The sequence below is a fragment of the Acidocella aminolytica 101 = DSM 11237 genome, from assembly GCF_900129125.1.
Taxonomy (GTDB): domain Bacteria; phylum Pseudomonadota; class Alphaproteobacteria; order Acetobacterales; family Acetobacteraceae; genus Acidocella; species Acidocella aminolytica.
Genome location: NZ_FQVJ01000005.1, coordinates 1 through 113,794, shown reverse-complemented (window position 1 = coordinate 113,794; position 113,794 = coordinate 1). Strand labels below are relative to the sequence as shown.

At 61.1% G+C, this 113,794-nt stretch carries 103 protein-coding genes, 4 pseudogenes and 1 other annotated feature (1 of these 108 cut by a window edge); of the genes and pseudogenes, 56 read left to right on the top strand and 51 right to left on the bottom strand.

Annotation, left to right across the window (positions count from 1 at the left end; translation table 11 throughout):
• The 3 genes in view from BUB54_RS04455 to BUB54_RS04445 are tightly spaced (each overlapping or abutting the next) and all read right to left on the bottom strand, a layout consistent with a single transcriptional unit that may run on beyond the window.
• On the bottom strand, positions 1-38 hold the start of the coding sequence (locus BUB54_RS04455) for a helix-turn-helix domain-containing protein (protein WP_073211305.1). It extends 391 nt beyond the left edge of the window; only the first 38 of its 429 coding nucleotides appear in the window; its start codon is at positions 36-38; its stop codon lies off the left edge, out of view.
• The gene (locus tag BUB54_RS04450; RefSeq protein ID WP_244890747.1) at positions 35-568 is read right to left on the bottom strand and encodes a Smr/MutS family protein; all 534 of its coding nucleotides are present in this window, start codon (positions 566-568) and stop codon (positions 35-37) included. Before BUB54_RS04450 ends, BUB54_RS04455 begins: the two co-directional genes overlap by 4 nt.
• Positions 565-768, bottom strand: a complete 204-nt coding sequence (locus BUB54_RS04445; RefSeq protein ID WP_048878323.1) for a DUF1192 domain-containing protein — start codon at positions 766-768, stop codon at positions 565-567. The genes BUB54_RS04450 and BUB54_RS04445 overlap by 4 nt, the downstream gene beginning before the upstream one ends.
• Before the next feature lie 126 nt (positions 769-894).
• Here BUB54_RS04445 and BUB54_RS04440 point away from each other — a divergent pair, with 126 nt between their 5' ends.
• Positions 895-1,470 (top strand): DUF1013 domain-containing protein, encoded by a 576-nt coding sequence (locus BUB54_RS04440; protein WP_048878324.1) that lies wholly within the window; start codon positions 895-897, stop codon positions 1,468-1,470.
• Positions 1,471-1,525: 55 nt separating this feature from the next.
• Here the strand turns inward: BUB54_RS04440 and BUB54_RS04435 are convergent, their stop codons facing one another.
• The 7 genes from BUB54_RS04435 to gorA form a co-directional block, all read right to left on the bottom strand.
• Entirely contained in the window at positions 1,526-1,693 is a 168-nt protein-coding gene (locus tag BUB54_RS04435; protein WP_073211301.1) for a YdcH family protein, read from the bottom strand.
• A gap of 135 nt (positions 1,694-1,828) precedes the next feature.
• A complete protein-coding gene (locus BUB54_RS04430) occupies positions 1,829-2,650 on the bottom strand; it encodes a sulfotransferase domain-containing protein (RefSeq protein ID WP_048878325.1) in 822 nt (273 codons plus the stop codon).
• Between the two features lie 74 nt (positions 2,651-2,724).
• Complete coding sequence (locus tag BUB54_RS04425; protein ID WP_052948336.1) at positions 2,725-5,445, bottom strand: DEAD/DEAH box helicase; 2,721 nt, start codon at positions 5,443-5,445, stop codon at positions 2,725-2,727.
• A gap of 121 nt (positions 5,446-5,566) precedes the next feature.
• Positions 5,567-7,231 (bottom strand): NAD+ synthase, encoded by a 1,665-nt coding sequence (locus BUB54_RS04420; protein ID WP_082075620.1) that lies wholly within the window; start codon positions 7,229-7,231, stop codon positions 5,567-5,569.
• 22 nt (positions 7,232-7,253) lie between these two features.
• Positions 7,254-8,387, bottom strand: coding sequence for a nicotinate phosphoribosyltransferase (locus tag BUB54_RS04415; RefSeq protein WP_048878327.1), 1,134 nt, complete (start codon positions 8,385-8,387; stop codon positions 7,254-7,256).
• The gene (locus BUB54_RS04410) at positions 8,384-9,775 is read right to left on the bottom strand and encodes a class II 3-deoxy-7-phosphoheptulonate synthase (protein ID WP_048878328.1); all 1,392 of its coding nucleotides are present in this window, start codon (positions 9,773-9,775) and stop codon (positions 8,384-8,386) included. The genes BUB54_RS04415 and BUB54_RS04410 overlap by 4 nt, the downstream gene beginning before the upstream one ends.
• A 129-nt stretch (positions 9,776-9,904) precedes the next feature.
• Positions 9,905-11,248: a glutathione-disulfide reductase gene (gene gorA, locus BUB54_RS04405; RefSeq protein ID WP_048878416.1), complete on the bottom strand. Its 1,344-nt coding sequence runs from the start codon at positions 11,246-11,248 to the stop codon at positions 9,905-9,907.
• Between the two features lie 185 nt (positions 11,249-11,433).
• On the opposite strand from gorA, the gene BUB54_RS04400 reads away from it, so the two are divergent.
• Positions 11,434-14,103, top strand: a complete 2,670-nt coding sequence (locus tag BUB54_RS04400) for a tetratricopeptide repeat protein (protein ID WP_048878329.1) — start codon at positions 11,434-11,436, stop codon at positions 14,101-14,103.
• Between the two features lie 4 nt (positions 14,104-14,107).
• Here BUB54_RS04400 and BUB54_RS04395 read toward each other — a convergent pair whose 3' ends face one another.
• From BUB54_RS04395 to BUB54_RS21390, 8 genes are all read right to left on the bottom strand, one after another.
• Positions 14,108-14,983: a hemolysin family protein gene (locus BUB54_RS04395; RefSeq protein ID WP_048878330.1), complete on the bottom strand. Its 876-nt coding sequence runs from the start codon at positions 14,981-14,983 to the stop codon at positions 14,108-14,110.
• Positions 14,980-15,420: an rRNA maturation RNase YbeY gene (ybeY, locus tag BUB54_RS04390; RefSeq protein ID WP_048878331.1), complete on the bottom strand. Its 441-nt coding sequence runs from the start codon at positions 15,418-15,420 to the stop codon at positions 14,980-14,982. The genes BUB54_RS04395 and ybeY overlap by 4 nt, the downstream gene beginning before the upstream one ends.
• Before the next feature lie 42 nt (positions 15,421-15,462).
• Entirely contained in the window at positions 15,463-16,401 is a 939-nt protein-coding gene (locus tag BUB54_RS04385; protein WP_241869350.1) for a PhoH family protein, read from the bottom strand.
• Positions 16,402-16,487: 86 nt separating this feature from the next.
• A complete protein-coding gene (gene miaB, locus BUB54_RS04380) occupies positions 16,488-17,846 on the bottom strand; it encodes a tRNA (N6-isopentenyl adenosine(37)-C2)-methylthiotransferase MiaB (RefSeq protein ID WP_048878417.1) in 1,359 nt (452 codons plus the stop codon).
• Positions 17,847-18,016: 170 nt separating this feature from the next.
• Positions 18,017-18,532, bottom strand: coding sequence for a glycine cleavage system protein R (locus BUB54_RS04375; RefSeq protein WP_048878333.1), 516 nt, complete (start codon positions 18,530-18,532; stop codon positions 18,017-18,019).
• A 6-nt stretch (positions 18,533-18,538) separates the two neighbouring features.
• The gene (locus BUB54_RS04370) at positions 18,539-19,315 is read right to left on the bottom strand and encodes a Bax inhibitor-1/YccA family protein (protein WP_048878334.1); all 777 of its coding nucleotides are present in this window, start codon (positions 19,313-19,315) and stop codon (positions 18,539-18,541) included.
• A gap of 153 nt (positions 19,316-19,468) precedes the next feature.
• On the bottom strand, positions 19,469-22,231 hold the full coding sequence (locus tag BUB54_RS04365; protein ID WP_048878335.1) for an Rne/Rng family ribonuclease: 2,763 nt from the start codon (positions 22,229-22,231) through the stop codon (positions 19,469-19,471).
• A gap of 345 nt (positions 22,232-22,576) precedes the next feature.
• Positions 22,577-22,774, bottom strand: a complete 198-nt coding sequence (locus tag BUB54_RS21390; RefSeq protein WP_244890750.1) for a hypothetical protein — start codon at positions 22,772-22,774, stop codon at positions 22,577-22,579.
• Here BUB54_RS21390 and BUB54_RS04360 point away from each other — a divergent pair.
• Both BUB54_RS04360 and BUB54_RS04355 read left to right on the top strand, forming a co-directional pair.
• Positions 22,740-23,888, top strand: coding sequence for a glycosyltransferase family 2 protein (locus BUB54_RS04360; protein ID WP_244890749.1), 1,149 nt, complete (start codon positions 22,740-22,742; stop codon positions 23,886-23,888). The two genes, BUB54_RS21390 and BUB54_RS04360, sit on opposite strands and share 35 nt — an antisense overlap.
• Positions 23,889-23,991: 103 nt before the next feature.
• Positions 23,992-26,145, top strand: coding sequence for a malate synthase G (locus BUB54_RS04355; RefSeq protein WP_048878337.1), 2,154 nt, complete (start codon positions 23,992-23,994; stop codon positions 26,143-26,145).
• Between the two features lie 52 nt (positions 26,146-26,197).
• Here BUB54_RS04355 and BUB54_RS04350 read toward each other — a convergent pair whose 3' ends face one another.
• Entirely contained in the window at positions 26,198-27,217 is a 1,020-nt protein-coding gene (locus BUB54_RS04350; RefSeq protein ID WP_048878338.1) for an aldo/keto reductase, read from the bottom strand.
• Positions 27,218-27,314: 97 nt separating this feature from the next.
• On the opposite strand from BUB54_RS04350, the gene BUB54_RS04345 reads away from it, so the two are divergent.
• Positions 27,315-27,773 (top strand): hypothetical protein, encoded by a 459-nt coding sequence (locus tag BUB54_RS04345; RefSeq protein ID WP_048878339.1) that lies wholly within the window; start codon positions 27,315-27,317, stop codon positions 27,771-27,773.
• On the opposite strand, the gene argF is transcribed toward BUB54_RS04345, so the two are convergent.
• Together argF and BUB54_RS04335 are read right to left on the bottom strand one after the other, a co-directional pair.
• Positions 27,774-28,712, bottom strand: coding sequence for an ornithine carbamoyltransferase (gene argF, locus BUB54_RS04340; RefSeq protein WP_048878340.1), 939 nt, complete (start codon positions 28,710-28,712; stop codon positions 27,774-27,776).
• A 64-nt stretch (positions 28,713-28,776) separates the two neighbouring features.
• Complete coding sequence (locus BUB54_RS04335; RefSeq protein WP_048878341.1) at positions 28,777-29,967, bottom strand: aspartate aminotransferase family protein; 1,191 nt, start codon at positions 29,965-29,967, stop codon at positions 28,777-28,779.
• A gap of 43 nt (positions 29,968-30,010) precedes the next feature.
• On the opposite strand from BUB54_RS04335, the gene BUB54_RS04330 reads away from it, so the two are divergent.
• From BUB54_RS04330 to dnaQ, 4 genes are read left to right on the top strand one after another with little or no spacing between them, the layout of a single operon-like run.
• On the top strand, positions 30,011-31,231 hold the full coding sequence (locus tag BUB54_RS04330) for a glycosyltransferase family 87 protein (protein WP_158320092.1): 1,221 nt from the start codon (positions 30,011-30,013) through the stop codon (positions 31,229-31,231).
• Positions 31,138-31,962, top strand: coding sequence for a shikimate dehydrogenase (locus BUB54_RS04325; RefSeq protein WP_139284790.1), 825 nt, complete (start codon positions 31,138-31,140; stop codon positions 31,960-31,962). Before BUB54_RS04330 ends, BUB54_RS04325 begins: the two co-directional genes overlap by 94 nt.
• Positions 31,959-32,543: a dephospho-CoA kinase gene (coaE, locus tag BUB54_RS04320; protein WP_048878343.1), complete on the top strand. Its 585-nt coding sequence runs from the start codon at positions 31,959-31,961 to the stop codon at positions 32,541-32,543. Before BUB54_RS04325 ends, coaE begins: the two co-directional genes overlap by 4 nt.
• On the top strand, positions 32,540-33,214 hold the full coding sequence (dnaQ, locus tag BUB54_RS04315; protein ID WP_048878344.1) for a DNA polymerase III subunit epsilon: 675 nt from the start codon (positions 32,540-32,542) through the stop codon (positions 33,212-33,214). Before coaE ends, dnaQ begins: the two co-directional genes overlap by 4 nt.
• Here the strand turns inward: dnaQ and BUB54_RS04310 are convergent.
• Genes BUB54_RS04310 through thiS form a run of 3 tightly spaced genes read right to left on the bottom strand, consistent with a single transcriptional unit; the run spans position 33,204 to position 34,870 of the window.
• Positions 33,204-33,845, bottom strand: a complete 642-nt coding sequence (locus tag BUB54_RS04310; RefSeq protein WP_073211278.1) for a VC0807 family protein — start codon at positions 33,843-33,845, stop codon at positions 33,204-33,206. The two genes, dnaQ and BUB54_RS04310, sit on opposite strands and share 11 nt — an antisense overlap.
• 8 nt (positions 33,846-33,853) lie before the next feature.
• Positions 33,854-34,645: a thiazole synthase gene (locus BUB54_RS04305; RefSeq protein ID WP_048878345.1), complete on the bottom strand. Its 792-nt coding sequence runs from the start codon at positions 34,643-34,645 to the stop codon at positions 33,854-33,856.
• Between the two features lie 3 nt (positions 34,646-34,648).
• Positions 34,649-34,870: a sulfur carrier protein ThiS gene (gene thiS, locus BUB54_RS21900; protein WP_175556464.1), complete on the bottom strand. Its 222-nt coding sequence runs from the start codon at positions 34,868-34,870 to the stop codon at positions 34,649-34,651.
• A 107-nt stretch (positions 34,871-34,977) separates the two neighbouring features.
• Between thiS and aroQ the strand changes: the two genes are divergently transcribed.
• From aroQ to BUB54_RS04280, 4 genes are all read left to right on the top strand, one after another.
• Entirely contained in the window at positions 34,978-35,430 is a 453-nt protein-coding gene (gene aroQ / locus BUB54_RS04295) for a type II 3-dehydroquinate dehydratase (protein ID WP_048878419.1), read from the top strand.
• A complete protein-coding gene (gene accB, locus BUB54_RS04290) occupies positions 35,427-35,879 on the top strand; it encodes an acetyl-CoA carboxylase biotin carboxyl carrier protein (RefSeq protein WP_048878346.1) in 453 nt (150 codons plus the stop codon). Before aroQ ends, accB begins: the two co-directional genes overlap by 4 nt.
• 109 nt (positions 35,880-35,988) lie before the next feature.
• Positions 35,989-37,329: an acetyl-CoA carboxylase biotin carboxylase subunit gene (gene accC / locus BUB54_RS04285; protein ID WP_048878420.1), complete on the top strand. Its 1,341-nt coding sequence runs from the start codon at positions 35,989-35,991 to the stop codon at positions 37,327-37,329.
• Positions 37,330-37,435: 106 nt separating this feature from the next.
• Positions 37,436-39,751 carry an aminotransferase class III-fold pyridoxal phosphate-dependent enzyme gene (locus BUB54_RS04280; protein ID WP_052948337.1) on the top strand — a complete coding sequence of 772 codons (2,316 nt, stop codon included), beginning with the start codon at positions 37,436-37,438 and terminating at the stop codon, positions 39,749-39,751.
• A 29-nt stretch (positions 39,752-39,780) separates the two neighbouring features.
• Here the strand turns inward: BUB54_RS04280 and BUB54_RS04275 are convergent, their stop codons facing one another.
• A complete protein-coding gene (locus BUB54_RS04275; RefSeq protein ID WP_139284788.1) occupies positions 39,781-40,389 on the bottom strand; it encodes a hypothetical protein in 609 nt (202 codons plus the stop codon).
• Positions 40,390-40,433: 44 nt separating this feature from the next.
• On the opposite strand from BUB54_RS04275, the gene BUB54_RS04270 reads away from it, so the two are divergent.
• From BUB54_RS04270 to rho, 3 genes are all read left to right on the top strand, one after another.
• On the top strand, positions 40,434-41,393 hold the full coding sequence (locus tag BUB54_RS04270) for a homoserine kinase (protein WP_048878348.1): 960 nt from the start codon (positions 40,434-40,436) through the stop codon (positions 41,391-41,393).
• Positions 41,383-41,841 (top strand): ribonuclease HI, encoded by a 459-nt coding sequence (gene rnhA / locus BUB54_RS04265; RefSeq protein ID WP_048878349.1) that lies wholly within the window; start codon positions 41,383-41,385, stop codon positions 41,839-41,841. Before BUB54_RS04270 ends, rnhA begins: the two co-directional genes overlap by 11 nt.
• Before the next feature lie 142 nt (positions 41,842-41,983).
• Positions 41,984-43,258: a transcription termination factor Rho gene (gene rho / locus BUB54_RS04260; RefSeq protein ID WP_048878350.1), complete on the top strand. Its 1,275-nt coding sequence runs from the start codon at positions 41,984-41,986 to the stop codon at positions 43,256-43,258.
• A 39-nt stretch (positions 43,259-43,297) separates the two neighbouring features.
• Here rho and BUB54_RS04255 read toward each other — a convergent pair whose 3' ends face one another.
• Both BUB54_RS04255 and BUB54_RS04250 read right to left on the bottom strand, forming a co-directional pair.
• Complete coding sequence (locus tag BUB54_RS04255; RefSeq protein ID WP_048878351.1) at positions 43,298-44,161, bottom strand: prephenate dehydratase; 864 nt, start codon at positions 44,159-44,161, stop codon at positions 43,298-43,300.
• On the bottom strand, positions 44,158-44,892 hold the full coding sequence (locus BUB54_RS04250) for a 3-deoxy-manno-octulosonate cytidylyltransferase (protein WP_048878352.1): 735 nt from the start codon (positions 44,890-44,892) through the stop codon (positions 44,158-44,160). The genes BUB54_RS04255 and BUB54_RS04250 overlap by 4 nt, the downstream gene beginning before the upstream one ends.
• 83 nt (positions 44,893-44,975) lie before the next feature.
• Here BUB54_RS04250 and BUB54_RS04245 point away from each other — a divergent pair, with 83 nt between their 5' ends.
• Both BUB54_RS04245 and BUB54_RS04240 read left to right on the top strand, forming a co-directional pair.
• On the top strand, positions 44,976-45,959 hold the full coding sequence (locus BUB54_RS04245) for a c-type cytochrome (RefSeq protein ID WP_139284787.1): 984 nt from the start codon (positions 44,976-44,978) through the stop codon (positions 45,957-45,959).
• 3 nt (positions 45,960-45,962) lie between these two features.
• The gene (locus tag BUB54_RS04240; protein ID WP_048878353.1) at positions 45,963-46,745 is read left to right on the top strand and encodes an inositol monophosphatase family protein; all 783 of its coding nucleotides are present in this window, start codon (positions 45,963-45,965) and stop codon (positions 46,743-46,745) included.
• A 48-nt stretch (positions 46,746-46,793) separates the two neighbouring features.
• On the opposite strand, the gene htpG is transcribed toward BUB54_RS04240, so the two are convergent.
• Complete coding sequence (gene htpG, locus BUB54_RS04235) at positions 46,794-48,584, bottom strand: molecular chaperone HtpG (RefSeq protein ID WP_048878354.1); 1,791 nt, start codon at positions 48,582-48,584, stop codon at positions 46,794-46,796.
• Between the two features lie 125 nt (positions 48,585-48,709).
• Between htpG and BUB54_RS04230 the strand changes: the two genes are divergently transcribed.
• Positions 48,710-49,174, top strand: coding sequence for a hypothetical protein (locus BUB54_RS04230; protein WP_048878355.1), 465 nt, complete (start codon positions 48,710-48,712; stop codon positions 49,172-49,174).
• A gap of 43 nt (positions 49,175-49,217) precedes the next feature.
• Here BUB54_RS04230 and BUB54_RS04225 read toward each other — a convergent pair whose 3' ends face one another.
• Together BUB54_RS04225 and BUB54_RS04220 are read right to left on the bottom strand one after the other, a co-directional pair.
• Entirely contained in the window at positions 49,218-49,454 is a 237-nt protein-coding gene (locus BUB54_RS04225) for a YMGG-like glycine zipper-containing protein (protein ID WP_048878356.1), read from the bottom strand.
• 98 nt (positions 49,455-49,552) lie between these two features.
• Positions 49,553-49,804 carry a YMGG-like glycine zipper-containing protein gene (locus tag BUB54_RS04220; RefSeq protein WP_048878357.1) on the bottom strand — a complete coding sequence of 84 codons (252 nt, stop codon included), beginning with the start codon at positions 49,802-49,804 and terminating at the stop codon, positions 49,553-49,555.
• Between the two features lie 179 nt (positions 49,805-49,983).
• On the opposite strand from BUB54_RS04220, the gene BUB54_RS04215 reads away from it, so the two are divergent.
• The 4 genes from BUB54_RS04215 to BUB54_RS04200 all read left to right on the top strand — a co-directional run bounded on the left by BUB54_RS04215 (position 49,984) and on the right by BUB54_RS04200 (position 53,451).
• Entirely contained in the window at positions 49,984-51,021 is a 1,038-nt protein-coding gene (locus BUB54_RS04215; protein WP_048878358.1) for a rod shape-determining protein, read from the top strand.
• Between the two features lie 52 nt (positions 51,022-51,073).
• Positions 51,074-51,892: a diaminopimelate epimerase gene (dapF, locus tag BUB54_RS04210; RefSeq protein WP_048878359.1), complete on the top strand. Its 819-nt coding sequence runs from the start codon at positions 51,074-51,076 to the stop codon at positions 51,890-51,892.
• A 3-nt stretch (positions 51,893-51,895) separates the two neighbouring features.
• Complete coding sequence (gene ftsY, locus BUB54_RS04205; RefSeq protein ID WP_048878360.1) at positions 51,896-52,816, top strand: signal recognition particle-docking protein FtsY; 921 nt, start codon at positions 51,896-51,898, stop codon at positions 52,814-52,816.
• 434 nt (positions 52,817-53,250) lie between these two features.
• A complete protein-coding gene (locus BUB54_RS04200; RefSeq protein WP_073211275.1) occupies positions 53,251-53,451 on the top strand; it encodes a DUF2905 family protein in 201 nt (66 codons plus the stop codon).
• Between the two features lie 605 nt (positions 53,452-54,056).
• Here BUB54_RS04200 and BUB54_RS04190 read toward each other — a convergent pair.
• A pseudogene (locus BUB54_RS04190) lies at positions 54,057-54,326 on the bottom strand (DDE-type integrase/transposase/recombinase); the annotation flags it as partial.
• Positions 54,327-54,890: 564 nt separating this feature from the next.
• Here BUB54_RS04190 and ade point away from each other — a divergent pair.
• The gene (ade, locus tag BUB54_RS04185; RefSeq protein WP_048878361.1) at positions 54,891-56,609 is read left to right on the top strand and encodes an adenine deaminase; all 1,719 of its coding nucleotides are present in this window, start codon (positions 54,891-54,893) and stop codon (positions 56,607-56,609) included.
• Here ade and BUB54_RS04180 read toward each other — a convergent pair.
• From BUB54_RS04180 to BUB54_RS04160, 5 genes are read right to left on the bottom strand one after another with little or no spacing between them, the layout of a single operon-like run.
• On the bottom strand, positions 56,606-57,397 hold the full coding sequence (locus tag BUB54_RS04180) for an aminotransferase class IV (protein ID WP_048878362.1): 792 nt from the start codon (positions 57,395-57,397) through the stop codon (positions 56,606-56,608). The two genes, ade and BUB54_RS04180, sit on opposite strands and share 4 nt — an antisense overlap.
• On the bottom strand, positions 57,390-58,709 hold the full coding sequence (gene pabB / locus BUB54_RS04175; protein ID WP_048878363.1) for an aminodeoxychorismate synthase component I: 1,320 nt from the start codon (positions 58,707-58,709) through the stop codon (positions 57,390-57,392). The genes BUB54_RS04180 and pabB overlap by 8 nt, the downstream gene beginning before the upstream one ends.
• A 10-nt stretch (positions 58,710-58,719) precedes the next feature.
• A complete protein-coding gene (locus tag BUB54_RS04170) occupies positions 58,720-59,679 on the bottom strand; it encodes a CobW family GTP-binding protein (RefSeq protein ID WP_048878364.1) in 960 nt (319 codons plus the stop codon).
• A gap of 44 nt (positions 59,680-59,723) precedes the next feature.
• On the bottom strand, positions 59,724-60,752 hold the full coding sequence (locus BUB54_RS04165; RefSeq protein ID WP_048878365.1) for a glycosyltransferase family 4 protein: 1,029 nt from the start codon (positions 60,750-60,752) through the stop codon (positions 59,724-59,726).
• Positions 60,753-60,758: 6 nt separating this feature from the next.
• A complete protein-coding gene (locus BUB54_RS04160; protein ID WP_139284785.1) occupies positions 60,759-61,805 on the bottom strand; it encodes a glycosyltransferase family protein in 1,047 nt (348 codons plus the stop codon).
• A gap of 197 nt (positions 61,806-62,002) precedes the next feature.
• Here BUB54_RS04160 and BUB54_RS04155 point away from each other — a divergent pair, with 197 nt between their 5' ends.
• A complete protein-coding gene (locus BUB54_RS04155; RefSeq protein WP_048878366.1) occupies positions 62,003-63,145 on the top strand; it encodes an O-antigen ligase family protein in 1,143 nt (380 codons plus the stop codon).
• 4 nt (positions 63,146-63,149) lie between these two features.
• Here BUB54_RS04155 and dld read toward each other — a convergent pair whose 3' ends face one another.
• Both dld and BUB54_RS04145 read right to left on the bottom strand, forming a co-directional pair.
• Positions 63,150-64,847, bottom strand: a complete 1,698-nt coding sequence (dld, locus tag BUB54_RS04150) for a D-lactate dehydrogenase (protein ID WP_082075622.1) — start codon at positions 64,845-64,847, stop codon at positions 63,150-63,152.
• A gap of 20 nt (positions 64,848-64,867) precedes the next feature.
• The gene (locus BUB54_RS04145; protein WP_048878368.1) at positions 64,868-66,133 is read right to left on the bottom strand and encodes an MFS transporter; all 1,266 of its coding nucleotides are present in this window, start codon (positions 66,131-66,133) and stop codon (positions 64,868-64,870) included.
• 284 nt (positions 66,134-66,417) lie between these two features.
• On the opposite strand from BUB54_RS04145, the gene BUB54_RS04140 reads away from it, so the two are divergent.
• Positions 66,418-67,197 carry an FCD domain-containing protein gene (locus tag BUB54_RS04140; RefSeq protein ID WP_048878369.1) on the top strand — a complete coding sequence of 260 codons (780 nt, stop codon included), beginning with the start codon at positions 66,418-66,420 and terminating at the stop codon, positions 67,195-67,197.
• 257 nt (positions 67,198-67,454) lie between these two features.
• Here the strand turns inward: BUB54_RS04140 and BUB54_RS04135 are convergent, their stop codons facing one another.
• The gene (locus BUB54_RS04135; protein ID WP_048878370.1) at positions 67,455-68,099 is read right to left on the bottom strand and encodes a TetR/AcrR family transcriptional regulator; all 645 of its coding nucleotides are present in this window, start codon (positions 68,097-68,099) and stop codon (positions 67,455-67,457) included.
• 178 nt (positions 68,100-68,277) lie between these two features.
• On the opposite strand from BUB54_RS04135, the gene BUB54_RS04130 reads away from it, so the two are divergent.
• The 5 genes from BUB54_RS04130 to BUB54_RS04110 are packed head-to-tail and all read left to right on the top strand — an operon-like array spanning position 68,278 to position 75,663.
• Positions 68,278-69,453, top strand: a complete 1,176-nt coding sequence (locus BUB54_RS04130) for an efflux RND transporter periplasmic adaptor subunit (RefSeq protein WP_048878371.1) — start codon at positions 68,278-68,280, stop codon at positions 69,451-69,453.
• Between the two features lie 21 nt (positions 69,454-69,474).
• Positions 69,475-72,627 (top strand): efflux RND transporter permease subunit, encoded by a 3,153-nt coding sequence (locus tag BUB54_RS04125; RefSeq protein WP_048878372.1) that lies wholly within the window; start codon positions 69,475-69,477, stop codon positions 72,625-72,627.
• A complete protein-coding gene (locus tag BUB54_RS04120; protein ID WP_048878373.1) occupies positions 72,620-74,116 on the top strand; it encodes an efflux transporter outer membrane subunit in 1,497 nt (498 codons plus the stop codon). The genes BUB54_RS04125 and BUB54_RS04120 overlap by 8 nt, the downstream gene beginning before the upstream one ends.
• Before the next feature lie 45 nt (positions 74,117-74,161).
• Positions 74,162-74,914, top strand: coding sequence for an ABC transporter ATP-binding protein (locus tag BUB54_RS04115; protein WP_048878374.1), 753 nt, complete (start codon positions 74,162-74,164; stop codon positions 74,912-74,914).
• The gene (locus tag BUB54_RS04110; protein WP_048878375.1) at positions 74,911-75,663 is read left to right on the top strand and encodes an ABC transporter permease; all 753 of its coding nucleotides are present in this window, start codon (positions 74,911-74,913) and stop codon (positions 75,661-75,663) included. The genes BUB54_RS04115 and BUB54_RS04110 overlap by 4 nt, the downstream gene beginning before the upstream one ends.
• Here the strand turns inward: BUB54_RS04110 and BUB54_RS04105 are convergent.
• On the bottom strand, positions 75,660-76,583 hold the full coding sequence (locus BUB54_RS04105) for a response regulator transcription factor (RefSeq protein WP_048878376.1): 924 nt from the start codon (positions 76,581-76,583) through the stop codon (positions 75,660-75,662). The genes BUB54_RS04110 and BUB54_RS04105 overlap by 4 nt on opposite strands.
• Positions 76,573-79,956: an ATP-binding protein gene (locus tag BUB54_RS04100; protein WP_217652436.1), complete on the bottom strand. Its 3,384-nt coding sequence runs from the start codon at positions 79,954-79,956 to the stop codon at positions 76,573-76,575. The genes BUB54_RS04105 and BUB54_RS04100 overlap by 11 nt, the downstream gene beginning before the upstream one ends.
• Before the next feature lie 154 nt (positions 79,957-80,110).
• Here BUB54_RS04100 and fmdA point away from each other — a divergent pair, with 154 nt between their 5' ends.
• Positions 80,111-81,343, top strand: coding sequence for a formamidase (gene fmdA / locus BUB54_RS04095; protein WP_048878378.1), 1,233 nt, complete (start codon positions 80,111-80,113; stop codon positions 81,341-81,343).
• Position 81,344: 1 nt separating this feature from the next.
• The gene (locus BUB54_RS04090; protein WP_048878379.1) at positions 81,345-81,680 is read left to right on the top strand and encodes an FmdB family zinc ribbon protein; all 336 of its coding nucleotides are present in this window, start codon (positions 81,345-81,347) and stop codon (positions 81,678-81,680) included.
• A gap of 70 nt (positions 81,681-81,750) precedes the next feature.
• On the opposite strand, the pseudogene BUB54_RS19900 reads toward BUB54_RS04090, so the two are convergent.
• The 5 genes and pseudogenes from BUB54_RS19900 to aat all read right to left on the bottom strand — a co-directional run.
• Positions 81,751-82,487, bottom strand: a pseudogene (locus tag BUB54_RS19900) (IS5 family transposase); the annotation flags it as partial.
• A gap of 143 nt (positions 82,488-82,630) precedes the next feature.
• A complete protein-coding gene (locus BUB54_RS04075; RefSeq protein ID WP_048878381.1) occupies positions 82,631-83,677 on the bottom strand; it encodes an aliphatic amidase in 1,047 nt (348 codons plus the stop codon).
• Positions 83,678-83,743: 66 nt separating this feature from the next.
• Positions 83,744-85,423 (bottom strand): purine-cytosine permease family protein, encoded by a 1,680-nt coding sequence (locus BUB54_RS04070; RefSeq protein ID WP_048878382.1) that lies wholly within the window; start codon positions 85,421-85,423, stop codon positions 83,744-83,746.
• Between the two features lie 134 nt (positions 85,424-85,557).
• Positions 85,558-86,139 carry a hypothetical protein gene (locus tag BUB54_RS04065; RefSeq protein ID WP_048878383.1) on the bottom strand — a complete coding sequence of 194 codons (582 nt, stop codon included), beginning with the start codon at positions 86,137-86,139 and terminating at the stop codon, positions 85,558-85,560.
• A complete protein-coding gene (gene aat, locus BUB54_RS04060) occupies positions 86,136-86,801 on the bottom strand; it encodes a leucyl/phenylalanyl-tRNA--protein transferase (RefSeq protein ID WP_048878384.1) in 666 nt (221 codons plus the stop codon). The genes BUB54_RS04065 and aat overlap by 4 nt, the downstream gene beginning before the upstream one ends.
• A gap of 164 nt (positions 86,802-86,965) precedes the next feature.
• On the opposite strand from aat, the gene BUB54_RS20170 reads away from it, so the two are divergent.
• From BUB54_RS20170 to BUB54_RS04045, 3 genes are all read left to right on the top strand, one after another.
• Positions 86,966-87,223, top strand: coding sequence for a hypothetical protein (locus BUB54_RS20170; RefSeq protein WP_148359185.1), 258 nt, complete (start codon positions 86,966-86,968; stop codon positions 87,221-87,223).
• A gap of 108 nt (positions 87,224-87,331) precedes the next feature.
• Positions 87,332-88,735, top strand: a complete 1,404-nt coding sequence (locus BUB54_RS04050) for a helix-turn-helix domain-containing protein (RefSeq protein ID WP_073211266.1) — start codon at positions 87,332-87,334, stop codon at positions 88,733-88,735.
• Positions 88,735-89,475 carry a TlyA family RNA methyltransferase gene (locus BUB54_RS04045; RefSeq protein WP_048878387.1) on the top strand — a complete coding sequence of 247 codons (741 nt, stop codon included), beginning with the start codon at positions 88,735-88,737 and terminating at the stop codon, positions 89,473-89,475. The genes BUB54_RS04050 and BUB54_RS04045 overlap by 1 nt, the downstream gene beginning before the upstream one ends.
• Before the next feature lie 2 nt (positions 89,476-89,477).
• On the opposite strand, the gene BUB54_RS04040 is transcribed toward BUB54_RS04045, so the two are convergent.
• The 3 genes from BUB54_RS04040 to BUB54_RS04030 all read right to left on the bottom strand — a co-directional run bounded on the left by BUB54_RS04040 (position 89,478) and on the right by BUB54_RS04030 (position 92,835).
• Positions 89,478-90,581 carry an acyltransferase family protein gene (locus BUB54_RS04040; RefSeq protein WP_073211263.1) on the bottom strand — a complete coding sequence of 368 codons (1,104 nt, stop codon included), beginning with the start codon at positions 90,579-90,581 and terminating at the stop codon, positions 89,478-89,480.
• A gap of 95 nt (positions 90,582-90,676) precedes the next feature.
• The gene (locus BUB54_RS04035; protein ID WP_048878389.1) at positions 90,677-92,284 is read right to left on the bottom strand and encodes a phosphoenolpyruvate carboxykinase; all 1,608 of its coding nucleotides are present in this window, start codon (positions 92,282-92,284) and stop codon (positions 90,677-90,679) included.
• A gap of 68 nt (positions 92,285-92,352) precedes the next feature.
• The gene (locus BUB54_RS04030) at positions 92,353-92,835 is read right to left on the bottom strand and encodes a pyridoxamine 5'-phosphate oxidase family protein (RefSeq protein ID WP_139284783.1); all 483 of its coding nucleotides are present in this window, start codon (positions 92,833-92,835) and stop codon (positions 92,353-92,355) included.
• Positions 92,836-92,892: 57 nt separating this feature from the next.
• On the opposite strand from BUB54_RS04030, the gene BUB54_RS04025 reads away from it, so the two are divergent.
• The 6 genes from BUB54_RS04025 (at position 92,893) to BUB54_RS04000 (ending at position 99,113) form a co-directional block, all read left to right on the top strand.
• On the top strand, positions 92,893-93,594 hold the full coding sequence (locus BUB54_RS04025; RefSeq protein ID WP_048878391.1) for a response regulator transcription factor: 702 nt from the start codon (positions 92,893-92,895) through the stop codon (positions 93,592-93,594).
• A 2-nt stretch (positions 93,595-93,596) separates the two neighbouring features.
• Positions 93,597-95,237 (top strand): ATP-binding protein, encoded by a 1,641-nt coding sequence (locus BUB54_RS04020; RefSeq protein ID WP_139284793.1) that lies wholly within the window; start codon positions 93,597-93,599, stop codon positions 95,235-95,237.
• Positions 95,238-95,244: 7 nt separating this feature from the next.
• Complete coding sequence (upp, locus tag BUB54_RS04015; protein ID WP_048878393.1) at positions 95,245-95,868, top strand: uracil phosphoribosyltransferase; 624 nt, start codon at positions 95,245-95,247, stop codon at positions 95,866-95,868.
• The gene (nth, locus tag BUB54_RS04010; protein ID WP_241869349.1) at positions 95,865-96,542 is read left to right on the top strand and encodes an endonuclease III; all 678 of its coding nucleotides are present in this window, start codon (positions 95,865-95,867) and stop codon (positions 96,540-96,542) included. Before upp ends, nth begins: the two co-directional genes overlap by 4 nt.
• Before the next feature lie 90 nt (positions 96,543-96,632).
• Positions 96,633-96,684, top strand: a sequence feature (sul1 is cis-regulatory element that is thought to sense ions involved in sulfur or methionine metabolism; They are found in Alphaproteobacteria).
• Between the two features lie 81 nt (positions 96,685-96,765).
• On the top strand, positions 96,766-98,250 hold the full coding sequence (locus BUB54_RS04005) for a SulP family inorganic anion transporter (protein WP_048878394.1): 1,485 nt from the start codon (positions 96,766-96,768) through the stop codon (positions 98,248-98,250).
• Between the two features lie 14 nt (positions 98,251-98,264).
• Positions 98,265-99,113: a universal stress protein gene (locus BUB54_RS04000; RefSeq protein ID WP_048878395.1), complete on the top strand. Its 849-nt coding sequence runs from the start codon at positions 98,265-98,267 to the stop codon at positions 99,111-99,113.
• A gap of 12 nt (positions 99,114-99,125) precedes the next feature.
• Here the strand turns inward: BUB54_RS04000 and BUB54_RS03995 are convergent, their stop codons facing one another.
• The gene (locus BUB54_RS03995) at positions 99,126-100,178 is read right to left on the bottom strand and encodes a glycosyltransferase (RefSeq protein ID WP_048878396.1); all 1,053 of its coding nucleotides are present in this window, start codon (positions 100,176-100,178) and stop codon (positions 99,126-99,128) included.
• Positions 100,179-100,322: 144 nt separating this feature from the next.
• On the opposite strand from BUB54_RS03995, the gene BUB54_RS03990 reads away from it, so the two are divergent.
• On the top strand, positions 100,323-101,990 hold the full coding sequence (locus BUB54_RS03990; protein ID WP_052948339.1) for a methyl-accepting chemotaxis protein: 1,668 nt from the start codon (positions 100,323-100,325) through the stop codon (positions 101,988-101,990).
• 18 nt (positions 101,991-102,008) lie between these two features.
• Here BUB54_RS03990 and BUB54_RS03985 read toward each other — a convergent pair whose 3' ends face one another.
• Complete coding sequence (locus BUB54_RS03985; RefSeq protein WP_048878397.1) at positions 102,009-103,811, bottom strand: PHA/PHB synthase family protein; 1,803 nt, start codon at positions 103,809-103,811, stop codon at positions 102,009-102,011.
• A 103-nt stretch (positions 103,812-103,914) separates the two neighbouring features.
• On the opposite strand from BUB54_RS03985, the gene BUB54_RS03980 reads away from it, so the two are divergent.
• The 13 genes and pseudogenes from BUB54_RS03980 to BUB54_RS22000 all read left to right on the top strand — a co-directional run.
• Positions 103,915-104,571, top strand: coding sequence for an OmpA family protein (locus BUB54_RS03980; RefSeq protein ID WP_048878398.1), 657 nt, complete (start codon positions 103,915-103,917; stop codon positions 104,569-104,571).
• A gap of 33 nt (positions 104,572-104,604) precedes the next feature.
• On the top strand, positions 104,605-105,822 hold the full coding sequence (locus tag BUB54_RS03975; protein WP_048878399.1) for an LL-diaminopimelate aminotransferase: 1,218 nt from the start codon (positions 104,605-104,607) through the stop codon (positions 105,820-105,822).
• A gap of 50 nt (positions 105,823-105,872) precedes the next feature.
• Positions 105,873-107,108 (top strand): homoserine dehydrogenase, encoded by a 1,236-nt coding sequence (locus BUB54_RS03970; RefSeq protein WP_373318304.1) that lies wholly within the window; start codon positions 105,873-105,875, stop codon positions 107,106-107,108.
• Between the two features lie 11 nt (positions 107,109-107,119).
• The gene (gene glpX, locus BUB54_RS03965) at positions 107,120-108,103 is read left to right on the top strand and encodes a class II fructose-bisphosphatase (RefSeq protein WP_048878401.1); all 984 of its coding nucleotides are present in this window, start codon (positions 107,120-107,122) and stop codon (positions 108,101-108,103) included.
• 250 nt (positions 108,104-108,353) lie between these two features.
• A pseudogene (locus BUB54_RS22010) lies at positions 108,354-108,452 on the top strand (transposase); the annotation flags it as partial.
• Between the two features lie 31 nt (positions 108,453-108,483).
• Entirely contained in the window at positions 108,484-108,729 is a 246-nt protein-coding gene (locus BUB54_RS22005; RefSeq protein ID WP_199444686.1) for a transposase, read from the top strand.
• Positions 108,730-109,005: 276 nt separating this feature from the next.
• A complete protein-coding gene (locus BUB54_RS03955) occupies positions 109,006-110,439 on the top strand; it encodes a flagellin N-terminal helical domain-containing protein (RefSeq protein ID WP_048878403.1) in 1,434 nt (477 codons plus the stop codon).
• 68 nt (positions 110,440-110,507) lie between these two features.
• Positions 110,508-111,899 carry a flagellar filament capping protein FliD gene (fliD, locus tag BUB54_RS03950; RefSeq protein ID WP_073211260.1) on the top strand — a complete coding sequence of 464 codons (1,392 nt, stop codon included), beginning with the start codon at positions 110,508-110,510 and terminating at the stop codon, positions 111,897-111,899.
• 3 nt (positions 111,900-111,902) lie between these two features.
• Positions 111,903-112,295 carry a flagellar export chaperone FliS gene (locus BUB54_RS03945; protein ID WP_048878406.1) on the top strand — a complete coding sequence of 131 codons (393 nt, stop codon included), beginning with the start codon at positions 111,903-111,905 and terminating at the stop codon, positions 112,293-112,295.
• The gene (flgM, locus tag BUB54_RS03940) at positions 112,292-112,597 is read left to right on the top strand and encodes a flagellar biosynthesis anti-sigma factor FlgM (protein ID WP_048878407.1); all 306 of its coding nucleotides are present in this window, start codon (positions 112,292-112,294) and stop codon (positions 112,595-112,597) included. Before BUB54_RS03945 ends, flgM begins: the two co-directional genes overlap by 4 nt.
• Entirely contained in the window at positions 112,597-113,073 is a 477-nt protein-coding gene (locus tag BUB54_RS03935) for a hypothetical protein (protein WP_048878408.1), read from the top strand. The genes flgM and BUB54_RS03935 overlap by 1 nt, the downstream gene beginning before the upstream one ends.
• 96 nt (positions 113,074-113,169) lie before the next feature.
• Positions 113,170-113,490, top strand: a pseudogene (locus BUB54_RS03930) (transposase); the annotation flags it as partial.
• 59 nt (positions 113,491-113,549) lie between these two features.
• The coding region (locus BUB54_RS22000; protein ID WP_139284782.1) for a helix-turn-helix domain-containing protein at positions 113,550-113,794 on the top strand (245 nt) is incomplete at its 3' end.

Here is a 113,794-nt window from a genome sequence, read left to right as displayed (position 1 = left end):
TGCCGTAGGGCGCGTAGCTTTTCCCCAAACGGCGTCATGTCCGCCGGCGCCGCAGCAGCACCCTGATCGCGCCGCTATTGCGGGCGTGCGGGTGGGCTAGGCCCAGTATCAGCGGCCGTACGCTCGGGGTGTTCAGCCAATGGGGCAACTCCCGTGCTAGAATTTCGCCGTTACCGGTAATGATCTCCACGCAGCGCAGCCCTGTGGCATGCGCCATCTCCACAAACTGCATCACCTCCCGGTGGGCCCGTGCGGCTGTGTGGCCGTGCAGGTCCAGCCGCGCTTCGGCTCGGATCTTTTGGGCGCGGAACTTGCCCCAGGTAGATTTATCCACCCCCGCCGGAGCGGCATTCACCCCTAGCGCGGCAGCTGGTGACCGGCGCTTCACAGGCGGGGGCGGGGCTTCCATCTCCGGCGGCGGCGCGGCTGGGGCAGGGGGGGCAGGTGGCCCGGGAAGCCTTGATTTTCCGGGCATCAGCCGGGTTAGGGTCCGGCTATAGGCTGCCCATAAATCCCGGTCCTCCTGTGTCAAACCACGCCGCCGCGCCATGGCGCTAGCCCGCCTCATGCCCCGGAGGGCGGCTTGAAGAACAAAGATGCGGCGGCCGCATGAGCCTGCTTGGCCTTAATCGCCTCGCGCACGCGGGTAATCTCGGCTTCCAGCTCTGTAATATAGAGTGTCAGCTCTTCCACGCCCAAGCTATCGAGCGCAGGCGGTTCCAGCAATTTTTTCTTGCGGGGCGGGAGATCTTCTTCTGAAAATGTCATGGATTGGTCTTGACCTGAGGGTGGCGCGCGCTCGATAAGCCGCGCCAGTTGTACTTGCGCGGCCGAAGCGAGTAACTATGTCCGTTCCGGGCGCCTCGGCCCGAAACGAGAAAAGGTGTTCGATCCATGTCCTTGCCCTTGATGCCCAAAGCTACCGCAGTCTGGCTGATTGACAAGACCGGCCTGACCTTCGAGCAGATTGCCGCCTTTTGCGGTATGCACCCGCTGGAAGTCCAGGCCATCGCGGATGGTGAAGTCGCGCAAGGGATCGTGGGGTATGACCCGGTGGCCAACAAGCAAGTGACCGCCGCGGATATCCAGCGTTGCGAAGCTGACCCCTCCCGCCGTCTCAAGCTGCTGCCGCAGCCGGAGATGAACAAGAAGCAGAAGGGTGGCCGCTATACCCCTGTTGCCAAGCGCAATGACCGTCCAGATGCCATCGCCTTCCTGCTGCGCAGCTACCCGCATCTGACCGATGCCCAAATCGTGAAGCTGCTCGGCACCACCAAAGATACCATCCAGAAAATCCGCGACCGTTCGCACTGGAACAGCGCCAACATCAAGCCGCGCGACCCGGTGATTCTCGGCCTGTGCAAACAGTCTGACCTTAACGACGCTGTGGCCGCCGCCAATGAGCGCGTGACTCGCGAAGGTCTTACCCCGCCGCCCGCACCGGGTGGTGAGGATCACGAAGCCGCCTGACCCGGCCGCCGAGACAACGAAGAAGGGGGCCGTTTGGCCCCCTTCTTGTATGCGTTTACTGCGCTCTTATTCGCTCCATTTCTTCCTTCAGCCGCAATTTCTCCAACTTCAGGCGTGAGAGCGCCGCCATATCCGGTTGCGGCCGCCGGTCTTCATCGGCGATCTGGCTTTCCAGGCTGGCATGCCGCCCTTTCAGGGCCTCGAGACGCGATTGCAGGTTCATGGTGTCTCCTAATGGCTGTTGGCCAACAAAACCGGGTGACCCCCTTCATAGGCGGGCCTTGCCCGGATTCTCAGGCTAGTCCCGTTGCCGCCGAATTGTCATGTTAAATCCAGCCCAGCCCATTCAGATGAGAAATTATTTCTGGGGATAACCAAATTTTTCCATGACGTGACCATGCGCGGCCCAGATTTTCGCAGTTTGGGCTTGTGTTAGCCTGTCCCGCCAGCCCCCAGCCTGCCCGGCGCGGAAAAATTTTCCGCCTGCCGCCCCCGCCGCCCGGTACCCATTCCGGGCTTCCTGGCCGGAAAGGGTTGAAAAACTGCTGAATTCAATCGCCCGGCGCAGCCGTGCCAGCTCCGGCCTATCGTTTGTCCCGCCCAGAAATCGGACCATCCGCCCGAATCCGCGCTCCGGGTCGGCTAGCAAATCCTCGTAACGCACCAACAGCCGGCGCGGGGTGGACACCCAAGAGAGCGCATGTTGTGACCAGGAGGAGAGTAGTTCAAACACTTGAACCCCATCGCTGGCATTGGCCGCCCCATCCTGGCCCATGAACTCAATAATCTCATCGACATTTTTGCCCGTGAACGCTGCGTAAGAGAGCGCCACATCCCTGGGATCGCGCACAATATAAATTGCCCCGGCGGTGAGGGTGGGCGTGCAAAGCGGCACGTTGTGCAAAGTGAGGTTGGCGTTGTGCGTTTTCACGAACACCAGATCCGGGTGGAGCTTGGTGAGTGTCTCATGCGCTTGCGGGCGCCTGGCCTGTACCTCACGCGGGCTCAGCACCTCACCCGGCGTACCAAAAAACCCCATGGCGCATTCAGCCACGGAAAAATCTACCAGATTATTAATGCTGTGCGGTGTCTCGGCATTGACGATGTAATTATGTAGAAAAGCCCTCACCCAGGTATTACCGGATTTCGGGTAGGAGGCGAGCCAGACCAGCTTACCCATGGCTGTGGATCCTCCAAAACGACTCGCAAAAGGTCTCAAACGCCGCCTTGTTTGGGTAAGGCGGCGTTCTGAACTCAGGCCGCCTCGGCTTCCGCGTCCGCAGCCTGGTCCCGCCCAAACAAGAAGTCGATATCGTCGGAATTGAATGCCATCCCGCCATTTTCATGGAATGCAATGCTCGCCAACTCGGCCTTGCGCTGCTGCAATTCCAAAATCCGCTCTTCCACCGTATCGGTGGCGATCAGCTTGTATACGAATACGGATTTCGTTTGGCCGATACGGTGAGCGCGGTCAGAAGCCTGCGCCTCGATCGCAGGGTTCCACCATGGGTCATAATGGATCACCGTATCCGCCGAGGTCAGGTTCAGCCCGCGCCCGCCTGCCTTCAACGAGATCAGGAACAAGGGTACTTCCCCGGCCTCAAACCGCTGCACCGGGGTGGCGCGGTCACGTGTGTCGCCGCGCAGTTCCACAAAAGATATCCCCGCCTCATCCAGCCGGGGTTTGATAAGGTCCAGCATGGAGGTGAACTGCGAGAACACCAGAATCCGCCGCCCTTCGGGGATCAGTTCCTGCACCATCTCCATCAGGTCATCTAGCTTGGCAGAGCTTTCCGTGCCGCGCGAATCCCCCAGCTTCACCAGGCGCGGGTCACAGCAAGCCTGACGCAGCTTCAATAGCGCATCCAGCACAATCACCCGGCTTTGCGCCAAGGTGCGCTCGGCCATCTGCTCCTTTACGGTTTCATACAACGTGCCGCGAATGGTCTCGTAAAGCTCTCGCTGGTCGGGCGCGAGGTCGATACGGCGCAGAATGGTATGTTTGGGCGGCAGTTCGGTCGCCACCTCCTGCTTCGTGCGGCGCAGAATAAACGGCTGAATCCGGCTGATAAGCTGCCCGCGCACCACCGGGTCGCCGTTCTTTTCAATCGGCGTGCGGAAGCGCTTGGTAAAGCCGCGCCGGTCGCCCAGCAGGCCGGGCATCAGAAACGCGAACTGCGACCATAGCTCATCCAGGTTATTCTCAATCGGCGTACCCGAGAGGCAGATCTTATTCTCCGCCTTCAGCTGGCACACGGCCCGCGTGGCTCGCGCCTCGGGGGACTTAATGGCCTGCGCCTCATCCAGCACCACCTGATGCCAGGGCAGGGGTTTCATGAACTCAATATCGCGTGTCAGCACCGTGTAGGTGGTCACCACCACATGGGTGTCGTCCAGATTATCGCGCTTCTCATGCCGCTCCATGCCGTGCAGCACCTCAGTTTTCAGGTGCGGCGCGAATTTCCGCAGCTCGGCGGTCCAGTTCGCCACCAGCGAGGTCGGCACAACAATCAGCGCCGGTGCGGTCAAGCGGCCCTCGGCATGTTCCACGCAGATATGGGCGATGGTCTGGGCGGTCTTACCCAGCCCCATATCATCGGCCAGAAACGCGCCGAGCCCATGGCTGGCCAAATGCTGCAGCCAGTCCACGCCATGCTGCTGATACGGCCGCAGCGAGCCTTTGAACGCCTTGGGCACCTCGACCGGAATAATTTCCGGCTCGCCCCGGAACCGCTCCACATACGCCTCGATATCCGCCGCATTCTGCCAGGAGGTTGTCAGCACATCCTCCAGGTCCAGCACCGTGGAGGCCGCACCGACGGGTAGCACCAGATTCTTTTCAGCGGTGCGGCCGGCGGCCTCGATCAGATCGCCCATCACATTCAACAGGCGTTTGATACGGTCGGCGGGCAGCTTGATCACGCGGCCATCATCAAGCGAGGTGATAATCTCCCCGTCCACGATCTGTGCCGCCTCAATCCCGCCACGCGCCAGCAGATGCTCCAGAATTGGCAGTAGCGCATGCCGCTCGCCGTCGATCTCGATGCCGAATTCCAGGCTGAAGCTGCCTTTGTCAGCATCCTGCACCACCACGTCCAGGTTGCCGACATTGTCGGCCATCTGCGGGCCAAAATTCGCGTCAATCTGCGTCTGCCAGCCCAAAGCCGTCAGCTCCGGTACGCGCACGGCAATAAAGTGGTGCCATTTCGCCGCCGCTTCCTCGCCACGGAACACCAGGACGCGCTGGCCTCGGGCTGCTTTGCCGTCCGCTACGCGCATCTGCACAAAGCCATCGGGGCGCAGCACATCCAGCGCCTCGGCCTCGGCGGCTGGATCACGGCGGATAAACACAATCTGCCCGCCCGAGCGGATACGCAAAAACTGGCTTTCGTCCGAGCCATCCACTCGCACGCCACCGTAATCGAAATCCAGCGTCAGTACGTCGATCATACGTTGGCGGTTGAACTCATCCGGTCCGGCTACGCGGCGCAGCCGAATCACCGGGGTTGCCTCGCGTTCCAGTACGGTCGCTCCCGGCTCCGGCGCTTCAGGCACCACAGTCAGCAGGGTCGCGGCCGGGCGAGCGCGCCGTCCGGTCAGGCGCGGGCGTGCTGGCGGTGGCGTATATGTGCGCTCCGCTGCGGGAATTACGGTATCGATCAGGCTCTTCGGCTCCGGCTTGCGCAACTCGGTGAATTTCGCAAGCGCGGACAGCGCCGTGGCGGCCAGATGCCGGCACCCGCGCTCTCCGCAGGAACATTCACGCTCGGCGAAAGAGACGCGGCTGCCCTTTCTTTCCGGCGTGATGGAGGTGGTTCGCCTGGTACCATCCATATCCTCGACGACACCTTCAATGGTATCGCCCACCAGTTTCACATCCTTCACAAAGCCCAGAGCCATAACACTCTGGGCGCGCCGGAGAATGGCGGAATCGAATACACGATCAAAATCTTCGGCGGAAAATGGCACCGGCATCGGCTGTACTTAATCTCCCCTCACACACCCGCCCGGAGAAAACGGGCGAAAGAGTGTAATACCGCCTTCTCAGGAAAAAACCAGAGGAATGTCAGCGAATATTACGGGACTCAGACCTGAGCTATTTGATAAGGTTGGTAAATCCGTTGGTTAGCGGGTAGCGCCGGTCCCTCCCGAAAGCCTTGGCGGTGATCTTCACGCCCGGCGGCGCTTGGCGGCGTTTATACTCGGCGCGGTCTAGCAGCTTGATAACGCGCAGCACGGTCGGGCGGTCAAAACCCTGCGCCACAATCTCATCAGCCGAGCGTTCGCCTTCGATCAAATGCTCCAAAATCGCGTCCAGCACCTCATAAGGTGGGAGGCTGTCTTGGTCCGTCTGGTTCTCCCGCAACTCGGCCGAGGGCGGCTTGGTGATAATCCGCTCCGGCATGGCCGGGCCGGCCTTGGTTAGCGCGCCCTTAGGATGGTTCGCGTTGCGCCAGTGCGAGATCTCGAACACCGTAGTCTTGTAGATATCCTTAAGCACCGAATAGCCGCCGCACATATCGCCATACAGCGTGGCATACCCCACTGACATTTCAGACTTATTGCCCGTGGTCAGCAGCATCGGCCCGAATTTGTTGGAAATTGCCATCAAAATCAGCCCGCGCGCTCGAGACTGGATGTTTTCCTCCGTAATATCCGGCGATTTGCCTGCGAAGGCTGGTGCCAGGGCCGCTGTAAAGGCGTCCATCGCGCCGGAAATGGGAATGGTTTCATACGGTATGCCCAGCATGTCCGCACAAGCGGCGGCGTCCTCCAGGCTGTGAGCAGAGGTATAAGGGCTGGGTAGCATCACCGCGCGTACCCGCTCCGGCCCGAGCGCATCAGCGGCCACGGCGGCGGAAATGGCGGAATCAATGCCCCCTGAAAGCCCCAGCACCACGCCAGGGAAGCCGTTTTTATTCACATAATCCCGCAGGCCCCACATCATCGCCTGATAGATCAGCTCAAACCGCCCCGGCTCCGGCGGCAGCGGCTGTTTCGCGCAGACCAGCCCGGCCCCGGTGCGGGTCCAGTTTGTCAGCGTCACAGCTTCCTCGAAATAGGGCATTTGCACGGCCAGCGTGCGGTCGGCATTCAGCACGAAGGAGGCGCCGTCGAACACCACCTCATCCTGCCCGCATACCTGTGCGGCGAACACATAAGGCAGCTCGGTTTCCACCACCCGTTCCACCGCCAGCGTTACGCGCACGCTCTGCTTGCCGTCCTCAAACGGCGAGCCATTGATGGAAAGCAGCATCTCCGCCCCGGTTTCGGCCAGCGTTTCCGCAACATGCGGCAGCCACCAATCCTCGCAGATCATCAGCCCCAGCCGGAAGCCCCTGAAAGGCACCGGTCCGGCGGGCAGGCCGGGGTTGAACACGCGTTTCTCGTCGAACACACCGTAATTTGGCAGCTCTACCTTGCAGCGTCGTGCGACAATGCGCCCGCCATCCAGCAGAAACGCGGCGTTATAGAGCTTGTCGCCGTCGCGCCAGGGCAGCCCCACAATAAGCCCGGGCCCACCATCGGCGGTGTCCTTCGCCAGTTCCTCCGCCGCCGCCTCACAGGCCGCGACAAAAGCCGGCTTTAGTACCAGATCCTCCGGTGGATACCCCGCGATGGAGAGCTCCGGCGTCACCACCAGATCCGCACCCAGCCGGGCTGCTTCCACCCGCACGGCGCGGATCTTGGCCAGATTTTCCTCGATGGCACCCAGATGCAAATTAATCTGCGCGATAGCGATATTCAGCGTGTCGCTCATATCTTCAGCCTTAAAGCCTTGCTTAGCCCTGCTGCTGGCGGAGCAGGAACTCACGCCCAATTTTCACTCTCGGCACGCCGTCATAAGCCACGATATCGGCGGTGGCATAGGTCTCGCTCCAGCCCTCGGGGATGAAACTGCCCGTGCCCACCACATCAATCGGCGCCTTGGCATCCGCCATCACCGAGCATTTCTCTACCCCGAAGCCTGAGGACGCGACAATCTTCACCGCCGGGAAGCCTGCCTCATTCAACGCCTCACGCATCTTCCAGATCGCGGCGGCGGACACACCGGTGCCAATCAGGTACCCAAGCTCCCGTTGGCTACGGTAACGCCTTAGCGCGCCTGGGGCATGGCGTTCCAGCACAGCATAGCTTTGCTGCGGGTCCAACCCTTGCAGATACCGCCCGCCATGTGTGTCCAGCCGCACAGAAAGCTTGCCGGCGGCCGCCATGCCAGGGAAACGGCGGCAGACTTCCAGCGCATCCGTTACCTCGCGCCCGAAATAATCCACCAGCACGGTCAGCGGTTCATCCGGGAAGGTGTCCACGAACATCTCGGCCGCGCGCAGGGTGGAGTTGGCGTAGCCGATCAGCGCATGAGGCATGGTACCATAGCCCTTCGGCGCGCCGAAATAATGCGCCGTCCAGTCATTGGCATTGCCGATGAAGCCCTTGGCGCCTTCTGCCTGGGCGGCGCGAGAGCCCACGGCGCAGGCATAGGCCATAATCTCCTGCATCTCCGCCCCGGCGCAATGCCGTGCCTCCATGGCCAGAAACGCGGATTGCGGCAACGCTGCTGCCATCTGGAAGGCATTATGCGCCGCCACGCAGGCCGCGCCGATTTTTTGCAGCGCCAGCGTCTCAAGGTCTGAGAGCGCCACGAAGGAACCGGTCACATAAACCAGTGGCTCCCCCGCACCCACCCAGGCACCTTCCTTGTGCGGCAGTTCAATCTGAAAATGCTGCCCCCGCGCCTTGCCCACGGTCTGCAGCCACTCCACCATGATGGCGGGCGCGCAAACCACGGGACGGCGCAGGAAGATAGCGTATGTTACCGTTGCATCTCCGAAGCGGGAGACAACCTCCCGTGTCCGGTTAAAATAAGCGTCGGTCCGTGCGGCGATTTCGCCATCCGACAGCGGCGCCGGTGTCACGCGGCTGCCTTCGAAGCGCGGCGGGATTTCAACTCCTCCGCCAGATAGAACGCTACCTCCAGTGATTGTTCAGCATTCAGGCGTGGGTCGCAGAACGTCTCGTACCGTTCGCCCAGCCCGTCTTCTGAAAGGCCGCGCGCCCCGCCCACACATTCGGTCACGTCGCGCCCGGTCATTTCCAGATGCGCCCCGCCCGCAACGGTGCCTTCAGCCTCATGCGCGTCGAAGAAACCGCGCAACTCGGTCACGATATCGTCGAACCGGCGGGTCTTCACCTTGGCGGCGGTGGTGATGCCGTTGCCATGCATGGCATCGCACAGCCAAACCGGGGTGCGTCCGGCCTGCTTCACCGCGCGCAGCAAGGGCGGCAGCTTCTCCGCCACCTTGCCGGCCCCCATGCGGGTAATCAGCGTCAGGCGGCCGGGTTCGTTCTCCGGGTCGAGCACGTCCATGATCCGCAAAAGGTCATCGACCTCCATCGAGGGGCCAACCTTCATGCCGATCGGATTCTTGATCCCGCGCATGAACTCCACATGCGCGCCATCCAACTGGCGGGTGCGGTCGCCAATCCACAGGAAGTGCGCTGAGCAAGCGTAAGATTCGCCAGTAGTGGAATCCACGCGGGTCAGCGCCTGTTCATAAGGCAAAAGCAGCGCCTCATGGCTGGTATAGAAATCCGTCTCGCGCACTTGCGGGGTGTCCGCGCTGGTCATTCCGCATGCGGCCATAAAGCGCAGCGTCTCGTCGATGCGCGTGGCGAGGTCCTGATACTTCGCCGCCAGTGGCGAGTTCTGGACAAAATCCAGGTTCCAGCGATGCACCTGATGCAAGTCCGCATAACCGCCGGAGGCAAAGGCCCGCAGCAGGTTCAGCGTCCCGGCGGACTGGAAATAGCCGAACTCCATTCGCGCAGGGTCGGGGATGCGCGCTTCTGGTGAGAATTCCGGCCCGTTGATGATATCGCCCCGGTAAGAGGGCAGGGTCACATCGCCTTGCGTTTCAGTGTCCGAGGAGCGGGGCTTGGCGAACTGCCCGGCCATGCGGCCCAGCTTCACTACTGGCATGGCGCCGCCAAAGGTCAGCACCACCGCCATCTGCAACAGCACTCGGAAGGTGTCGCGGATGATATTGGCGGTAAAATCCCCAAAACTCTCGGCGCAATCACCCCCCTGCAACACAAAAGCCTGCCCCTTGGACGCCCGCGCGAGCTGCGCCTTTAGGTTCCGGGCCTCACCGGCAAACACCAACGGCGGAAACTGTGCCAAGCGCGCTTCCATCGCGGCTAGTTTGTCCGGGTTGGGGTAGCTAGGCACCTGCTTGATCGGGCAGTCGCGCCAGCTGTGTGGTGTCCAGCCGGAGGTCATATCCGCTGGGGTGATCGTATCCATACTATCTCCAAAGGGCGTTCCTTATCGCCCTAATTAAGCCTGTTTCACAAATAAACGCTACTCGCCCGCCTGCAAGGGCTCATCAACCCTGCCGCGCGCCGCGCAGGCGGAGGGGCAAGGCGGCTCTTTTTACCGGGTCTGTGTGCGCATGGTCACGAATTCTTCCGCCGCCGTCGGATGAATCCCGATGGTCCGGTCGAAATCCGCCTTCGTCGCGCCGGTTATGATCGCCACCGCTAGACCTTGCATGATTTCCGGGGCATCCTCACCCAGCATGTGCGCGCCTAGCACCTTATCGGTCTTGGCGTCCACGATCAGCTTCATCAACGTCTTGCGTGTCCGCCCGCTGATGGTGTGGCGCATGGGGGTGAATTTGGAGACAAAAATCTTCACCCCATTCGGCCGCTTCGCCGCTTCCTCCTCCGTCAGTCCCACCGTGGCGATGGGCGGAATGGAAAACACCGCCGTTGGCACGTTCTCCAGGCTTACCCCGCGCGGCTTGTTGCCATAGAGCGTATCGGCCAGCGCGTGCCCTTCGGCGGTGGCCACCGGAGTCAGGTTCAGCCGGTCCGTCACATCGCCCAGCGCGTAGATATGCGGCACATTGGTGGCAAAATCCGGCCCCACGGGAATTTCCCCTTTCTTGCCGGTCGTCACGCCGGCGGCGGCCAGATTCAGCCCCCTAGTATTTGCCGCACGCCCGGTTGCAAAGAACACGGTATCCACCGTCACCACTTCCCCGCTGGACAGAGCGAGATGCTTGCCATGCGCGTCCGCCGTGATGGCGGCCGGCGTAGTGCCCGCGTGCAGAGTCACGTTATTCTGCGCCAGTGCCTCGGCCAGTGCCTCACGCAGATCCGTATCGAAGCCGCGCAGCGGCAGTGGCTGGCGATACACAAGATGCGTTTCCGCCCTCAGCCCCGCAAACACGCCAGCGAACTCCACCGCGATATAGCCACTACCCACAACTGCCACGCGCCGCGGCATGTCCGGCATCACGAAGATGTCATCCGAAATGATGGCATGGTCCGCGCCGGGAATATCCAGCCCGGTCGGATGCCCGCCAGTGGCAATCACAATCCGTTCCGCCGTAACGCGCTTCCCGCCCACATCCAGCGTATGGGCGTCTATAAAACTGGCCTTCGCGTCAAAAATTGTTGCGCCCGCATTGTCCAGCAGTCGGCGGTAAATGCCGTTCAGACGGCTGATTTCCTTGTCTTTTGCAGCCAGCAGCGCGGCCCAGTCATGCCCACCCGCGGTCATATCCCAGCCAAAGCCGCGCGCATCCTCGGCCAGGGCGCCATACTCTGCCGCCATCACCATGAATTTCTTCGGCACGCAGCCCACATTCACGCAGGTTCCACCCCAGAAGCGTGCTTCCGCCACGCCCACGCGCGCTCCGTAGCCTGCCGCAATGCGCGCACAACGTACCCCGCCAGAGCCTCCGCCAATCACGAAGAGGTCGAAATCCATCATTACAATCCTGCCATGCCGGGGGTTTAGGTAGTATGAGAGCGGCCATTTACCAATACTGAATGTTGAAAGGCTTAATTCTTCCGTGGCTTGTAATGGCTGCGCGCCAGCGTGAAGGTTTCTATGTGATTTTAAAAAGTCAGCGTACTGAAACAAAACGGAATGCGGGCTAAGACGTGGTCATAATGAATAATCACGGGATCGGTGCGTTGAGAGTCAGAGGCTATATTGACCAGCTTGGTGAAGCGCTGAATGTCGCTGGTTGGGCTTGGTTTGAGGAGGCCCCCCAGCAGCGGCTGGAGATTGAATTCCTAATCAACGGTACCCCCGCCGGCCGCGTTGTGGCCGAGGTTTACCGCAAGGATGTCGCCGAGGCCGGTATTGGCGATGGCCATTACGGTTTTGATTGGCCGCTGGTATTGCCCCTGCTTGAACTACACGGGGCGCCAAATATCACTCTCAGCGCGCGCGAGGTGAAAACCGGCCAGCCTTTATCCAACAGCCTGGATTTCACACCCTCTGAGCTTGCCACCCGTCTTGCTGCCCTTCCGGTTACGGCGGAGTTGCCGCGCAGGCTGGCGGCGTTGCGGGCGGCTACCCACCTGACACCGGAGGACCCATGGCCCGCCAAGGCTCTGGCGGACGTACTGCGAGATGCCGGGAGGACTGACGAGGCCGCCATTGTGCTGCGGCAGCTTCTTGCCCAGCATAAGAGGTTTTGGCATGCGCATGTGATGCTCGGCCATCTTGCACGGGCGGCGGGGGAGCGCACGGCTGCTCTGTCCTGGTTTGAGCAGGCGGCTGAGCTGGCGCCAGGTGATGTCTGGCGGTGGCTGGATATTTCTGAGGAACTGCGCGCCCTGGACCGGTTCGAGGACGCTAAAACGGCGCTCCAGCGCGCTGAAGAAATCAAGTCTGACTTCTGGGCCGTGGCGTTGGGACGCGGCTATTGCGCTCGTGCCCAGGCCGAGCACGAGGCTGCGCGGCGATATTTCGAGGATGCGATCCGCCTGGCGCCAACGGAGCTGGCGCCGCGCATCGGGCTAATTGAGGAACTTCGCGACGCCGGTATGTTGGATGACGCCCGAACCGCCGCCAAGGCACTGTTGGAGGCGTATCCCGGCAGCATGCCGTTGCTACTCAGCCTGGCGTACACTGAACGTCAGGCCGGCTGCGCCGAGGAGGCCGCCCGCTTCTTCGGCGCGGCCTTGGCGCAGGAACCGGAAAACCCTACCCTCCTCGCGGAGTTGGCGCGGCAGGAATACCGGCTGGGCCGCCAGCAGGAGAGCAATGCACACTTGATCCGCGCCCTGGAATTGTCGCCCGGTCACACGGATGCCGTCACTCAACTCGCCAGCCAGGCGCTCACCGTGGGAGATGCCGCCCAGGCATACGAAATTTACCGTGCCGCCGCCGCGATAAAGCCGGGTGAACTCGCCTTCCGTTTTGGTATGCTGGACACGCAGGCTTGGCAGGGCCGCATGCAAGATGCGCTAATGGGCCTGCAGGCCATGGAGCGCGAATATGGCGCCACCCCTCAGCTACAAAGCTGGCGGATCACGCTGTTACGCCGCACCGGGCAGATGGACGAGGCCCTGCACGCTGCCCGTACCGCCACCGCTGCCGCGCCCCAACAATTTTGGCTGTGGGTCGAACGGTTCCAGACCGAGTTGCTGGCCGGGTCGGACGCCATGCTTCAGAAAAGCCTGTTGGGTATTCCCGCCACCACCCGGGCCGAGCGCGCGGTCAAGCGCCGTTGTATCGGCGCCCTGGCAGAGAGCCTCTGGCAGACGGAGGCTGCCCTTAAGCATTACGAAGACGCGGCCCAGCTTTACCCGAACGACGTCTCCCTGCAGGAGGCTCTGGCCCGTATCCAGTTGATGCGCTTCAACTTGCCGGGCGCGCGCGCGCATTTGCGCCGTCAATATGAGCTAATGGCCGCCGATCGCCGTTTGCGACGCGAATCCTTAAATATTTCGCAGTCTCTGCTAGGGCAGATAATTCACGAATATGCGCTGGATGAAGATATGGCGGAAAGCTGGCCCGCGCTGAGCGGCCTTTCACCGTTCGAGCGGGTGGCTCCTCTCGCCACCTTGGTACGCGAAGCGCCAGACAGCACCGCCGCTGCCGCTGCCTTGCTGTTGGCCCTGCGTCAGGCGGAAAAGCTGGATTTCATCCCTGAGCCGGGGGATGCCATGCTAATCCCCCGTCTCATTACTGCTTTCTGGGACCAGCCGGACGTACCCGCCGATGTTGAGGCGATGATGCAAAGCTGGCGGACCTGCAATCCCGGCCATGAGTGGCGGCGGTTCGATACAGCCCGGGCCCAGGATTATCTGGCCGCTAAATTCCCTGGCCCCGTTCTGGGGGCCTTTCAGCGCGTGCGGGAAGTTCCGCAGAAGGCAGATATTTTTCGCTTGGCGGTACTGGTGGCCGAGGGCGGCGTGTATGCTGATGCGGATGACCGTTGCCTGCGGCCGCTGGATAATCTGGTGCCCCATGGGGCAAACTTGGTTCTGCCGCAGGAGGAGTTTGGTTGTGCCGGCAATCACTTCCTGGCCGCAGCACCAGGACATCCAGTACTGCAAGCCGCGCTACGGACTGTGGCGGCGGCGATCAATCGTGGTGATAATGAAATTCCTTGGCTGCTCTCCGGCCCCGGGCTGCTGACCCGTGTCTTGGCCCAGCATCTGACTGAGCGGGGCGTGAATGCTGGGCTGCCGCCAGGGCTGGTCTTGCTTGACCGTCGGGAGCTAGGGCGCAGCGTGGCGGGCGGCTGCTTTGCCACTTACAAGGTTTTCCACATGCGCCACCGCAAACGCATTGACGCGGCGGCCTTGCGCCAAAACGCCTAGGGCGTCAGCTATCCTGGTTTTCGTCTTCCTCGGGCTTCACGCGCCGCACCCGCAGCTTGCGTATGCGCCGCGCATCCGAATCCAGCACCAGAAACTCCACGCCTGACGGGTGGGTGATGATTTCCCCACGCGTGGGCACGCGCTCGGCCAGATTAAACACTAGCCCACCAACGGTTTCGATATCCGCCTCGCGTTCATCTTCTGAGAGCACCGGGCCGATTGTTTCCTCGAACTCCTCCACCGGCAGGCGGGCATTGATGTCATAAGCCCCGTCCGCGCGCTCAATCAGCATCGGGCCTTCGATTTCGTCATGCTCGTCGGAAATATCACCGACGATGGTTTCCACCAGATCCTCAATAGTCACCAGCCCGTCTATGCCGCCATACTCATCCACCACAAGGGCGAGGTGGGTGTGCATCTGGCGCATTTGCAATAGCAGGTCGAGCACCGCAATCTGCGGTGCCACAAAAAGCGGCTTGCGGAGAATCTTCTCGACCGAAAACTCCTCCGGGCTGCCGGTGAAGCCAAACACGTCCTTGATATGCACCATGCCCGCCACGTCATCGAGATGTTCCCGATAAACCGGCATCCGCGAATGGCCTTCCTCACGGATTAGCGCCAGCGCCTCATCCAGCGTTACGTCAGCCTTCATCGCCACAATATCAGGGCGCGGCAACATCACATCGTCCGCCGTAATATCCCGCAGCCGCAGCACATTACCGATCAAAGCGCGTTCCTGCGCGTTCAGGTCAAGCGATACGCCTTCCTGACGGTGCGTTTCCGCGCCGTTTTCCTGTTGCACCAGCTCCGCGATGGAATCGCGCACGGACTGCTCCGGGCTGCGCAATTTGCCAAGCAGGCGGGTGAGGGCGCTGCTCATCGGTTTTTCCAGGGGTTCGGCACACTCAGCCGGGCCAGAATACGGGTTTCCTCCGCTTCCATTTCCCGCGCCTCGCCGGGATGGTGATGGTCATAACCCTGCAAATGCAGTGCCCCATGCACAATTAGATGGGTCAGATGGTTGGCGATGCTTTTACGCTCCCGCCGCGCTTCTTTCTCCACCACGCCGAAGGCCAGCAATATCTCCGGCGGTTGCTCGTAGGTCAGCACATTGGTTGGCTTGTTCTTTCCACGGTCGCGGAAATTCAGCTGCTTCACGGTGCGGTCATCCGTCAACGCCACGCTGGCGGCACAGCCAGCGACGCTTAGCGCGCGGGTAATCCGCCGCACTGCATCCGGCACGTGGGCGCGCCAGCGCCGGTCCGTGATGATGATTTCGAACCCCCCGAGGGGGCTGCTACTTCCAGGCTCGTCCATTGGTTTTACTGCTGTCGCAAACCCGTGGGGGTTGAGTCAACCTTACCGGTCACCCTGTTGTTCGCGCGCATACTCTTTCACGGCCTTGTAACGTTGGTCATACGCATCGACGATTCGCGCCACCAGCGGATGGCGTACCACGTCGTTATTGGTGAACCGACACACTCCGATGCCCGAGATGCCCTCCAGCGTTTCCAGCGCATCCGCAAGACCGGAGCGCGTGTTGGGCGGCAGATCGATCTGCGATAGATCTCCGGTAATCACCATGCGCGTGCCTTCCCCCATACGGGTCAGAAACATCTTCATCTGCACCGGGGTGGTGTTCTGCGCTTCATCCAGAATCACGAAGGCATGCGCCAGGGTTCTGCCACGCATGAATGCCAGCGGGGCAATTTCGATCTCTCCGGTGGCCATCCGCCGGGTGAGTTGGTCGCCTGGCAGCAGGTCGTTCAACGCATCGTAAAGCGGGCGCAGATATGGGTCCACCTTCTCCTTCATGTCACCGGGTAAAAAGCCAAGCCGCTCACCAGCCTCCACCGCCGGGCGGCAGAGTACAATCCGGTCCACCTTGCCTGAGGTCAGCATCGCCACGGCCTGTGCCACGGCCAGATAGGTCTTGCCCGTTCCGGCGGGGCCCAGGCCAAACACCATCTCATGCCGGCCCAGCGTGTCGATATAAACCGCCTGTCCCTGGCTGCGCGGGCCCACGGCCCCCTTGCGCGTGCGGATGGCGGGCAGATCGGAAAGTGGCAGGCGGGGCTCGTTTGCTGGGTCTGTCAGGCGCAGGGCCGCATCCACTTTCGGGCCGTCAATCATCTCACCGCGCTCCAACTGTTCATAAAGGGCTGTCAGCGCCGCTTCCGCCGCCGCCACCTGCTCGCCTGTGCCTGAAATCGAGATTCTATTACCCCGGCAGGCCAGGCGTACCCCCAGCTTCTGCTCGATCCGGGCCAAGTGCCGGTCATGATCCCCAAGCAGCATCGACAACAACACATTGTCACCGAAGGTCAGGGTGAGGGCGCGTGGAAGCGCGGCCGAATTGCGGGCGGGGGTGGCGATGATCTGGCTCAAGCGGCGATTAACTCCTTATCCAAAAGAGTCCCTGACAAAGAATTGGGGTTGGCACGGGTAATTTTCACCATGCGAATCTTCCCGGTGAGGTCTGTTTCATGCTCGACCACTACCGGCTGCAGCCAAAGCGAGCGCCCGGCAATCTGCCCTGGGTGCCGCCCGGAACCTGTAAACAGCACCGGGGTCTCCAGCCCCACGATGCTCGCGTTAAAGGTGTTCTGCTGCTCGCGGAGCAGTCCCTGAAGCTCTTGCAGCCGCGCATCCTTCACCGCCTCCTCCACCTGCGGCAGGGAGGCCGCCGGTGTGCCGGGGCGCGGCGAGTATTTAAAGCTGTACGCCAGCGCGAAGCCGGTTTCGCGCACCAGCTTCATCGTCTCCTCGAAATCCGCGTCGGTCTCCCCCGGATGCCCGGTAATGAAGTCAGAGGACATCGCCATATCCGGCCGGACATGGCGCAGCCTTTCCACAATACGGCGGAAATCGTCGGCTTTATGCTTGCGGTTCATGGCGCGCAGAATTTTGTCAGAGCCGGACTGCACGGGCAGATGCAAAAACGGCATCAGTTTGATATTGTCCCGGTGCGCCAGAATGAGATCCTCCCCCATATCGTTAGGGTGCGAGGTCGTGTAGCGGATTCGCTCTAACCCCTCGATCTCCGCCATCTTGTCCATCAGCTGGGCGAGGCTCCACGTGGAACCATCAGGCCCTTCGCCATGATAAGCATTCACATTTTGCCCCAGCAGCGCGATCTCCCGCGCCCCTAGCGCCACCATGCGCTTCGCCTCGGCCAATACGCTGGCTACCGGGCGGGACGCTTCCGCCCCGCGCGTATAAGGCACCACGCAGAAGGAGCAGAATTTATCGCACCCTTCCTGGATAGACAAAAAGGACACCACCCCCTGCGGCGCCGCGTCATCCGGGAGATAGTCGAATTTCTGCTCCACCGGGAAATCCGTATCGATCACCGCACCGGCCTTGCGGTGTGCCTGGGCGATCAGCTCCGGCAGGCGATGATAAGCCTGAGGCCCCACCACCAGATCCACGAACGGCGCGCGCTGAGCCAGTACTTCGCCCTCCGCCTGCGCCACGCAGCCAGTGACGGCGATCATCATGTTGCCGCCCTGCTCCTCTTTCATTTTCCGCAGGCGGCCGAGCTGGGAGAACACTTTTTCCTCCGCCCGCTCGCGGATATGGCAGGTATTGATGATCACCATATCCGCCCCTTCCGGGGCCGCGACCGTCTCATAGCCCAGCGGACGCAGCAGGTCTGTCATCCTAGCGCTATCATACACATTCATCTGGCAGCCGTGCGTGACGACGTGCAGCTTGCGGGGGGTGCGGTCGGTCGTGGTCATGCGCTCAAATCCATCCGGTTCGTCCGGATGGAGAAACGCGGGGCGGGCTTGCAGGTCAAGCGCAAAGCTTGAGATTCCTCCTGAGCATGACGCCATTCCGCTATGCGGTACCGCGCCGTGTCAAGAAAAATCGGGTTAAGCTTTTGGGAAAGGCCGGTTCTGACGGCTGCTCACGCCTCTTCCGGCTGTTTGATATCTACCATGAATTCGGCGGTCAGCTTCTCCAGAGCGTGGCTGACATCATGGGCCGAGAGACCGCGTGGCAGGCCCAACCGGGCAACGGCGCGGAACATATCCTCGCCCGTGAACGGTGCGCTTTCAATCCGGGAGGAGAATTCCTCGATATTCACGCCAAGTCCGCGCAATGTCTGCGTGACCTCGCGAACAATGCCGGGGCGGTCATTGCCCAGCAATTCCAGTGTCACCTGCTCAGCCGGGGCGGGCGCGTCGGAGCCGGTGAGCACATTCACCGCCAGCCCCTCATCGGACAAAGACGAAAGGGCGGTCGCCAAAGCATCCGCCCCTTCATCGGCCACTCGGACCAGAATAATCCCCGCGAATGTCCCGGCCAGATGCGCCAATCGGCTTTCCAACCAGCTGCCGCCCCCGGCGATGATTTTCTCGGAGAGGGTGTTTACGAGACCTGGCCGGTCGGGACCGGCCAGGCTGACAACAAGAGAGGCCATGTCAGGTCAGCGCTGGCTGCGCTGACCAAATAGCTGCAGCAGGAACAGGAACAGGTTAATGAAGTTCAGATACAGCTGCAGGGCATCATAGACCGAGCGCTTGCCGGCCATTTCCACACCATAGGAGGAGCCGAACTGAATGTAGTCGGTCTTGATCCGCTGGGTGTCATAGGCGGTGAGGCCCAGAAAGATGAACACCCCCAAAATCGACACCGCGAAGGCGATCGCCGAAGAGTGCAGGAAGATATTCACCACCGAAGCCAGGATAATGCCGATCAGCCCCATAAAGAAGAAGCTGCCCCAGCTCGTTAGGTCGCGCCCTGTGGTGTAGCCATACAGGCTGGTGGCGGCGAACATGCCCGCTGTGATGAAGAACACCGCCGCGATCGAGGTCGAGGTGTAGATCAGGAAAATGTTGGCGATGGACGCCCCCATCGTGGCGCAGAAAATCCAGAACAGGGTCTGGGCGGCCGTTGTGGAGAGCTTGTTAACGCCGAAGCTGAGCACCATCACAAAAACGAGCGGCGCGAAGATTGCGGCATATCCCAGAATGGTGGGTTGCAGCGCAACGCCGCCCGCCACGGCGACCTGATGGTAGAACAAGTTGATCAAGGACGTATTGGCGATGGCGAAGGAAATCAGCCCGGTCAGAACCAAGCCGGACGCCATCCAGTTATAAACGCGCAACATGTAGGCGCGCAGTCCCGCATCCAGCGCGGCGCTGCCATAGGCGGCATAGCCAGCCTGTACAGTGCGGTAGGATTGATTCGGGTTGAAGGCCATGAGTGTTATTGCTCCTAGAGACGTGCCTTATTGAGACACGCCTCTATGATTCGCAGGATTCTCTGGCTTTTCAAGTGAAATGGCGGCAAAAAACGCCGCCATTCCGCTACGAATTGTAAATTACGATCATTTAATGACAGGCGGGGGGTAGATTTACCGCCGCCACCAGCCAGTTTTCTTGGCTGCGGGGGCCTTGGTGGTGCCAACTAAAATAGGCTTCACGGACGCCGCCGCTTCCGCTGCGGCAACCATTTCGGTCTCCGGCACGGTCTGCGTCACCTCAGCCACCGGTTCCGGTGCAGGCTCAGACGTCGGGCTGGGGGCGGCAGGCGCCGCTTCAGCCGCTTGTGCGTCCGCCGCCAATTCCACCGTGGCCTCAGCTTCAGTCTTGGCTTTCGCCTTCACGGGCGTTTTCCTCTTGCGGGGCGCGCGCTTGGGCTTGGCCGGGGCCTCGGCTGCCTCGGCGGCGGCTTCAACCGGTGCCTCCGCCGGGGCGGCGTCGGTCTTGCGTTTGCGAGGCGCGCGGCGGCGTTTGGGCGCGGGGGCTTCCTCGAGCGCCGGTTCTTCGGTTGCCGAGGGCTGGGCCGCGGTTTCCTCAAGCTGGGGCTCCGCTAGCGCTTCAATCAAAGCGGCGGGTTCCACCGGCGCCGGTTCGGCCTCAGTGGCCACCGGCGCGGTTTCAACGGGCGCGGCCTCGGCGGGTTGCGCCTTGGTTTCCTCTACTTCGCCAAAGGCGGCTTCAAGGGCCAGATCCAACTCTGAAGTCAGCGGTTCCACGGCTTCGCTGTCCGGTTCCGGCTGGGTTTCGGTGCCATTGGCCTGGCCGTTTTCGTTGCGGCGGCGGCCACGGCGGCGGCGGCGGCGCTTGCGGTCGCCCCGTTCCTGCCCGGCTTCGGCGCTTTCGCTCTCCTCGGTCTCGGGCTCAACCTCCTCGATCTCGATCGTGGTGGTTTCCAGCACGCGCTCGACCCGCACTGGCGGCGGGGCAGGCGGCTGCGCCGTCTGAGCCTTCAGCCGTTCCAGCCGGAAATTGCTGCCTGTTAGCGTTGAATCCGGGCTGAAGATCACCCGCATCGCGTAACGCGCTTCAATCTGAGACAGCCGCTCGCGCTTATGGTTAAACAAATAGAACGCAATCTCCGGCGGCAAGGACACGGAAATCTCCGCTGCCTTGAACTTCCCGCCTTCATCCTCGATGGCCCGCAGAATATGTAGCGCTGCACTTTCGGGGCTGCGCACATGGCCCATGCCGTTACAATGCGGGCAGGTGACCAGCGATGCCTCGGTCAGGGAGGGGCGCAACCGCTGGCGGGACATTTCCAGGAGCCCGAAATGGCTGATGGACCCCACCTGGATGCGCGCGCGGTCATGCTTTAACGCGTCCTTCAGCTTGCGTTCCACGGCCGCGTTGTTCTTGCGGCTTTCCATGTCGATGAAATCGATCACGATCAGCCCGGCCAGATCGCGCATTCGCAAGTGCTTTGCCACCTCCTCGGCGGCTTCCAGATTGGTGCGCAGGGCCGTGTCCTCAATGGAGCGCTCACGCGTGGCGCGGCCGGAGTTCACATCGATCGCAACTAGGGCTTCGGTCTGGTTGATGACGATGTACCCGCCTGAGCGCAGCTGAACCACCGGATTGAGCATCGCATCAAGCTGTGTTTCCACCTGATATTTGGAGAAAAGCGGCTGTCCCTCGTTCCAGATCTGCACCTTGCGGGCATTGGCGGGCATCAGCATGCGCATAAAGTCTCGCGCCGCTTTGTAGCCTTCAGCGCCGTCCACCAGAATATCCTCGACATCGCGGGTATAAACATCGCGGATGGCGCGCTTGATGAGGCTGGCTTCCTCATAAATCATTGCCGGCGCGGAAGATTCCATGGTCTTGTCACGGATATCGTCCCAAAGCCGAAGCAGATACTCGCAATCGCGCTTGATCTCGGGCTTGGGCCGGTTGGCCCCGGCGGTCCGCACAATCAGCCCCATGCCCTGCGGAATATCCAGCTCGGCCATCGTCTCCTTCAGGCGGCGTCGGTCGGTCTGGGAGGTGATCTTGCGTGAAACGCCGCCCCCGGTGGGGGAGTTGGGCATCAGGACCGAGAAGCGCCCGGCCAGAGACAGATACGTGGTGAGCGCTGCGCCTTTATTGCCACGCTCCTCCTTCACCACCTGCACCAGCATGATCTGGCGGCGGTGGATCACGTCCTGAATCTTGTAATTCCGTAGGAAACGCTGGCGCAAGCGGCGCTCGCGGGCTTCGGCGGCGTCATCGCCATCGCCGCCCACCTGTTCCGGCGCTGGGGCTTCGGCCTCCTGAAACTCAATGGTCTCCGGCTCGGCTGTCTCTCCGGCTTCGGCGGAGATTTCAGCGGGCATGGCTTCCTCGTCGGCGGAATCAGCCGGGGCCTCCGCGTCGGGGGCAATGTCCGGGGCGGTGGCGGGCTCTGATAGCGCTTCCGCGACCATGGGGGGCCCGTCCAGCGGTGCGTCGGCAGAGTCTTCCGGCGGCGGCGCGGCGAGAATCTCGATCGGCTTGATCTCAAGCGACTGGGCGCTCACCCCCTCGGCGTCGGCGGCTTCCGGAGCGTCCTCATCCTCGGCGTGGTTGGCGTCCTCATCCGCTTCGGCGGCGGCTTCGGCCTGCAATGCCAACAGCTTCTGCCGGTCCGCGACCGGGATCTGGTAATAATCCGGGTGGATTTCCCCAAACGCCAGGAACCCATGGCGGTTGCCACCATAATCTACAAACGCCGCCTGCAGGCTGGGTTCGACCCGAATAACCTTGGCTAGATAGATATTGCCTTTGATCTGCTTGCGGCTAACCGTCTCGACATCGAAATCTTCGAGGCGGTTACCGTCCAGAACCACCACGCGGGTTTCTTCCGCGTGGCTGGCATCGATCAGCATCTTTTTCGACATTAACGCTAAAACTCCGGCGTGCGCCAAGCGGAGCGGCCCTGTCCGGGCGGCCCTGCGCGAGGGACGCGTGATAAAAATGACAGAAAAGGGGTGCGGAGCCGAACCGGGCCAGTGCCTTGAAGGAGTATGTGATTTCTGTAGGCAAAGCGGTCATCGGGTCCATGAACTCGCCGGCGCTGGGGCGCCGGTCATACGGTATTCTTTTGGTTTGGACGCAGCGTTCACGGTCGGCGGGTCAAGGCCGGGCTCCGCATTGCGCGCATCCTGACATTGTAGATGACGTAAAAACCCCGTCCCCGCAAGGGGGTTGTCGGCAGGTCCGGTTTCCGGTCAAAACAGACCTTATCAGGTGAGGCTTTCAGGCGCAGGTGGAAAGAATGGCTTGGAAATACCGTTACGCAATTGCCGCTTGCGCCCGTTGGGAGAAATCATGATGGTGGTTGAGTTCGGTAGGGAACCTTTCCAGAAACGGCTTGGCATTGCCGTCACGACCTTCAACCGAAGGGAGATGGTGCTTGAGTTGGTGGCAAAAATCAGGGCCATGACCACCTCCCCATTCGACTTGGTGATTTGCGACGATGGATCTGGTGACGGCACGGTGGAGGCTCTGCGCGAGCGGGGGGAGGTTGTAGTCAGCGGTATCAATCGGGGTATTGCCTGGAACAAAAACCGAGGCATTTACTACTTGCTGCACACATGCCAGTGCGATGTCGTTCTGTTGCTCGACGACGATGTGGTACCCGTGTGTCGTGGCTGGGAACAGGAATGGATTGTTGCCGCAAATGCCCACGGTCATGTGAATTTTGTTCATCCGATTTTTCACTCACGGGTCATCATGGGCGAAAATAAGGCTGAAAATCCGGGCATGTGTACTATGCTAAACGGATGTGCATTGGTGTTCGATAGGCTGGTGCTGGCACAAATCGGCTTCATGGATACTCGCTTCGGACGTTATGGGCATGAGCATACGGAAATGACGCTAAGGGCTGTTCGTGCCGGATATGGCGGAGTTTTTTTGAAAGCGCCGGAGGGGGGCAGCCATTTGTTCAAGGTGATTGGGGGGGGGCTTGAGGCTCTGGCTGTTGATGGTCATGGTTCTCAGGCTGAAGCCCTGGCAAATGATGCAATTATGGCGTCGATCAGGAATGATCCTGTTTATCGTCACGCTTGGCGAGAAGACCAAGCAATGGCGGTGTTTTTGGCCGAACAAGACGAAGCGCTTTCTGCCTTGGGCCAAAAACGCCCATATAACAAAAATATCTTCCCGTCGTTGGAGGCTTACCAGCGATTCCGGCAAGAGCAGGGCATAGACTCTGTGGATTCTTCCCTAGCCTTTCTCATCGGCGATACCATGCCAAGCCTGATCGAAGAAGCGCTCTCCGAGGGCCAGCGTGCTGTCGCCGTTGAACCCGACGCCAAGCTCTATTACGCCCTGGCCGAGCGCTTCGCGGATGCCATTGCCGAGGGGCGGCTGGTGCTGGAAAATTTCGCCCCCGCGCCGCGTGGCGGCGAAATCGCTATGCTCACGCCGCGCGATGGCGGCCGGCCTTACCCGGTGGCCACCATCAGTTGGGGAGAGCTGGTGGCCAAGCATGGCCGCCCTGCCCGCGTACACATGGCGGCGGAGATCCCGGGTTTTCCGACCATGACAGGCTGACCCTGCAAACTGGTCAGGCCAGCCGCCGCTTGCCTCCTCCCCTGACTTTGCGGCACAAGCGCCCCGGGAAGGTGTCGAAGACGATATATTGAGGAGTTCCATTATGCCTGAACCCAGAACGTCCGTTTCCGGCCTCTCTGTCGCCACCGTTCTGTATGATTTCGTGAATAATGAGGCACTGCCGGGCACGGGGCTGGAACAAGCCGTGTTCTGGGATGGGTTCGCCGCGCTGCTGAAGCGTTTTGCCGCCACCAACGCAGTGCTGCTGGCGAAGCGCGATGAAATCCAAGCCAAGCTGGATGACTGGTACAAGGCGCATAAAGGCCAGCCGCACGACCAAGCCGCTTACGAGGCGTTTCTGCGCGAAATCGGCTATCTGTTGCCCGAGCCCGCCCCCTTCATGGTGGAAACCGCGAATGTGGATGACGAAATCGCCCATATCCCCGGTCCGCAGCTGGTGGTGCCGGTTTCTAACGCCCGCTACGCGCTCAACGCCGCTAATGCCCGCTGGGGCAGCCTGTACGATGCGCTCTATGGCACGGACGCCTTGCCTGAGACAGACGGCGCGGCGCGCGGCAAGGGCTTCAACCCGATCCGCGCGGATGCGGTGATCGCCCGCGCCCGCGCGTTTCTGGATGCGCGCTTCGCGCTGGAGGAAGCTAGCCATGCCGACGTGCTGGGCTACCGCGTGGTGGATGGCCGGCTGATTGCGCTGCTGCCTTCCGGCGACGCGCCGCTGAAAAACGCCGCGCAATTCGCCGGGTATAAGGGCGAAGCCATCGCCCCCACCGCCGTGCTACTGAAAAACCATAATCTGCACGCGGAAATCGTCATCGACCCCACTCACCCGATCGGCAAGAACGATACGGCGCATATTGCCGACATCATTCTGGAGTCCGCCATCAGCACCATCATGGATGCCGAGGATTCCGTCGCCGCCGTGGATGCAGAGGACAAAGTCGGCGTTTACCGCAACTGGCTGGGGCTGATGCAGGGCACGCTCTCCGCCCCGGTGGAGAAAGGCGGCAAGACCTTCGAGCGTAAGCTGAACCCCGACCGCGACTACACCGCGCCGGACGGCTCCACCCTCAGCCTGCACGGGCGCTCTCTGCTGCTGGTTCGCAATGTTGGCCACCACATGCTGACGGACATCATCACTCAGGACGGTGCGGAACTGCCGGAAACGGTGATCGATGCGGTCATCACGTCGCTCATCGCCAAGCATGACCTCGCGGCGAAGCGCAATTCCCGCAAAGGCTCGGTCTATATCGTCAAGCCGAAGATGCATGGGCCGGAAGAAGCCGCCAACGCCAACGCTTTGTTCGGCGCGGCGGAGGAACTACTGAAACTGCCCGCCAACACCCTGAAAATGGGCATCATGGACGAGGAGCGCCGCACCAGCGCCAACCTGAAAGCCTGCATCGCCGCCGCGAAGAGCCGCGTGGTGTTCATCAATACCGGCTTCCTGGACCGCACGGGCGACGAGATCCACACCTCCATGGAAGCCGGCGCTTTCCTGCGCAAGAACGACATCAAGACTCAGCCCTGGATCAAATCCTACGAGGACCGGAACGTGGATTTCGGCCTAGAATGCGGGTTGCAGGGCAAGGCGCAGATCGGCAAGGGCATGTGGGCCGCACCGGACCAGATGGCCGCGATGCTAGAGCAAAAGATCGCCCACCCCAAGGCGGGCGCCAACACCGCTTGGGTACCCAGCCCCACCGCCGCCACGCTGCACGCGCTGCATTATCATGAGGTGGACGTGTTTGCCCGGCAGAACGAGCTGAAGAGCCGTCCCGCCGCTAAGCTGTCAGACCTGCTCACCGTGCCGCTGGCCTATGGCGTGAACTGGAGCCCGGCGGAAATCCAGCAGGAGCTGGACAATAACTGCCAGGGTCTGTTGGGATATGTGGTCCGCTGGGTGGACCAGGGCGTCGGCTGCTCCAAGGTGCCGGACATTCACGATGTCGGGCTCATGGAAGACCGCGCCACCCTGCGCATCTCTTCCCAGCACATTGCCAACTGGCTGCATCATGGCATCGTTACCAATGATCAGGTGATGGAGACACTGAAGCGCATGGCCCTGGTGGTGGACAAACAGAACGCGGACGATGCCGCTTACACCCCGATGGCTCCTGCTTATAACGGCCCGGCCTTCAAGGCGGCGATGGATCTGGTGTTCGAAGGGCTGACCCAGCCCAACGGCTATACCGAGTTCATTCTCACCCGCCGCCGTCGTGAGGCGAAAGCAGCGTAAGGACAAAAATTTTGACGGGTTTGGGGGATTTTTTACAAATCCCCCAACTCTGTTACCGCAGGCTCACCTTCGGCGTCTCGGCCTTGCGGATCGTGCTCACCCCCGCCACCGGATGCGGCATATAAGGTGTTTCCAACGCCGCCACCTCCTCCGGTGATAGCGTCACCTCCAATGCCCCCAGCGCGTCGGTCAGATGCGAGGTTTTGGTCACCCCGATAATCGGCGCGGTGATTTCCGGCTTTTGCAGCAACCAAGCCATGGCCACCTGGGCGCGCTTCACCCCCTTTGCGGCGGCGATATTGGCCACTTCCTCCACCACCTTGCGGTCTTGCATCTCGGTATTGGCGTAGATGGATTTCAATACCGCATCCGTCTCAGCGCGTTTGGTGGTCTCTGCCCAGTCGCGGGTCAGCTTGCCGCGTGCGAGTGGGCTCCACGGGATCACGCCCACGCCCATATCCGCGCAGAGCGGCAGCATCTCGCGCTCCTCCTCCCGGTAGATCAGATTCACCTGGTTCTGCATGGAGATAAACGGCGTCCAGCCATTCATCTTCGCGGTATATTGCGCTTTGGAGAACTGCCAGGCAGACATTGAGGACGCGCCGATATACCGGACCTTGCCGGACTTCACGATGTCATGCAGCGCCTCCATCGTTTCCTCAATCGGCGTCGCCTCGTCCCAGCGGTGGATCTGGTACAGGTCTAGATACTCCATACCGAGCCGCTTCAGGCTCTCGTCCACCGCCGTGAACAACGCCTTGCGGGACAGCCCGCCTGTGTTCGGCGCCCCGCGCCAGGGGAAAAACGCCTTGGAAGCCACCACAATCTCGTCCCGGTAGGCAAAATCCCGCAAGGCCCGGCCAAGAATCTCCTCTGAACTGCCGCCTGAATACATATTAGCGGTGTCGAAGAAATTGATTCCCGCCTCCAAAGCCTGCCGGATCACCGGGCGGCTGGCATATTCATCCAGCGTCCATTCATGTGTGCCCCGCTGCGCCTCGCCAAAGCTCATGCAGCCCAGGCACAGGCGGGAGACGGTCAGCCCCGTGGGGCCTAAATTACGGTAGTCCATGGCGTACTCCTTCCGGTTCTGCCGCAACATGGGGTGTAAACCGGTTCGATCCCAGGGGCGTTTGACGCGTTGGCCTGCCGCATGTCAGGCTCATGCCATGCTGAGAATCATGTTCTGGGCCCTGCTTCTGGGGTTTGCCTTGCTGCATGTGCCGGTGGCGCGCGCGGCGGGGCTGTGTGCCGCGCAGCCGAATAACGACACGCTGCGCCCCTTGCCCGCCGCCTTGGTGCCTCAGGTCCAGCAGGCTTTCGGCCTGCATATGAGTGCCGCCCAGACACAGAGAATGACCGTCACGCGCTGCATGGGTGGCAAGCTCTATGCCTGCGTGGCGGGGGCCAATCTGCCGTGCAGCAAGGCCAATCTGGGCACCTCTCTGCCCGCCGCGAAGGAATGGTGTACCCAAAAGCCGGATGCGGACTATATTCCGGCTTATATTTCAGGTCACGACACCGCCTATAACTGGCGTTGCCAGGGCGGTAAGGCCGAGATTGTGCCGCCCTCCGCCGCGCTGGATGCGCGGGGCTTCTTCCAGCAATACTGGAAACCGGTCGGGTAGTTAGCCCATCGCCCAGGCCAGGATGGCCTTTTGTGCGTGCAGTCGGTTCTCCGCCTCGTCAAACACCACGGAGGCCGGACCGTCGATTACTTCGGCAGCCACTTCCTCGCCCCGGTGCGCGGGCAGGCAATGCTGGAAGATCGCCTCAGGCGCGGCTTTTTCCATCAGCGCAGCAGTGACCTGATATGGCGCGAAAGCGGCGGCGCGAGCGGCGGCTTGACCCTCTGAATCGGACATTGAGAGCCAAGTATCCGTTACTACGCAGGCGGCATTTTCTACCGCCCAATCTGGGTCGATCCCTACCTCCACGTCAGCGCCTTCCTCCTTCGCCCAGTCCAGCATCTCGGCGCGGGGCATATAGCCGGCGGGGCAGGCAAGGCGGAGGCTGAATTTGAACCGTGCCGCGGCCTCAATGAACGAGGCGGCGACATTATTGCCATCCCCCACCCAGGCGATCTTCTGCCCCTCGACCGGGCCCTTATGCTCCTCGAAAGTAAGGATATCGGCCATGATCTGGCAAGGGTGAGAAAGCTCCGTGAGCCCGTTGATCACTGGAATACGGGCATGGCGCGCCAACTCATGCAGCTTCTCGGCGGAATCTGTCCGCAGCATGATCCCATGCACAAACCGCGAGAGCACGTTGGCGGTGTCGGCAATCGTCTCCCCTCGGCCGATTTGCATGTCTTTGGAGGATAGCACCACGGCCTCGCCGCCCAGCTCCTTCACCGCCACTTCAAAGGAGACACGGGTGCGGGTGGAAGGTTTTTCAAAAATCATTGCCAGCGTTTTCCCCGCTAGCGGTTTTTTGGTGAGGTTGCGGCGGCTGCGTTTCAGGGTGGCGGCGGAGGTCAGCAAAGCGCGCAGCGCCTCGCCCGAAAAATCCTTGAGGTCCAGAAAATGCCGGGGGCCGGACTCCTGCAAGGACAGCACAGCACTCATCTTAGGTTCTCCTTATAAGAAACGGTCACATGATCCGGCGTGGGGGCCAAGCGGCCCCACCCGTTCATTTTGCCGTCTCCGTCGTCTTGGCTAGCGCACTGGCAGTTTGATCGAGCAGCGTGATAGCCGCATTGCAGTCATCACGGTTTATGATAAGCGGCGGGATCAGGCGCAGCACGTTCTCGCCCGCCGCCACGGTCAGCAGCCCTTGCTTCATGGCCTCGGTCTGCACATTGCCATTCGGCATGGCGCATTTCAGCCCTAGCAGCAGTCCCTTGCCGCGCAACTCGGTAAACACGGCCGGGTGCCGGGCAATCAGCTTGTCCAGTGCCGTGTGTAGATAGGCGGCGACCTCGTTCATCTGGTCCAGAAAGCCATCGGCCAGAATCACGTCCAGCACCGCATTGCCCGCCGCGCAGGCCAGTGGGCTGCCGCCGAAGGTGGTGCCGTGGCTGCCCGGCACCAGTGACTTGGCCACATGCTCCTTGGCCAGCAGTGCCGCCATCGGGAAGCCGCCGCCAATGCCCTTGGCCAGCGAGGCGACATCCGGCTCCACATCGATCCATTGATGGGCCAGCAGCTTTCCGGTGCGACCCATGCCGGTCTGGACCTCGTCAAAGCCGAGGATCAGCCCGAACTCGTCGCAGGTGGCGCGCAGGTCATGCAGAAACTGCTCATCCGCCGGGCGGATGCCGCCTTCGCCCTGGATCGGCTCGATCAGGATCCCCGCTGTCTCGGCGGTGATGGCGGCGCGCACGGCGTTGAGGTTGTTGAAGGGCACATGGTCGAACCCTTCCACCGGCTTGCCGAAGCCCGCCAGATATTTGGGGTTGCCGGTGGCGGAAACGGTTGCCAGGGTGCGGCCATGGAAAGCGCCTTCGAAACAAATTATCCTTGTGCGCTCGGGGTGCCCAGCATCGGCTTGCGTTTTGCGGATGGCTTTGATCAGCCCCTCATTCGCCTCGGCGCCGGAATTGCAGAAGAACACGCTGTCCGCGAAGCTGGCCGCGACAAATCGCGCCGCCAGCGTTTCCGCCTGCGGCACGCGGTAAAGGTTGGAGACGTGAATCACCTTGGCCGCCTGCTCGGCAATGGCCTTCACCAGATGCGGGTGCCCATGGCCCAGCGAGGAGGTGGCGATGCCCGCGCCGAAATCCAGATAACGTCGCCCATTCGTATCAAACAGCCAGGGGCCCTGGCCGTGATCGAATGCGACGTCAGCTCTGGAAAAGTTCGGCATTAGCGCGGAAATCATGGATATGCTTTCAAGGCGTCAGAAAGCCCGGACTAAAGCGCACATGCCCAAAAAAAATCAAGCCTTAGCCCGTTTGTGGTTGGCCCTGACAATTGCCGTTTGCACGCTTCCTTCGTTGGGCGAGGGGGGGGCGATTCTGTGGGGGCTGCATCGTGGCTATACCGGAAAAGCCTTGCGCGATGGGCTGGATTTCTGGGCTGGTGGATTTTTGTTCCTGCACCATCAGTTGCCGCTGCTGTTCAATCACACGGCGTATCAGAGCTTTTTGCAAGGCATGTATGGAAATTTGCCGTATCACCTCTGGAGCTACCCGCCGAGCTATGGGCTGATTGCCGCCGCGTTTGGCTGGCTCTCGCCCTGGCATGCGGTGTTGGCGTTTGATGCACTCTCTTTGGTGCTGCTGGCGGGGATGCTGCGGCTGGCAGGCAAAAGCGGGTGGTTTATCGCCGCGATACTGCTGGCCCCGGCAACGCTGGAAAATGCCCTAGAACATCAGAACGCGGCGCTGATGACGGCGTTGATCGGCGGTGGGCTGTTGCTGGTGCGCAACCGCCCGCGTCTGGCGGGGGGAATGATCGGGCTGGCCAGCTTCAAGCCGCAGCTAGGACTGGTGCTGCCGCTTTACCTGTTGCGCCGGGTACCTCTGGCGTTTTTATACGCGACGTTGGCGGCGGTGGGGCTGGTGGCGGCGTCAGTGTGGGCGTTTGGCCCGGCGGCCTGGGTGGGGTTCTGGCATTATACCCGGCCGATGATGAGCAATGTGCTGCTGACTGGCCACCCCAAGGAGTTCGCGGGCGGGCTGATCAGCGTGTTTGCCGCGGTAAAGGCGCTGGCCGGGCTGCATGCTGCGTTTGTGTTGCAAGCGGCGGTGTCTCTGGCCTGTATCGGCGCCGGGCTGCTGAGCCGCTCCGTCCCGGCGATGTTGATTCTCTCCGCCCTCGCCAGCCCATATCTGCATTTGTATGACCTGTTGGGGGTGAGCCTTGCCGTGGCGTTGCTGGTGGAGCGGCGCTTGGCCGAAGACGGGTTTAAGGCCGGGGAGCCGTTGCTGTATTTTCTGGTCTGGTTCGGGCCTGGATTGCTGCCCTGGCACCCGGCCTATGCGCATCTGGCGCCTGTGCTGTTGATTCTGCTCTTGGCAAGCGCATGGCGGCGTGGTGGTGTCCGCTCATGCGACTTATCTCCGGCTCAGCCCGGCTCGCCGGTGTTACCGGCTGGCCGGTCGCCCATTCCCGTTCCCCCCGAATCCACAACACCTGGCTAGCCCGCCACGGGATAGACGGTGCGTATGTGCCGCTGCCCATCCGGCCGGATGATTTCCCCAGCGTGATCCCGGCCTTGGCCAAGGCCGGATTCGCGGGGGTGAATGTGACCATTCCGCATAAGGAAGCGGCCTTCGCGATTTGCGTTAAGGTCGATGATTTCGCCCGTCGCGCCGGGGCAGTGAACACGCTGATCTTCACCCCGCACGGGATTGAGGGCAGCAATACCGACGGGTACGGTTTTGTGGCCAATCTGCGCCACCATGGCGTGAAACCCGCCGCTGGGCCGGTACTGATTCTGGGCGCGGGCGGCGCGGCGCGCGGCATTGGCGCCGCTTTGCAGGATGAAGGGGCGGAGATCACCATTACCAACCGCACGCCGGAGCGCGCGGCGGCGTTGGCGGCGGCGCTGCCACCGGCCAAGGTGCTGCCCTGGGAGCAGCGTGAGGATGCGCTGGGCGATTACGCGCTACTTATCAACACCACCTCGCTTGGCATGGTGCATGAGCCGCCCTTGCCGATGAATCTGGACCGCGCGGCCCCCGGCCTCGCGGTGGCGGATATTATTTTCGCGCCGCTGGAAACCCAGCTTCTGGCCGATGCCAAGGCGCGCGGCTTAAAGCCGGTGGAAGGTTTGGGGATGCTGCTTCACCAGGCGGTTCCAGGTTTCAGCGCCTGGTTTGGCGTGACGCCGGAGGTGGATGAGGCGCTTTACCGGATTGTCGCCGCATGATGCGTTTGGGCCTCACTGGTGGCATTGGCATGGGCAAATCCACCGTGGCGGCAATGTTCGCCGCGAGGGGCGTGCCTGGCTTTAATGCTGATGAGGAGGTCCACCGGTTGCAGGCGCCGAACGGCGCGGCGATTCCCGCCATTAATGCCGCGTTTCCCGGCACGGTAACAGCCGGTGTGCTGGACCGTGCCCAACTGCGCGCGCTGGTGCTGGCTGACCCAGCCCGGATGCGCGACTTGGAAGAGATTATGCACCCGCTAGTGCGCGCGGCGCAGGCCGCTTTTTTGGCGCGAGCCGAGGCTGAGGGCCGCAAAGCGGTACTGTTGGATATTCCGTTGTTGTTCGAAGGCGGCCGGAAAGCCGCCGTTAACAAGGCGATTATCGTCTCCTGCCCGCGGGAAACCCAGATTGCCCGGGTTAAGCAGCGTGGCCTGCCCCGGGCGCAGATCGAGGCGATTATCGCCAGGCAGATGCCGGACGCGCAAAAACGCGCGCTGGCCGATTATGTGGTTGAAACTGGCGGCACGCTCGCTGAAACAGAGGCGCAGGTGCACGCCATCATCAAGGAGCTGGGGCTATGAGCCGTTCCGTTCTATTCGATACCGAGACCACGGGCTTTGAGCCGCTGACCGGGGATCGGGTGATTGAAATCGCCGCGATCGAGCTGGAAAACGACCTGCCGACCAGCAACCAGTTTTACGCGCTGATTGATCCGGAGCGGGATATTCCGCCAGAGAGCACCAAGATTCACGCCATTACCAACGCGCATGTGGTAGGCAAGCCAAAATTCGCGGATATCGCGGATGAGATGCTGGCCTTTTTTGGCGACGCGCCTCTGATCGCGCATAACGCGCCGTTCGATTTCGGGTTTATTTCCGCCGAGCTGGAACGTATCGGCAAACCCCCGCTCGACAAAGCGCGGATGATCGACACGCTGGTGCTGGCCAAGGAGCGTTTTCCTGGTATGCCGAACAGCCTGGATGCGCTGTGCCGCCGTTTTGAGATCGACCTCTCCGCCCGTACCACCCATAACGCGCTGCTGGACTGCAAGCTGCTGGCGGAGGTGTATGTGGAACTCACCGGCGGGCGCCAGCGCGGTTTGACGCTGGATATGGAAGCCTCGCTCTCCTTCGCGCATTATCAGCCGCCCGCGTCCCGCACCCCGCGCCGGATTGCGCTGACCGACGCGCAGCGCGAGGCCCATGCGGCGTTTATCGCCAAGATCAAAGAGCCTGTCTGGCTTAAGGAATAGGCTCGCCCGCCGGCGGAACCTGGACTGGGGATTGCAGCGCGGCCAGCGCCTTGCGCCGCGCGCCGTACCAAACGCTCCAAAGCATCAGCAGGCCAAAAATGCCGTAGCCGATAAACGGCGAGAGCAGCAGATAGCGGTCGATGCTCCAGACCCAGGCGAGGAGGCACATCAGCGCCGTCTGTAAAACCAGCCCCACGCCCCAGATAAAGGTCATCACCCGGAAGGTGCGACGTACCTCTGGCATTTGCCACATGGCGTCAAACTGCGCAGCCCCTTGCTCGGTATTGCGCGCGGAGGTGGCGCGGGCGAGGTAGAAGATCAGCGGCTTTTCCAGCAGCAGCGAGGCAAGAAACAGCAACCCGACCGCCCCCGTGACCAGTGCGTCGCGGATCTGGATGATTTTTGGCGACCCGCCAAGGGCTGTGGCCGCCACGGTGAGCAGGATGCTGGCCACGACCAAAAACGAGACAGCATCCAGCCGCTTGGTTTTCGCCAGTTCATAACCGCTCCAGAGCAGCGGGGGCACGGCGGAGGCGATGAGGGCGTTGGTGTCGCCCAGTGTGCTGTCCAGCGCCTCATACACCAAATACGGCGCCAGGAAGTTGGCGCTGAGTTCCGGGGCAAGGCGCAGGACGGCTTTCAGCGGATGAGCCCGGTCATGGGCGAGGAGGCGGAGGCGTAGTTCTTGCGCGGAATCCGCCCGGCCTCATAAGCAAGCCGCCCGGCGATGACGCCATGCTTCATGGCCACCGCCATTTTCACCGGGTCGTCCGCCATTGCGATGGCGGAGTTCACCAGCACCGCGTCGCAGCCCAGCTCCATGGCATAAGCAGCGTCCCAGGCGGTGCCGACCCCGGCATCCACCAGCACCGGCACCTTGGCGTTTTCGATAATCATCTGGATCATCAGCGGGTTCTGCACCCCCAGCCCGGAACCGATAGGTGCGCCCAGCGGCATGATGGCCACACATCCCATCTCCTCCAGCCGTTTCGCGGCCACCGGGTCGTCCGAGCAATACACCATCACCTCGAACCGGTCTTTGATCAGGGCTTCGGCGGCGAGCAGGGTGGCGGCCATGTCCGGATACAAAGTAGGCTGCGGGCCCAGCACTTCCAGCTTCACTAGGTTCCAGCCGCCGGCCTCGCGGGCCAGGCGCAGGGTGCGCACGGCTTCGTCCGCCGTGAAGCAGCCAGCTGTGTTGGGTAGATAGGTGTAGCGTTGCGGGTCCACGAAATCCTGGAGCATCGGGGCTTTGCGGTCGGATAGATTCACCCGGCGCACCGCCACCGTGACCATCTCCGCGCCCGAAGCCTCAATGGCGGCGGCGGTGGTTTCCAGGTCCTTGTATTTGCCGGTGCCAACCACCAGGCGGGACGCGAAATGCCGCCCCGCGACGGTCCAGCCGTGCGCGGTGTGCGTTGTGCCGTCCATAGTCTAACCCCCTCCGACGAAATGCACGATTTCCAGCGTATCGCCCGCCGCCAGCAAGGTGGCGGCATATTGCGAGCGCGGGACGATTTCCAGATTACGTTCCACCGCCAGCTTGCGTGTGTCCAGCTCCATAATGGTCACCAGCCCGGCCAGCGTGGTGCCCGTGGGCACCTGCAAGGCTTCACCGTTCACGCTCAGGCTTATTTGTTCAGTGGTCTGGCTCATCACTCGTATTATCGGCCCCTGGAAGCGGGGCTGCAAGGCAAGGCTTTGCAAAAAGCGCATGCAAAAATTTGGCGGCGCGCGGGCACTATGCTACCGCAAACGCCACCATGGCAGCACCGCTCATTCTGGTCCTTAACGGACCAAACCTGAATCTCCTCGGCATGAGGGAACCGGACATTTATGGTCACGGAACATTGGACGACTTGGAAACACTCTGCGCGGAAGTCGCGGAGGGGGCCGGGCTATCCATCGATTTCCGGCAGAGCAACCATGAAGGTGAGCTGATCACCTGGGTGCAGGAGGCGCGGCAAAGCGCGGCGGGGCTCATTATCAACCCGGCGGGTTATTCCCATACTTCCGTGGCGCTGATGGATGCGCTGAAGACGCTCGATATTCCGATTGTTGAAGTGCATCTTTCCAATATCCACCAGCGTGAGGCCTTCCGGCACCATTCTTATGTGTCCCATGCCGCCACGGGGGTGATTTGCGGGCTGGGATTTGCGGGCTATAGGCTCGCCCTGCTTGCCTTGTCTGAAATTCTGGAAGAAGACGAACAATGAGCCTTTCTTTCGACCCGAAGGCGCTTGCGGAACTCGCAGCGCTGCTGAACGAAACCGGTCTGTCTGAGATCGAGCTGGAGGAAGGGGACCGCAAGGTTCGTCTTGCCCGCACGCTGGCGCCGGTGAATGTCCCTGTGGCCGCGCCCGTGGCCCACGTCCCCGCCGCGGCACCTGCTTCGGCCGCGGCGCCTGCCGCTGCTGACCCGGCGAAGCATCCCGGTACGGTGAAGTCCCCGATGGTGGGCGTTGCCTATCTCTCTGCTGAGCCCGGCGCGCCGCCTTATGTGTCTGTCGGCCAGACGGTTGAGGCCGGTGCAACCCTGCTGCTGATCGAGGCGATGAAGACCTTTAATCAGATCAAGGCCCCGCGTGCCGGGACCGTGAAGCAGATTTTGATCACCAGCGGCGTCCCGGTTGAGTTCGACGAGCCGCTGTTGATTATTGAATAACATTGGTTTTCCACTGGAAAGCCTTACGAAACGCTTGATCCTGGGGGTGGGGCGTGGCTTGACCGTGCCTTCGGCCCCAGGCCATTTCTCACAGGATCGGCCTGCTGATATGTTCAAGAAAATCCTGATTGCAAATCGCGGTGAGATCGCGCTCCGGGTGCTTCGCGCCTGCCGTGAGATGGGTATTGCCTCGGTGGCGGTGCACTCCACCGCCGACACGGACGCCATGCATGTCCGCCTAGCTGATGAGAGCGTGTGCATCGGTCCCGCTCTGGCGCGTGATTCCTACCTCAATATGCCCGCCATCATTTCGGCGGCGCTGGTCACCGGGGCGGAGGCGATCCATCCTGGTTACGGATTCCTGTCCGAGAACGCCAAGTTCGCGGAGATGGTGGAGGCACACGGGCTGGTGTTCATTGGCCCCACGGCCGAGCATATCCGCATGATGGGCGACAAGATCACAGCCAAGACCACCATGGCAGAGCTTGGCGTGCCGCTGGTGCCGGGCTCCCCGGGGGAGCTTTCCTCCCTGGAGGAAGCGCATGAGGTGGCGGAGCGGATCAAGTTCCCGGTGCTCATCAAAGCCGCCGCGGGCGGCGGCGGGCGCGGCATGAAGGTGGCGCGCTCCAAAGAGGAGCTGGACTCCGCTTGGCGTGAGGCCCGTGCCGAGGCCCTGGCCGCGTTCGGCAATAACGCGGTCTATATGGAGAAATATCTCGACAAGCCGCGCCATATCGAGCTGCAGATATTGGCCGATAACTACGGGGACGTGGTGCATATTGGTGAGCGTGATTGCTCGCTCCAACGCCGCCACCAGAAGGTGCTGGAGGAAGCGGGCTCGCCAGCCATCACCGCCGAGGCGCGCGACGCGCTAGGCAAGACCGCGACCGATGCGCTGAAGAAATTCGGCTACCGTAATGCTGGAACGCTGGAATTTTTGTACCAGGACGGGCAGTTCGCCTTCATTGAGATGAACACCCGCTTGCAGGTGGAGCATCCGGTGTCCGAGATGATCTCTGGGCTGGATCTGGTGCGTGAGCAGATCCGCATCGCCGCCGGGGAGAAGCTGGGCTACACTCAGGCGGATATTCAGTTCTCCGGCCATGCCATCGAATGCCGCATCACGGCGGAAGACCCCGAGACCTTCACCCCCTCACCGGGCAAGGTGGATATGTTCCATGTGCCGGGCGGATTGGGCGTGCGGGTGGATTCCGCCCTTTACGCCGGCTATCGTGTGCCGCCGCATTATGACAGCCTGATCGCCAAGCTGGTGGCTTATGGCCGTGATCGTGACGAGGCCATTGCTCGCATGAGCCGTGCTTTGCGGGAATTTGTGATCACGGGTGTGAAAACCACGATCCCGCTGCACCAAAAGATTCTGGCGAACCCGGAATTTCAGAAGGGCGATTATACGATCCACTGGCTGGAGCGGTTCGTCTCCCAGGGCTAAGCGCTGGCTTACCGTTGTTGAAACAGGCCGTCTCTTTGCTGAAGGCGGCCTGTTTTGTGTTCTGCTGTCAGCGTGCCGCGGCGCAGGGCAGGATATTTGAAGCGCCATGACCGATCCGACAAACCTTGTTGCCCTGCAAACCAGCCCGCCCGCCTTCACCAAGGAGGCGGCGGAACAAATGGCTGGAGAGATTTTTGGCGTGCCCGGTGAGGCGCGGCAGCTTTATGGGGAGCGTGACCAGAATTTCCGCATCAAAACGGCGGACGGGCCGGGGATTATTTTCAAGATTCTGGGGCCGTCCGAGTTGCCGGAGGCGGTGGAATTCCAGATCGCGGCCCTCGACCATATCAAAATGATGGATGCCAGCCTGCCGGTGCCGCGCGTGTACCGCACGGCGGACGGTGCTGCCTATGTGTACGTGAAGGACGCGGCGGGCACCCCGCACATGGTGCGCGCGCTGGGCTTTCAGCCCGGGCAGGTGATGGATGCTATCACGCCCACGCCGGGCCTGCTGCGTGATGTGGGCGCCACGCTGGCGCGGCTGAACCAGGCGATGGCGAATTTCTTTCACCCCGGCGCGGGGCAGAAGATTGTGTGGGATTTGCGCGCCATTGAGACCATGCGGCCGTTCGCGTCGCTGATTGAGCCGGTTGAGGACCGGGCGCTGGTGGAAGCCGTGCTGGACCGGTTTCTGGCATTCCGCCCGGCCCTGGCCAAGCTGCGCCACCAGCCGGTGCATAATGACCTGCACCCCGGCAACATGCTGGTGAACGAGGATGCGAGCCGCGTCACCGGGCTGCTGGATTTCGGGGATATGATCCACGGCCCGCTGATCTTCGACCTCGCCGTGACCGCTGCCGAGACGGTGGGGGAAAATCTGGACCCCATCACGTACGCCACCCATGTGATCGCTGGGTATGATGCGGTGAACACGCTGGAACCCGCTGAGTTCGAGGCGCTGTATGAGGCGATTATCGCCCGCCACGCGCTCGCCGCCACCATCATGGCTTGGCGTAAGCAGAACGATCCCTCCGGGGCCGAGAAGCTGGCAGCGCTGGCGAGCATCGGCATTGCCGCCATCCAGGCTTATCAGGCGGAAGGGAAGGAGAAGGTGGTCGCACGCTTTCGCGCCGCCTCTGCCGCTCCCCTGGAAGTGGACAGTGCCGCGCTGGCCGCCCGGCGGTTTAATGTGCTGGGTAAGGGGCTGGAGCTTTCTTACGAGCAGCCGGTGCATCTGGTGTATGGCCAGGGCGTGCATCTCTACGCGCCGGACGGCACTGACTATCTGGACGCTTACAACAATGTACCGTCTGTCGGGCACGGCAATGCGCGGGTGGCGGAAGCCATCTCCCGCCAGATGCGCCGTTTATGCGCCAATACGCGTTATCTGCATGAGAACGTGGTGGAATATGCCGAACGCCTGACCGCCACCTTGCCGGACGGGCTGGCGCATGTGCTATTCGTGAATAGCGGCTCCGAGGCGAATGACGCGGCCTACCGCATCGCCAAGGCGCTCACGGGTAAAACCGGGGCGATTGTGATGGCCAACGCGTATCATGGCATTACCGACGTGGTGGCGGCGCTTTCGCCCTATTACGGGCCGTTCGCGCAGAAGCAGGAGGATTTTATTGAGGTGCTGGAAAGCCCGGACCCGTTCCGGGGGCGCTTCTCCGGCCCGGAGGCCGGGGCGGCTTATGCGCGGGATGTAGACCGCGCCATCGCGGCGCTGGAGGCGCGGGGGCATGGCGTGGCGATGCTGTTGATTGATTCCGCTTTTGTTTCCAACGGCATTGTGGACACGCCGCCGGGCTATTTCACCGCCGTGGCGGAAAAAGTGCGTGCGGCGGGCGGGCTTGTGGTGGGCGATGAGGTGCAGTCCGGCTTTGGGCGCATGGGCGAGACGTTCTGGGGCTTCGCGCGGCATGGCGTGGTGCCGGACATGGTGACGCTGGGCAAGCCGATGGCCAATGGCCACCCCACCGGCGCGCTGGTGACAAGGCCGGAGATCTTGGCGGACTTCACCAGGAAGATCGATTTCTTCTCTACCTTTGGCGGCAACCCGGTCTCCGCCGCCGCCGCCTTGGCCACGCTGGAGGTGCTGCAGCAGGAGAAGCTGCAACAAAATGCCCGCAAGACCGGCGAATTTCTACGCAACGAGTTGGCGGGGCTGCAGGTTGAGTTCCCGCTGCTGGCGGATGTGCGCGGTGCCGGGCTGATGGTGGGGGTGGAGATTTACGAGGAAGGCCAGCCCTCCCAGAAGCTGGCCAAGCGCATCGCCAATGGGTTGCGCCAAGCCAGGGTGCTGATCGGCACTGAGGGGCCGGATGGCAATGTGCTGAAAATTCGCCCGCCGCTTCCTTTCGCCACGCAGGACGCCGCCCGACTGGTGGAGGCGCTGCGCGGGGTGCTACGCGGGCTGTAAACGCCCGCCGGAGCAGCGCTTACAAAAGGTCAGGGCGTCGCGTCGGGGTGGGCGGCGGCGTAGGCCAACTGGTTCTGCGTCATCTGGAAGCCGGTGAGGATTTCCAGCCCGGCGCTGTCCGGCACGGCGGGCACTTCAATCTTCACGGGCTTTGAGGTGGCCGCGGCGGTGCTCATATTGCCGTTGAATTTCAGGGTGACGTAATAGATTTTCTTGTCGACGATCTTGTCGCCCTTTGTGATGGCCACAAACCAGGGCAAGGTGACCGGCTGGCCATGATTGGCCGGGCCGTTATTCGCCAGGAAGTTGGCGGTGAACTTCACCTCAAGCAGCTTTTGTTTGTCTTTGGTCTTGGGTGTGCAGGCGCCGGAGATGCCGGTGATCTGCGCGGTGGAGATCTGCGAGGCGACATCGCTGCGGCCGGGCTTGAAGAGCGTCACGGTCTGGGCTTGTTGCAGCAGCGCGGTCTGCGGGCAGAAGCTGGTCAGGTCCGGCGTGGCGCTGGTGCTCGTGGGCGGTTGCGGGGCGGCGCCGTCATTGGCTTTGGCGGCGGGCGGGTGGCCGCCGCCGCATGCGGCGAGAGCCAACAAGGATGCCAGGGCGGCAGCGGGCGGAAGGGCGGACCGGAAATCTTTCATGGCTGCTCCCTTGCCAGAATTTTTGTCCCCGGTCATCTACGCGCATGGCAGTTTACACGGAAGTCACGGACGAGGCGCTCGCGGAGTTCCTGTCGCTTTACGATATCGGCACGCTGACCGCATTTCGCGGGATCGCCGAAGGGGTGGAGAACAGCAATTACGCGCTGAAGACCAGCGAAGGAGATTTCATCCTCACCCTTTATGAAAAGCGGGTGAATAAGGAGGATCTGCCCTATTTCCTGGGGCTGATGGAACATCTGCGCGCTCACGGCCTGCCATGCCCCCTGCCGGTGCGCGCCAAGGATGGTCGCAATTTGAAGGAGCTGGCGGGCAAGATGGCTGCCATCACCACCTTCCTGCCCGGCGTCTGGCCGCGCCATATCAAACTGGCGCATTGTGAGCCGCTGGGGGCGGCGCTTGCGAAGCTGCATCTGGCGGGCGAGGGCTTCGCCATGACTCGCCGCAACGGGCTGGGGCCTGATTCCTGGTCGCCGCTGCTGGCCAAAAGCCTACCGCACGCCGATAGCGTGCTGGGCGGGCTGGGGGCGGAGCTGCAAGCTTGGTTGGCGCAGATTGAGGCGGACTGGCCGAAGGATTTGCCGGTAGGGCAGATTCACGCGGATTTGTTCCCGGATAACGTGTTTTTCCTGGAGGGGCAGATTTCCGGGCTGATCGATTTTTACTTCGCCTGCACGGATATTTTGGCCTACGACATTGCGGTGTGCCTGAATGCCTGGTGCTTCGAGAACCATGCGGAGCTGAATGTCACGCGCTCGCGGGCCGTGCTGCGGGGATATCAATCCGTACGGAAGCTTTCTGATTCGGAGATTAACGCCTTGCCTGTGCTGGCGCGCGGCGCGGCGATCCGGTTTTTGCTGACCCGGCTTTATGACTGGCTGAACACGCCGGAGGGCGCGCTGGTCACGCCCAAGGACCCGCTGGATTATTACCGGCGCCTGCGGTTCCATTTTGCTGTGTCGGGGGCGGGCGCTTATGGGCTCTGAGGATCAGGAGAGCATTGTCGAGATCTGGACGGATGGCGGCTGCAAGCCCAATCCCGGCCCTGGCGGCTGGGCGGCCATCCTGAAGTTCAAGGGCAATGTGAAGGAGCTTTCCGGCGGAGAGACGGACACCACCAACAACCGCATGGAGCTGACCGCGGCGGCGGAGGCGCTCAGCGTGCTCAAACGCCCATGCGTGGTGAAGCTGCATACGGATTCCGAATATCTGAAAAACGGCATCACACGCTGGCATCAAGGCTGGGTCCGCAAGAACTGGCGGTCCTCCACCGGGGACCCGGTGAAGAATATGGATCTCTGGAAGCGGATTCTGGAGGCCGCCAAGCCACACCAGATTGAGTGGCTGTGGGTGAAGGGCCATTCCGGTGACCCAATGAACGACCGGGCGGACGAACTGGCAACCGCCGCACGAGAAGGGTTGAAGGGGGCTTGATCTTTTAGCGCCGAGACACCATTACATCTCCAAGACCGTCCGCGTCTTGGTGCCCGTCCTGGGCTGCCGGTTTTTCTCATATCTTCCATAGAGCCATAGCGTCCTGCCGTGGCACATCCTGAAACTGGATTTCTGGTCCCCCATGCATCTCGCCGAATTAAAGGCAAAATCCCCTACCGATCTCCTGGCCCTGGCTGAGGAGCTGGAGGTTGAAAACGCGTCCTCCCTGCGCAAGCAGGATATCATGTTCGCCATCCTGAAAGCCCATGCCGAGAACGAGCAGGCAATTTATGGCGACGGCACGCTGGAAATCCTGCCCGACGGGTTTGGTTTCCTGCGTAACCCAGAAGCAAACTTCCTGCCCGGCCCGGAGGATATCTACGTCTCTCCGCAGCAGGTGCGCCGCTATGGCCTGCGGACCGGCGATACGGTAGATGGCGAGATCCGCGCGCCGAAGGAAGGCGAGCGTTACTTCTCCCTGGTGAACGTCGACAAGATCAATTTCGAGTCGCCGGAAGCGGTGAAGCACCGTATCAATTTCGACAATCTTACCCCGCTCTACCCTACCTCGCGCCTGCGCATGGAAGTGGAAGCGCCTGAGCCCACCACCAAGGGCCAAGCCAAGGAGATCACGGGCCGGGTGATCGACCTGGTGGCGCCCATCGGCAAGGGACAGCGCGCCCTGGTGGTCGCCCCGCCGCGGACCGGTAAGACGGTGATGCTGCAAAACATCGCCGCCTCCATCACCGCCAACCACCCGGAAGTGTTCCTGATTGTGCTGCTCATCGATGAGCGCCCCGAGGAAGTGACCGACATGGCGCGCTCCGTGCGCGGCGAGGTGGTGGCTTCCACCTTCGATGAACCCGCCGCCCGCCACGTGCAGGTGACGGAAATGGTGCTGGAGAAAGCCAAGCGCCTCGTCGAGCATAAGCGCGACGTGGTGATTTTGCTGGATAGCATCACCCGTCTGGCGCGCGCGTACAACACGGTTGTGCCCTCCTCTGGCAAGGTGCTCACCGGCGGTGTGGACGCCAACGCCCTGCAGCGCCCCAAGCGGTTCTTCGGCGCGGCGCGTAATATCGAGGAAGGCGGCTCGCTCACCATCATCGCCACCGCGCTGATCGATACCGGGTCGCGCATGGATGAGGTGATTTTTGAAGAGTTCAAGGGCACCGGCAATGCCGAGCTGATCCTGGACCGCAAGCTGTCCGACAAGCGCACCTTCCCGGCCATCGACATCACCAAGTCTGGCACCCGTAAGGAGGAGCTGTTGGTGGAGAAGGCCGTGCTCTCCAAGATGTGGGTGCTGCGGCGTATCTTGAACCCGATGGGCACAACGGATGCGATGGAGTTCCTGCTCGACAAGCTGAAATACTCCAAGACTAACGCGGATTTCTTCGAGGCGATGAATACCTGATAAAAGAAAGCCCGGCTGTCATGGCCGGGCTTTTTCGGTTTAGGCGGGGGTGGCGTCCAGCGTTTCGCGGTGCTGGCGCCGGTACGGGTCCATTTTGTAGGTGCCGAGAATTTTAAACTCGGTGCAGAAAAACTCCAGCTCCTCAAAAGCAAGCTTCAGGTGGCGTTGCGCCGGGTGGCCTTCTACTTCCGCCAGAAATTGCGTGGCGGTGAAGCTGCCGTTGAGCATATAGCTTTCCAGCTTAGTCATGTTCACGCCATTGGTGGCAAACCCGCCCAGTGCCTTGTACAGCGCGGCGGGCACGTTGCGAACATTGAAGACGAAGGTGGTCATCAGGCCGGGCGTGTCCGGCTCCAGCACCAGCTTCTCGCGCGCCATGATGTAAAAGCGTGTGGTGTTGTGGCGCTCATCCTCCACATTGCGGCGCAGAATATCGAGCCCGTACATCTCCCCGGCGAGAGAGGAGGCAATGGCCGCGTCTTCCTTGCTGTTCAGCTTGGCCACAATCTCCGCCGCTCCCGCCGTGTCATACTCTACAACCGGAGTGGCATTCAGCTCGGCCAGCAGGTTACGCACCTGCCCCAACGCAACCGTATGAGAGTGTATGCGCTTGATGTCCGCGATCTGCGTGCCCTTCGGGGCGAGCAGGCAGTGTTCCACGCGCAGGAAGGTTTCGCCAATGATGGAGAGGCCGCTGCCGGGCAGCAGCGCGTGCATGTCCGCGACCCGTCCGGCCAGCGAGTTTTCCGGCGGCAGCATGGCAAGATCCGCCCGGCCTTCCCGTACCTCGGCCATGGCGGCCTGGAAGCTGGCGCAGGGCAGGGTGGCTGCCCCCGGAAACGCGATGCGGCAGGCAAGGTCTGAATAGGCGCCCGGCTGGCCCTGGAATGCAATTATGCTCATTTGCTCAGCGCCTCCCGCGCGCGGTCAAGATCTTCTGGGGTATCGACGCCAAACGGTGCTTCGATCACCTGTGCAGCGCCAATGCGCAGGCCCGCCTCCAGGGCACGCAACTGTTCCAGCTTCTCGCGTTGTTCCAACGGTGAGGGCGGCAGTGACACAAACGTCGCCAGCGCCGCGCGGCGGTAGGCATAGATGCCGATATGATGCCAGTGCGCACCGTCCCCGCTGGGGATGAGATGGCGCGAGAAATATAGCGCCGGGGCAATCTCCGCGCCGTCCGCAAAGGCACAGGCGCATTTCACCACGGACAGGGCGTTGCGCTCGGTTTCGGTGGTGATGGGCGCGACCAGCGTACCGATATCGTAGCCCTGGGCCAGCGGTTTCAGCACTGTTGCAAGATAGGACGGGTCGATGGAGGGCAGGTCGCCTTGCAGGTTCACGATCACGTCATGCTTACCCTCGGCATCCAGGCTTTGCAGGGCGGCGAAGATACGGTCCGACCCGGAGGGCAGGTCCGGGTCAGTCAGCACCGCGATGCCACCTGCTTTTTCAACTGCTTCAGCCACTTGCACCTCGCCGCAGGCCACGGCCACCGGCCCCAGCCCGGCTTCCTGGGCGCGGGCCAGAACATGCGCGATCATCGGCTTGCCGCCAATATCAGCCAGCACCTTGGCCGGAAGCCGGGTGGAGCCGAGGCGCGCGGGAATCAGGATGAGGGGGTTCAAAACCATGGCCTTTTTTGCTGCTTGCCGCCCTGCCTAATTCGCTCTACGCCTTAGTGCAACGCGTCCAGAATACGAACCCGGGGGAAACCATGGACAAATCGGGCAAGGATGGTCTGCTTGGTAATAAGATCGCGGCGGGAGTGCTGACGGCAGGGCTGGTGTTATGGGGGGCGAATCGCATCGCCCATAGTGTCATGTCGGATGAAGCGCCGGAGAAACCCGCCATCAAGATTGCCGCGCTACCCAGCGCTGCCCCGGCACAGGCGTCCAAACCTGCCGGGCCTGAAAGCATATTGCCGCTGCTGGCCAAGGCGGATGTAGCCAAGGGCATGGCCTTTGTGCAGCAGCAATGTGCGGCCTGCCATACCTTCACCCAAGGCGGGGCGAATGGCGTGGGGCCCAATTTGTATGACGTAGTGGGCGCGCCGATGTTTGCCCATACCGGGTTCAGCTACTCAGCCGCAGTGAAGGCCAAGGCCCATGGCAACTGGACCTATGATGAGATGAATGAGTGGCTCTACTCACCGAGCAATTTCGCGCCGGGCACGGGCATGTCTTACCCCGGGATTCACAACACCCAGACCCGCGCGGATGTGGTCGCATATCTGCGTACGCTCTCTAACCGGCCGGTGCCACTGCCCTCGGCATCTCAAATCAAGTCCGAGTCCGAGGAACATGGCGCGTCCGCCGCGCCCCCCGCCACGGCGCCAGCGGAAAACCTGACCGCGCTGCTGGCCCATGCCGACCCCGCCAAGGGTAAAGCGCTGTTTGAGGAGCAATGCACCGCCTGCCATACCATCGCCAAAGGCGGCGCGAACGGGGTGGGGCCCAACCTGTACGGGGTTGTCGGCTCCAAATCCTTCTCGGCGTCAGGTTTTGATTATTCGGATGCGGTGAAGCCCAAGGCGGGCAAGCCCTGGACGGCGGCGCGGCTGGATGACTGGCTGAAATCCCCGGCGGCCTTTGCGCCGGGTACCCACATGGCCTATCCTGGCATCAAGAATGATCAGACAAGGGCCGACATGATTGCTTATCTGAACCAGAACTCCGCCAGCCCTGTTAAGCTGCCCTGACCCATGCAGGATTTAATCGCGATTGCCGATGCGGCGCTCAATGCCAGCGGGGCCGCTATTCGGCCCTACTTCCGCGTGGGTTTGGGGGCGGATGATAAATCCGATGAAAGCCCCGTCACCGCCGCCGACCGCAAGGCCGAGGAAGTGCTGCGCGCCGCGCTGGCTAAGGCGACGCCGGCCTTTGGCATTATCGGTGAGGAGTTTCCCTCTCATAATACCGGCGCCAAATATGTCTGGGTGATTGACCCGATTGACGGCACCCGCGCTTTTATCACAGGGCGCACCAGCTTCACCACGCTGCTGGGGCTGCTGGAGGATGGCGTGCCGGTGCTGGGCTTTATCGACCAGCCAGTCACGCGGGAGCGTTGGGCGGGCGGGCGCGGCCAGGCGTTGCGGTTCACGGGCGGGCTGGGCGGCACGCCCGGCACACGCCAGAGCGTGGCGCTGGCGGCTGCGGAACTCGCTGCCACCTCGCCGGAGATGATCGCCGGGGCCGGGCCAGAGGCGGTACGGCGGTTCAACCAGCTAAAACACGCCGCCAAGCGTATTTATTGGGGCGGGGACGCCTATTCCTACGGCCTGCTGGCGCTGGGGCAGATTGATTTGGTTGCTGAACATGACTTGAAGCCGTGGGACTGGGCGGCGTTGGCGCCGGTGGTGGAGTCCGCGGGCGGGGTGGTCACGGACTGGTCCGGCGAACCCCTGAAACTAGGCTGCGACGGGTCCGTGCTGGCCAGCGCCAACCGTGCCTTGCACGATGCGGCGCTGGCAGCTTTGCAGCGGTAAAAAATTCCTGCCGGTGCGGCGTTTTATAATACGCCGCACCCAAGTCTGTTACGCGTTTTCCGCCAGGGCGGCTGAAATCTGCTTCACGAATTCCGCCGGGTTCTCTGGCAGATCGCCATCCTGCAGCTTGGCGAGGTTAAGCAGCAGGCTTGCGGCCTCCTTCACATCCTCTTTCGCAGCCAAGGCTTCCACCAGCTTATGGCTGGGATTGATTTCCAGCTTCGGCGGCAGGCCGAATACCGGGCGGCCCGCACGGCGCAGCAGGCGCTGCATGGCTAGGTCTGGTCCCGCCTCCGCCGCCACCAGCATTGCCGGGCTGTCTTTAAGGCGGGAGGATGCTGTGACCTCGGAAATATCCTCGCCCAGCGCCTCCTTCAGCTTGGTGCACAGGTTGGTGATGGCCTCCGGCACATCTCCTGCCGCGAAAAGATTGCCCGCCTGAGAGACAGAGACGAGCTTCTTCTCTTTATAGCTGCCCAAGCGGCCCGGCCAGAATGCGTCGATGGCATCACCTAGCAGCAGCACTTCATAGCCCTTCTCGGCAAAGCCTTCGAGCTGCGGGGAGGTTTTGAGGTGCGCGGCATCGCCCGCGAGGTAATAAATATCGCTCTGCCCCTCGGGCATACGGGCGATGTAGTCATCCAGCGTAGTCGCGTCTTCTTTGGTGGAGGCAAAGCGCAGCAGGGCGGCGATCTCGGCGGCGTGGCCGGTATCTTCGTAAATGCCCTCCTTCATCACAGAGCCGAAATTCTCCAGGAAGGCTTTGAACGCCTCGGCGTCCTTGGCTTTGGCCTTCAGCTCTGAGAGCACGCGGTTGACCAGCACCTTGCGGATTTTTTCCAGTACCGGGGTAGATTGCAGAATCTCACGCGAGACGTTCAGCGGCAGATCCTCGGTATCCACCACGCCGACCACGAAGTTCAGCCAGTTAGGCAGCAGCTTCGCGTCATCGGTGATGAACATCCGCTTCACATGCAGCCGCACCTTGCTCTCGCGGCTTTCCTCCACGGGCATGAAGGGCTTCTGTGAGGGGATGAACAGCAAAGCGTTGAATTCAACCGTGCCTTCCGCGCGCCAGTGTATGGTGGCGAAGGGCTCATCGAAATTATGCCCGACATGGCGATAGAAATCCGCGTATTCCTCTGGCGTGATCTCGGAGCGGTTCTTGCGCCACAGCGCCTTGCCTTCAGTCGCTGCCTCGAATTTGCCGTCTTCCTCAATCTCCACGGGCCAGGTGATATGGTCGGCCCATTTGCGGATGATGGTTTTCAGGCGGATCGGCTCCAGATACTCCTCCGCATCCGGCTTGATATGCAGCAGGATGGTGGTACCCGGCGCACCGCGCGCGGCGGATTTGAGGGTATATTCGCCCTGCCCGTCGGAAACCCACTCCCAGGCTTCCTCATGCCCGGCCTTGCGGGAGGTCACCTCCACCTTTTCCGCCACCATGAAGGCGGAATAGAAGCCGACGCCGAACTGGCCGATCAGGCTGGGGCGATCCTCCGGCTTGGCACTGGCTAGCTGGCTGGTAAAGGCGGCAGTGCCGGAGCGGGCGATGGTGCCCAGATTCTCCGCCAGTTCCTCCTTGCTCATACCAATGCCGTTATCCTCAATGCGGATGGTCCGCGCCGCTTTATCCGCGCTGATGCGGATGGCAGCATTGTCTGGCAGCGCCAGCGCCCCATCAGACAGCGCCATAAAGCGGCGCTTATCCGTAGCGTCGGCCGCGTTGGCCACCAGCTCCCGCAGGAAAATTTCCCGGTCGGAATAAAGCGAGTGAACCACCAGGTCGAGCAAGCGGCCAACTTCGGTGCCGAAACGCCGTGTTTCTTCAGTCATGCAGGTCCTCCTGTTTGTCCAACCGGCGCATTTAGCGCGCAAGGGCCATGGGGCCAAGAGGGAAGGGTGCTGACAGCGCCCCTTCATGGTTGTTATGAAGGATCTAACAGTAAGGGAAACACCGCATGCCGGCCATCGCGTCTTTTGTCCGTCTGCCTCGGGAAGAGCTGAAGGACATTGCCAAAGCCATCACCGGTGACGATCCGCAGAGCCTGCCAGATGTCCTGGCCGCCAACGGCACCTCGGTGGTCGAGTTCGAGGAGGATGGCGATATTTTCTCTGTGCTGCTGCCGGTACTGGCAGATGATTACGACATCGACCTTGAGACGAGCGAAAATGCCGTGCTGGCCGATCTGGCCGAAGTCACTGAGGCACTTGTGTTCATTCTGACTAAGGAAGACCAGGACAAGTATTACGAACAGCTCAACCCGGAGAATTTCACCGTCGAGGAACTGGACGAAGCCTATGAGGATTTTTCCGAGGAAGACGCGGATGGCGCCGGCGCCGCCATGCTGGCGGGCATCGGCGCACTGTACCAGGCGCTACAGGAGGTAGATGTCGATCATGTGGTCGTCGTCACCGTGACGTGAGGCAAAAAGGGCTGGCCCCGGAGCAGCCGGGGCCATGGGCCGGTTAGTTCCCCAGATTGACCTGATTATGCGAGGTCGCCGCACCCGTGACAGCACCAGCTGCTCCGCCAATGAGCGCCCCTGTGCCAGCGCCCATGCCGGTCGCCGCGCCAATAATGGCACCGCCGCCCGCGCCAATGGCACCGCCTGTTAAGGCCCGGTGGCCAGGTGAATAGCCACAACCCGCCAAAGCCGTGAGAGACGCGGCCAGAACCAGGCCGGTTGTTATCTTGCGAAGCATTCTAACTCTCCTAATAACCCGTTCATGAAACGGATATTTAGTCCACGATTGAGATTTCAAGCGGCGCTAGGCCGCCTGACAGCTCCTTCATGTGAAGTTCAGTTTCCGACGAGCGGCTTTCCGAGATTTAATGTATTAGGGCTGATCGCCGCCCCCGCCACGGCCCCCACACCACCGCCAATTGCGGCGCCGGCGGCGGGCCCAATGCCGGTTACCGCACCCAGAACAGCCCCCGCCCCGGCGCCGATGGTGCCGCCGGAGAGCGCGCGAGAGCCCGGTGAATAGCCGCACCCAGCCAAGCTAAGTCCCGCCACTGTCAATAAAATAACGGGGATGGCTTTTCTTTTCACGTGTATCTCCTTGATGATTCAGTATTCCCTGATTTCCTCGTTATGGACCGGCAAATATGGCGAATGAAGGGCTTGATTGAGACCCTTGCCCCAAGGCTGAACGGGCTGTAAGGCCAGCGGCCAGACTCCACGCGCGGGGGCGTGGAGAATAAGGCCTCTGCCTTGCGGAAAGGGTTTTGATGTTTTCCAAACTTCTCGGCCTGATGTCGGCCGACATGGCGATTGATCTGGGTACTGCGAACACGCTGGTCTATGTGAAGGGGCGCGGCATTGTTCTGGCGGAACCCTCCGTCGTGGCGATTCAGGATGTAAAAGGCCGTAAGCAGGTTTTGGCCGTGGGTGAGGACGCCAAGCTGATGCTGGGCCGCACACCGGGTAACATCCAAGCGATCCGCCCGCTCCGTGATGGTGTCATCGCGGATTTCGAGGTGGCGGAGGAGATGATTAAGCACTTCATCCGGAAGGTACATAACCGCCGCGGCTACGCCTCGCCACTGATCATTATCTGCGTGCCTTCCGGCTCCACCGCCGTCGAGCGCCGCGCGATTCAGGAATCCGCCGAGAGTGCCGGGGCGCGCAAGGTGCTGCTGATCGAGGAGCCAATGGCCGCTGCGATCGGCGCCAATCTGCCGGTGACCGAGCCATCCGGCTCCATGGTCGTGGATATTGGCGGCGGCACCACTGAGGTCGCGGTGATCTCGCTGGGCGGTATCGTCTATGCGCGCTCCGTGCGCGTGGGCGGTGACAAACTGGATGAAGCAATCATCTCCTATATCCGCCGCGCATTTAACCTGCTGATCGGCGAAAGCTCTGCCGAGCGGATTAAAATGGATATCGGCGCTGCCTGGGTGGACAGCAACACTGACGGCCCGAGCCGCTTTGTGAAGGGCCGCGACCTCATCAATGGCGTCCCGCGCGAGGTCACGGTGACCCAGCGCCAGATCGCCGAGAGCCTGGCCGAGCCGGTGGGGCAGATTGTCGAGGCGATCAAAGTGGCGCTGGAAAACACCCCGCCGGAGCTGGCGGCGGATATCGTGGACAAGGGCATCATGCTCACCGGCGGCGGCGCGTTGCTGCACCGGCTGGACGAGGTGCTGCGCGTATCAACTGGTCTGCCGGTGATGGTGGCCGAGAACCCGCTGCAATGCGTGGCAAACGGCACGGGCCGCGCGCTGGAAGAACGCGCGCTGCGGGCTGTGACCTCCGCGATATACTAAATCCCGCGTGGCGGCCTTTGCGCCGCCTTGCTGGGCAGGGTAAGGAAGGGCCATGCTGCCTTTTCTGAAAATGCATGGCGCCGGTAACGACTTTGTGGTGCTGGATGCTCGCGTCGCCAAGCTGGCCCTGGCGCCGGAGGCCGTGCGCCACATTGCCGACCGGCGGCGGGGCGTTGGGTGTGACCAGCTTGTCATCATCGAGTCCGATGACGCCGGTGCTGATGCGTTCATGCGGATTCTGAATTCAGACGGCTCCGAGAGCGGCGCCTGCGGCAATGCTACACGCTGCGTGGCCGCTCTGCTGGCTGAGGAATCCGGCGCGCAATGGGTTAAAATCCGTACCGTCGCCGGGCTGCTGGTGGCTGAAATTCTGGGGCCGGGCCTGGTTGAGGTGGATATGGGCCCGCCGCATCTGGAATGGGGCGATGTGCCGCTCTCCGGTCCGTATGACACGCTGCATCTGCCTTTGAGCCTGGGGCCGGTCTCCGACCCGGCGGCGTGCTCCATGGGCAACCCGCACGCAACCTTCTTCATCGACGATTTCACCCATCTGCCGATCGAGACCATCGGCCCTATGCTGGAGAAAAACCGCATCTTCCCTGAGCGAGCCAATATCGGCTTCGCGCGGATCGACAGCACCTCCCGCGTCCGCTTACGCGTGTGGGAGCGCGGCGCCGGGCTCACGCTGGCCTGCGGCTCCGGCGCTTGCGCCACGCTGGTGAACGCGCACCGCAGGGGGCTGACCGGCCGCATGGCGGTGGTGGAGATGGATGGCGGTGAATTGTTGATCACCTGGGCGGAAAACGGCCATGTGCTAATGCGTGGCCCCGCCGAGACCGCCTTCGCTGGCGAATTGCCCGGAATTTTTTAAAACATGGCTGTATCCTCGTTTTTCTCCCGGCTGAAAACCGGGCTTTCCCGTTCGGCTGCCAAGATAACTGGCGGCATCACGGGCGTGTTCACCAAGCGCAAGCTGGATGATGAGGCGCTGGAGGAGCTGGAGGACCAGCTGATCGCCGCTGACCTTGGCCCCGCCGTGGCGGCGCGGATCATCAAAGGCTTCCGCTCCACGCGCTTTGGCAAGGAGGTCACGGACGAGGAAGTGCGCGAGACACTGGCGGCGGAAATCGCCGAGGTGCTCACCCCTGTGGCCACGCCGCTTGAGCTGGACCGCGCCCACAAGCCTTACGTGATCCTGATGGTGGGCGTGAATGGCGCGGGTAAAACCACCACCGTTGGCAAGCTGGCCTCGGTATACCGTGAGCAGGGCCTGACGCCGATGCTGGCGGCGGGCGACACCTTCCGCGCCGCAGCGGTGGAGCAGCTGCAGGTCTGGGGGCAGCGCGCGGGGTGCGAGGTTGTCACCGCCCCCGCCAACACAGACCCGGCCTCCCTGGCGCATGACGCGCTGAGCCGCGCCCAGAAAACCGGGGCGGATGTGCTGCTGATCGACACCGCCGGGCGACTGCACAACAAAACTGCCTTGATGGAGGAGCTGCGGAAGATCATCCGCGTGATCCGCAAGCTGGACCCCACCGCCCCGCACGCCACGCTGCTGACCCTGGACGCCACCACCGGCCAGAATGCGGTGACGCAGGTGGGTATTTTCAAGGAGATGGTGGACCTGAACGGCCTGATTGTCACCAAGCTTGACGGTTCCGCCCGCGGCGGCATCGTGGTGGCCCTGGCGGAAAAATACGGCCTTCCCATTCACGCCGTTGGCACGGGCGAACAGATTGCGGATCTGCGCCCGTTTGACGCGACGGAATTCGCTAAGGCGCTAGTGGGAGGGTAAGGAGTACTGGTCTCTTTGCAGGCGTCAATCCAGCGGCAGAATAATCCCTGGTTGGCTAATGCTGTTACGCATCAGTCAGGCAACCACCCGGTATCGGTGAGGCTTCGTATTTTTCCGTTGGTTCGATGCAGTCGATTCTTCAAACTCTAATCATATCAAACTCAGTCGCAGAACCTGCTCGGAATTTTGGTCCGGTGATCGACCCCACCCAGACATAGGAAGGCAACGCCGCGAATACCAAGACCGGTCATTCGTTGGCGTTGATCGAACGCCTCCGCTTGCGCCCAAAAGCGGTCGTAGAAGCTTGAGCCCCTCGTTTCTGGATACGGACATACCGTGGACGCCCGCCATCCAGCTTGCCCTCAACCGGTGATCGCAGCGGCGCCCGACTGGGCGCTGGCAATGCGCAGTTCAAGTCGTGATGAGAAAGCACCATGGGGCTTTTCGTAATTGTCCTAGGCGCCCTCTTGCTTGCTGCCGGTCTGCTATGGCCGTGGCCTGGCAGGCTTGGCCTTGCGCATCCCCCTGGGGATATCTCTATTCGCAGCGAACGTTTCTCGTTTTACTTCCCCATCACGAGCTGCGTCGTCGTTAGTCTGGTGCTTTCATTTGTGGTTTGGTTGCTCAATCGCTGAACGGCGCTTGGAGAAAGTTAATCACGCCAAGCAGGAATAGTGGCAGGCCGCACGTGGTATCAGCTACAGGTGTCGTTGGGGCCAGCCTCCCAGAACTTGCACCAACCATGCGAACTGATGACGCCGCTAATCATGGTGCAGTGAGAGGGATCGCCAGGCACAAACATGCAGCAGGCGGAACACCGCTTTCCATCATTCGGTTGGTCTTGGTAGGCAGCCGCTTGTTTGGACATCATGGTGTCTGCCTCCGCAGACCGGCTGCTTGCCAGGCTCAACGCGGCAACTGAAGTAAGGGCTAAGGCACCACGGCGAATTAAGAAGCGACGAGTAGGCAAAGTAGAACCTCACACGTGATGACGGCTTAGAGATTATCGATAGGTCTTTGGCACAAACTATAACACGTGGCAATGTTTGGGCGTGCATGCTTCTCATAGCCATGGGGGTACTTCTGGTCGACAGAAGAAATCATTATTTTTCAATACTATCTTCAAAAAAGAGCTCAGATAATTGCATACTGATGTCTGTTATCCCGATACCCCTGCTCAGACTGAGAGCGACCAGAAATGGCAGCGCATTGTCGTACGGCATCCCTATGAATGACGGGTTGCCTTCATCGACCAGCCAACGATGCGCCGGGAGAAAAGGTCCAGAACCGCAGTCACATACAGCCATCCTTCGGCGGTCCAAATATAGGTGAAGTCGGCCAGCCATTTCTGGTTTGGCCGGGTGGCCGCAAAATCCCGGTCGAGGATATTATCGGCGATCACTGCACGCTCGCCCTCGTCCTTCGGCTTGGCCCGGCGCTTCGGCCGTGCCCGATAGCCATTCTCACGCATCAGGCGCTCAACCCCATGCAGCCCGCAGGCCAGACCTTCTTATCTGGCCCCCCTCATCTCGACCTTACTGTTGGTTCTAGCAGGAAAGGCCGTCGCCACGGTAACTTTGGGTATGACCGCGTTCCTCATCGTCGGGGGAGCCATCCTAGCAACCTAGCACTTGCAGGGTGCATCACGGACAGTTCAGGCAGACGAGTAATTAGACCAGGAGGCCCCCTATTCCGCGCAGAAGCCTTGCCACTCAGAAGGGACGACTCTGCTGTGCAACGTCAACATGAGCAGGATGAAAGCTTGCGCCGCAAGATTGTCGGGTTTCACGTCTTTCTCGCCCAGGACAAGACAGACTGCTTTCCCCCCAAAAAATCGCCATTCAAAGCACAGCCAATCCCCCTTTCTCCATGAACATATTATTGCCAACTCAAACCACAATCATGTCGAAAAGTTTCTTGAAAAATCAAACTCTTTCGTCATCAGCGTATAATGCGTCATTCCTCTCTAAATTCTTCAACCCTGCTCCACGTGGAACATTGCCGGAACCCACGTCCGATCACCAAACCGTGAAATTTTCTCTGGCCCCTCATCGCCGAATCTGTATCATGGGTCATGGAGAAGAACAGCAAACTGCCTCCGGGCTTCCTTGAGCGCTGTATTGACCAAGCTATTGGCCGCACAAAGGCTGATCTTGTCATTAAGGGCGCAAAATTCTTGAATCTTGTCACTGGTGAAATCGCCCAGAGTGACATCGCCATATCCGGCAACCGCATCATCGGCACATATGAGAACTATGACGGCGTGCGCGAGATAGATGGGCGCGGGCTCATCGCCGTGCCGGGCTTTATCGACACGCATGTCCATTGCGAATCCACGCTGGTCGCCCCTTCAGAGTTTGACCGCATCGTGCTGCCACGCGGCACCACTACCGCCATCTGTGATCCGCATGAAATCTGCAACGTGCTGGGTACTGAAGGGCTTTCCTATTTCGCAAATTCCGCCTCGGTCTTAGCCATGGATCTGCGGGTGCAGCTTTCCTCCTGCGTGCCCGCCACGGGCATGGAAACCTCAGGCGCTGAGCTGCGCGCTGGGGACCTGCTGCCTTATCTTAGTCACCCGAAAGTGCTGGGCCTCGCGGAGTTCATGAATTTCCCTGGCGTTTTGCATAAAGACCCCGTGGTGATGGAAAAACTCTACGCTTTCTCCGGTGAGCATATAGATGGTCACGCACCCAAACTTTCAGGGCGCGATCTCAATGCCTATCTCTCCTGCGGCATTCGCAATTGTCATGAAACAACCTCTCTGCCGGAAGCATGGGAAAAGCTGCGTAAGGGCATGCATCTGTTAATCCGCGAAGGCACGGTCACGCGCGATGTCCGCACGCTCAGCCCCGTCCTCACGCCAGAAACCTCGCTGCAATGCTCCTTCTGCACGGATGACCGCAATCCGCTGGATATTTTTGCCGAGGGGCATCTGGACTATCTCGTCCGCAAGGCCATCGCCTCCGGCGTGCCAATGCTCCATGCCTACCGCGCGGTGTCTTATGCTGCCGCGCGCGGGTTTGGCCTGCGGGACCGTGGGCTGATCGCCCCAGGCCAGCGTGCGGACATTGTTCTGCTGGAAGATCTGGAAAGCTGCGCGGTCAAGCGTGTGATCGCAGGCGGGCGGCTTGTGGACGAGATCGACTTCGCCGCCCGCAACATCCCCGCTTTTGTGGGGCTGAACAGCATGAAGCTTGACCCGGTGAGCGCGGAAGATTTCATTGTCCCCGCCTCAGGCCCCACCACCGCCGTCATCGGGATCGAGCGGGACCAGATCGTCACCCGTCACCTCACTATGACGCTGCCTTACCAGAATGGCCGCCGTCAGGTGGATCTTGAGAATGATGTGCTGAAAATTGCGGTGCTGGCCCGGCATGGCAAAAACCGCAATATTGGGCGCGGGTTCGTGAAGGGATTTGGCTTCAAAAATGGCGCGCTGGCCTCCTCGGTCGGGCATGACAGCCATAATGTCTGCGTCACCGGCACAGATGAGGCACAGATGGCGCTGGCGGTGAACCGGTTGATTGAACTCGGGGGCGGGTTTGTCGCGGTGTCGAACGGGCAGGTGGTGGGCGAGTTGCCGCTGCGCATGGCGGGGCTGATGTCCGTTAAATCCGCCGAGACTGTGCGGGACGAACTTCAAGCGCTCCGCCAAGCCACGAGCCAGATGGGTTGCCCGCTGGCCGAGCCGTTCCTACATCTGGCCTTCATGCCATTGCCGGTGATCCCGCATCTCAAGATCACCGATATGGGCGTGGTGGACGTTGATAAGTTCGAGTTGGTCGCCTAAAGCCCGGCCAACTCCCCGGCGGGCTCGGCGGGCAGGGCCGCGCCGTCCAGCGCAATAATCGGTCGCAGTGTCAGCACATTGCTGACGCACAAGGCCGTGGCGTTGCGCAGCGCGTCCTGGTCTATGGGCGCTTCCTTCACCTTGCCGCTGGCCAGCAGCCGGGCGCGACGGATGCCGGGCAGCGCGCCCTCCGTCACCGGCGGGGTCAGCCAGATGCTGCCGGATTTGAGTAAGAGATTGCCGATGGTCGCCCCCGCCACCCGTCCGGCGCGGTTGAGTAGCAGAGCTTCCTCCGCGCCGCGCTCCTGCGCTTCCAGCCGCGCCAAAATGTTCGGAAGATAATTCAGCACTTTCACCTGGGAAAGCGGCGACGCTTCATCCCGCGCGACGCAGGTGGCGATAATGGCGCCCACCGTCGCCGCGCGGGAAGGTGGTGCAAAGGCGCTGACCAGCACTGTGGGGTGGGGGGATGTCGGCGGCAGCAGGCCGCGCGGGCCGGTGCCGCGTGTCACGGTCAGGCGCAACCCGCCTTCGGTCAGATGGTTGGCGGCGGCGGTTTCGGTCAGAATCGCGTCCATGGCGGCGGCATGGAACGGCAAGGGTAGCCGCAATAGCTTTGCCCCGGCGGCCAGCCGGGCGAAATGGGCGGGAACATCCCGTACCACGCCGCCTTGCAGGCACAGCGTCTCAAATAGCCCGTCGCCGAGCGTAAACCCGCGATCCGAGGCGGGAATCAGCGCCTCGACGGCGGGGATGAGCTGGCCGTTCAGCCAGACCAACTCATCCATGGGCAATCAAAGGCGAGAGTTTCAGCATCATCTCCTCATATTCCGCGCTGGGTACACTGTCCCAGGTAATGCCGCCGCCCGCCTGGGCGTAAAGTGTTTTCGGCGTGGCGACCAGCGTACGGATAATGATGGAGCTGTCCATCGCGCCATCCACCCCTATCCAGACGATACTGCCGCAATAGGCGCCGCGCGGGCCGGTCTCCAGCTCACTTATAATCTGCATCGCCCGGTGTTTCGGCGCCCCGGTGATCGACCCGCCTGGAAAGCAGGCCAGCAGCAAATCCGCTGCGCTCACTCCTTCACGCAGTTGCCCGGTGACGGCGGAGACCAGATGATGCGCCTGGGCGTAGCTTTCGACCGCGAATAATTCCGGCACCCTTACCGAGCCGATTGCGCAAACCTGCCCGAGATCATTGCGCAGCAGATCGGTGATCATCAGATTTTCCGCGCGCTCCTTGGGGTTGGCGCGCAAGGCGGCGGCGTTGTCCTGGTCCTCGGCGGGGGTGGCGGCGCGCGGGGCGGTACCTTTAATCGGCCTTGTTTCTACCCGCCCCGCCGCATCCAGGCTGAGAAACCGCTCCGGCGAGGCGCTGCACAACGTTACGCCCGTGCCTGTGTCGAGAAACGCGGCGAACGGGGCGGGGCTGCGCGCACGCAAAGCCGCGTAACAGGCGGCGGGGTTGAAGTCGGGGGGGCGCGAGGCGGTGAAGCGGGTGGTGAAATTCGCCTGAAATACGTCGCCAGCCTGGATATAAGCGCGCAGCCTGTCCACCCTGGCCTCATAGTCGGGCCGTTCCAGCGTTGCCGCCCAATCCAGCTGCGGTACGGGCGGAAAATCGGGCGGGGGAGCGCTCAGGTGGGCAGCCGGGGCGGCGAGGCGCGCGGCGGCGCTGGCTCCGGGCCGGTCCGCCGCCAGGGCAAAGCAGCGGCGGGCGGCATGGTCGAAGCCCAGTACAAGATCGAACATCCCGAACCAGCCCGCGGGCAGGTCGGGCGGAGCGGCGTGCAGGCTGGCAAGGCCCATCCGGGTCATCCCGGCCTCATAGCTCAGAAACCCCATGGCCCCGCCTTTAAAGGCAAATGGCCAAGCGGGCGGGCAGGCTGCGTCTTGCGGGCGGGTGTGGGCCAGCCAGGCGGGCAGGGCGTTGGCATCATCCAGATGCAGCGTGGCCAGCGGGTCCAGCCCGATATAACTGGTCACGGCACGGGGATCGCCCGTTGCCGCACTGTCCAGAAACACCAGCGGGGCCTTGGCTGCCAACGCCTGAAATGCCGTGGAGGGCGTTATCCAGGCCAGTTCAAGGCATTGCATTCAGCCGCTATCAGGCGGCGCAGCTCTCAAACCCGCGCCGCAAGGCCGGACGGTTGAGGTCACGGCCGATGAACACAAGGCGGCTGACGCGCTTTTCATCCGGCTTCCAAGGGGCCAGGAAATCGCCATCCGCCATCATGTGCACGGCCTGGAAAGCAAAGCGCCGGTCCTCCCCGGCATAAGACAAAATTCCCTTGGTGCGCAGAATATTCTGGCCTTGGGTCTGCAGGATCTGGCCGATCCAGATATTGAATTTATCGGCCGAGACGGGTTTGTCGGTCGAGAGGCTGATGCTGGTCAGATGCTCGTTATGGGTGTGGCTGTCTTCCTCCAGGAAGTCCGGCACATTGGCGAGCACGCGCTTCAGGTCGAATGCGCCGAGGCCGAGCAACTGGTCCGCCGGAACATCGCCGCGCGTGGCGGTTTTAATCTCGGCATAGGGGTTAACGGATTTAATTTTGGCCTGCACCGCCGCCAGTTCCTCCGGGCTCACGAGGTCGAGCTTGTTCAGCACGATCACATCCGCGAAGGCCACCTGGTCGGCGGCTTCCGGGCTGTCCTCCAGCCGGGCCAGGAAGTTCTTAGCATCCACCACGGTGACAATCGCATCCAGCCTTGTTTTGGCCTTCACGTCCTCATCCACGAAGAAAGTTTGCGCCACCGGGGCTGGGTTGGCGAGGCCGGTTGTCTCGACGATAATGCCATCCAGCTTGCCCGTGCGCTTCATCAGCCCTGAGATGATGCGGATCAGGTCACCGCGCACGGTGCAGCAGATGCAGCCGTTATTCATCTCGAACACTTCCTCGTCGGAATCCACCACGAGGTCGTTATCCACGCCGAGTTCACCGAATTCATTAATCACCACGGCGTATTTCTTGCCATGCGTGCCGGTGAGCAGATGGTTGAGCAGCGTGGTTTTACCAGCCCCCAGATAGCCGGTGAGGACAGTGACGGGAACGAGATCGGACATATGCAAAAACCCAAATTTCTGAATTCGGAGACAGGATGTAACGCTTAAACCGCATCCCGCAAGGCTTGCAGGCGGGGCGTGATGGCTGGCGTGAAGAATTCGCGGGCACGCTGACGCCCGGCCGCGGCCAGGGCCGCGCGCCGGGGGGCGTCCGCGACCAGGGTCCGCAAAGCGGTGGCGAGCGCGTCCACATCGTCCGGGGCGATGTAAAGCGCGGCAGGGCCGGCTACCTCGCTCAAACCGCCCTGGCCGGTGGTGATCAGCGCCGCGCCGCAGGCCAGTGCCTCCAGCGCCGTCAGCCCGAACGGCTCCGCCCAGCGGCTGGGCACCACCACAATCGCGGCCTCGTTCATCGCCGCCAGCACTTCATCATGCGGGCGTGGTCCCCGGAACCCGATGCCGGCCGCGGCCGCGGCCGCCTGCTGGGTCAGGAAAAACCCGGTTTGCGGGCTGTTGGGGCCGAAACTGTCGCCACCGATCATCTCCGCCCGCCATCCGGGCAGGTCGGGCAGCGCGGCCACGCAGGCGGCGATAAACACGTCCGGCGCCTTGTCCGGCACCACCCGTCCGGCGAACAGAATGAGCTTCTGTTTGGGCGTGGGGGCAGGAATCTCTCCGGGGTCCAGCGGGTTGTGCAGTACGTCCGGCCCGTGCCGGAGCCCCTGGGCATAGCGCGCTGCCAGATAATCTGAAACGCAGACCACTCGGTGAAGCAGCGCCAGCGTCAGCCTGCGCCCCAGCCGGCTGCGTAGGCCGCGTATGCTTTGCGGGTCGTTATGCAGAAACAGCACCACCCGCGCGCGGCGGAATAGCAAGGCGAACGCCACCGCCCAATAGGGTTTCTGATGCACTTCGATCACCTCCGGCCGCAGGCGCCGCAGCTGCGCGCAAGCCTGCCGGAAGGTCAGCACCTGCTTAAAAACAATGCCGGGAAAGGTGCCGCCAGGATCAGGGCCCAGCACCACGCTGCCGGGCAGCGCCGCGGCAAACCGCCGCACCACCAAAGCAATCGCCCCCGCCGCCTCCGGGGTGAAGGATTCACGCAGCGGCAGCACGATGGCGATGCGAGCCATGGGCGCTCAGGTCGGGTGGTCGGGCCAGGGATAGGCTGTTTCGTCCGTGCCGTTGAACACAGCATCGACGATATAGGCCGCCACCCGGCGCTCATTGAATAGCTCCACATAGCGCTGCCGCCCGGCAGCGGCCACGCGCATCCGGGCCTTGGCATCCGCGCGGTAGCGGGCGAGCAGTTCGTCCAGTTCCTCAAGGTTGGAGAAAAACCCCATCTCATCCTCGCCGAAGAACCGGTCATAGCCGGTGGTACGCTCAATTATGGCGAGTAGCCCGTTGCCAGCCAACTGGGCCAGACGGTCAGAGCTGTAGAGGTAATCATCGGCCCGGCGGCTGATATTCAGCCCCAGCGCGGCGCTTTCAAGCCCCTCCTGATAGGCGGCGGCGGTAAGGCGCGGCTGCCCGAACATACCAGGTGTGTGCGCACGCAGGCCGGGCTGGCGGGTCATTACGCCGCGCATGAACTCCTCCATGTTCCAAGCCTTACCGCAGATCACGCGTTTTGGACGATCCGGGTTGCCGCAGGCATAGAACAGATCGAACGGCGGATGTTCCATGTCATCCATACGGCCGCGCTCGATGGATAGATCAACCGGGTTGGGCATGAACCCCATCCGGTGGCCTGGGCGGCGGAGTTTTGCCAAAGACGGTCCGGCGGTGGTGAGCAGGGTGAGATCCACCACCCCAAGCTTGCTTTCGATCCGGCTGATATTGTCAGGCTCGAACAGTGGGTCGACATTCCATTGCACCACCCTCATCCCCGGCAGATCCTCGCGGATGGTGGCGATGGTGGAGGCTTCCAGCATGTCCGCATGGCCCAGCACCATCAGCTCCGGCTTCTGCGCGCGGCAGAATTCACGGATCATCTTATTGAACGCCCGCCCGCCCAGCCGCCGGTGGCCAAACCCGAAGGATCGCGCGATGTCGCGGTCCGACAGCGTGAAAAGCTGATGCCCGTTGCGAATGAAGCCGTTGCAAAGCTTGATGCCGGTGGCGTGCTGGTTGAGGCTTTTCAGCGATACCGGCGCGTAGCCGATATGCACGATCCGGACCATGAGTAGCTGAATTCCCTGCCGCCGTGTGATGCGGCATTTTACTAAAAGGGCCAGGGTAAAAGTCAACGCGCGGCCATGTTGCGGTGCGGGCGCTTGACAGTACCGGGAGGGGGGGGCAACGCGGGGGCATAATGGATATGCCAGCCGCTCAGCCCTCCTCCAATATGCCCGTATGGCGGCGCATAAAACGGCCGCATATGGCCACCGCCCGGGTGATTATGCCCGTCTGCCTCGCGGGCGGGCTGCTGATGCCCAGCAACGCGGCCTGGTCAACCTTGTGCTATATCATTCTGCTGCCCACCGTGGCCGCGCGGCTCTGGCAGGGCTGGCGGCCGGATTGGCACGACCGGCCGTTCACCGCCATGCTGGCGCTGTGCGGCTGGTCCTTTCTGGCGATTTTTTGGGATCACAACATCTCCGGCATGGGCAACAGCCATACTTACTGGCTGGTCAATGGCATTTGCACCTTTGCTTTTCTGCTCGGCTTTAAAATGGCGGATGGTGATGACCCCGGCTTCAGACGCCGGGCGGTTAGCGTGTTGATTGGCGCGGGGGCGGTGAATGCGTTGCTCTCGGTGGCGATTTTGCTGGCCGAGGGCAAGCTGGGTACGCGGATGCAAGGCTGGGGGGCGACGCTGAACCCTGTGCTGGGCACCGCGATGCTGGATATCTGTATCCTGCTCGTGCTTGGGCGCATGGCCGAAGGCAAGTGGCAAGGCATTTATATCGCCGCCTTGGTGTCGATGGCGCTGTATCTGATGGTCAGCTACAGCCGCACCCCACTGGTGGCGCTGGTCTGCGCGCTGGGCATTGTCTGCCTGGGCAGCTGGAAGCTGTGCGGCCGCTTGGCGCTGGCCGGGCTGTGCGTGGTCCTGGCGGCGCTGCTGGTCTGGTGGCTGCAGCCGGGCATTGTTGGGCTGCTGGCGCGTAATTTCCTTGCCCGGGGCACGGATTGCCATGTGACCATTTGGCGCACCGCCTGGGGGCTGATCCTGCAAAATCCGGTGGTGGGATATGGCCCCTCAGCCCGGTTGCCAATTGCCCCGCACGGCTTCTGCCCGGCTTATCCCAGCCCGCATAACCTTTATTTGTCGCTGCTGCTCTATAGCGGGCTGGTCGGGTTTCTGCTGTTCTGGCTGTGCCAATGGCTTCTCTGGCGGCATCTGCGCCAAGTGAGTGCCGGGTTTACCACGCGGCTCTGGCTGGCGGTGATGGTGGTGCCACTGGTTTCGGGGCTGTCTGATCTCACCCAGGTCATTAAAGGCCCGGCGCCGGGCTGGTATATTATCTGGGTGCCGATGCTGCTTGTGATGAGCTTACGCGCCGCCCCGCCGCGCTGAGCGGCTACGCCGCAGCGTCCTCTCCCCAGCAGGCCAGTTTCGAGGTTTTGCCGATACCGGGATTGAAGCAGTTGCACGGGTCCAACGCCCGGTAATGCGCCGCTAGTGCGGGCTTTGCGTGGTAGAGATGCCCGACATTGTGCTCCGCCGGATATTCCGCCCCGCGCCCATCCAATAGCGCCCACATTTTATGCTCGATCGCGAGGGGGTCATGGCCCTTGGCCACCACATAATCCTGGTGGAACACGTGGCAGAAGAAATGCCCGTAATAGAGCTTATGCAGCAGCGGCGCCTCAACGTCCTGCGGCAGGTGCTCCACCCAGTCCTGCTCGTCGCGGCGCAGGGCGATGTCCAGCGCCACGATGTCTGAAACCTCACGGGCGTGCATGGTGCGGTAACGCACCGCCGCGCCAGCCACGGCAAAGCGGTGCAGAAATGCCTTGGTGCCTTCTTGCGCCGTGCATTCAAACACATCCCCCGCGGCGGAGGGAAACAGGCTGGCGAGATAGGCCCTTGCTTCTTCAATCCCGTCGCCGGACATTTTTAGCAGCAGATGATGCTCGTAACGGTCCCGGTAATCTAGCATCCGCCGGGGCAGATGCTGCGGGAAGAAACGGCTGGCCCATTGCATCAGCCGGTCGCTGAGCTGTCCAGGCAGGCCGAACCGGCTGGCGGCTGCATCGAATTTCGCTTTCAGCGCAAAGAGCTGGGGCAGTCTGTCCGTGCCCAGCCGTTCAATGGCGAGGAACGTGTCCTTGCCATAAATCTCTGCGATGTTGAACGCGTCGCGGTGGATATATTCTGCCGCCACCGGCAGGGACTGGAACCGCCCGAGAATATGACGGCGGATTTGCGTCAGCTCATCCGGCGCGTTGGTGCCGATATAGAACACGGCGGTCCGCTCATCCTTTGGGAAACTGTCCAGCCGCACGGCGAACATCATCACCTTGCCAGCACTGCCCGCAGCCTCGTGCAGGCGCCGTGGGTCGGCGTTGAAGCGGGCAGGGGTGGGGGCGTCAATCTCGCGGACATGCTGGGCGTAATCCGGATCTGAGGCGGCGCGCCCGGCCGGATGCTCAATCTCGGCGGGAGTGAAGGTGCCGGCCTCCAACTTTGCCAGCATGGCCTCAGGCTCATTGCCCAGCTGCACGCCGAGATGGTTGACCAGCTCGATTTCCCCGGCCTCAGTCACCCGGGCATACAGGGTAAGCTGCGTGAAGGCCGGGCCCCGGCGGATGAGTGAGCCGCCGGAGTTATTGGCAATGCCACCAAATACCGATGCTCCCAGGCAGGAGGACCCGATGACAGAATGCGGCTCGCGCCCTAGCGGTCGCAAGGCTTGCTCAAGCTGGAACAAGGTGGCGCCGGGCAGGCAGATCACCTGCCGTCCGTCTTCAATCAGATGAATCTTCGCCAGCCGTAGTGTGCTGATGATGACGATGGGCCGGTCATAATCCGCGCCATCCGGCGTGGAGCCTCCGGTCAGCCCGGTATTGGCCGCTTGCAGGATGATAATCACCCCGGCCGCGTGGCAGGCTTTCAACACCCGCCACTGGTCCACCAGGCTGCCCGGCTGCACCACCGCCAGAACCGGACCATCCCCAAACCGGAACCCTTTGCGAAAGCGTGCGGTCTCCCGCTCTCCGGTCAGCACATGGGGCTGGCCCACGATCCCGCGCAATGTTTCGGTGAGGTTGGTCATGGTTCTCATCCCGGTATGGGTTACTCAGCGATGCCGTATTTGGCGGCGACTGTTTCCTCAGACGGCAGCGGGGTGCGCATCGCGATCAGGTTCACAATAACTCCTACGATCGAGAGCGCCACCATCAGCCAGAACACTCCTGACCAGCCGAGCGAGGGCACCATGACCGAGGAGACAATCGGCCCGATGGCGCTGGTGGAGTTGGAGATCACTCCCATGCCAAACGCCCCGGCGCCGACAGTGGCCATGGGGAACACGCTGGCCGGCGTTGCCCAGAAATTCGGCGGAATGGCCATCATGAAGGAAATGACGATCGCGGAAAATAGAAACAGCGAATAGGACACCGGCGCCAGATACAACACCATTAGAGCCCCGACCGCCATGATGATGTTGGCGATGCTGATCAGCTTCAGCCGCGCATTCACAACGCCGCGATTGGTGGTCTGGTTTTTGGCCATCCGGTCGCCTAGCAGCGCGCCGATGACGGCGGAGAAAAACCCGACAATACCCCAGATGAACATGATGTGGCTGACTTGGCTCACCTTATAGCCAAGATGGAAGCCATAAGCGGGCATGAAGCCGCCTACGCTGAACAAGGTCCAGGTCAGCGGAATCTGCACGATCCCCATGATCCAGGTCATCGGCAAGGACCAGGCGCTGCCATGCCCAGCGCCCTTGGCGGCATGAAGCTGCTGCACCAGATGTTTCGCATCCCGCGCGAAGATGAAATAGATCGCGGCGCCGCCCAGCATGATCAGGCCGGTGATTTCATACAGCGCCTGCCAGCCGAACCGGGCCAGGCTGCTGGTGATCAGACCGCCCAGCGCGCCGCCGAGGGTAATGGCACCCAGCATAGCGCCCAGCGAGATGCCGCGTTGGCTGGGCCGGAACCAGCCCGATAGCTGAATGGAGAACAGGGCGATAATCATGATGACGAGGCCCTGGGAGAACCGCATGAGCGTGAACAGCCATAGCGAGTGGGTGAGCGGCATCAGCACCGGCATCAGCATTTGCGGCACGATCAGCAGTGCCTGTGCCACGAACACGCCAAGGCGGATGCGGGTATCAAACACACCCCCATGGCCCAGAAAAAACGCGACAAACAGGCCGATTGAGAACGCATCGACCCCATAGGTGGTCAGCGTGCCCACCGGAATCCCGATTGTTTGGGCGATTGCGGGCGCGCCGAGGCCAAAGGCGGTCAATGAGATAAAGCTTGTGGACATGACAATGGCGGTGATCAGCGCCATGACCCAGCGATAGGGCGAATTATAATTAGGGGACATTGGTTTCCACGTCTTTCCTTGAATCGTTTGAGCTTATCCGTGCCTGTTCAGGCGGTTGCCGGTGGCAAAGCCCGCTTAGGCGCGGCGTGTTGCCGTTCCTCCATCTATGGCGATGTGTGCTCCCAGTGGTTTGCCGGTTTGTGCAGCTTGAACGCGTGGTGCATATATCAGCCACCAACTTTAATTGGCAATATTTATTTACCAGATGTTTTGGAGGCGTCCAGCTTACCCGCCGGGCCGGTTTCTGTATTATCTCCCGCTAAGGGCAGAAATTAGGGAGTTCCATGTCCACCAAAGTCAGGCCCGTGCCGCTTGCCGAGATTATTGCCGACCGCATCCAGACCATGATCCTGGAGGGCGCGATCCGGCCTGGGGAAAAGCTTTTAGGCGAGCGGGAGTTGGCGGAGCGGCTGGGGGTTTCACGCCCATCCTTGCATCAAGCTTTGGCCCAGCTGGAGGAGAAAGGATTGTTGATCACCACCAAGTCTGGCACGGTCGTGGCAAAGTTTCTTGACCGGTTGGCTGACCCGCTGGCCGAGCTGTTTGTGACCGAGCCGCGCGCCACATCGGATTACATTGAATTCCGCCAGACGGTGGAGGTGGCTGCCGCAGGCTATGCTGCCACCCGCGCCACCCAGCCCGAGCGAGAGGCAATTGCGGATTGCCTGGCCCGCATCCGCGCCGCGCACGATGCCGGAGACGCCAGCCTGGAGGCGGATTACGATGCAGAACTGCATGGGCTGATCTATGAGGCGTCGCATAACCTCATGGTGCTGCACATCATGCGCGTGCTGGGCGACCTGCTGCGCCGTAACGTGTTTTATAACCGCGAAACGCTCTATTTAAGGGCTGGGGTTCGGGATTTGCTGCTGCAACAGCATCTCAGGATTGGCGAGGCCGTGCTGAGCGGCAATGCCGAGGAAGCCGCCGCCGCCATGCGCGCGCATATGGAATTCACCGGCAGCAGCATTGAGGATATCAAACGCGAGGAAGCGCGCCTCGCGACCGCTATGCGCCGGATCGACCGCAAATATCTGGTTGCCGGCGCGGAGGATGAAGCTTAACCGTGATGATGTCGCGGCCGGGAATGGGGGTGTCTGAACGCCCATTCATCCTTGAATAAGCAGACCATCGCGGCAATAAAGCCAAGGAGCGCCGGCACAGCCAGCAATTCCGCCCAGATTACGATATCATTCATTGTCTTTTGCCTTGTTTCCTCACGCCCCGAAAGAAGCGTCCCCACTTTGTAAAGCCAGCGGGTATGACGGAACGCTAGCAAAAAACCCGGCAAAAATCCAGTTAATTACAACGGCTTCCTGATTTAATCGGCCGTGGCGCGGCAGACGCCGTGCAAAAACACCCGGATGGCCGCGCGGATATGGGTGCGTCGCGCCTCACAGCTTGGCCAGCCTACCTCCCCAAGGGTTTTCATCAGCAGGGCGCCGAACACCATGTCGCAGATCATCCGCGCAGTTTTAAGCGCATCTTCCGCAAGATTGATGCGCCCGAGATCCGCCTGACGCTGCATCCATTCCGCGAGGGTGGCGTGGGCGCGGCCTGTGCCGCAGGTTTTGGTAATTTCATGCAGTTCTGGGTGATGGCGGCCTTCCGCCAGGGTCATGCCGATAAATTGCAGACGCTCCTGGTCCTCCGCCTCGCTGATATCGATGCGGAAAATCCGTTCCAGCGCGGTTTGCAAAGGCAGGCCCTCGGGTACGGGCAGTTCCAGCCATTGAGGGCGGTTGGCCTCTACCACGGCGGCAAACAGAGACGCCTTGCCGGGGAATAGCCGGTATAATGTCTGTTTGGAAATTTTGCACCGCGCGGCGATCTCTTCTGTCTTGGTGGCGCCGTAGCCATGTTCCAGGAATAATTGCCGGGCCCCTTTAATAATGACCTGACGCTGGTTTTCATCTGGCAGGGTCTTGGGGCGCCCTCGATTATTTTTACAACAACTCTTGGACAATTAGTTTCCAACCATATTTGTTATCACGTTCGCCATTAATCGCAATTAATTTGCATCTTGACAGGGTTTCGCATCGCACAATATCAGTACCCATAAGTACTGTAAATGTTTCGTTACGTATTTCCGTGTTTCCGGGGCTTGCTTTTCATTTCAACTATCTTCCTGCCTGTGAGGTCTGATGCCCGCCACTGATCGTTATTCCGCGCGCGGCCGCTTTTTGGCGGTCACGTGCCTTGCCGGGCTGAGCCTCTTGGCAGGTTGCGAAAAGAAACAAGCCGCCGCTGCGCCGCCGCCGCCAAAAGTGGGGGTTATTACCATTCACACCCAACCGGTGCTGCGCACTACCAGCCTGCCTGGGCGCACCGCCTCGGTGATGACGGCGCCGATTATCCCGCAGGTGAGCGGCGTGATCCTGAAGCGGCTGTTTGTGGAAGGTAGCGACGTGAAGGCGGGGCAGCAGCTCTACCAGATCGACCCCGCGCCTTATCAAGCCACCTATGACAGCGCTATCGCCACGCTTAAGCATGACGAGGCCGCCCTGGTGGCTGACCGGGCTCAGGCCGCGCGCTACAAGCCGCTGGCTGCCGCCCAGGCGGTGAGCCAGCAATCTTACGATAACGCGGTGGCGGCAGTAAAAGAGGATGAGGCGAACATTGCCTCCGCCAAGGCGGCGATTGAAACCGCGCGGATCAATTTGCAATACACCAAAGTCCTGGCGCCCATTTCCGGCACCATCGGTGCGTCCGCGGTGACGCCGGGTGCACTGGTGACGGCGGACCAGAGCACGTCTCTCGCCACCATCACCACGCTGAACCCGATTTATGTGGACGTGAACGAATCTTCCACCACCTGGCTTCGGCTGAAGCAGGAGAAAGATTCCGGCCAGCTTGAAACCACGCCCGACGGTTCCGTGAAGGTCACGCTCACCCTGGAAGATGGCAGCACCTACAGCCAGACCGGCAAGCTGCAATTCTCCGAGGTGAATGTGAATGAAAGCACCGGCACTGTGCTGGTGCGCGCTTTGTTCCCCAACCCGCAGCATCTGCTGCTCCCAGGCATGTATGTGCATGCGAAGATTGATGAAGGGATGAACAAAGACGGTATTCTGGTGCCGCAACAGGCGGTCTCGCGCAATACACGCGGCGATGCGGTGGTGCTGGTGGTGAATAGTAAGAACATCGTCTCGCAGAAGGTGATCACCATTGGCCGAAATATCGGCAGTGACTGGGTGGTGACCGGCGGCCTGAAAGCCGGGGAAAAGGTGATTGTGGACGGGTTGATGAACGCAACACCGGGCCAGCCTGTTTCCCCCACCGATGAGACCGCCAAATACGCCGTGAACGGCGCCGCTTAAGCCACAGGCCGGGATTTTCTCATGTCACGTTTTTTCATCAACCGGCCGATTTTCGCCTGGGTGCTGGCCCTGGTGTTGATGATGGCCGGTGCCATCGAAATCACCCAACTGCCGATCGCGCAGTACCCTTCCATCGCACCTCCGGCGATTTCCATTTCCGCCAATTATGCGGGCGCTTCGGCCGAAACGGTGGCCAATACCGTCATCCGACCGATCCTGCAGCAAATGTCAGGTTTGGATGGGCTGGAATATATCGATTCAACGGCTGAATCGAACGGGTCCGTCAGCATTACCCTGACCTTCAAGCAGGGCACGGACCCGAACATCGCCCAGGTGCAGGTGCAGAACAAGCTCTCTTTGGCCGAGGCCACGCTGCCCTCTGAAGTGACCACCACGGGTATTAATGTCCGCAAGGCCGAGAAGAACTATATGCTCTTCTTCGCGCTGGTCTCGACCGATGGCAGCATGAGCCGTTCGGATATCGCGGATTACATCGCCTCGCATATTGAAGATCCGATCACCCGAGTGCCCGGTGTGGGTGACTACACGCTGTTCGGCTCTGAATATGCCATGCGCATCTGGCTCAACCCGGACAAGCTCTATCAATACGGGCTGACGGTGACGGATGTGGTGGACGCGCTGCAGGCACAGAACGTGCAGGTACCGTCTGGTGAGTTGGGTGGCCTGCCAGCCGTGAAGGGGCAGCGCCTCGATGCGTTGATTCAGGGCCCGTCGCAGTTCACCACGGTTAAGCAGTTTGAGAATGTGCTCCTGAAAGTGGAGCCCAGCGGCGCTCAGGTGCGGTTGAAGGATGTCGCCAAGGTTGGTCTGGGCGCACAGAATTATTCCATTAGTGCGCTGTATAACGGGATGCCCGCCAGCGCCATGGGTCTCAAGCTCGCCCCCGGCGCCAACCAGCTGAATACAGAAAAAGCGGTGAAGCAGGAGTTGGCGACGCTGACCAAGCATCTGCCGCCGGGGCTGAAGCTGGTTTATCCATACGATACCCAGCCCTACATCGTGCTCTCCTTGCGGGAGGTGGTGCAGACCCTGCTGGAAGCCATCGCGCTGGTGTTCTTGGTGATGCTGGTGTTCCTGCAGAACTTCCGTGCCACGCTGGTGCCCACCATCGCGGTGCCGATTGTGCTGCTGGGGACGTTCGCGGTGCTCTCGGCGCTGGGATACTCCATCAACACGCTGACCATGCTGGCTATGGTGCTGGCGGTGGGGCTGCTGGTGGATGATGCGATCGTGGTGGTCGAGAACGTGGACCGGCTGATGCATGAGCGAAAGCTCTCGGCCAAAGAGGCCGCGCGGCAATCCATGGACGAAATCTCCGGCGCGTTGATCGGCATTGCGTTGGTGCTTTCTGCCGTGTTCGTGCCGATGGCCTTTTTCGGCGGATCCACCGGTGTGATCTACCGGCAATTCTCTGTCACCATCGTCTCGGCCATGGTGCTATCCATCCTCACGGCGTTGATCTTCACGCCCTCGCTCTGCGGTTCACTTTTGCGGCCGCCGAAGGAAGGCGCGGGTACGCACGGTTTTTATGGCTGGTTCAACCGCACGTTCAACCGCACCCGTAATGGCTATCTGGGCGGCGTGCGCAAAATGACCAAGCGCCGGCGCCTGACCATGGTGGGGTTTGTGTGCATCGCCATCCTGACGGTGTTCCTGTTCTCGCGCCTGCCCATTGGCTTCCTGCCGAATGAGGATCAGGGGCTGCTGCTGGGCCAGACGGCGCTGCCCGCCGGATCCACGGCCGAACAGACCGAGGCGCTGAATGACCAGGTGCGCAAATATGTTGAGAAGACAGAGCACCAGAACGTGAAATCGATCTTCACTGTCACCGGCTTCAGCTTTGCCGGGCAGGCGCAGAGTCAGGGCTTTCTGGTGCTGCTCACCAAGCCCTGGGATGATCGGCCGAAAGCCTCGCAAAGCGTGGGGGCCATTGCCCAGCGCGTGATGGGGCATTTCTTTGGCGACCCTGCGGGGCAGGTGTTCCTGTTGCAGCCGCCGCCGGTGCTGGAGCTGGGCAATGCCACCGGCTTTGACATGGAGCTGATGAATTCCGGCAATCTGAGCAGTCAGAAATTCTACGCCGCGCGGAATCAGTTTCTGGCCATGGCCGCTAAGGACAAGCTGCTGGAGGCTGTACGCCCCAACGGTTTGAGCCTGGCACCGCAATATAACCTCCACGTCAACCGCGAGAAGGCCGAGGCGCTCGGCTTGAGCATGAGCGATGTGAACACCACCATCCAGGCGGCATTCGCGTCTGAATACGTGGACCAGTTCCGCCGCGGCGGGCGCGTGAAGGATGTTTACATCCAGGGCCAACCCAATTCGCGCATGCAGCCGAGCGATCTGGATAAATGGTATGTCCGCAACAGCGCTGGCAGCATGGTGCCGTTCAGTTCTTTCGTTTCCGGCAGCTGGACGCTCGGGCCGCAGGATGTCGAAATTTATAACGGCGACGAGGCTTATGAGATCCAAGGTGAACCAGCCCCCGGCGTGAGCAGCGGTAAGGCCATGCAGGAGGTTGAGAAGCTGGCGGCCAAGCTGCCGGAAGGTGTGACGATGCAATGGACCGGCCTTTCTTACGAGCAGGTGAAGGCCGGCTCGCAGACCGGCGCGCTTTATACCATCTCGATCATCTTCGTGCTGCTCTGCCTCGCGGCCTTGTATGAGAGCTGGTCGATCCCGATGGCGGTGATGCTGGTGGTACCGCTGGGCATTATCGGCGCGGTGCTGGCCAATCTGCTGCGCGGTATCGATAATGACGTGTATTTCCAGATCGGCCTGCTGACGACGATGGGCCTGGCGGTCAAGAACGCCATTCTCATCGTGGAATTCGCCCGGAATTTCTATGAGCAGGGAGAAAGCCTGGTGGATGCCGCGCTGCATGCGGCCCGCGAACGCTTACGCCCGATTTTAATGACCTCCATCGCCTTTATCTTCGGCACCTTCCCGCTGGCGATTGCAAGCGGTGCCGGGGCGGGGGCGCGGCAGGCCATTGGCACAGCGGTGGTGGGCGGCATGTTCACCGCCACGGTCCTGGCGATTTTCTTTGTGCCTGTGTTCTTCGTCACCGTTCTGACAGCCACGAAAGTGAGGCGGAAGTCCGAACGCCAGGAAGAAGGCGATACGGCCAGCGGAGACCAGACCCATGCGTAAGTTGAAGTCCGTCTCCGCCCTGATGCTGGGGCTGCTTTCAAGCTGCAGCCTCATTCCGACTTATCATCGCCCGTCTATGGCGGTTTCCGCTGGATATCCTGACGCGGGCGGCGGCTCCGGCCCCGCCGCGGCGGATATCGGCTGGAAGCAGTTTTTCAGGGACCCAGCCTTGCAGGACCTGATCAGCCTCAGCCTTGCAAATAACCGCAATCTGCGCGTCTCCGTACTGAATGTGGAGGAGGCGCAGGCCAATTACCGGGTCAGCCGCGCCAGCCTGTTCCCCACCATAGATGGCGCGGCCTCGCTGGACCGCACCCACACTCCGGCCAATCTCAATGGCGGGCAGGTGGGGGATGTGCGTGATTACAGCCTGGGGGCGGAAGCGGTCTCCTGGGAGCTGGATCTGTTCGGCAAAATCCGCTCCGAGGCCAAGGCCAATCACGAGACGTATCTCAGCGAGGCGGATACCGCGTTGAGCGCCAAGATCTCTCTCGTGGCTGAGGTAAGCTCGGAATATTACACATGGCTGGCGGACCGGCAGTCTTTGCGGATTGCGCAGAATACGGCGATGGCGGACCAGAAAACCCTGACGCTGACTCAACTTGAGCTCTCACACGGTACGGCCACAGCGATGGACGTGGCGCAGGCGCAAATCACCTACCAAAAGGCGATGGCCGACGTGGCGCAATATCAGCGCCAGGTCGGGCAGGATATGGACCAGCTGGTGCTGCTGGTCGGTGCGCCGATTCCCGCCGACGTGCAGAAAAAGATGGACGCCATCACCGGCCTTTCGGACGAACCAGCTTTGCCGCAAGTGCCCGCGGGCCTGCCTTCGGACCTGCTGACCCGCAGGCCGGATATCCGCGCGGCGGAACACTCCCTGCTGGCAGCCAATGCAAATATCGGTGCGGCGCGGGCGGCGTTCTTTCCGTCTATCAGCCTTACGGCCAGCGGCGGGTTTGCCAGCAACAGCCTGAGCGATTTGTTCGGGGCGGGGCAAAGCTCCTGGGTGTTCCAGCCGCAAATCACCATCCCCATCTTCACGGCGGGGGCGAATATGGCCAATCTGGATTTGGCGGATCTGGAGAAGAAGGTGCAGATCGCCACCTATCAGGAGACGATCCAGTCCGCGTTCCATGACGTGTCGGACGCGCTGGTGGCGCGCCAGACCTATGTGGATCAGGTGGACGCGCAGCAAAAGCTGGTGAATGCCGATACGCGCTATTACCAGCTCGCGCTGATGCGCTTTAAAGCTGGGATTGATAATTACCTGAACGTGCTGGTGGCGCAGGATTCGCTGTTGAGCGCGCGCCTCACGCTGGTGAGCCTGCAACTGGCGCAGCAGCAGAATGAGATCACGCTCTACAAGGCGCTGGGCGGAGGCTGGGAAGCCAATGGCAGCGCCCCGGTTCCGCAAACGCCAGCCACTACCCCGGCCAAGGCGCAAACCCAGCCCCCCGGGCAACCCGCCAAGCTGATGACGGATTGACCCACCCTCGCTTATCCCTTCGCCGCCTTCTATAGCGGGGGCGGGATGAGTGACTCGCACCAACAAGCCGCGCCGCCGGGTCTGGAAATGATAGGTCTGGCGTTGCGTTATGAAGGCCAGACCTTGTTTGAGGGGCTGAACCTGACCGCTGAGGCTGGGCGCTGCACGGCGCTGCTGGGGGCCAGCGGTGTTGGCAAGACCACCTTGCTGCGGATTGCGGCGGGGCTGGCCGTACCCGAGACCGGCCACGTCCGCGCCTCGGATGGTTTGCCGCTCACCGGCCGCGTGACCTGGATGGGCCAGCAGGACCTGCTCTACCCCTGGGCGCGCGTGCTGGAGAACGTCACCATCGGCAGCCGCCTGCGCGGTCAGCGGGCCGACAAGCCACGTGCCCTTAAGCTGTTGGACGCGGTGGGGCTGCACGGCCGGGAGGGCGCTTTGCCGAAGGAACTCTCCGGCGGTATGCGCCAGCGCGTCGCCCTGGCCCGCACGCTATATGAAGACCGCCCCGTGGTGCTGATGGACGAACCGTTCTCAGCACTGGATGCCATTACCCGTGCGGCAATGCAGGAACTGGCGGCTAGGCTGCTGGCCGGGCGCACCATGCTGCTCATCACCCACGACCCGCTGGAAGCCTGCCGCCTGGGGCACAGCCTTTATGTTCTGGCGGGCAAACCTGCGCGGCTGGGCCCGGCGCTCATAGTACCCGGAACCCCGCCCCGCGCCCCGGATGACGACGCGCTGCTCCATACCCAGGGCGAATTGCTGCGCGCCCTGCTAGACGGGCAGACAGCATGAAGCATCTGCAAAATGCGCTCCGTCCGGCGGGAACAGTGTTCGGCCTGCTGGTGCTTTGGTGGGGGTTGGCGCGGTTTTCCGGGATTCCGGCCTTTCTGCTGCCCGGCCCTGGCGCGGTGGCGCGGGTGCTGGTGACGCAGAGCGGCTTTTTGTTCCAGAACATGCTGGTCACGCTGGTTGAAATTGGGCTGGGGTTAGGATTCGGCACATTGTTCGGCGCCTTGCTGGCGCTGGTTATGGTGTTTTCACGCGGGTTGCAGCGCTGGCTGCTACCTTTGCTGTTGCTCAGCCAAGCTGTGCCGGTTTTCGCCCTGGCGCCGCTGCTGGTGCTGTGGCTGGGGTTTGGCCTTGCCTCCAAGGTGTTGTTGACGGTGCTGGTGATTTTCTTCCCTGTTACCGCCGCTTTTTACGACGGCCTGCGCCGTACCGAGCCCGGCTGGCTGGACCTCGCCCAGACCATGGGGGCCTCCAGGCTTTCAATGCTGCTGCATGTGCGGCTGATGGCCGCCCTGCCGGCTTTTGGGGCGGGGCTTCGCATCGCGGCGTCTATAGCCCCCATCGGTGCGATATTGGGGGAGTGGGCAGGAGCGTCCGAAGGGCTGGGTTATATCATGCTTAACGCCAACGCTCGTATGCAGACGGACGTGATGTTCGCTGCCCTGGTGCTGCTGGCGGTACTGACCGTTCTGCTCTGGGTGGCGGTGGATATGCTGCTGAAAAAGCTCCTCCACTGGGCGCCGGACCATTAAGCCCCTTCCAGCGCCCTGACCGCGATCGCCACCGCGGACGTTCGGGTTTCGACCCCCAGCTTGGGGTACATCTGCTCTAGATGCTTGTTCACCGTGCGGTAGCTCACGTTTAAAATCTGCGCGATGTCGCGGTTGGATTTACCGCGCGCCAGCCAGAGCAGCACCTCGGTCTCCCGGCGCGTAAGCGGCACGCGCGCCTGCAACCGGTCGAAATCATGGTCGGTGTCCTGTTCGACGATTCGCAACAGAAACTCATCCTCCGCCATCTGGCCGATCAGCACAAACTCCACCCGCCGCGTCGGGCTGTTGGGGGCGGGCAGGGCGATGGTGATGCTGCCCGGTACCTCCTGCGGCTGGGTGAGGCGCGTGGCTAGCCACGCTTGCACCTCGGCAGGCAGCTCCGTCCCGGGAGCGATATCCCCCAGTAGCAGGGCCGCCTGATATGTGCTCCAGCGCATGCGGCCCTTTGCATCCGCAGCCAGCAGAAACCGGCCTGCGGCATCCATGGCGCGCTGGGCGCTGCGGGTGAGCTGGGCATTGGCCAGATGCACGCGGATCCGCGCGATCAACTCGCCCGGTATCACGGGCTTGGTGACATAATCCACACCTCCAGCCTGCAGGCCGGAAACCACGTTTTCCGTATCGGTCAGCCCTGTCATGAAAATCACCGGCACCAGCGTCAGGCCGGGGCGGCGTTTCAGGCGGCGGCATGTCTCGAACCCGTCAATGCCCGGCATCAGCGCGTCCAGCAAAATCACATCCGGCGTGACCTGTTCCAGCAGCACCAACGCCATCTCGCCTTGCAATGCCACTAGCACGTTGAAGCCCGCGGGCTCCAAGGCGTCGATCAGCAGCCGCAGCATGGCGGGGTCGTCATCCACAATCAGAATAGTCGGGCGGGCGGAAGGATCAGGCGGCATCTTGTTCCAGCTCCTCCAGTGCGGCAAGAAATTCAGGCAGACGCAGCCCGGCGGCCAGGGCGCTCAGCGGTGCCAGAATGTCTTTTGCCTCAGGCGCTTCCAGGGCCAGCCGCTCAAGGCTTTCTTCTAGCCCGCGTATAAAGCCTATCTGCGCTAAATAGCGAAGCTGGGCGATATGCGGGCGCAAGGCGGCTTCAGCCAAGCCGGGGGCAGACGGCGCGGTGGGTTCCGCCGGAGCGGGGGTATCTTGGATCCAGGCGAGCTTCAGCAGCGTGCCGATGGTCTCCAGCAGCTTGGCGAAATTAACGGGCTTGGGCAGGGCGGCGTCATACGCTGCCTCTCCGCCGCCGTGCAGTACCGGCGCATGGGCGGTAAGCATGATGACAGGCGTGGCGGCGTGGTTGGGTTGCCGGCGCAGCTGACGGGCCAAGCCCAGCCCGTTCAGCGCCGGCATTTCGGTCTGCGGCATGGAGTAATCCAGCAGAAACAGATCCGCCTTGCAGCCCGCCGCCAGCCGAAGGCAAGAGGGGCCGTCCGGTGCAGTGAGCAGGGTGAAGCCTAGCGGGGTCAGCGCATCTTGCAGCAAAGCGCGGTGCACGGCGTTGTCCTCCGCCGCTATAATGGTGCGTCGCGCGCCCTGGTACCCTACGATGCGCCCTTGCATCGGCGCGCTAGCACTGGCGCGGGGCGCGCGGGAGATGAGCAGTTGCACTCTGAAGCGGCTACCCTTGCCGGGCGTGCTATCCACGGAAATACGCCCGCCCAGAATTTCCACTAGCAGCTTGGTGATGGTTAGCCCCAGCCCGATCCCCGGCGGTGCGGCACTGTTCTTGGGCAAGGCACGCTCAAACGGTTCGAAAATCCGGGCCAAGTCTTGCGGCGCGATGCCGGGGCCAGTATCCGCAACCTCGAACTCCATTACCTCTCCTGGTATGCGTAAAGCCAGGCGGATGCCCCCGCGCGTGGTGAATTTCAGCGCGTTGGAGAGCAGGTTGATCAGAATCTGCCGCAGGCGGATTTCATCAATAAACACCAAAGTCGGCAGGCGGGATGGGGTCTCGAACTCGAAACTCAGCCCCTTCGCTGCTGCCTGTAGGCGAAACATGCCGGTGATCTGAGCCAGAAAATCCGGGAAATTCACCTCCCGCCGTTCAATGTCGATTCGCCCGGCCTCAATCTTGGAAATATCCATCAGCCCTTCAATGAGTCCGTGCAGATGCTCGCCCGAGCGGCGGATGATGCCGATAGTCTCCCGCCGCCGGGGCGGGATGGTCTCGTCGTTTTCCAAGAGCTGCGCATAGCCCAGCACGGCGTTCAGTGGCGTGCGCAGCTCGTGGCTCACCCCTACGATGAAGCGGGTTTTGGCGATGTTGGCGGCTTCCGCCACCTCCCGCGCGCGGGCGAGCTTGGCGTCGGTTTTGCGGTGGGCGTCAATCTCGGCCAGCAGCAGCTGGGTCTGGCGGCGGCTTTCCTCCTCCGCCGCCAGGGAGGATTCACGCGCTAGCACCTGCAGCCAGGCAAACACCCCCGCTACTAGCAGAATACATACAAACACCCGCCAGAACGCGGTGGCCAGCAGCGCGGCCAAGGCGCTGTTCTGGCTGGCGGCCTGCCAGTAAAAGGCACAGAAAATCACACCCAGCACCACGGCAGTGAGGCTGAACACGCCTAGAAAGCGCAGCAACACTGGGTCCATCCGGCCGCGCAGCCGTGCTGGCAGTAGATGGCGCATCAGCCCGATGATCTGCGTGCCATAGCGGGCATGGGGCTTGCAGGCATCCCGGCAGCGGGAATCCAGTGTGCAGCAAAGGGAGCAGATGGGCGCCGCATAGGCCGGACAATAGGCAATGTCCTGCGGCTCGAACGCGTTATCGCAGACCGAGCAGACAAGCTGGCTCTCCCCTGCCCAAGCGCGGCGCGGCCTGCGGGCCAGGTAAAACCGCCCGCGCGTGGCGGCGGCAATGGCGGGTACCGCGATAAAGGCGCTGGCCAATGCGATAAACGGCGCGAAAGCATGGGCATACGCTCCCAGTAGCCCGGAGATGCATAGCGCCCCAGCCAGCGTGGCCAGCAGCATGGCGCCGGTGCCGACGGGGTTGATGTCATACAGATGGGCGCGCTTGAATTCGATGATGCGTGGGCCGAGGCGCATGCCTTTCACCAGCACCAGGTCCGCAGAGATGGCGCCGATCCAGCCGCAGGCTAGCACGGAATAAAAGGCCAGAATGGGCGCAATTGAGCGGTAAATATCCAGCTCCATCAGCAGCAGCCCGATGGCGGCGTTGAACACCAGCCAGATCACCCGTCCAGGATGCCGGTGCGTCAGGCGGGAGAAGAAATTGGACCAGGCGATGGAGCCCGCATACGCGTTGGTGACGTTGATCTTGGTCTGCGCCACCGCCACCAGCAGGGCGGCGGCCAGCAAAGCCGCGTGCGGCGGCAGCGCCAGCCCGTAGGCGGCGTGGTAGAGAATGATAGGCTGTGCGGCTTGCTCCGCCCCATAACCCAGCCCCAGCGAGAGCACCCCCAGCACTGAGCCCATGAGCATTTTCACCACCCCCGGCAGCACCCAGCCTGGCCCCGCAGCAAGCAAGGCCCCCCACCAGCGCCAGCGCGCCTTGGGATCGGGCCTGGGTAAAAACCGCAGATAATCCGCTTGCTCCCCAATCTGCGCGATCAATGACACAATGATGGAGGCACAGGCGCCAAAGGGCAGCAGCGAAAACCCGCCTGCCCAGCCCAGCCCATGAAACCCCGCCCAATCATGTAGCAAGGCTGGATCCAGAGCCAGAAATAGCAAAGGTAGAAAATTCAACGCCAGCCAGAGCGGCTGGCTCCATGCCTGGAAGCGCGAGATGAATGTGATGCCATAAGCCGCCAGGGGAATAATGCCGAGCGTGGTAAGTACATAGCCAAGATGTAGCGGAATGCCGAAAACCTGATTCAGCATGTTGGCAAAGATAGAGGCTTCCAGCGCAAAAAAAATAAAGGTGAACGAGGCGTAGATGAGCGATGTGATGGTGGAGCCGATATAGCCGAACCCGGCGGCACGGGTCAGTAAATCGATATCCACGCCGTATTTCGCGGCGACATAAGCAATCGGCCCGGCAGTGAGGGAGATGAGCAAGGCGACGCTCAAAATCGCCGCCACCGCGTTCACCGGCCCATATTGCAGCGTGACCGTGGCGCCAATCGCCTCCAGTGCCAGGAAGGAGGTGGCGCCGAACGCGGTATTGGCGACCGCCCGCGCGGAGAACTTGCGCGCGGCGCTGGCGGTGAAGCGTAGCGCGTAATCCTCCATCGTCTCATCCGCGACGAATTGGTTATAGCTGCGCCGTATGGGGGTAATCCGCTGTGGAAACGCCAATCGCACCTCGCATGTGATGTAAATGGAAGATTAACCGGGAAAGCACGCAAGCCCATACGCACTCTTCCGTATTCCGCCGAGGGCGCGGATTTTCGAGGCTGAGGGGACACGTTGCACGTACTTGTTCCTTTTCATTTCAGCCAAATGGAGTGTCCGCCCCGTGACCGAGACGCTGATCAAAGTCGATCTCAATGGATCGCCCCTCGACAACGATATGGTTCATAACCGCTGGCACCCGGATATTCCGATGGTGGCCAAGGTCAGGCCGGGGGATGATTTCATCCTCGAATGCTATGACTGGACCGGCGGCTTCATCAAGAATAATGACAGCGCCGATGATGTGCGCGATGTGGATTTGACCACCGTGCATTACCTCTCCGGCCCGATTGAGGTGGAAGGCGCTGAGCCGGGGGATCTGCTGGTGGTGGATTTTCTCGATATCGGGCCGCTGCAGGAAAATCTCTGGGGGTTTAACGGGTTTTTCTCCAAGCAGAATGGCGGCGGGTTTCTGACCGATTATTTTCCGCAGGCACAGAAATCCATTTGGGATTTCAAGGGTATGTTTACGTCCTCCCGGCATATTCCGGGAGTGAATTTCGCGGGGTTGATTCACCCCGGTCTGATCGGCTGCCTGCCTGACGCAAAAATGCTGGAGAGCTGGAACAAGCGCGAGAAAGCATTGATTTCCACCAATCCCACCCGCGTGCCGGGGCTTGCCAACCCGCCTTTTGCCCCCACCGCCCATATGGGCCGGATGCAAGGAGCCGCCCGGGACAAAGCCGCCGCTGAAGGGGCGCGCACCGTGCCGCCGCGTGAGCATGGTGGGAATTGCGATATTAAGGATCTCTCACGCGGGGCGCGGGTTTATTTCCCGGTTTATGTGAAGGGGGCGGGCTTGTCCGTCGGGGATCTGCATTTCAGCCAGGGCGATGGCGAAATCACTTTCTGCGGCGCCATTGAAATGCCGGGCTTTATTCATCTTGGGATTCATTCGATCATCAAGGGCGGCATGGCAAAATACGGGATCAAGAATCCGCTGTTCAAACCCAGCCCGATGAAGCCGAATTATCAGGATTATCTTGTGTTTGAGGGCATTTCCGTCGACGATTCTGGCGAGCAGCATTATCTCGATATGTTTGTGGCTTATCAGCAGGCTTGTTTGAACGCGATCAATTATCTCAAGACTTTCGGTTATTCCGGGGCGCAGGCGTATTCGTTGCTGGGCACAGCGCCGGTGCAGGGGCATATTTCCGGGATTGTGGATGTGCCGAACGCTTGCGCCACCTTGTATCTGCCGACGGAAATTTTCGAGTTTGACATCAATCCCGGTGCTGCCGGGCCGGTGAAGATGATCACCGGCGGGGTGGATATGCCCGTTTCGCCGGATAAATAAAATGCCGGTTTACGATTATCTTTGCCCTGCCTGCGGGCCGTTCACCGCGCTTATGCCCATGTCCGCCTTCGAGGCGGATCATGGCTGCCCGGAATGTGGGGAGGCAGCGCCGCGCGCGTTGCTGAGCGCGCCGCATTTCGCGCTGATGAGCAATAGCAAACGCAAAGCCCATGCGATGAATGAAAAAAGCGCTCATGCGCCGGATAGCACCCGGCGCACGGGCAAGCACCCGCCGGGCTGCGGGTGCTGTGCTACATCTCAGCCCAGGCTGAAGGCGGATTCACCGCCGCCGATGAAGAGTTTTCCAGGCTCCCGGCCTTGGATGATCAGCCATTAAAAGAAAACAGCCGCAACACATGCAGCCGTAATTTAACTTGGGGCTTGTGGTCATTTGAGACAATTACCACGGCTGCGAGGTGTATACCGGCCAGGAAGTAGTTCCTGGCCGGTATATTGTAGCGCGTTGCGTTGGCGCGGATTTGCTTGAATCTGGCGAAGAAGCTTTCGATCAGATGGCGCGTTTTGTAGATATCGCGATCATATTCCCGCTTGATTTTTCGGGTTGACTTGGGCCGGATCACGACGGCTTTACCCTTGTCGGCCAGACAGGAAATAACCCATTCATCGGCATCGCATGCTTTATAGGCGGTCAGTAAATCAACCTGCATGTCGGGCAGAAGGTTATCGGCCCCGGCCAAGTCATGGGCTTGCCCGCTGCTCAGACTAAAAGCAACGAGGTTGCCCAGTGCATCAATGAAAGCATGGATTTTGGTGCTCAATCCGCAGCGGGTTCGTCCGATGCCTTGGTCTCCGCCGGCTTTTTTTGGCGCCGGCACTGTGCTGATGGCGTGTGCGATGGCGTTGCCGATCATCGCGTATTCATTGTCAGCATCGGTAGCCAAAAAGGAAAAGACCCGTTCCCAGACACCGTTTTTCGTCCAGCGGCTGAACTGCTTGTGAATGTCCAACGGATCGCCAAATCACTCCGGTAGATCGCGCCAGGGAATCCACGCACGGTAACGATATGAAACCGCATTTACAAAAGCCGGTTGTCTTTGGCCGTCACACCACCGTCGCCGTCCTTGTCTGGGAGGAGATGGGCGAGCCGTTCCCATTGTTCAGAATTTAGCCCATAACGGGCCATCGATCAGCCCTTCAAAATGCCGATCGGCTATGAATCACGAAAAATCCCGCGCCGGGATCTCCTCAGTCAAATGACCAAAGGCTCTAATTTCATACGTGGAATATCAAACGACGGAAAAGGAGGTATTTTGGCCTCCTTTATGTTTACTCCGCAGCGGGCGCGACGCTGGAACCGTTGGGAATACCTTCAATGGGGCATTCCTCGGTGCCTAATGTTGGACGTGTGAGGGCTTCCACCTTGGTGCGGGTGGCTTCAGGGTCGTTCACCCATTCCCGGTAGAAATCGAACGGGCAAACCGCCATGCCAGGCTGGTTCTCGCGGGAATTGACCATGCCGGTATAGCCGCGATGAAGAAGTTTGAAGAGATGGTTTTGTGATTGCAAATTCTTGCGGGCATCTCGGATCAGATATTTCGAGAGCGCCGCATATTGTATGCCATAGTCCTCTTCTCCGCATTCTCCCAGCGTACGGCCGTCAAACCCGATGAGCGCGGAATGGCCGAAATAGGAATAAACGCCGTCAAACCCCGTGGCGTTGGCGACGGCCACATAAACATTATTGGCCCAGGCCATGGTTTTGGACATCAGCACCTGCTGTTCCTTGGCAGGATACATATAGCCTTGGCAGCGGATAATCAGTTCGGCCCCTTTCATCGCGCAGTCGCGCCAGATTTCCGGGTAATTACCATCGTCGCAGATAATCAGACTGACTTTTAGCCCTTTCGGGCCGTCGCAGACAAAGGTTTTGCCGCCGGGATACCAGCCTTCAACTGGCACCCAGGGCATGATCTTGCGGTATTTCTGGACGATTTCGCCTTGATCGTTGATGAGGATAAGGGTGTTGTAGGGCACTTTGTTCGGGTGGTCCTCGTGACGTTCTCCAGTGATGGAGAACACGCCCCAGACTTTTGAGGCACGGCAGGCGGCGGCGAAGATTTCGGTTTCCTCGCCTGGCACGGTGGCGGCGGTTTCCATCATTTCACCAGGATCGTACATGATGCCCTGGGTGGAATATTCAGGGAAAACCACAAGGTCCAGCCCCGGTAGGCCCAGCTTCATTCCGGGGATCATCGCGACGATTTTCTTGGCGTTTTCGATAACTTCCGCTTTGGTGTGCAGCCGGGGCATTTTGTAATTCACCACGGCTACGCCGACTGTATCGGCACTGCTGGAAATATCTCCATGCAACATCTTTGAAGGTCCTTTCACAAAGAAAAAGCCGGGCCCGCATAGTGCGAGCCCGGCAGGTGCAGAGATTTAGCGGGAGAGGTCAGCGGGCGTGCCAAAAGACAGCACCGGGTCCGCATGGGGTTTTTTACACTGGTCGTGGCAATCGGAGTCCAGCGAGCAGCAGAGTGAGCAGATATTGCCCTTGTGGAAGGGGCAGCCGGTCATATCCTGGGCCTCATATTCAAAGCCGCAGGACGCGCAACTCATCGTGTCGTGCTTCACACCGGCATGGTAGCAGGTTTCACGGGCAACATAATATTTACCCTTGGTGAGAATGGCGATGATGGGGGAAGCAATGAAGGACACGCCCAGCGCGATGAACGCCGAGTAGGCGGCGGCATAATCCCCGAACAGATGAAAGAAGGCGAGCACGGAGATGATCGAGGCGATCACCATGGCGCCAAAGCCGACCGGGTTGAAGTTGTAGAGATGCGCGCGCTTGAACTCGATATAAGACGGGCTAAGTTTCAAAATGGGCTTGTTGATGACAAGGTCTGCGGTGACCGCGCCGATCCAGGCCACGGCGACGTTGGAATAGAAGCCAAGAATATGCCCGAGAACCGAGAACATATTCAGCTCCATCATGGTCAGCGAGATGCCAACATTGAAGAAGATGTAGATAACGCGGCCAGGATGCACATGCAAAAGACGCGAGAAGAAATTGGACCAGGATAGCGAGCCGGAATAGGCGTTGGTGACGTTGATCTTGATCTGCGACAGAATGACGAAAAAGGTAGCCACCGTGATGGCCGCGAAGCCCGCGCCGAAGATATAGGTGAAACCAGCATGATACATCTGAATGGGCTCGTTGGCTTGTGCCAGCTTGGTGCCGTGCGTCACCGCCACGGAGGCGAAGAACGAGCCCATGAGCTGCTTGGCCGCCCCCAGAATCACCCAGCCGGGACCTGCGCCGAGAACGGCCAGCCACCAGCCGAAGGAGCTTTTCTTGGTCTTGTCCGGCATGAAGCGCAGATAGTCAGCTTGCTCACCAATTTGCGCGATGAGCGAGAGCGCGATTCCGGCAGCGGAGCCGAACAGCAGCGGATTGAAGCTGTCGCCGCTGGGGGAAGCGCCGGCGAAATTCACCCAGTTTGAGACCGCGTTCGGGTCTTCCATCAGCACGGCCACGGGCGGGGCAAAGAGCAGCAACAGCCAGAGCGGCTGGGTCCAGACCTGAAGCTTGGAGAGCAGCGTCATGCCGAATGTCACCAGCGGAATGATCATCAAAGATCCGATTGCGTAGCCGATGGGCAGCGGAATCCCGAAATAGAGATTGAAGGCTTGCGCCATGATAGAGCCTTCAAGCGCGAAAAATATGAAGGTGAAGGACGCGTAGATGACCGAGGTGATGGTGGAGCCGAGATAGCCAAAGCCCGCGCCACGGGTCAGCAGATCCACGTCTACATTATATTTGGCGCAGTAATAAGCGATGGGAATGCCGGTGAGGAAAATGATCACCGCCGCCGCGATGATGCCCCAGAAGGCATTGGTGAACCCAAACTGCACGGCGAGCGAGCCGCCAATGGCTTGGTCTGCTAGATAGGCGATACCGCCCAATGCGGCCGAGAACACGGCATATTGCGACCAGGTTCGGAAACTCTTGGGCGCGTATCGGAGGGAATAATCCTCGAATACCGGGTTTGAGACGAGTTTATTGAATTTCCGTCGCGGAAGTTTTGCGCCGGGGTCGTGAGATGTTGCTGACATGAGCTTCTCCTGCGGCAGGACCGTTGTGATGCCGGGGGGCTGGCTTCCCTGGTTTTCTGCATCACAGACGATCCGGCGCGGGAGATGAATGAGGCGCTTACCGGGCGATGTTCGGTAAACTGCGTATGTTTGGTCTAATGGGGCTGGAGCAGGGCGGCCACCGTGCCGGGGGGCAGATTGATAGGGGCAAAGCCGGCGGGCGGGGCAAACTCGCTGACCGACTGCGGGGTGTAGGTGACGCTGGTGGCGGTCAGGTCCGCTGAGCCATGCGCGTCCTGCCCGGTGAAATGCAGCACCACCCCGTCCGGCGTGAGGCAGGCTTGGCCGGTGCCGTGCGTGTCAACGATTTTATAACGTTGGCAGGTCAGGCCCGCATAATGGCCGGTACCCAGGGGGGTGAAGCGGGCATTGTCAGCCTGGTTGATTTCCGTCGTGAGGGCTGAGAAATCCGGCGCCTGGACGATGGCGTGCATGGCGGGCAGCACAAGCTGCGCTTGGCCCTCGTGCAGGTTGGCGAGAACATAGTATCCATAGGCGCTGTTGACCCGCGCGGATTGGGTGGCGGCATTGTAAAGAAGCTGAAAATTCCGCGCGACCTGGCCGGGGCGGGCCAAGGTGTATTGCACGGCCACGTCGCGCGTGGGCAGAAAAACCGGGGCGGCATTGGCCAAAGCTGGGGCCAGAAGCGCCAGGGTGGTGAGGGTTAGGCGGTTCATGGGGCCTCCTTTCGCATGGTTTCAAACTCACGCATTAATGTGGCGGTATCTGGGCGGAGGGGAAAATGCGCGGAAACCTCCACCGCTTCGGCCAGCAGAGCGTGATAGCGCTCGCGCGGGACCTCAATGGCGCCAAAACGGGCGAGGTGGCTGGTGATGAACTGCGTGTCCAGCAGTGTGTAGCCGCCCAGGCGCAGTCGCGCGACGAGATGCGCCAGGGCTACCTTAGAAGCGTCTGTCGTGGAAGAGAACATGCTCTCTCCAAAAAACGCCCCGCCCAGTGCCGCGCCGTATAATCCCCCGACAAGCTGGCCGTTTTCCCAGGTTTCGACGCTATGGGCGAAGCCGAGTTTGAACAAGGCGATGAAGAGCCTCTCGATTTCGTGATTGATCCAGGTTTCCGGACGGTCGGCCCGGGCGGCGGCGCAGGCGGCAATGGTGGTGGGGAAATCCGCGTCCGCCGTGACGGTGAAACGCTGGCTGCGCAGAACTTTCATCAGGCTGTGGGAGATGTGAAAACCATGCAAGGGCAGAACGCCCCTCGCATCAGGATCCAGCCAGTGCAAGGTGCGACTTTCGCGCGATTCCGCCATGGGGAAGAGTCCCAGACGGTAGGCCCGGAGAAGCAGATCCGGTGTTAGAAGAAAAGGCCGCGCGGACATGTTGGGATTTCACACCGAAGCACGGAATTTGCCAAGTATGTTGTGCGGCGGGCGGCGGCAAATGCAAACCCCAGGCTGTGAGCCTGGGGTTTGCCAACCTGCATTAAAGCTGTTGACGGGCTTTAAGGTTAACGGACGGTTGAGGACATGGCCCAGAAATGACCATGAACAAGGCCGTCGTCATAATTGTTAAAATCATCATTGCGATCATTGGAAGACTCCGCGCGGCGATGGGTTTGGGTGGGCTGGTTGGGGCGGCCGCCGCTGCGGGCGTCACGCGCCACAACCACGCCATTCCCGCCAAGGCCGTCGGGGGAAAAGGTTTGGGTGATTGGGTTACGCATGGTGACACTCCTTCGTTGATCGATGCCTTCACCAACGCGGCGGGGGGAAGGTGCATGGAGAGGATTGCCGCGCGGTGAAGGTATAAGTGAAACTATTTACATCGCGATGCGAAGCCTAGTGGAATTTCAGGGAATATGATGAAATCTGTGCGTGACTTTACTGTAAATTTTTGCGAATTGTAAAACATGTCAAAATTGATGATCGGCAAAACCATTCGCCGGTTGCGGATGGAACAGGGCTTCACCCAGCAAGGTTTCGCGCAGAAGCTCGGGATTTCAACGTCCTACTTGAATCTCGTAGAGCACGACCAGCGCAATGTTACGGCCTCTCTGCTGTTTAAGCTGACGGAGATTTTGAAGGTCGATCTGGCTGCGCTCTCGGGGGTGCAGGAGCGGGAGTTCGAGGTTTCCTTGCGGGAAGTCTTCTCTGACCCGCAGCTGGCCATCGACCCGGTGCCGGAAAGCGAGGTGCAGGCGCTGGCGGCTGCCCCTAACGCGGCGCGGGCGGTGCTGACGCTGCACCGGGCGCTGGCGGGCGCGCGGGAGGAGGGGGCGGGGATTACCTTGCCCTCAGGCCGCAAGATTTTGCTGCCGAATGAGGAGGTGCGGGATTTTTTCCACGCCCATGAGAATCACTTCCCGGCGCTGGAGGAGGTGGCGGAGGCGATTGGCAAGGCGATGGATGTGGCGGCGGTGGGCTCCAGCCACGCGCTGGCGGAGCGGTTGCGGCGCCAGCATGGACTGGTGGTGCAGGTTCGGACCTTGCCTGGCAGTTTGCGGGTGTTTGACGCCGCGAACCGGATGCTGACGCTCTCCGAGGACCTTCCGCGTGAGAGTCGGGGGTTTCAGATGGCGTTTCAGTTGGCTTTGCTGGAGGCGCGCGCCCCTGTGGAAACGATTGTAAAACGCGCGGAGCCGACCACGCGTGACGCAGCCGAATTGCTGCGGATTGGACTGCTGAATTATATCGCCGCCGCGCTGATGATGCCTTACGAGCCGTTTTTGAGTGCGGCGCGGGAACTGCGTTACGATGTGGACGGGCTGGCCGCACGGTTTGGAGTGTCTTACGAGCAGGCGTGCCACCGTTTGTCCTCCATGCAGCGGGCCGGGGCGCGGGGGGTGCCGTTTTTCTTTCTGCGGGTGGATCCAGCGGGGAATGTGAGCAAGCGCTTTTCCGCCGCCGGGTTTCCTTTCATGCGCTATGGCGGCACCTGCCCGCGCTGGGTGGCGCATTCAGCCTTTGCTACGCCCGGGGCGATCCGCGTGCAGGTGGCCCAGCTTTCGGCCACGGAGACGTTTCTGTGCTTTGCGCGCGCCATTACCGGTCGCCCAGCGCGCTGGGGCGACCCGCCGCCGGTGAGGGCGGTGACCATGGGGTGCGATGTCTCCCATGCCAAGGAGCTTGTATATGGAGACGGGCTGGATTTGGCCAAGGCGGCGGTAGGGATTGGGCTCTCCTGCCGGATGTGCGAAAGGCAGGATTGCCGTTCCCGCGCGTTTCCGCCGATTGCGCACCGTTTGGCGCTGAGCCCGGAGACGACGAGCGCCAGCCCTTATCGGTTTAAAGCCTTGCCCGGAGATACGAAGTAATGGCCAAGCAGCGTGTGGATGTGATGCTGGTGGAGCGCGGGCTGGTGGAGTCCCGCACTAAGGCGCAGGCTTTGATTATGGCCGGGCTGGTTTATGCGGGCACGGCACGGGTGGCCAAGGCGGGGGATACGCTGCCCGCCGAGGCGCAGCTTTCAGTGAAGGGACAGGAACATCCTTGGGTTTCGCGCGGCGGGATGAAGCTGGCGCACGGGCTTGCGCATTTCGGGCTGGACCCGGCGGGGCGGATTGGGCTGGATGTAGGGGCTTCAACCGGCGGATTTACCGATGTGCTGCTCACCCATGGTGCTGACAAGGTTTACGCCGTGGATGTGGGGCATGGGCAGTTGGCGTGGAAGCTGCGATCAGACCCGCGGGTGGTGGTGCTGGAAAAAACCAATGCCCGGCATTTGACGGATGCGGTGATTCCCGAGCCGGTGGGGGCGCTGGTGTGCGATGCGAGTTTCATCGGGTTGCAGACGGTGCTGCCAGCCGGGTTGGCCTTGTGCGTGCCGGGCGCGTTCGTGGTGGCGCTGATCAAGCCGCAATTTGAGGCGGGGCCGGAGCAGGTGGGCAAAGGCGGGGTGGTGCGTGATCCCGCTGTGCATGAGCAGGTCTGCGCGCGGATTGAGGGCTGGTTTGCCGCTCTGCCCGGCTGGCGGGTGCTGGGCATCACGCCGAGCCCGATTAAGGGGCCGGAAGGGAATGTGGAGTTTTTGATTGGGGCGGTGCGGGAAGGCTGAGCTTAGCTTGCTGTGACGGCGCGGGCTGGCAGGCGCGCGGCGGTGCGCCAAAGCCGCTGGCCCGGCAGTTCAATATATTTGTATGTCAGGCTGGCTGTGGCGATTAGGACCGCGATGAAAACCGCCTGTTGGACCAGAAATAGCGGTGTGATGGCAGGGTACAGCACAGGGGTGGGGTAATTGGGTACGCGCCACAGGCTGAAAAAGGCCATGAAGACGACCATTTGCAGCAGATAGATGGAATAGGAAATTTCTCCTAAATAGACGAGTGGGCGCAGGTTGAGCAGGCGGTTGATGGGGCCTTTTTGGGCTTTCAGCGCGAAGATCAGCATGACCGCGCCCAACGGGATAAGAGGTGGCTGCATGGCGTAAACAGCCCAGCCGATCAGCCCGAGCCCAGCGGTTTCCAGCAGGCAGGCGCTGCTACGGTTGAGGGACAGGCGGGTGGATAATAGTCCCGCCGCAGCGCCCAGCGCGAAGTCTGACCAGCCGCGCCGCAAAGCGGGCAGGCCGGTCCAGGCTTCGGCATCATGAATATGGAGAGTCCAGGCCGTATAGGCCAGGGCGGCGGTGATACCAGCCAGAACCCAGCTGGGGGCGCGGCGCAGCGCGAACAGCCCGAGCGGAAAGGCCAGATAGCAAGAAAGTTCAACCCCGGCGGACCAGCTTACATCGTTCCAGGGGTTATGGGTCAGGCTGAAATAGGGCGCCAGTAAGGTGCCGGCCAGCGGGAGCAGGGACCAGTTCAGCGTGTGGCGCGGCCATATAATGGAAAACCAGCCCAGCCCGGCCATGACGGCCAGAATGCTCAGATGCAGCGGGTACAGCCGCAGAACGCGCCGCATGGCGAAGGTGCCTAGCTCACGCGGGCGCATTTGGACATGTACGATGGTGAGAATGAAGCCACTGAGAACGAAAAATAGATCCACCCCGGTGAAGCCCATATAGAGCATACTGGTGAGCGTGTGGGGGGATGACCATTTATTGAAGCGGAAAAACAGGACGAGGTGGTGAAGCACCACGCAGAGCGCCGCGACGCCGCGTATGGAGGTGAGGGCGTTTATGGTTTTGCGGGGGACGGACGCGGAATTGGGAGATGTGGCCACGGGCCCATCGTTGCGTAAACCATGTGAGATGGCAACGACGAGGCCGGGCAGAAGATCAGAAAGGGGCCGGATGGCCCCTTTCGATCACCACGGGGTCAGGCTGCGGTTTTGATAGCGGCGGCTTTTACGTCGTCATCCACATGCTCGGCGAAGCTCTCGAAATTTTCGATAAAGCGCTGCACCAGACCCTGTGCGGCTTTGTCGTATCCGGCTTTGTCGGCCCAGGACTGGCGCGGGTCCAGCACCTCGTCTGGCACGCCGTTGACGTGGGTGGGGATGGCAAGGCCGAAGAACGGGTCGGTACGGTATTCCACATGGTCCAACTCGCCCGCCAGCGCCGCACGCAGCAAGGTGCGGGTGTGGGTGATGGACATGCGCTTGCCCACGCCATAGGCGCCGCCGGTCCAGCCGGTATTCACCAGCCAGCAATTTACACCATGCTGGTTGATGAGGGCCTGCAGAAGCTTGCCGTAAACCTGCGGGTGGCGCGGCAGGAAGGGGGCGCCGAAGCAGGTGGAGAAGGTAGCCTGGGGTTCCTTGCCGAGCCCTTTTTCAGTGCCCGCCACGCGCGCGGTGTAGCCGGATAGAAAGTGGTACATGGCTTGCGCCGAGGTGAGGCGCGAGAGCGGCGGCAGCACGCCGAATGCATCGGCCGTGAGCATCACCACGTTCTTGGGCTGGCCGCCGCGGCCGGAGAGCTCCACGTTGGGGATGAATTCCACCGGGTAGCAGGCGCGGGTATTCTCGGTGAGGGTGCGGTCCGCGAGGTCCAGATGGCCGCGCGGGCCGGCGACCACGTTTTCCAGCACGGTGCCGAAGCGGTGGGAGGCCGCCCAGATTTCCGGCTCGTTATTCTGGCTGAGATCGATGACTTTAGCGTAGCAGCCGCCCTCGAAATTGAACACGCCATCCGGGCCCCAGCCATGCTCGTCATCGCCAATCAGGCGGCGTGTGGGGTCGGAGGAGAGGGTGGTTTTGCCGGTGCCTGAGAGGCCGAAGAACAGCGCGCTGTCTTCATTCGGGCCGATATTGGCTGAGCAGTGCATGGGCAGCACGCCCTTGGCGGGCAGCAGCCAGTTCATGACCGTGAAGATGGATTTCTTGATCTCGCCCGCATATTCGGTGCCGGCGATGACGATGAGCTTCTCAGCGAAGGACAGCGCGATGGCGGTGGAGGATTTGACACCGTCGATCGCCGGGTCGGCCTCGAAATCCGGGGCGTGGAGGATGACGTAATCCGGTTCGAACCCTGTCAACTCCTCTTCCGCGGGGCGGATGAACATGTTGCGGGCGAACAAGGCGTGCCAGGCGCCGGTGGTGACCAGGCGCACGCGGATGCGGTTGGCGGGATCCGCACCAGCATACAGGTCCTGGGTGAACAGCTCGCGCCCTTGCAGGTAAGCCTGCACGCGGGATTTCAGCACATCGAATTTCGCGCGGGGGAGCTTCTGGTTGATTTTGCCCCACCAGATCTCGGCGGCGGTTTCCGGCTCCTCAACCACGAACTTATCCGCCACCGAACGGCCCGTATGCACACCCGTGCGCACGATCAGCGCGCCATCGGCTGAAAGACGGCCCTCGTTTTTGCGCAGCGAATGCGCCACCAGCGCCGGGGCGGTGAGGTTGGCATGCAGGGCAGCGGCGAGATGCACGCCGGTGCCGTTCAGCGGCGCGGCGTCGCGGAGGGATGATTTGTCGGTCATCAGCTTGGGTATTCCTTTGAAGCGAGACGTAGATGCAGGATCGTTCATAATCGTCTCACCCCGTTCGTTCAACTGGTCTCAGGGTTTAACATTTTGAGAATATTGTGTTGCAGCGCGGTAATTTTCAAAGAGGAAGCATTCGCAAAGCCGCCGACATAATTTGCCCCTAAAATAAATAGAGTCCAGAAGTTAAAGTCTATAAAATCTACATATAATGACGCGTAAGGGTGGGTTTTCAGGAAAATATCCCGCTGGGCGCGGCCTTCCAGTTGCTTGGCCTCGCAGGTTAGGCACAGGCGGGGGGTGGTTTGCGGGTTTTCATCCTGGGGTTGGCCCGTGAAAAACAGCGCACAAGTAGGGTTGGCGTGTAAATGCTTGGTGTGCAGGGCTAGGTTGGAGAGCAGCAGCAGCGGTTGTCCGTTGGTGTCCAGCGCCGGGGTAACCAGGGCGGCGTGGGGGATGCCGTCTTTGGCCGTGGCCAGGGTGGCGCTGCGAGCGTTGAGGATTAAAGAGGCGGCGTCCGCCAATCTCTGCTCTTGATTTGCTGCCATAATCCGGTCACTCCCTGGCGGCAGAAAGGCCACGAATTCATTGATTGGGTCTGCACTATGAAACAAACGATCGCTCTGGTCGATGACGACCGCAATATTCTCACCTCCGTACAGATGACGCTGGAGGCGGAGGGGTTCGTGGTCCGCACCTACACGGATGGTGAGTCCGCCTTGCAGGCGTTGCTCGCCAAGCCGGTGGATCTGGCAGTGCTGGATATTAAGATGCCGCGTATGGATGGCATGGAGCTGTTGCAAAAGCTGCGTGCCCGCTCGGCTTTGCCGGTTATTTTCCTGACCTCCAAGGATGATGAGCTAGACGAGTTGATGGGACTGCGGCTGGGGGCGGATGATTATATCACCAAGCCGTTCTCCCAACGTTTGCTGCTGGAGCGGATCCGCGCCTTGTTGCGCCGGCATGAATCAACGCGCGCGGAGGCCAGCGGTGCCGCCCCGGCCAGCGTGTTGACCCGTGGCGACCTGACGCTGGATGAGACTAAGCATCAATGTCTCTGGAAGGGTAAAGACATCCAGCTTACTGTGACGGAGTTTCTGCTGGTGAAGTCGCTGGCGCAGCGGCCGGGCATGGTGAAGTCCCGCGACCAGTTGATCGACGCCGCCTACGGCGAGAATGTGTATGTGGATGACCGCACCATCGACAGCCATGTGAAGCGGCTGCGTAAGAAGTTCCGCAATGTCGATGGCGAGTTCGACCAGATCGAGACGCTGTACGGTATTGGTTACCGTTATAAGGACGTTTGATCCTGGCCAAGAAATCCCGCCTGTCGCGTTTGTTGCGCGACATTCTCCTAGTGAATTTTCTGCCACTGGTGCTGATTTTCGCCGCGTTGCTGTATCTGGACCAGTACCAGCAGGGGCTGCTGGCGGCTGAAGTGTCGGCGCTGCGGGAGCAAGCGCGGATTTATGCCGGGGCCATTGCCGAGACTGCGGTGCAGAACAATAATGGCCAGCAGACACTGAGCCCAGACCTCGCCCAGCCGTTGTTGTATTCCCTGACCGAACCGACGCCAAACGCGCAGGCGCTGATTTACGGGCCGGATGGCGAGTTGATCGCCAATTCACGTGTGCATCCGGGTGCGGGCGGGGCGATTGTGACGGAGCCGCTGGCCGCGCCGCCGCCGCCCGGGCTGTTCTCGCGGGTGATTAGTTTTATTTATGACCACCTCTCCGGCTCGGTGACCGGGAGTGGTGATGAATCCGGCATGGTTGGTTCTAGTGCGGGGAAAAACCCGAACACGCTGGGCTGGCAGCCGGATGCGCGCACGGTGTTGCAGATGACCGATACCGGAGGCAGCGGGTCCGCTCAGGAGACGCCGCCTTTTGTGCGCCGTGACCAGCAGGGTGTACTGCTGGTGACTGTGGCGGAGCCGATTCAGCACGGGCAGCAGACAGTGGGCACGGTGCTGCTGACGCGCGAAGCTTCGGAAGTGGATGCCGCGGTGCTGGCGGTGCGGATCTCGATTTTGATCCTGTTCGCGCTGGCGTTGGCCTTGACGGTGATTGTCTCCTTCTATCTCTCCCGTACCATTGCCAGCCCGATCTCGCGCCTGGCGGCGGCGGCGGAACGGATGCGCGAAGGGCGCGCCGGGGCGCAGACTTTGCCCAAGCCCATCACCACCCGCAATGACGAGATTGGCACGCTGGCGCGCACGCTGGAGGGCACCTCCCAGGCTCTCTGGTCACGGATGGATGCGATTGAGAAATTCGCGGCCGATGTGGCGCATGAGATCAAGAACCCGCTCTCGTCCATCCGCTCGGCGGTGGAAACGCTCGCGCGCGTGGAGGACCCGGCGCGGGCCTCGCGGTTGCTGGCGATTGTGACGCAGGATGTAGGGCGGCTGGACCGGCTGATTACGGATATTTCCGACAGCTCGCGGCTGGATTCCGAACTCTCCCGCAGCCGGTATGAGATTGTGGATATGGCGCGGATGCTTGCCACGCTGGCGGAAATCCATGATGCCACCCGCAAGGAGGGGTTCCCGTTCATGGAGGTGGATGCCCCAGCCGCTGGGCTGCTGGTGCGCGGCTCCGAGACACGGCTGGTGCAGGTGCTGCGCAATCTCATCGGCAATGCGATCTCGTTTAGCCCGGAAAATGGCAAGATATTCCTACGCGGGCGGGAGACGGGCGGTTTGATTGAGCTGGCTGTGGAGGATGAAGGGCCGGGGATTCCCGATGGCAAGCTGGATTCCATCTTTGACCGGTTCTATTCCGAACGGCCGGAGAGTGAGCAGTTTGGCAGCCATTCGGGGCTGGGGCTGTCCATCTCGCGCCAGATTGTGGAAGCGCATCATGGCCGAATCTCGGCCGAAAACCGTCGGGATGACACCGGGCACGTGATTGGCGCCCGCTTTGTCATCAGGCTACCAAAAGCAGGAGGCTGAAAAAAGAATGCTGACCGTCATCGATCATCCGCTTGTGCAACATAAGCTGACGATGCTGCGCATGAAGGAGACGACGACCGGGGGCTTCCGCCGCCTGGCGCGCGAAATCTCTCTGCTGCTGGGGTATGAGGTGCTTCGCGATCTGCCGCTGGAGCCGGTGACCATCGAGACCCCGATGGAGGAGATGCAGGCCATGCAGGTGCAGGGCAAGAAGCTCTGCTTTGTCTCTATTCTGCGCGCCGGGGCGGGGATTTTGGAAGGGATGCTGGACTTGGTGCCCGCGGCCCGCGTGGCGCATGTGGGCATGTATCGTGACCATGAGACGCACGAGCCGGTGGAATATTATTTCAAGGCGCCCGAGGCGCTGGAAGAGCGGTTGTGCGTTGTGGTGGACCCGATGCTGGCCACCGGCCATTCCGCCGCCGCGGCAGTGACGCGTTTGAAGCAGGCCGGGGCGCAGCAGTTGAAATTTGTCTGCCTCCTCGCGGCCCCCGAGGGGGTGAAGGCTTTTGAGGCGGCGCACCCGGATGTGCCGATTTATACTGCCTCACTGGACCGGCAACTAGACGAGAACGCGTATATTCTGCCCGGCCTGGGCGATGCCGGAGACCGGCTGTTCGGCACCAAATGACCGCTAAGCCGGGCGAGATCCCGTCATCCAGGCCGATGAAAAAGGCGGACGTGCCGGCCTTTCTGACCGCCATTGCCAATGGTAATGCGGACCCGCGCACGGAACTGGAGTATGGCACGCCCTTCCAGCTTCTGGTGGCGGTGGTGCTTTCCGCCCAGACGACCGATGTCGCGGTGAACAAGGTGACGCCCGCTTTGTTCGAGGCCGCGCCTGATCCGGCGGGGATGGCGGCGCTGGGGGCGGCGGGGATTGGCGACAAGATCAGGACCATCGGGCTCTGGCAGGCGAAGGCTAAAAATGTTGAGCTGCTGGCGCGGCAGTTGCTGGAGCGCCATGGCGGCGAGGTGCCTAGTGAGCGCGAAGCGCTGGAAGCCCTGGCGGGGGTCGGCCGCAAGACCGCAAATGTGGTGCTGAACGAGGTGTTCGGCCAGCCGACCATGGCGGTGGATACGCATATCTTCCGCCTGGGTAACCGCACCGGTATTGCCCCCGGCGCCACCCCGCGCGCGGTGGAGGATGCGCTGGTGAAACGCATCCCCAAGGAGATGCTCAAGCCGGCACATCTGTGGCTGATTCTGCACGGGCGCTATGTGTGCAAGGCGCGCAAGCCGGAATGCTGGCGGTGCGCGGGGGCGCAATGGTGCATGTTCAAAGGCAAGAGTGTTCAACCCTAGGCCAGAGGCTGCTGCGATGCCGGTGAGAGGCGCGCGGGCTGCTTCGCACTTGCAGTAAAAAAGGGTGCGGGGTAAACGGGAGCGCTATTCGTTGGACCCGGTTTCCGGGTGGCTCGGCCCGGCGCCTATCCCCGGGATAACCTTAAACATCAAGCCTTTTGCCGCAGACATGGCTCCGCGCTCATGCCCGCTTGGTGATGACTGAGTTGTTTGAAGTAGATACATGCTGAATATTGAAGCCATCAAACGTAATTGGTTCTCGAATCCCCGCGCGGATATTCTGGCTGGGATTGTCGTGGCGCTGGCGCTGATTCCCGAGGCGATTGGGTTCTCCGTTGTCGCGGGGGTGGATCCGCGGGTGGGGCTGTATGCCTCTTTCTCCATTGCGGTGATTATCGCGTTTTTCGGCGGCCGCCCGGGCATGATTTCGGCGGCGACGGCCTCGGTCGCGGTGGTAGTGGTGCCGCTGGTGCATCAATATGGTGTGCAATATCTGTTTGCCGCCACCATTCTGATGGGCGTGTTTCAGGTGATTGCCGGTCTGTTACGGCTGAATCTGTTGATGCAATATGTCTCGCGCTCGGTCATTACCGGGTTTGTGAACGCGCTGGGAATCATGATCTTCCTGGCGCAGATGCCGCAGCTGGTGCATGTGCCGCCCGTGACCTACGCGATTATCGCGGTGGGGTTGGTGATTATTTACCTGTTTCCCCGGATTACCCGAGCCATTCCCTCACCGCTGGTGGCGATCGTTATTCTCACGACTGTGACAATTTACGGCGGGATTCATGTGAATACGGTCGGGGATATGGGCAAGCTGCCAACCGACCTGCCGCATTTCGCGCTGCCGGATGTGCCGTTTAACCTCCATACGCTGCGGATTATCCTGCCTTATTCGATCACGATGGCGGCGGTGGGGCTGCTGGAGACGATGCTCACCGCGCAGATTGTGGATGATTTCACCGATACGTCATCTGATAAGGCGCGGGAGATGCGCGGCCAGGGTGTTGCCAATTTCTTCACCGGCTTTCTGGGCGCCATGGGTGGCTGCGCGATGATCGGCCAGTCTGTCATCAATGTGAAGTCCGGCGGCTCGACCCGGCTTTCCACCCTGGTGGCGGGTGTGTTTCTGCTGTTTCTGCTGGTGGTGCTGAACCCGCTGGTGGCGCGGATTCCGATGCCGAGCTTGGTAGCGGTGATGATCATGGTGTCCATCGGCACGTTCTCCTGGAAATCCGTGAGGGATATTAAGCATCATCCGTGGCAGTCTTCTGTGGTGATGGTGGTGACGGTGGTGATTGTGGTGTGGACGCGCAACCTTGCCGCGGGCGTCGTTGCCGGCGTAGTGCTCTCGGGCTTGTTCTTCGCGGCTAAGGTGAAGCGCATGTTCACGGTCTCCTCGGTACTGTCCGAGGATGGGCGGACCCGCACATATTTTATCTCGGGGCAGATCTTCTTTGCTTCGGCGGAGCGGTTCGCGGAGGCGTTCGATTTCAAGGAAGTGCTGGACCATGTGGTGCTGGATCTGAGCAATGCTCATTTCTGGGATATCACCAGTGTGGGCACGCTGGATAAGGCGGTGATCCGGTTCCGGCGCGAGGGCGTGCGGGTTGAGGTTGTGGGGCTAAACGAGCCGAGTGCGCTGATGGTTGAGCGATTCGCCGTGCATGATAAGCCGGACGCGGAACAGCAACTGGCGGCGCATTAAGGGGAAAACGGCAGATGCAAAATATCCTGGCTTGTATTGATGCTTCCCGCTACGCGGCCCCAGTATGCGACTTGGCCGCCTGGGTGGCGCGCAAATGGGAATTGCCCGTGGAGCTGCTGCATGTGGTGCAGCGCAAGGATGCCGTGGCGGAGCGGCATGATCTTTCCGGTGCGATCGGGCTGGGAGTGAAGTCCCGGCTGCTGGAGGAGCTGACCCAGCTCGACGAGGCCGAGGCGCGTTTGCAGGTGGAGCGCGGGCGCGTGCTGCTTGCCGCCGGTGAGGAGCGGTTGCGCAAGGCTGGAACAGCGGAAGTGAAGATACTGCACCGCCATGGCGGAATCGTGGAAACGATTCTGGAACGCGAGGCGCAGGCCCGTGTTGTGGTGATTGGCAAGCGCGGTGCCAGCCATGAATTCGCGAAGGACCATATCGGCTCCAAGATCGAGCGTGTGGTGCGAGCTTCCAACCGACCGATTCTAATCGCCCCGCTGGAAGCTACGGCCCCGCGCGCCGCCGTGCTGGCCTATGATGGCAGCTCCGCCGCTCGGCACGCGCTGGAACGCTGCGCCAACTCCCCGTTGATTAAGGATTTACCAGTGCATCTGGTGATTGCAGGCGCGGCGGACGAGAACCATGCCCGGCTGGCGGATGAGGTGCGTGAGCAGCTACATGGACGGGCTCTAACCATCACCCACAAGCCTGGCGTGGCAGCAGAAATTATCGCCGCTGCGGTGGCGCAGACGCCGGATGCCGTGCTGGTGATGGGGGCTTACGGCCACTCGCCGTTGCGCACGCTGATTGTGGGCAGCACCACCACGGCGGTGATCCGGCTAGTGAATGCGCCGGTTTTGCTGGTGCGCTGACGGCGCGCCGGGTTAGGCCCGGCGGGTCTGGCGGGTTTGCGCCAGGATGGTCTCGTAGGTTTCGAGCATGGTCCGTGTCACGGCCTCGCGCGTGAAGTGGGCCAGATACTCCTGATGCCCGGTGCGGGCGATGCGCTCGCGCAGGTTTTTATTGTCCAGCACCGCGCGGATAGCACCTGCCAGCACGGGCGGGTTATCGGCGGGTACCAGCATGCCGTTCTCGCCATTGCGAATGGTGGCTTTGGGGCCGTCTGACTCGCAGGCGATGAAAGGCGTGGCGGTTGACCAGGCGTCCAGAATCACAGTGCCGAACGGCTCATAGCGCGAGGGTAGCAGGCAGGCATTTGCCGCGCGCAGCAGGGCGCCGCGATCGGTCCGCCAGCCGAGGAATTTAGCGCGGTCCGCTACGCCCAGCTCTCGGGCCAGGGCTTTTAAGGCGGCTTCCTCCGGGCCGGTGCCAGCGATCCACAGATGGCAGTCCGGCAGCAGGGCTAGGGCGTGTAAGGCGGTATCTATGCCTTTGACCTTGTGCAGACGGGAGAGAATCAGCAGCACCTTTTTGCCGGGCGGAGTGCCGAGGCTGGATTTATCCAGCGGGGCTGAGTCTTCGACCGAGGGAAAAGTTGGTACATAAAAGGCCGTGCCGGGTTTGGCGCCGCTGTCGTAAGCGTGGCGTACAAGGTCGCGTGTGACACCGATGAAATGCGTGCAGGCGCCGAAATGTTTTTGCTGCTCCTCATAATCGCCATACCAGCCGATGATGGCGGGCGCGGAACCAGGGGCAACGAGGCTGACGGCGCGGCGCATCCAGCAATGGATGATGTCCGGCTTGTAGTCCTGGACAAGCTGTTTCAGGCGCAGCTTTTGCAGCGGGCGCAACGGGTTGCGCAGCACGTCCGGTGCCATGGTGAGGCCGGACTCGGCCAGCTCCATGAAACGCGGGGCGGTGGGGCGCAGCACGATCCGCTGGTCCAGCCCTGCCTCATGCAGACTGAGCATGATGTCCGTGGAATAAAGCTCGGCACCGCCGTTCTTATTCCCGGCCATGATTTGTAACACACGCATCGCGGCTTCCGGGCGGGAGGATCAGATGCCTGGCTGTTAGCCCGTCCGCGCCGGAGGGGCAAATTTCCGGTCTTATTTAATTAAGAGATGGTTAGGCTGGCGATAATAATGATTTGAATACCTCGATCATAACCCGGGAATGACATGGCTTATATAATGCTGCTTCTGGAGGCGGGTATTTTGGCGTTGGCAGCTTGGTTGTGGTTCCGGCGGCGACAGAACGCATTGCTGGCAAACATGGTGCGTCTTGCCCGGGCGGCCGAGCAAGACCAGGCTGCATTGCAGGCCCAACTCGGGCTGGACAGGAACATTGATCTGTTGCGCGCTAAATTGTCCAAGCTTGGTGCCCCCCGGCTTGAAGGGGATAGGTTGTTTTTTGGCCAAACCTGCGTGAATGGTGACGTCAAAATTGTTGATGAGGTTCGTACCGCTCATGGAGGGGTGGCGACCATTTTCATGCGTGACCAGCGCGTTGCCACTAATGTGGTGGCTGAAAACGGTCAGCGTGCCATTGGCACCAATCTCGCGCGTGGTGCAGTTTATGATGCCGTATTCACGGCCAAAGCGTCTTTTCGCGGCGAAGCGGAGATTTTGGGAGAAAGATACTACACTTATTATGAACCGGTGCTGTCTGGTGGCGCGGTGATTGGTGTTTTGTTCGTGGGCGTCAAGAAGAACGACGTAAAATCTGAAATTGTTGACCCGCAGGATTTTCCTGCGGCGCTTTCAGTGCTGAGTCAGATGAATACCGTTGCTAAGGCAACTACGATGGAGGCGCTGACCCAACGGCAGAATTATGAAGATGTCCGCCGCCATGATGAAGACGCGCGACGGGCCAAGACTGAGGCGCAACGCGTGGCCATGGAAGTTATTTCGACTGCACTTGGTGAACTGGCGCGTGGTAATCTTGGCTATCGTCTCACGACGCGTCTGGATGCTGCATATGAAACATTGCGGACTGATCTGAATCAGGCTTTTGAAAAACTCTCCACGGCAATGCAGGCGATTGGCCAAACGGCCGGAGGGGTCACGAATAGCGCCCGGGAAATTCGGCAGGCATCGGATGATCTTTCCCGGCGCACCGAGCAGCAGGCGGCGACACTGGAACAAACAGCCGCCGCGCTTAGTGAGATCAGCGGGTCAATACGGACAACATTTGAGGATGTGAAGCACACGCAAATGCTCGCGGCGGGGGCGCGCAACAGGGTCGATCAATCAGGTGCTGTGTTGGTGGATGCGACGAGGGCCATGCAGAGGATTGAGGAGGCATCCGGGAGAATTGGTGAAATTATAGTCGTGATCGATGAAATTGCCTTTCAGACCAGTTTGCTTGCGCTGAATGCTGGGGTGGAAGCCGCGCGTGCCGGTGAGGCTGGACGTGGTTTTGCGGTTGTCGCCACGGAAATCCGGGGTCTTGCCCAGCGTTCGGCTGATGCGTCCAAGGAAATCAAAAATCTGATTACAAATGCTGGCACGCAGGTAGAGGATGGCGTGAAGCTGGTACATGGCGTTGCCGCGTTGATGGCGGAAATTGTTGCTGAGGTGCAGAAAATTGACCAGGATGTGCAGGGCATTTCCGGGAAAACGGCGCAACAATCGGCTGGATTGGCTGAGATTAGCGGCGCGGTGAACCAGATGGATCAAGTTACTCAGCAGAATGCCGCGATGGTGGAAGAAACAACCGCCGTGAGCCACGCCTTAGAAGAGCAGGCCAATGATCTGACGGGGATGATGGAACAGTTCAGTCTTGAAGATAGCGCTGCGACACGCCAGGACCGAATTGTAAAGCGGTTGGTTCAGGAAGTCTCCTGAACCAACCAGCATATTGGGTCAGCTCTTGACCTTAACGTAGGAGCCCGGTGCGTCCTCAAGGGCTTTGAAGCCCCGGACCTTGCCGGGCTCGCGCGCGGGGACTTTATCGTTATTCTGCGCGGTGACCCAGCGCTGCCAGTCTGGCCACCAGGAGCCTGAGATCTCGGTGGCGTTTTGGAACCATTCATCCGGGTTTTCGGGTTGCTCCTGGTTGATGAAATGGTTGTATTTGCCGCCTTCGGGCGGGTTCACCACGCCCGCGATATGGCCCGAGGCCGCCAGCACGAAGCGTACAGGCCCCCCAAAATTCCGCGCACCTTTGTAGGTGCTGGTCCAGGGAGCGATATGGTCTTCCCGGCAGGAAAGGAAATAGCAGGGCACCTTCACCTGCCGCAGATCCACCGGCACGCCCTTCATGGAAATACCGCTAGGCTGGGCCAGAAGATTCTTCTGGTACATATTGCGCAGATAGAAAGAATGCATCGCCGCTGGCATGCGGGTGGAATCGGAGTTCCAGTATAGTAGGTCGAACGGGAACGGCTCCTGCCCGAGCAGGTAGTTATTCACCACGAAGTTCCAGATGAGGTCGTTGGCGCGGAGCATGTTGAAGGTGGTGGCCATCTCGGTGCCTTCGAGATAGCCGCGCTTGCTCATTTTATCTTCGAGGCTGGAGAGTTGCTCCTCGTCGATGAACACTCCTAACTCGCCGACATCGGAGAAATCTGTCAGGGTGACGAAGAAGGTGGCCGAAGCGATCCGGTCATCGCCCTTCGCTGCCATGTAGCCAAGAGTGGAGGCCAGCAGCGTGCCGCCCAGGCAGTAACCGATGGCGTTGACCTGCTTCTGTTTAGTGATTTTTTCTATGGCATCCAGCGCTGCCAGCACGCCGTCGGTCATGTAATCGTCAAAATTCTTGGCGGCGAGCTGTTCGTCAGGGTTGACCCAACTGACCATGAACACGGTATGGCCTTGGGAGACCAGCCAGCGCACCAGGGAGTTTTTGGGGCGCAGATCGAGAATGTAAAATTTGTTAATCCAGGGCGGCAGGATCAGAAGCGGCCGCGCCAGCGCGTCCTCGGTGGAGGGGCTGTATTGGATGAGCTGCATTAGCTCGTTCTGGTACACGACCTTGCCCGGGGAGACGGCGATGTTCTCGCCGACATTGAATGCCTCGGTATCGGTCATGCGGATACGCAGATTGCCGCGCCCGTGCTCCAAGTCGTTCAGCAGATTGTTCAGCCCACGTACCAGATTTTCACCGCCGGTTTCACGGGTTTTCCGTAGAACCTCGGGATTGGTAAGAGCAAAGTTGCTGGGGCTGAGGGCGTTGGTGAATTGGCGGGCGTAGAAATCCACCTTTTGCGCGGTTTTCGGCTCCAGCCCGTCCACGCGGGTGACGACGTCGGTGATATAGCGCGCGGAAAGTAGGTAGCTCTGCTTGATGAAGTCAAATACCTCATTCTGCCGCCATGCGGGGTCGGCGAAGCGTTTATCCCGGGGATCATGGCTGATGACGGGTTCAGGCTCCTCACCGGACCAGATGCGCCGGGCGGTGTTCTGCCAAAGCGTCATATAGTCCCGCCAGAGCCCCATCTGCGCTTCCATGAGCTGGGAGGGGTTGGAGAGCAGCTTGGTGGTCATCTCCAGAAAGGCGTTGCTGACATTCAGCGGGTCAAAAGTGAGCCCCTCGGCGGTTTGGCGCTTCATCCATTCTGTCACCAGCTTCTGACTGCGCGCGGCAATGTCGGCCATGGATCGGCCGAGCGCCCCGGCATCGGGCAGTTTGATATCGGGTTCCTGGGGCGGCGTCGGCGCATTCATGGTCGGCAATCCTTTCCGTGACGGCTATTCTCAGGCAAACAGGGCGCAAGGCCAGGGCGCAAGGCGGGGCTGGGCGCATGATGAGGGGTAAGAGAGGATTTTCATGTTGGAGCGGCGATACGCAGCTTTGTTTGGCATCTTGGCAGTGACCTCTCTTCTAGGTGGTTGTTCTCAATCGATTCATTTGTACCACGAGGCGGAGGGTGGCGCGATTGCGCAAAACCGGCAACCCCCGCCGGGCGCTAATCTGCCTTACCCAAATCTCGCGGATGTGCCTCCCCCGTTGGCGCCCGCCGCACCCGGCGCGCAGGCGGCCATAACCGCGCAGGCGCGTGGTGGCGTGTCTGCACCGTCTGCTGGGGCGCTGGCGGGCTTGACGCTACCGACCGCGCCGCCGCCGGTGCCCAAGGTGCCGGGTGTGTCCGTTGCCAACCCCAAAGCCGCGTCGGCTCAGGCGCTTCCCGTGGCGGCCCAGCCCGCTGCCGCCCCCAAACCGCCCGGCCCGCCGGTTTCCGTGGCGTTCCGCCCAGGCTCGGCATTGCTGCCTTATGACCAGCAGACGCTGATTCAGGGGGTGGCTGCGCACCGTAAGGGGGCGCTGATTCGTGTTTGCGGCTTTGGCGGGGGCTCACTGAGCTTGGCGCTCGCTCGTGCGCAGCGCATGGCAGACGCGTTGACGGCTGCCGGGGTGCCGGGGAAAGATATCAAAATCAATGCCTTCCCAGCCGGTTCTGGCGGCTTCGTGCAATTGGTGTATTGAGCACCGCATCAACCACTCTCAACCGAGATTAAAATGTCTGAAGAGTTTCATCGCATACGCCGCTTGCCCCCTTATGTCTTCGCGGAAGTGAATACCGCCAAGGCCAAGGCGCGAGCCGCAGCTGAGGACATTATTGATCTTGGCATGGGCAACCCGGATTCCCCTACCCCCGCCCATATTGTGGCGAAGCTGGTGGAAACCGTGCAGGATCCACGCAGCCACCGTTACTCCACCTCCAAGGGGATTCCCGGCCTGCGTCGTGCCCAGGCGACGTATTATGAGCGCCGGTTCGGCGTGAAGCTCGACCCGGAGACGGAGGTGATTGCCACGCTGGGTTCCAAGGAAGGGCTGGCGAATCTAGCTGCTGCCATTACCTCGCCGGGCGATACCATTCTGGTGCCTAACCCGTCTTACCCCATTCATCAGTTCGGGTTTATCATCGCCGGGGCGTCTGTGCGCTCTATCCCCGCCACGCCGGATGACGACATGCTGCGCGCCATTGACCGCGCGGTGCGTCATTCCGTACCGAAGCCGACGGCGCTGATCGTGAACTTCCCGTCCAACCCCACCGCTTACATGGCGACCTTGGATTTCTACAAGGAACTGGTGGCGCTGGCGAAGCAGCATGATATTTTCATCATCTCCGACCTTGCTTATTCGGAGATTTATTTCGACGGCAACCCACCGCCTTCCGTTTTGCAGGTGGAAGGCGCGAAGGACGTCACCATTGAGTTTACCTCGATGTCCAAAACCTATTCCATGCCCGGTTGGCGCATGGGGTTTGGGGTGGGTAATCCGCGTTTGATCAAGGCATTGACGCGGATGAAATCCTATCTCGATTACGGCGCCTTTACCCCGATTCAGGTGGCGGCGACGGCGGCGCTGAACGGACCGCAGGATTGCGTGGAGGATTTGCGCATTCTTTACCGCGAGCGGCGGGATATTCTCATCAAGGGCCTGCATGCGGCGGGCTGGGATGTGCCAAGCCCGGATGGCTCCATGTTCGCCTGGGCGCCAATTCCGCCGAAATATGCACATCTGGGCAGTCTGGAATTCTCCAAGCTGCTGATGGCCAAGGCCAAGGTGGCCGTGGCGCCGGGCATTGGCTTTGGTGAATATGGAGATGGCCATGTGCGCATCGCCCTGGTGGAAAACCAGCACCGGCTGCGCCAAGCCTTGCGCAATATCAAACATTTCCTGGCGACCGATAACGGGGCGCCGGTTGAGACGCTATCTGAGGTGAAATCTTGAAACCACTTAAAGTTGGAATTGCCGGCCTCGGGACCGTAGGGGCCGGGGTAATGAAATTGCTGGCCGCGCAGGCTGACCTGATTGCGGCGCGCGCGGGGCGGCCGGTGGTGGTGACGGCGGTTTCTGCCCGGGACCGCAACCGCGACCGTGGCGTGAAGCTGGATGGGCTGAACTGGTATGATGATGCGGTGGGGCTGGCCCATGACCCGGCCGTTGATGTGGTGGTGGAGCTGATAGGCGGCGCCGAGGGTAAGGCCAAGGCGCTAGCCGAAGCTGCCATTGCGGCGGGCAAAACTCTGGTGACAGCCAACAAGGCGCTGCTTGCCGTGCATGGGGTGGCGCTGGCCAAGGCGGCGGAGGCAAACAACGTGACCATCGCTTATGAAGCGGCGGTGGCGGGCGGGATTCCGGTGATCAAGGCGTTGCGCGAGGGCATGGCGGCTAATCAGGTCTCCCGTGTGGCGGGCATTTTGAATGGCACCTGTAACTACATCCTGACCGTTATGCGTGAGGAAGGCCGGGATTTTGCCGACGTGCTGGCCGATGCGCAGCGCCTGGGTTATGCCGAGGCCGACCCGAGCTTCGACCTGGATGGCGTGGATGCCGCGCATAAGCTCGCTATTCTGGCCGGGCTGGCCTTTGGCGCGCGGATTGACTTCAGCAGCGTGCATATTGAGGGCATCCGACGGATTTCCGGCATCGATATCGCCTTCGCGCAGGAGCTTGGCTACCGGATAAAGCTGCTGGGCATTGCGGAAAAGACCGAGGCGGGGATCTCTTTGCGGGTGCATCCGGCCATGGTGCCGATGGAGCAGCCGATTGCAACCATTGATGGTGTGTTCAATGCCGTGCTGATGGATGGTGACTTCGCCGGGCCGGTGCTGCTGCGCGGGCGCGGCGCGGGTGAGGGGCCGACGGCCAGTGCCGTGGTGGCGGATCTGATTGATTTCGCGCGCGGGATCCATGTGCCGGTTTGGGGCATGGCGGAGAGCGCACTGGAGGAAGCGCGGCTGGTGCCGATGTCTGAGCTGAACAGCGCCTACTTCCTGCGGCTTTCGGTGGTAGACCAGCCGGGTGTGCTGGCGGATGTGACCGCGATTCTGCGTGACCACGGCATCTCGCTGGAGTCGATGTTGCAGCGTGGGCGTGCGCCGGGCGAGGCCGTGCCGATTGTGCTAGTGACGCACGAGACAACGGAAGCCGCCGTGAGCGCCGCGCTGGCGCGCGTGGGCACGCTGCCTGCCGTGCTGGAACCGCCCGCTCTTATCCGCATCGAACCGAAATAAGGGAGTCCCCGATGACCGAACGCCGCCTTGAAGATGTCTCTGACCGTAACCTTGCGCTGGAACTGGTGCGTGTGACCGAGGCAGCGGCCATTGCCGCTTCACGCTGGATTGGCCGGGGCCAGAAGAACGAAGCCGATGGTGCTGCCGTGGAGGCCATGCGCAAGGCGTTCGACACGGTGGCGATTGATGGGACCGTGGTGATCGGCGAAGGCGAGATGGATGAGGCACCGATGCTGTATATCGGTGAGAAGGTGGGTTGCGGCGGCCCTGCCATGGATATCGCCGTGGATCCTCTGGAAGGCACCATCATTACCGCGAAGGGCGGGCCCAACGCCATTACCACCGTGGCATTAGCCGAGCGGGGTAATTTCTTGAATGCGCCGGACGTATATATGGACAAGATTGCCGTGGGTGGCGGCTTGCCGGAAGGGGTGATCTCGCTCGACGCGCCTGTGCAGGAGAACCTGAAAAATCTGGCTCGGGCGAAGGGGATTGAGGTTTCTGAGCTGATGGTGTGCATGTTGGACCGTGAGCGCCATGCAGAGGCGATTGCCAAGATTCGCGAGGCGGGCGCGCGTATTCTACTGCTGGGCGATGGCGATGTGGCGGGCGTGATCGCGGCCTCTCTGCCTGGTGGTGGGGTGGATATGTATCTGGGCTCGGGCGGGGCGCCGGAAGGTGTGCTGGCGGCGGCGGCGCTGCGCTGCACCGGCGGGCAGATGCAGGGACGGCTGATGTTCGAGGACGACGCACAGGTGGCCCGCGCCAAGGCGATGGGGATTACCGACCCCACCCATATCTACACGCTGGAGGAAATGGCCAAGGGCGATGTGATGTTCGCCGCCACGGGTGTGACCTCCGGCGCGATGCTGGAAGGGGTACGACGCGTGGGGCAGGGTGCGATCACCCACTCGATCGTCATGCGCTCCAAGTCGGGCACGGTGCGGTATGTAGAAGGGCACCACAATTTCTCGAAAAAGAATTTCGACGTCTAAAACTGAGTATCGACCTCTTTGCGTATAACTGATTTGGCCCACGCTTTTCGAGAGAGGCGTGGGCCAAGGTCGGTCTTCGGACGAGCTATTGAAGTGGCGCAAGTAGCTTGAGGATCGGCGGGACGACGCCGGGCAAATGAAGCACCTGAAGGTTTGGCGGTTGAAACGGTTGTTGGGTGCGGAATTGACAGGGCATGTCGGCTAAGAGGCTGGTGTGGAAGTGCTGGCTGATCAGCCCAACCGCCGCTAAGGCGTTACGACGAAGTGGGTGAAGGGCTCTAATGGCGATGTCTCGTTGGCCGTTCCCCGCGACCGTGATGGCAGTTTTGAACCTGAGCTTGTGAAGAAGAGGCCGCCCATCAGCTGGATGCCATCTAGAAATCTGGGATAGGAAATACCCTTCAATCGCTCCGGCCGGGCGCAGGGCATGGGCCGAGGCGATCCCGCTTTTTGCCTTCAGCGCGGCGATCCGCAAAATTATCTATACGACGGGTGCGGTGGAATCCCTGAACTGGGAGCTGCGCAAAACGCTCAAAGCCAAGGGGGGTGTTCCCAACCGAGGACGCGGCAACCAAGCGGATCTTTCTGGTGATCCGAAATTTCGAAAAAAGGAGAGCGCCCGGTGAGAGAATGGAGTCCAGGCCGCAATCAATTGGCCATAATGTTTGAAGGTCGCTCTGACGCCTGAAAATATCTGATAACCACAAGGGCCAGATCAGATACAAAGAGTTTCAGACACATAGCTCCGAAACACTTACGCAATGTTAAGAGTTTAAAAGCGGTCTTTCCAAATTAGGGCTGTTTTCTTTGCTTGCGAGACGAATTTTGCGCGAACGGAAGAAAACTTCCTCAGGGCGGTGCGAATGAATGGGTACGGCAACCCCAACACTAGGAGCTCGTTCATGTCCGCCGTAGGTTCTATTCTTACCAACACCGGTGCGCTTTCGGCACTCAACTCCATTGCCACCACCTCGCAGACCAACAACGCGCTGCAAAGCGAACTCGCGAGCGGCCTGTCGATCAACTCCCCAGCTGATAACCCGGCGGGTTACATTACCGCGCAGGGCTTTACCTCTCAGCTTAACGGCCTGACGCAGGCAACCTCCAACGCTAACCAGGGCGTGTCTTTGCTTCAGACCGCGCAGAGCGCTATTGGTCAGCAGATCGGCGTCGTGCAACAGCTTAACTCCATCGCTGTGCAGGCCGCCAACGGCACGCAGACGCCTGCTGAGTCGCAATCCCTGCAGACGCTGGTCGGCCAGCTCACAAGTCAGGTAACCACCATTGCCTCGCAGACTCAGTTCAACAACATCAATCTGCTGGATGGAACCTTCTCTGGCGTTCAGTTCCAGGTCGGCGCGAATGAAGGCCAAACGCTGAATCTGTCCATCGGTAATACCACTGCCGCGAATATCGGCATGTATTCGACGGCCAAGGGGAGCGCCTTCACGAACGCCTCTTCTGGTCTGGTCTCGGCGGCTGGTGCGTTCACCGGCGCTGCGGTTACGATTACCGGCCCCACCGGCGGCTCTGGCGGCTTCACCACCACGGCGACCGAATCCGCCGCAGCCATCGCCAAGGCGGCGAACAACATCTCCGGTAAAACCGGGGTGCAGGCGCAGGCGACCAACTCGGTGACCTACAATGTCGCGGCCAGCGCTAACGGCGGTATCAAGTTCGCGTTGCAGGCTTCCGGTTCGGGCTCCAATTACGGCGGCAAGATTTCGGTGAATGCCTCCAGCCTCTCCGAGGTGGTGTCCCAGATCAACCAGCAGACCAGCACCAGCGGCGTCATTGCTTCCAGCGCCAGCGGCAAGCTGACCCTGACGCAGGATGCCGGCCAGAACATCAAGTTCTCCTCTGCAGGTACCGCCACCACCGCTGGTGCAGGCGGCACGGTTACCTCCGCCGCTGGCCATCTGGCTGCCACTGGCGATGTCCAGCAGGGGCAGGTGCAGTTCCAGTCCAGCGCCGCCTTTACCGTCAGCGGTTCGGCCAAGCTGGCCGGTGCCACCTCGCTGACCTCGTTGGCCAGCATCAATGTCGGCACGACTGCGGGCGCCAACAACGCCATCAACGTCATCAAATACGCATTGGCCGGCCTGAACAATCAGGGCGGACAACTGGGCGCAGTACAGCAGCGCCTCACTGCAAACATCAATAATCTAAATACTACCAGCACCAACGTCACCACAGCGCTTGGCGTAGTACAGGATGCCAACATTCCGCAGGTGGCGAATAAGCTTACGCAGGCAACGATCCAGGCTCAGTCGGGCGTGGCGGCGCTGAAAAACTCCACGCAGCTGCAGCAAAGCTATCTCTCTCTGCTGCCGTAAGGAATTGATTAACCGGGCCGGGGCATTATGCCCCGGCTTATCGAGATTCATCAATCAGCAGGTGTGCCATGTCTTCCGTTTCTTCGCTCAGTTCCTCCGCGATCAATTCAGAGATTGCAACGGTTACGAAGCAACTTGAGGCACCCATCACCAACCTGCAAACCCAAATTACGTCCGACAAAGCTATCATTTCAGCTTGGGGCAGCATCAGCGGCGCTGTTTCCTCGCTCACGGACAGTCTTTCCAATATTAAGTCGCTCTCTACGATCAATAACCGTGCTGTTACCAGCAGTGACACTGCGGTGGCCACAGCCAGCGTAAATAGTTCAGCTGCCACTGGTGCTTATAATCTCACTGGAGTTACTCTGGCCAAAGGGCAAGAAATCTATTCCGGTCTGGTCAGCTCCGGTGCTGCTACGCTCTCTGGAGGGGCTGGCAGCCTCGCCATCACCCTTAAAAGCGGTAAGAGCGAAACTATTTCACTAGGCTCAGGCAGCATGACGTTAAGCAACGTCGCGGCAGCTATCAATAAACAGGCTGGGGGCGTTAAGGCGTCAATCGTCAGTTCCACCAATGGTGCACGGCTTGTACTAAATAGCAGTGGTACTGGCAGTAGCGCTGCCTTCTCTGTTTCCGGCACAGGCGCCCTGGCGCAGTTTTCGTACAGCAGTGCTAGCCCCGGTAGTGAGGTTCTGGTTCAAACCGCAGCAAATGCTGCATTGACCCTGAACGGAATCCCTATCACTAGCGCCAGCAACACGCTGGGCAGCGCCATTGCTGGTGTCACGATTTCCCTGGCGAGTTCTGGTAATGCGTCGGTATCTGTGAGTTCGTCCCCTGTTGCGTTGTCCAGTGATTTGTCCGGAGTGGCAAAGAGCCTGAATGCCGCCATTACGGCTATTGCTTCGCAGACAAAATATACCAGCGCCAAATCTTCAGCTTCGGGATCGTCCTCATCATCGGCAAAGGCTGGTGTCCTGCTTGGAAATTTCTCCGCGACAAACCTTAAAAATCAATTAATGAGTGCGGTTAGCACGCTGGAATCAAGTGGCCTTAGCGCCAATGCTATCGGCCTCTCTGTCACTAGCTCAGGTGGCATAAGCTTCAATAGCACCGCCTTTTCGTCGGCATACGCCAAAAGCCCCACCAGTGTTGGGAGCCTCGTTTCGAAGCTCTATACAAGCCTCAGCAACATCGCTGCTAGTGCAACTGGAAAATCTGCCTCCAGTTCAGTAACCGGGACTAGCATCACTGGTTTTATTAGCGCACAAACTAAATCGCTGAATGACTCAATCAATTCGATAGAGCAGCAGATTACTTTAATGACGAAGCAAAGTTCTGCAACGCTTAAAAATCTTGCCAACGAGTACACGGCTGCTGAGAATAAAGCTAGTTCCGCGAGCATAGTGAAAGCCTATCTGAGTGTATTCAGCGGCTCCTCTTCCTCCAGCTCGGGTTAAAAGATGAACGAGATCAGCATGGATGCCGTCAGCTCCACCTATCGCGCCGCGATGTTCGATGGTCCGCCTGGTTTGCACTGGCTGCAACCCGGATGGCGTGCGTTACGCTATTATGGCCGGCGGGCGCGTCAGGCGATTGAGCAGGGCGATCTTGAGACTAAAGCGCAGCTGATTGCTCGGGCGGATGAGTTGTTGAACGTTTTGTCTTGTGTGCTGGACACATCTGCAGGCGCAACGCTTGGTCCAGCGTTGATGACTGTTTATTCCGCCTTGCGTTTTACGCTGTTGCGGGCCAATACGGAAAACAGTCTGGACGCGTTGCGAGATTTCGACGCGGCCTTATCTGTTCTGGACCATGATATGATAAAAACATCTGAAAGCGTGGTGGCCGCATGACCAATACGATCCAGCCCTATGGTTCCTTCTCGCCCTTGCAAGCTTCCAGCACGGCTACACCTGTCGCCGCGTCGCCGGCCCCCACGAGCGCGCAATCCCTCCAAGCCGGGCAGACGGAGACGGTGACTTTGAGCACTGCCGCTCAGACTAACGCTGCTTTGGTGAGCGCAGCACATGGCTCCAGCGGTGTCAGCCAGACCAAAGTGAGTGCCATCAAAGAGGCTTTGGCCAATGGCAGCTATAATGTTTCGCCCGAAAATCTGGCGAAAGCGATTGCCACTGTATTGAACGAGGCAGGTTGATGAACTTCTCAGGACAATTCCGCCAAGTGGAACACCCCGCCCCGTTATCGCGTGAGCCGGGCGACGCCAGCATGCTACTGCGCCAGGGGCTTGAGCTGGTGGAGGCGCTGAGCCTGAAGCTGCACCAACTGGATGCGCTAATGCTGACCGGCAAGCCGAACGAGATTTCCGAGGCGGCAGCCAGCGTGGAGGTGGCTTTGCAGGACGCAGCCCCCGCCTTTGCCGAAATCACTGAAATGATGGGGCGTTTGGGAGCCTCCAATCTTGCAGCGGCGGCAGCACAGTTGCGCCATATTGAGCAGACGGATGCGGCCGGGTTGGCAGATGCGCTGCGGGGGGCGTTGTCGCGCTTTGCGAAGCGGTCGGTCAACGCCACGCGCCGGGCACAGCAATTAAATCGGGGACTAAGCGCTGCGCTGCGTGGCTTACAGGCATTGGGTGTGCAGGAGGCCGGACGACTAATTGCCGAAGCATAAGTAACTTGGAATCAGACTTGGAAAATGTCCCTTTCTTGGCCTTCAGACTACTGACAAACCCCTGGCATTTGCCGGGGGGTTTTGATTCGTCGGTGTATGTTGAAGCGCAGCACGCTCTGGCACACGTCGCTTGAGTTTGTATCCTTGAAGCAGATGGTCCCTGCGGATCATCTGCTGCGCAATATAGAACGGGTGATCGGCATTTCCTTCGTCCATAATCGTGTTGCCGGGTGTAGCGCGAAAATCTGGGCGACACGCACGCTCATCGTGTTTGTCGCGCACTATGCCGGGCTTTATTGTCCGGATAACGGTCGGCTGCCGCTGGACCCGACCTTGATGTTCAAGGCGCTGTTCATCGGCGATCTGTTGGGCCGTCGTTCGGAACGTCAGCTGTTGCGGGAGATCGAGGTCGACCTAGTGTCCTGATCGGAAAGTAGTCTACATTCTGGCTAAACCTTAAACTTGGGGAGGCTAGGATGTCGAAGGGTCGTGCGGTTGCTGTCATGTTGGATGATGCTGAGGAAGCTGCCCTGACGGCTCTGATCCGCAAGCATGGAGCGCCACAGTCGCTGGCATTACGTGCCCGCATCGTGCTTGCCGCGGCGGACGGTCTAACCAACAAGGATATTGCGACGAAGCTGAATGTCTGCGCCCATACCGCTGGCGTGTGGCGCAATCGGTTTGCTCGCGATGGTCTGGATGGGCTGTACGATGAGCCCCG

Bases quoted from the DNA above. Each gene is read 5' to 3' on its own strand.
- BUB54_RS04450 (WP_244890747.1), bottom strand. From the start codon at position 568: ATGAGGCGGGCTAGCGCCATGGCGCGGCGGCGTGGTTTGACACAGGAG.
- BUB54_RS04445 (WP_048878323.1), bottom strand. From the start codon at position 768: ATGACATTTTCAGAAGAAGATCTCCCGCCCCGCAAGAAAAAATTGCTG.
- BUB54_RS04440 (WP_048878324.1), top strand. From the start codon at position 895: ATGTCCTTGCCCTTGATGCCCAAAGCTACCGCAGTCTGGCTGATTGAC.
- BUB54_RS04435 (WP_073211301.1), bottom strand. From the start codon at position 1,693: ATGAACCTGCAATCGCGTCTCGAGGCCCTGAAAGGGCGGCATGCCAGC.
- BUB54_RS04430 (WP_048878325.1), bottom strand. From the start codon at position 2,650: ATGGGTAAGCTGGTCTGGCTCGCCTCCTACCCGAAATCCGGTAATACC.
- BUB54_RS04425 (WP_052948336.1), bottom strand. From the start codon at position 5,445: ATGCCGGTGCCATTTTCCGCCGAAGATTTTGATCGTGTATTCGATTCC.
- BUB54_RS04420 (WP_082075620.1), bottom strand. From the start codon at position 7,231: ATGAGCGACACGCTGAATATCGCTATCGCGCAGATTAATTTGCATCTG.
- BUB54_RS04410 (WP_048878328.1), bottom strand. From the start codon at position 9,775: ATGGATACGATCACCCCAGCGGATATGACCTCCGGCTGGACACCACAC.
- gorA (WP_048878416.1), bottom strand. From the start codon at position 11,248: ATGGATTTCGACCTCTTCGTGATTGGCGGAGGCTCTGGCGGGGTACGT.
- BUB54_RS04400 (WP_048878329.1), top strand. From the start codon at position 11,434: ATGAATAATCACGGGATCGGTGCGTTGAGAGTCAGAGGCTATATTGAC.
- BUB54_RS04395 (WP_048878330.1), bottom strand. From the start codon at position 14,983: ATGAGCAGCGCCCTCACCCGCCTGCTTGGCAAATTGCGCAGCCCGGAG.
- ybeY (WP_048878331.1), bottom strand. From the start codon at position 15,420: ATGGACGAGCCTGGAAGTAGCAGCCCCCTCGGGGGGTTCGAAATCATC.
- BUB54_RS04385 (WP_241869350.1), bottom strand. From the start codon at position 16,401: ATGCTGCTTGGGGATCATGACCGGCACTTGGCCCGGATCGAGCAGAAG.
- miaB (WP_048878417.1), bottom strand. From the start codon at position 17,846: ATGACCACGACCGACCGCACCCCCCGCAAGCTGCACGTCGTCACGCAC.
- BUB54_RS04375 (WP_048878333.1), bottom strand. From the start codon at position 18,532: ATGGCCTCTCTTGTTGTCAGCCTGGCCGGTCCCGACCGGCCAGGTCTC.
- BUB54_RS04370 (WP_048878334.1), bottom strand. From the start codon at position 19,315: ATGGCCTTCAACCCGAATCAATCCTACCGCACTGTACAGGCTGGCTAT.
- BUB54_RS04365 (WP_048878335.1), bottom strand. From the start codon at position 22,231: ATGTCGAAAAAGATGCTGATCGATGCCAGCCACGCGGAAGAAACCCGC.
- BUB54_RS04360 (WP_244890749.1), top strand. From the start codon at position 22,740: ATGGTGCTTGAGTTGGTGGCAAAAATCAGGGCCATGACCACCTCCCCA.
- BUB54_RS21390 (WP_244890750.1), bottom strand. From the start codon at position 22,774: ATGGCCCTGATTTTTGCCACCAACTCAAGCACCATCTCCCTTCGGTTG.
- BUB54_RS04355 (WP_048878337.1), top strand. From the start codon at position 23,992: ATGCCTGAACCCAGAACGTCCGTTTCCGGCCTCTCTGTCGCCACCGTT.
- BUB54_RS04350 (WP_048878338.1), bottom strand. From the start codon at position 27,217: ATGGACTACCGTAATTTAGGCCCCACGGGGCTGACCGTCTCCCGCCTG.
- BUB54_RS04345 (WP_048878339.1), top strand. From the start codon at position 27,315: ATGCTGAGAATCATGTTCTGGGCCCTGCTTCTGGGGTTTGCCTTGCTG.
- argF (WP_048878340.1), bottom strand. From the start codon at position 28,712: ATGAGTGCTGTGCTGTCCTTGCAGGAGTCCGGCCCCCGGCATTTTCTG.
- BUB54_RS04335 (WP_048878341.1), bottom strand. From the start codon at position 29,967: ATGATTTCCGCGCTAATGCCGAACTTTTCCAGAGCTGACGTCGCATTC.
- BUB54_RS04330 (WP_158320092.1), top strand. From the start codon at position 30,011: ATGCCCAAAAAAAATCAAGCCTTAGCCCGTTTGTGGTTGGCCCTGACA.
- BUB54_RS04325 (WP_139284790.1), top strand. From the start codon at position 31,138: ATGCGACTTATCTCCGGCTCAGCCCGGCTCGCCGGTGTTACCGGCTGG.
- coaE (WP_048878343.1), top strand. From the start codon at position 31,959: ATGATGCGTTTGGGCCTCACTGGTGGCATTGGCATGGGCAAATCCACC.
- dnaQ (WP_048878344.1), top strand. From the start codon at position 32,540: ATGAGCCGTTCCGTTCTATTCGATACCGAGACCACGGGCTTTGAGCCG.
- BUB54_RS04305 (WP_048878345.1), bottom strand. From the start codon at position 34,645: ATGGACGGCACAACGCACACCGCGCACGGCTGGACCGTCGCGGGGCGG.
- thiS (WP_175556464.1), bottom strand. From the start codon at position 34,870: ATGAGCCAGACCACTGAACAAATAAGCCTGAGCGTGAACGGTGAAGCC.
- aroQ (WP_048878419.1), top strand. From the start codon at position 34,978: ATGGCAGCACCGCTCATTCTGGTCCTTAACGGACCAAACCTGAATCTC.
- accB (WP_048878346.1), top strand. From the start codon at position 35,427: ATGAGCCTTTCTTTCGACCCGAAGGCGCTTGCGGAACTCGCAGCGCTG.
- accC (WP_048878420.1), top strand. From the start codon at position 35,989: ATGTTCAAGAAAATCCTGATTGCAAATCGCGGTGAGATCGCGCTCCGG.
- BUB54_RS04280 (WP_052948337.1), top strand. From the start codon at position 37,436: ATGACCGATCCGACAAACCTTGTTGCCCTGCAAACCAGCCCGCCCGCC.
- BUB54_RS04275 (WP_139284788.1), bottom strand. From the start codon at position 40,389: ATGAAAGATTTCCGGTCCGCCCTTCCGCCCGCTGCCGCCCTGGCATCC.
- BUB54_RS04270 (WP_048878348.1), top strand. From the start codon at position 40,434: ATGGCAGTTTACACGGAAGTCACGGACGAGGCGCTCGCGGAGTTCCTG.
- rnhA (WP_048878349.1), top strand. From the start codon at position 41,383: ATGGGCTCTGAGGATCAGGAGAGCATTGTCGAGATCTGGACGGATGGC.
- rho (WP_048878350.1), top strand. From the start codon at position 41,984: ATGCATCTCGCCGAATTAAAGGCAAAATCCCCTACCGATCTCCTGGCC.
- BUB54_RS04255 (WP_048878351.1), bottom strand. From the start codon at position 44,161: ATGAGCATAATTGCATTCCAGGGCCAGCCGGGCGCCTATTCAGACCTT.
- BUB54_RS04250 (WP_048878352.1), bottom strand. From the start codon at position 44,892: ATGGTTTTGAACCCCCTCATCCTGATTCCCGCGCGCCTCGGCTCCACC.
- BUB54_RS04245 (WP_139284787.1), top strand. From the start codon at position 44,976: ATGGACAAATCGGGCAAGGATGGTCTGCTTGGTAATAAGATCGCGGCG.
- BUB54_RS04240 (WP_048878353.1), top strand. From the start codon at position 45,963: ATGCAGGATTTAATCGCGATTGCCGATGCGGCGCTCAATGCCAGCGGG.
- htpG (WP_048878354.1), bottom strand. From the start codon at position 48,584: ATGACTGAAGAAACACGGCGTTTCGGCACCGAAGTTGGCCGCTTGCTC.
- BUB54_RS04230 (WP_048878355.1), top strand. From the start codon at position 48,710: ATGCCGGCCATCGCGTCTTTTGTCCGTCTGCCTCGGGAAGAGCTGAAG.
- BUB54_RS04225 (WP_048878356.1), bottom strand. From the start codon at position 49,454: ATGCTTCGCAAGATAACAACCGGCCTGGTTCTGGCCGCGTCTCTCACG.
- BUB54_RS04215 (WP_048878358.1), top strand. From the start codon at position 49,984: ATGTTTTCCAAACTTCTCGGCCTGATGTCGGCCGACATGGCGATTGAT.
- dapF (WP_048878359.1), top strand. From the start codon at position 51,074: ATGCTGCCTTTTCTGAAAATGCATGGCGCCGGTAACGACTTTGTGGTG.
- ftsY (WP_048878360.1), top strand. From the start codon at position 51,896: ATGGCTGTATCCTCGTTTTTCTCCCGGCTGAAAACCGGGCTTTCCCGT.
- BUB54_RS04200 (WP_073211275.1), top strand. From the start codon at position 53,251: ATGGGGCTTTTCGTAATTGTCCTAGGCGCCCTCTTGCTTGCTGCCGGT.
- ade (WP_048878361.1), top strand. From the start codon at position 54,891: ATGGAGAAGAACAGCAAACTGCCTCCGGGCTTCCTTGAGCGCTGTATT.
- BUB54_RS04180 (WP_048878362.1), bottom strand. From the start codon at position 57,397: ATGGATGAGTTGGTCTGGCTGAACGGCCAGCTCATCCCCGCCGTCGAG.
- pabB (WP_048878363.1), bottom strand. From the start codon at position 58,709: ATGCAATGCCTTGAACTGGCCTGGATAACGCCCTCCACGGCATTTCAG.
- BUB54_RS04170 (WP_048878364.1), bottom strand. From the start codon at position 59,679: ATGTCCGATCTCGTTCCCGTCACTGTCCTCACCGGCTATCTGGGGGCT.
- BUB54_RS04165 (WP_048878365.1), bottom strand. From the start codon at position 60,752: ATGGCTCGCATCGCCATCGTGCTGCCGCTGCGTGAATCCTTCACCCCG.
- BUB54_RS04160 (WP_139284785.1), bottom strand. From the start codon at position 61,805: ATGGTCCGGATCGTGCATATCGGCTACGCGCCGGTATCGCTGAAAAGC.
- BUB54_RS04155 (WP_048878366.1), top strand. From the start codon at position 62,003: ATGGCCACCGCCCGGGTGATTATGCCCGTCTGCCTCGCGGGCGGGCTG.
- dld (WP_082075622.1), bottom strand. From the start codon at position 64,847: ATGACCAACCTCACCGAAACATTGCGCGGGATCGTGGGCCAGCCCCAT.
- BUB54_RS04145 (WP_048878368.1), bottom strand. From the start codon at position 66,133: ATGTCCCCTAATTATAATTCGCCCTATCGCTGGGTCATGGCGCTGATC.
- BUB54_RS04140 (WP_048878369.1), top strand. From the start codon at position 66,418: ATGTCCACCAAAGTCAGGCCCGTGCCGCTTGCCGAGATTATTGCCGAC.
- BUB54_RS04130 (WP_048878371.1), top strand. From the start codon at position 68,278: ATGCCCGCCACTGATCGTTATTCCGCGCGCGGCCGCTTTTTGGCGGTC.
- BUB54_RS04125 (WP_048878372.1), top strand. From the start codon at position 69,475: ATGTCACGTTTTTTCATCAACCGGCCGATTTTCGCCTGGGTGCTGGCC.
- BUB54_RS04120 (WP_048878373.1), top strand. From the start codon at position 72,620: ATGCGTAAGTTGAAGTCCGTCTCCGCCCTGATGCTGGGGCTGCTTTCA.
- BUB54_RS04115 (WP_048878374.1), top strand. From the start codon at position 74,162: ATGAGTGACTCGCACCAACAAGCCGCGCCGCCGGGTCTGGAAATGATA.
- BUB54_RS04110 (WP_048878375.1), top strand. From the start codon at position 74,911: ATGAAGCATCTGCAAAATGCGCTCCGTCCGGCGGGAACAGTGTTCGGC.
- BUB54_RS04105 (WP_048878376.1), bottom strand. From the start codon at position 76,583: ATGCCGCCTGATCCTTCCGCCCGCCCGACTATTCTGATTGTGGATGAC.
- BUB54_RS04090 (WP_048878379.1), top strand. From the start codon at position 81,345: ATGCCGGTTTACGATTATCTTTGCCCTGCCTGCGGGCCGTTCACCGCG.
- BUB54_RS04075 (WP_048878381.1), bottom strand. From the start codon at position 83,677: ATGTTGCATGGAGATATTTCCAGCAGTGCCGATACAGTCGGCGTAGCC.
- BUB54_RS04070 (WP_048878382.1), bottom strand. From the start codon at position 85,423: ATGTCAGCAACATCTCACGACCCCGGCGCAAAACTTCCGCGACGGAAA.
- BUB54_RS04065 (WP_048878383.1), bottom strand. From the start codon at position 86,139: ATGAACCGCCTAACCCTCACCACCCTGGCGCTTCTGGCCCCAGCTTTG.
- aat (WP_048878384.1), bottom strand. From the start codon at position 86,801: ATGTCCGCGCGGCCTTTTCTTCTAACACCGGATCTGCTTCTCCGGGCC.
- BUB54_RS20170 (WP_148359185.1), top strand. From the start codon at position 86,966: ATGAACAAGGCCGTCGTCATAATTGTTAAAATCATCATTGCGATCATT.
- BUB54_RS04050 (WP_073211266.1), top strand. From the start codon at position 87,332: ATGTCAAAATTGATGATCGGCAAAACCATTCGCCGGTTGCGGATGGAA.
- BUB54_RS04045 (WP_048878387.1), top strand. From the start codon at position 88,735: ATGGCCAAGCAGCGTGTGGATGTGATGCTGGTGGAGCGCGGGCTGGTG.
- BUB54_RS04035 (WP_048878389.1), bottom strand. From the start codon at position 92,284: ATGACCGACAAATCATCCCTCCGCGACGCCGCGCCGCTGAACGGCACC.
- BUB54_RS04030 (WP_139284783.1), bottom strand. From the start codon at position 92,835: ATGGCAGCAAATCAAGAGCAGAGATTGGCGGACGCCGCCTCTTTAATC.
- BUB54_RS04025 (WP_048878391.1), top strand. From the start codon at position 92,893: ATGAAACAAACGATCGCTCTGGTCGATGACGACCGCAATATTCTCACC.
- upp (WP_048878393.1), top strand. From the start codon at position 95,245: ATGCTGACCGTCATCGATCATCCGCTTGTGCAACATAAGCTGACGATG.
- nth (WP_241869349.1), top strand. From the start codon at position 95,865: ATGACCGCTAAGCCGGGCGAGATCCCGTCATCCAGGCCGATGAAAAAG.
- BUB54_RS04005 (WP_048878394.1), top strand. From the start codon at position 96,766: ATGCTGAATATTGAAGCCATCAAACGTAATTGGTTCTCGAATCCCCGC.
- BUB54_RS04000 (WP_048878395.1), top strand. From the start codon at position 98,265: ATGCAAAATATCCTGGCTTGTATTGATGCTTCCCGCTACGCGGCCCCA.
- BUB54_RS03995 (WP_048878396.1), bottom strand. From the start codon at position 100,178: ATGCGTGTGTTACAAATCATGGCCGGGAATAAGAACGGCGGTGCCGAG.
- BUB54_RS03990 (WP_052948339.1), top strand. From the start codon at position 100,323: ATGGCTTATATAATGCTGCTTCTGGAGGCGGGTATTTTGGCGTTGGCA.
- BUB54_RS03985 (WP_048878397.1), bottom strand. From the start codon at position 103,811: ATGAATGCGCCGACGCCGCCCCAGGAACCCGATATCAAACTGCCCGAT.
- BUB54_RS03980 (WP_048878398.1), top strand. From the start codon at position 103,915: ATGTTGGAGCGGCGATACGCAGCTTTGTTTGGCATCTTGGCAGTGACC.
- BUB54_RS03975 (WP_048878399.1), top strand. From the start codon at position 104,605: ATGTCTGAAGAGTTTCATCGCATACGCCGCTTGCCCCCTTATGTCTTC.
- BUB54_RS03970 (WP_373318304.1), top strand. From the start codon at position 105,873: ATGAAATTGCTGGCCGCGCAGGCTGACCTGATTGCGGCGCGCGCGGGG.
- glpX (WP_048878401.1), top strand. From the start codon at position 107,120: ATGACCGAACGCCGCCTTGAAGATGTCTCTGACCGTAACCTTGCGCTG.
- BUB54_RS03955 (WP_048878403.1), top strand. From the start codon at position 109,006: ATGTCCGCCGTAGGTTCTATTCTTACCAACACCGGTGCGCTTTCGGCA.
- fliD (WP_073211260.1), top strand. From the start codon at position 110,508: ATGTCTTCCGTTTCTTCGCTCAGTTCCTCCGCGATCAATTCAGAGATT.
- BUB54_RS03945 (WP_048878406.1), top strand. From the start codon at position 111,903: ATGAACGAGATCAGCATGGATGCCGTCAGCTCCACCTATCGCGCCGCG.
- flgM (WP_048878407.1), top strand. From the start codon at position 112,292: ATGACCAATACGATCCAGCCCTATGGTTCCTTCTCGCCCTTGCAAGCT.
- BUB54_RS03935 (WP_048878408.1), top strand. From the start codon at position 112,597: ATGAACTTCTCAGGACAATTCCGCCAAGTGGAACACCCCGCCCCGTTA.